The organism is Niallia sp. FSL R7-0648, assembly GCF_038007005.1.
GTDB classification, from domain to species: domain Bacteria; phylum Bacillota; class Bacilli; order Bacillales; family Cytobacillaceae; genus Niallia; species Niallia circulans.
Window position 1 is genome coordinate 765,514 of the sequence record NZ_JBBOWE010000002.1, and the last position, 115,343, is coordinate 880,856.

The window sequence follows — 115,343 nt, forward strand, 5'->3', positions numbered from 1 at the left end:
GTTCTATCTAAAAATTAACCAAACAAGAAACAAAGCGCTTGCTAATAAAAACATCCGTGCAGCGATCAGCCGTGCGTTTGATAAAGAGTCATTAGTTAACACTATCCTAAACAATGGTTCTTTAGTTTCTAACGGTTTAATTCCAGCTGATTTCACTCCAATGCCAGATGGCAGCGGTGATTTCCGTAAAGTTAGTGGAGATTTAGTAACATATGATACTGCTGCTGCGAAAGAATTCTGGGAAAAAGGCCTAAAAGAATTAGGTACTAAATCTGTAGAAATTGAATTCTTAGGTGGGGATACAGACGTATCGAAAACAATGAATGAATACTTAGCTAATCAGTTACAAACAAACCTACCAGGTTTAAAAGTAACATTGAAACAAGTACCATTTGAACAACGTTTAGACTTAGATACTAACCAAGATTATGATCTTCAATTAGCTGGTTGGGGTCCTGACTACCTTGATCCATATACTTTCTTAAGCTTATGGGTTACGGATGGCGGAAATAACAAAATGGGTTACTCAAATCCTGAGTACGACAAGTTGTTAGAAGAAACGACAACAACTCTTGCTACAGACAATGAAGCTCGTTACCAAAACTTCTTAAAAGCTGAAAAAATTCTATTTGATGATGCAGCAATCGCTCCTGTATATCAACGTGCTGGCGCATTCCTATCATCACCAAAAATTCAAGGCTTAATTGATAATCCATTTGGACCAACTTATGAATACAAATGGGTATCAATGGGATCTGCAGAATAATTTTGCTTTTATGAAAAATTCGATGCTATGAAATAAGAGGGAGTGTATGCTTTTATAGCATATACTCTCTTGTATTTTTGAGTAGGAAAATTCTGATTATAGCAAAAATAAATTATTATGCTATAATAAACAAAGAAAATTAGGAGGTGCACAGATGGCTCGATATCTTCTTCGACGTTTATGGTATATGTTCATCACGTTATTCATTATCGCGACAGTCTCCTTCTTCCTGATGAAATTCCTTCCGGGAAGTCCGCTGCAGGCAGAAGATAAGTTAAGTGAAGAACAAAAAACAATCATTTTGGAAAAGTATGGACTGAACGATCCTATTCCAGTTCAGTATGTTCGTTATTTAGGAAACCTTGTGCAAGGGGATTTAGGGGTTTCGTTTAAATTTGATAATACCCCTGTTACAAAAATTTTATCATCAAAAATCGGTCCTTCCGCGCTTCTAGGTGGACAGGCATTAGTGTTAGGAACAGTGCTTGGGATTCTTCTAGGCTTGATAGCTTCGATTTATAGGAATGGTCCAATCGATTACACCTCAACAGTTATTGCCGTACTGGGAACATCGGTTCCTTCGTTCGTATTTGCCGGACTATTACAATATTTCTTTGCAGTAAGATGGGATATACTGCCTGTTGCGCTTTGGGGCGGCTTTGAATATACGATTCTACCAACCATTGCACTTGCAATCTCTCCATTAGCGGTTGCGGCGAGGTTTACAAGAACAGAAATGATTGAGGTATTGCATTCAAATTATATAACGACAGCTCGTGCAAAAGGTGTTACAGAAGCAGGAATTATCTTCAAACATGGATTGCGCAATGCACTGATTCCGCTAGTTACCGTTATAGGTCCAATGGCCGTTGGTTTAATGACAGGATCATTGGTTATAGAGAAAATTTTTGCTATTCCTGGAATTGGGGAACAATTTGTTACATCTGTTACTGTAAATGATTATCCAACAATTATGGGAACAACCTTAATGTTTGCTTTTGGCTTTGTTATTATAATTTTAATCATTGACCTCCTATATGGATTAATTGATCCGAGAATTAGAATTGCAGGAGGAAAAAAATAAAATGGATAAAAAGAATCTTAATCAAATAGATAAAAATTTATTTAGACCTCTTAAGCAAGAAGAGAATACAAGTGAGAAAATTTCTGCGCCAAGCAGAACATTTGCTCAGGATGCAAGAAGAACGTTATTAAAAAACAAGCCGGCAATTGTCAGTATATTTATAATACTATTAATAATCGTAATGAGTATTATTGGACCACATATGAATGACTACGGAAACGATGGACAGAACCTTTCCCGTGCGAAGCTTCCTCCTAGAATACCAGTTTTAGAGAATGTTTCTTGGTTAGGCTTAGATGGTACATTATCTGGTAGATATGAAGGTACGAATGTAGAGGATGCAACTGCAAAAGCAATGGCTCGATATAAAAGTACAGATGAGTTTGTTGATATCAAAGTTTTAGAGGAAGGCGACGGTACAAGAAATTCTGCTGCCGTAAGAGCAACCTACCATATTTATGAAGCGAAAGATATGGATGATACGTATTTCTGGTTTGGTACGGATACACTGGGCCGTGACCAATGGACAAGGCTTTGGGAAGGTACTCGTGTATCGTTAATCATTGCGTTTGTCGCTGCTATACTTGATTTATTAATCGGTGTAACGTATGGCGGGGTATCTGGATTCTATGGCGGGAGAGTCGATAACGTCTTGCAGCGTATCGCCGAAATATTAGTAGGGATACCAAACTTAGTAATTATTCTATTAATGATGCTGATTCTCCAGCCAGGAATTGTCTCTATTGTTATTGCCTTAGCGATTACAGGATGGATTGGAATGTCTAGGATTGTTCGTGGTGAGGTACTTAAACTTACCAACCAAGAATTTGTACTGGCAGCAAGAACATTAGGAACGACCAATGGTACAATTATTAGAAAACATTTAGTTCCGAATATTACGGGGATAATTATTGTTAATACTATGTTCTCGATTCCTGGAGCTATCTTCTTCGAAGCATTCCTAAGCTTTATCGGACTTGGTATTGTTCCGCCTAATGCTTCATTAGGGGCATTAATTGAACTAGGATTTGCTAATTTACGATTGTACCCATATCTATTAGTTTTCCCAGCGACTGTATTGTCAGTATTAATGATTGCATTCAATATATTAGGTGATGGATTACGTGATGCATTCGATCCTAAAATGCATAAATAAGAGAGTAGGTGTTTATAAATGAGTAAATTATTAGAAGTCAAAGATTTAAGAGTATCATTTAACACCTACAACGGTGAAGTACAAGCTGTTCGCGGTGTGAGCTTTGAGTTAAATAAAGGGGAAACATTAGCAATTGTAGGAGAGTCCGGTTCTGGTAAATCCGTTACGTCCAATGCTTTAATGAGACTTCTTCCCGAACCGCAAAGTGTCATCAAAAGTGGAGAAATATTATTTGAAGGCGAAGATCTTGTTAAAAAGTCAAAAAAAGAAATGCAAAAAATTCGCGGAAAAGATATTTCCATGGTGTTTCAAGACCCGATGTCTTCTTTAAACCCAACAATGAAAATTGGTAACCAAATCATGGAAGGCTTAATAAAGCATCAAAATATGAATAAGTCTGATGCAAAAAAGCGTGCTTTAGAATTACTTGAATTAGTTGGTATTCCACAGCCGGAAATTCGCATTAATCAGTTTCCGCATCAATTCTCAGGTGGAATGCGTCAACGTGTGGTTGTAGCGATTGCTCTTGCGTGTAACCCAAAGATTTTAATTGCCGATGAACCAACAACAGCACTTGATGTTACGATTCAGGCACAAATCCTAGAATTGATGAAAGATATTCAAAAGAAAACAGATAGTGCGATTATTTTTATTACACATGACCTTGGTGTTGTGGCGAATGTGGCAGACCGTGTTGCTGTTATGTATGCTGGAAAAATTGTTGAAATTGGCACAGTAGATGATATTTTCTATAATCCAAAGCATCCATATACTTGGGGATTGATTGGATCGATGCCAACCCTAGATAGTACGGATGAAGAGCTTTTCGCTATCCCTGGAAGCCCGCCAAATATGTTAAAGCCTCCAGCAGGAGATGCATTTGCGCCTAGAAATCAATTTGCGCTAGAAATCGATACAGTAATGGAGCCGCCAATGTTTAAAGTTTCTGATACGCATTATGCTGCAACCTGGTTATTGCATGAAGATGCACCAAAGGTTGAGCCGCCAGAAGCTGTTAAACAAAGAATGCTTGGTTTCTCCAAAACAGGTCGCAAGGACGGTGAAAAACGTTGACTAGAGAAAAATTACTAGAAGTAAAAAACTTGCAAAAACACTTTTCCGCAGGTAGAGATAGAGTCATTAAAGCCGTTGACGGTGTATCCTTTGATATTTTTAAAGGAGAAACTTTTGGTCTTGTTGGAGAATCTGGTTGTGGAAAATCAACAACAGGTAGAACAATCATCCGTCTTTACGATGCAACAGGTGGAGAAGTGAAATTTGAAGGCGAAGATGTGCACGGAAAAAAATCAAAGGCAGAGCTTCGCAAATTTAATCAAAAAATGCAAATGATTTTCCAAGATCCACATTCTTCTCTAAATCCACGCATGACTGTACTTGATATTATTGCAGAAGGAATTGATAATCATAATCTTGCAAAAACACCAGAAGAGCGTCGTCAAAGAGTCGAAGAACTCCTTGAAGTAGTTGGGTTGAATAAAGAGCATGCCACACGCTTCCCGCACGAATTCAGCGGCGGTCAAAGGCAGAGAATTGGGATTGCTCGCGCCCTAGCTGTTGAGCCAGATTTCATTATCTGTGATGAGCCTATTTCTGCACTAGACGTTTCTATTCAAGCACAGGTAGTAAATCTTTTGAAAAAGCTTCAAAAAGAGCGTGGATTGACTTATTTATTTATTGCCCATGATCTTTCCATGGTAAAATATATTAGTGATCGTATTGGTGTTATGTATATGGGGAATATGGTAGAGCTTGCAGAAGCAGATGAATTGTATGAAAACCCAATTCACCCATACACAAAATCATTATTATCCGCAATTCCACTTCCAGATCCACGATATGAACGTGAGCGCAAGAGAATTGCATATGATCCATCTGTCCATGATACTAGTGAACCGGCTGAGTTAAGAGAAGTAACTCCAGGTCACTTTGTACGCTGCACAGAGAAAGAACTAGAGAAGTATAAAAAAGAATTAAGCCTTAAGAAAAACTAATTTAACAAAATTTACTCTATTAAAGAAGAACCTTCCAAATAATCCTTGCCAACGTGCAAGGATTTTTTTATTTCCCGAGAAATCATCCTTTACTTATTTTCCCCTATTTTTAAGGAAATAATCTTTCAAAACACAAAAATCGTATGCAAATAAACGATAAAAAGCGACATTGAATAAAATAAATCAAGATAACGACTTTTTAGTTTAGTATCCATGTTATGATCGTTAATAAAGTCCACATGAAAAATGGGAGAAAGTCTAAAAAATTTTAAAAAAACTACATGTCTAAGATAAAATAAAGGAAAATAAGAATGGTATAACATTTCCTATAGGAGTTCATCATGATAAATCCAATATTAAAACCGCAATACGATAAAGCGATTCAACAAACAAAAAACCATATATTGAATGATGTTAATAAGTATTTAGAGAAACAAGATCGTCTGCCTGCTTTTGAACAATATATGGATGACCGAAAAGTATTTATAGAGCAAATTTGGCTAAATACTTGGCTTAATACCGCAACTAGTCATGTCAAGTATGCTGAGAAGAAGCAATATCTCACGAATAAGGGATTAGACATTAATGATCTTAATAAAAAGGTTATTAACCGATTATTTAGAAGTGAAATTCGCGAGGTTGAAGTATTCCCTTATGAAGAATGGTTAAGAACAAACCTAGGGGATAATAAAGAAGAATGGGAAAAAAGGTATAAAGAAAGACGAAAAAGCTATTTGCAAAACGTAGAAGAACAGAAAGATCTAGAAGAGAAACGTAAATATAAAATGAAATTCTCTTATTATATTGAGCAATTAATGGAAAAGCATTATGAGGAATTGTTTCTCTATATTCGCTATTTAACAGGAAGCAATATCGCGCTAGAGATAGAACGGAATGGCATTGTTTTATCTTCGATGGAATTAACCTTTGAAGAATATTTATCAAATGAAATGAATATGCCCTATAACCAATTTTACTTTTTGGAAGACCGGACAGAAGCATATGAAAATTTAATTTTTCAGCATTTATTTGATTTTTTGCCGACATGGCTTAAAGATAAATTGCCTACTCGAATAAAAGAAGAATATGAAGACATATTTGACCATTCCTTAAGCAATTCCTTTTTACTAGAAATAAGCACGCCTTTACTGGAAGAAATAACAGAAGAGTTTCTTGAGGATTTGTTTTCTGAGTATGTAATCGATTTGGAAAAATTATTAGATATTCCTTTTGATGTAGAAATTCATAAAGAGATTATGGAAAAAGACCGTCAAAGGAAGGAACAGAAGGAAGCAGAAGATCGAGAGGAGCAAAGACGACGTAAAGAAGAAGAAGCAAGAATGATTGAGGATATATTTGGAAGAGAATATTATCCTCCAACCAATATAGATGTTAAATATATCCTTCATACTGGAGAAACGAATACTGGTAAAACGTTTCAAGCAATTAACCGAATGATGGAAGCTACAAGCGGTTTATATTTAGCTCCATTGAGATTATTAGCATTAGAAATATATGAGAAGCTAAATCAGCAAGGAGTTCCATGTTCGCTAAAAACAGGGGAAGAAGAGAAGCTTGTTCTAGAGGCTCAACATCAATCGAGTACAGTAGAAATGTTTCACGAAAAGGATTTTTACGAAGTTGTTGTCATTGATGAGGCACAAATGATTGCGGACAGAGAACGGGGATTCTCATGGTATCGCGCTATCACCAAGGCAAATGCAAAAGAGGTCCATATTATTGCTAGTCTGCATGCCAAAAACATGATTTTGCAGTTATTAGGTGATATAGATGTAGAGGTTCATGAATATCGACGGGAGACACCGTTACAGGTAGAAAATGAGTTGTTTCAATTAAGTCATACAAGAAAAGGAGACGCATTAGTGTGTTTCTCAAGAAGAAGTGTCTTAGAAACAGCCTCTGAATTACAAAGAAAAGGGTGGCAAGTCAGTATAATTTATGGAAGTATGCCACCAGAAGCAAGAAAAAAACAAATGGAGCGTTTTATTAATGGAGAAACGAAAGTTATTGTTTCAACAGATGCAATTGGGATGGGGCTTAATTTACCAATAAGGAGAATTGTCTTCTTAGAGAATGACAAATTTGATGGGATAAGAAGAAGGATGTTAACCTCACAGGAAGTGAAGCAGATTGCAGGTAGAGCAGGAAGAAAGGGAATATATGATATTGGGCGGGTTGCTTTCACCAGTGACCGTAAAAGAATGATGTATTTATTAGAAAAAAGAGATGAAGACTTGTATGGATTCACAATAGCACCAACAAGTGCTGTTTTAGAAAGATTTCAAAAGTATTCCAATAACCTAGGGCTCTTCTTTTATTTATGGGGACATTTTAGAAGTCCAGAAGGAACAAAAAAGGCCTCACTGACCGAGGAAATGCAGCTATATGAAATGATTATGGATACAATGGTCGAAGCGAGAATGTCCCTGCATGATTTATTTAGTTTTCTGAAACTACCATTCGCCACAAGTGAAGCCTCATTACGAGCGCAATGGAAAGTAAATATGGAGGCAATTGTGGAAAACAGGGATTTACCAGAACCGAAAATTAAACAAGATAGTCTGGAGGAACTGGAACTCGCTTACAAAGCGATTGGTCTTCACTTATTATTCCTATATAGATTAGAAAGAAGGACAGAAGCTTATTATTGGGAAAAGGTAAGACTGGAATTGAGTGACCAAATAAACGATCAGTTAAAGACAGGGATTAAAGGGAAGAAACGGACGAAGCAATGCAAGAAATGTGGGAAAGAACTAGCAGCTAAATTTAAGTTTGCTGTTTGTAATGATTGTTTTTATCAGACGTAAATTAATACACATAAAGGCTTTGAATGTTAGAGAAGGGTGAGAAGCGGTAAATATACTCATTCTCACCCTTTGTTTTCCACGTTGTAAGCAATGGAAAAGTAAAGTAAAGTGTTACTCAAGCACCATTTTGCTTACAAAATCATTAGTAGGTAATATAAAGCATAGGCTTGTAAAGTTGAAGCGATAAAAAAAGTAATATAAACTAGATGAATAAGAAGAAAATAGAGCAAATTCCCTTTTCATTTTTATTGTAAATACTATACTATTAAAATAGAAAATAAGTTAAGGAAGGTAATCAAATGGATTCGAAATTTAAGTTTGGCATTCGCTCCAAAATTATCCTTGGTTACATTGTTATCATTCTTTGCTTACTTGTGTCAGTAATTTTACTAAATAATCAAATACGCTCCCTTCAACAGGAACGTAATTCGATTATCAATTACGATTCTCGCATACATGAACTTACATCTTCCATTGAGAAAAGTGTATTAGATATGGAGACAGGTCAGCGTGGCTACATAATCACAGGTAACCAAAGTTACTTAATTCCGTATAATGATGGGAAGGAAAATTGGAAAGAGCAATTTGAGGAATTGTATCAATTATTGAGTAATAAACCTGTACAGCAGCAGAATTTACTCGAAATAAAGGAAAACATTTTGAATTGGATTAATACGGCTGGTGAGCCAACCATTCAATACAAAGCACAAAATAATACAGCAGCTCTTGATGAATTTTTCAAAGAGGATAATGGACGGGATTACATAAACGAGATTACAGAAAAGTTTACGAATCTTAGAGATACAGAGAAGACTGCGTCGGCTAAGCGGGCAACAAAGCTGGACCAACAAAATAATGCTTTAACAGTAGGACTATTCGGCGTATTAGTCTTGATTTCTCTTGTTGCTATTAGTCTGGCTGGCCAAACCTCTAAATCGATTGTTAGAACAATTAAGGAAGTAACAGAATCTATTAAAACAATCGCTGCCTCTAAAGGAAATGTCAGTACTCGTATTCATGTCCGGACAAACGATGAAATAAGAGAGCTGGCAGAAGTGACAAATAGCCTTCTTGATACCGTTGAGCAAAGAGAATGGTTACAATCAAACGTTGCTGATATTGTGATGAAAATACAAGGAATTCCTTCTATTGAATCATTGGCTAGTGTGTTTATATCAGAAATAGCACAAAAAACAAATGCAAGCTTTGGAGCCTTTTATGTGAAAGATACTCAACAAAAAAAGGAAACCTATCTAAAAACGGCAACATTTGCTGAATCTGGAGATACGATTGCTCGAGATACTTTTCAATTAGGAGAAGGTCTGATTGGTCAAAGTGCCAAAGAACAGCGCGTCTTGCATTATCAAGAAATTCCAAGTGATTATCGCTTAATTGCAACAGGGCTAGGGGATGTTTCTCCACGCAGTATTATCATTGTACCCGTTCTGTTTGAAGGAGAGGCGATTGCTGTACTTGAGCTTGCTACAATGACAGAATTTACAGCCCTTCAACAAAATCTCATTACCGGGGTAGTGGAGACATTTGGACTAACGATTAATAGTATTATGGGTAGAATGGAAATCGTCCGCTTGTTAAATGAATCTAGAGCAATGACGGAAGAGTTACAAGTTCAATCAGAAGAGCTGCAAACACAATCAGAGGAATTACAGTCACAATCAGAAGAACTGCAAATGCAAAAAGAAGAACTGATGGCTACTAATGAACAGCTCGAAGATCGAACAAGAGAAGCAGAAGCGAAGACAAGGGATTTAGAAAAAGCAAAAGAGGAATTAGAAGAGAAAACAGAGTTAGTTATTCAAAATTCTAATTATAAATCAGAGTTTTTAGCTAATATGTCTCATGAATTAAGAACTCCGCTAAATAGCATTCTAATTCTTTCAGAAATGTTAGCGGAGAATGAGTCGAATCACCTATCGGAAGAAGAAATGGAGTTTGCAAATGTTATTCATTCTTCTGGTAAAGATCTTCTTTCGCTTATAAATGATATTCTTGATCTTTCCAAAGTAGAGGCAGGCAAGCTTGATGTTCATTTTGCAGAAGTAAGCATCCATGATATTACTTCACAATTGGAGCGAAGCTTCGCACCTATCGCTAACCAGAAGGAAGTAGAATTTTTAGTAAATAAACAGGAAGGTCTCCAAGATATCGTATTTACAGATGAAAAGAGATTCCAACAAATTATTAAAAATCTATTATCCAATGCCTTTAAATTTACGGAAAGCGGAACAGTTTCCTTAAATATTAAGAAGAGAAACCAGATTAGCCGCAGTATGAGAGAATTAAGCAATGATTGGCTAGATATTTCTGTAACAGACACCGGTATTGGCATACCGAAAGATAAGCATAAATTAATCTTTGAAACATTCCAGCAGGCAGATGGAGCAACTGTACGTAAATATGGAGGTACTGGCTTAGGCCTTTCCATTTGTAGAGAGTTTGCTAGATTGCTAGGTGGCTGGATTTCCTTGAAGAGTGAGGAAGGCAAGGGAAGTACTTTTACCCTCATTATTCCAAGTCTTCCAAATGGAATAGCAGACACTCAGCTCAATATTAGTGAGATGAATGTAGCTGCTACAATGGAAGTGAAAAAGCAAGAAGCTCGACAAGAAATAGATAAAGAAGAACAAAAGCAGGAAGAAGAAAGAAAAACAGAAATCGTGATTTCTAAGGATGAGAATGAGGATGTGTTTAAAGGGAAAAAGGTATTGATTGTAGACGATGATAATCGTAATATCTTTGCTCTTAAAACGACTCTTGAAAAAAGAGGGATGGATGTCCTTGTTGCCTATAACGGAAAGGAATGTTTGGACATTCTGGATAGAACTACAGATTTAGATGTGATACTAATGGATATTATGATGCCGAATATGAATGGTTATGAAACCATGACAATTATCCGCCAAACGCTGAATCTGACAGAGATACCTATTATCGCATTAACGGCAAAGGCGATGAAGAATGACCGTGAAAAATGTTTAGAGGCGGGAGCATCTGATTATATCAGTAAGCCGCTAGATTTGGATCAATTATACTCCGTCTTAAGAGTATGGTTAGCAAAGTAAGGAGGAACGGAGATGGATTATCCATTCCTGAATAATGATCAAGAGGTAGAGAACCAAGATCATGCAGACATCGAAGTAGATCTGCTGCTCGAAGGGATTTTTCGATTATCAGGTTTTGATTTTCGTCAATATAACCGATCTTCTATTACACGCAGAATTTACTATAGAATGAAGATGGATAATATTCCTACGATTACGAGGCTGCTGGAAAGAGTGATTCATGAAGAGGCATTCCTTGAACAACTTCTTAATGATTTTTCAATCAATGTAACAGAAATGTTTAGGAATCCAAGCTTTTTTCGTTCTTTTAGAGCACAAATCATCCCGCATTTACGAAATCTTGAAGAAATTCGGATATGGCATGCTGGTTGTGCTACTGGCGAAGAAGTCTTTTCTATGGCTATTTTATTAGAAGAAGAGGGATTGAAGGATAAGACGGTTATTTATGCAACAGACATGAATGAAACTGTGCTGGAAAAGGCAAGCAAAGGTGCATTTCCTCTCCACAAAATGCAAGCATATACGAAAAATTATATGCTTGCTGGTGGGAAGAATGCTTTCTCGGAATATTATAAAACCGATCATCAATATGCTTACTTTCATTCTGATTTGTTGAAAAATATTATTTTTGCGCAGCATAATCTAGTAACAGATCAATCTTTTAATGAATTTCATGTTATTATTTGTAGAAATGTACTCATTTACTTTAACCCAATGCTTCAAAATCAAGTGCATCATCTATTTTATGAGAGTTTAAGTAAAGATGGGTTTCTAGGTTTAGGGGATAAAGAGACATTAAGTTTTGTTGAAGTAATGCCAAAATATAGAGAACTTGATGATGGCGAAAAACTTTATCAAAAGATTTATTAAGGCTCTTCGAACAGTGCTGCCTCTTTGTTATAAAGAAAAAGGATTTCTCCTATGAAGAGAAATCCTTTTTCTTTTATTATGTAAATAATCAACAATAATATGTCAGTTATTTGCTTTTGCTTGGATCATTAAGACACACATATCATCTGGTTGATTAGACTGCTGTTCTTTTGTAAGTAAATAATCCATTACAGAACTAGTGTGTTCCCATCTTTTGGAGGAAATAGATCGGATTTGTTTTTCTGCCTCGAATTCACAAGGGCCCATCGCTTCTAATACCCCATCCGTATAAAGAATAATTTGGACATCTTTTTCAAAGGAGATCTCCTTTGTATTAATTTCCATTTCGTCAAAAAATCCTACAGCACAAGTACTTTGTTCTAATGCCACAACATCATTTTCATCAACTAGCATATAACCATAAGGATGCCCAGCATTAACATACTTTACTGTTTTCTCCTTTGTGTCGATTACTAGATAAATAGCTGTAAAGTAAAAAGGCAGCCCTTCTTTATCATTTTTTAGTAAAGTCATATAACGATTTAATTCTTTTATAACAAGGTCAGGCTGTACTAATTGTTTAACGGATTCTCTTAGGACAGAGGAGATAAACATGCATACTAAAGAGGCAGAAATACCGTGCCCCATCATATCTAAAAGGATAATGGCATATTTATCTTCATCTATTTTATGCCAATAATACATATCACCTGCAAGATTAAAAGAAGGCAGGTAAGAAACTTCGATATGCATATGTTCGTCTTGTAAAGGTGAACTTAATAAGCTTCTTTGTACATGTGTGGCTAAGTCTAATTCATACTGAATCTTTTTTTCATGTTGGGTATGCCAATCCAGTTCTGCTTTTAATCGCAATGCAACGCGTATTCTTGCGAGGAGTTCTATTTTATTTAGAGGTTTTGTAATATAATCAACGCCGCCAATATCCAACGCTTCTGCTAGTTTATTTTTATCTTCTAATGCTGTGACAAAGATAATCTGAATATCTTTGAGGTTTTCCACTTTTTTAATGCGTTTACAAGCTTCAATGCCATCAATCTCTGGCATCATAATATCAAGTAATATTAAGTCCACACTATTCCCTGTGGAATTAGGAGCATCAAGTTGTAGATAATGAAATAATTCATTAGCTGAGGTTAGCGAGACACAATCATCGTATCCAGCATTTTTAAGTATTTTTTCCATTACAAATAGATTGACAGTATTGTCATCTACTAAAAGAATAGTCATAATTCTTATAACTCCTTGTCTATTATGATGATAAGAAAACTTATGTATATCTTATTTAATTAACAACCCTCAATTATGTATAATTATAATTATACCGTTATTTATTAGATAATAATAATTATACGTCCTATATAAAGAGAAGAATTAATGGATAAACAAAAAAACATCGAAGCATATGTATTTTTTTGCCTCGATGTTTTTATTGTTTATCTTAATTTTCTCTTAAAGTTAAATATCCTTTTGCTCGCTTTGGATACACTCCTGCTGTAAGAAGCAGAGACCACGATGAATGGCCTTCTAAGCGGCCGATGGAACCATGAAGAATCAGCCCAAGAAATTGCTCCTCAATCGGAAAATTATTTACCTGAAATTGTTTCTTTGTATGAAGATTGGAAAAATAAACGGTGTTTCTATCAATAGTGCTTATTTGAAAGAAATTATCCTCCACCTCTGTGCATTCCTCTAAGAGCTGCCTAACTCTTGATAAATCTTTTTGATAATCCCAATCTGATGCAAAAAATTGTGGATACATTTGTAGATATAATCTATTTAACAAATCTTCACATAACTGTAGTTCATGGAATGTCTGTCCATAAGAAGCTGACATTTTTGTCCATGTCGTTTTTTCTCTGTGATCCAGCCATATAGAAAACTTTTTAAATTCAGATATAAAGTGCTGCATACTATTACGTTCCTGGGAAATTTTTAAAGCATTAGGCAGGTGAATAAGGAGGAGTAACTCGATAAAAGATTTCTTGCATTTATGCCAAGATGCCGGCATGTTATCTTCTAGATAGTCAGTGAGATAACTGGAGAATGTTCGCAGAAATTCATTGCGGAAATAATCAGAAGGATTTTCCTTTTTATATGCTATTAAATCATCTCCATAATATTCATATAGTCCTCGATAACGCATATTAAATTGAGAGCTGATTTCTATTTTCTTTAGTATTTCACTTCTGCTTTGGGTGCCGGTAAGAGGAATCAGTTTAATTCTTGTTTCTGGGGATTTTTCTCGTTCACGGTGGTTTGTGTGGAAGGAAAAGTTCTTCATAAAATTACAATCAACCTTTCTTTTGCTATTTTATTTTTGGGGATCCAAGAGGATTAATCTAGAAGTTAGTTATATTATAACTGGGATTTTAACCTATGTCACTCTCCTAATTGGCTGTTTTTGTAAAATCAAAGAGATTGGCACAAAATAAAGTATAGAATGGAGAAAGACGAACATTCTTTAAGCTAGTAAGGAAAAAGTAGAGTGGTCATTCGCTCCCTTCCATTTCGTGTTTAATCAAAAAACCCCACCCTTATACGAAAATTTATGCTAGCATCTCCGTATAAGGGTTGGGGTTACTAATGTGCTATTTTATTTAATACACTTTATCTCCATTAAAAATAGAGTTTTTCACGATAACATAATCTACATTGCGAATGGCATCTAATTTGTTTCCACCAGCATAAGAGATAGAGGATTGAAGATCTTGTTCCATTTCTGTTAACGTATCTTGTAAGTGACCTTTATGCTCTACATACATTTTTTTGCCTTCCACGTTTTTCTTTTCGCCCTTTTGAAACTCAGAAGCAGAACCGAAATACTCTTTATAAAGCTTTCCATCTTTTTCAATGGTTTCTCCTGGAGATTCTTCATGTCCAGCAAAAAGAGAGCCGATCATAACCATTGTTGCCCCAAAGCGAACGGATTTTGCAATATCCCCATGTGTGCGGATACCGCCGTCTGCAATAATAGGTTTGCTTGCGGCTTTTGCACACCAACGCAATGCAGCTAACTGCCAGCCGCCTGTTCCAAAACCTGTTTTAATTTTGGTGATACAAACTTTACCAGGTCCGATACCTACTTTCGTTGCATCTGCACCAGCATGTTCAAGCTCTCTTACTGCCTCAGGAGTTCCCACGTTACCAGCAATAACAAAGCTATTAGGCAAGTGCTTTTTGATGTGTTTAATCATGGCAATGACTGCGTTAGAATGACCATGAGCAATATCGATTGTAATAAATTCAGGAACCAAGTTTTCATCTGCTAATTGTAATATAAAGTCATACTCTTCCGTTTTTACCCCAACGCTGATAGAAGCAATTAACTCACGGGATTGCATATCACGGATAAAAGCTTTGCGCGTTTCTGGCTGGAAACGGTGCATAATATAGAAATAGCCATTTTCAGCTAAGTATACAGCGATTTTTTCGTCAATGATAGTTTGCATATTGGCAGGAACCACGGGAAGTTTAAAAGTGTGACCGCCTAGTGTAACGGTTGTATCACATTCTGAACGACTATCCACAATACATTTAGCGGGAATTAATTGTATATCTTCGTAATCAAACACGTTATCCATTAAATACACTCCTAAATACGAATATTAGGGTCGAATTATTTAATAAATGTTCGACCATTAGGTACTTTACATTATTTTGATCAGGATGTCAAAGATTTTTCATGGAATGGGGAAAATTTTATTAAAACGTTATCATTTTGAAGAGGATTATTACATAAAGGAGTGGGACGCAAAAATGCCTTTTATTAGAAAATAGAAGGCATTTTAAAGTGATGGGATCTGATCTTTCAACGGGAATTCAGCATAGCTAATTTGGGAGGAATAAAAGGGCTTAGTAAGAAAATTTGACTTCCACCTTCGCATCAATTGTCAGCTGTCCGGGTTCAAGATTAGTAGACACTCCTCCAACCTCCGCAAACGACATCTTTGCTAAAGGCATAGGAATACTAGAATCAGATGGGATTTCTATAACCTTTACTGGGATAGGATCGATGGTTATACGCAGAGTTTCAGCAATGGCCCTTGCCTTTGACAAAGCATCTTTAATGGCCCCTTGAAGCGCTCGTTCGTAATGTTTGGAACGACTGCTGACATCAAAGTGAATACTCATGACTTGATTAGCGCCATTTTGTACAGCTGTATCAATAACCTTACCTGCAAGCTGAATGGTTTCGACAAGAATAGATAGCAGATGGGTTACTTTATAACTTTTGAATACTTGTTTATTTTCCACAAAGTCATATTGCGGAAAAATAGTATAGTCTATTGTTTGGATATTGGAGGAGGGGATGCCTAAGCCCAAAATGGCTGTAATGACTTGTTGATGTAGACGGGCATTTTCTTGTTGGGCAGTTGTTACACTTTTCGATTCTGTATTAATACCAAGCGTTATTTTACAAATATTTGGTTCCAGCGACAATGTGCTATTTCCATATACCGTTAAACTTCTTTTAGGTGGTAGAAAGGAGGAGGGCTGGTACATGATTATTCACCTCTGTATATTTATTAAAAAACATCTTGCCTTGTAAAAATGCCATCGCAGTATTTATTTCCTCTAATTCTTCAGCAGAAAGGTGGCCTATTCGTTTCTTTAATTTATTTCCATTTTAAGAAAAACGTGATTCATTACCCTTTTTCCCTCATCTGAAAGTGACATAAATTATTTTCTGCGATTTTTTCATCTGTAAATTTCTTAATTAGATTTTTCTCCGTTAATTTTTTCAAATCTCGGCTTGTATTCAGTAGTGATATTTGCAGATAGTCACTGATTTCACTTTGGATAACGGCTGATTAATGGAAACATATTAAGAATACTATTCTGAATGGGAGTTAAATCATTTGGTCTTAAATCATTGGTTAACGCATGCTTTAGTTGATAAACAGAAGCAGTAAATGTTATAAACTGTTGAAAAAATGGCTCTTCGTTCAAAATGAATCACCTCAAAGGTAAAATAGCACAGAAGTTATCAAATAACAATTATCAATTGATAACCATATGGGAGGATTTTTATGAACGTATTGATTATCTTTACACATCCAAGCAAGGAAAGCTTAAATGGTGCCCTATTGAAAAATGTGTTAGAAGGATGCAGGGAAAACGGCTTTATAAAAGATATACAGTTTTTAGATTTATATGAAGAAAATTTTAATCCTATCTTATATTTTGATGAAAAGAATAAAAGACGCCATATGCATAAGAATCTCATGAAAAAAACCGTATTTCAATTTGCAGGAATGAAGAAAGAAGGGACGGTTTGCAACATGGAGAGCGCAGGGAACAAAAGAATGCTTATGCCTTCAAGACATAAGCATTCTTTTATTATATTATACTGTTCTATTCCAGAATCGAGCTTCCGCTATACCTGTAATAAAATCATTAATCGTATTTTTAGCAAGATTGAATATCCCTGGTTCATTTATTGTTATGCGGCTTTTTCCTAATGCTGCATAATCATTAATGGAAATACCTAAAGGTTTATAATGATTAAAAGTCATTTCGATAAATTCAATAGCTTTCGTTTCCAGCTTCGTACTGGTGCTAATAAGTAGTGCAGCATCAAATAGGCTTGCATCAGCAGTATCGTATGTGTCCGTTACTTTTAATTCTCCGTTTATCGTACGCAGATGTTTATCCACGATGCTGAAATTCACTTTATTCGCTGCTAAAGCCTGAACCCATTGAAGCAATTGGGCGCTGTCCGGCTCTCCATTTAAAAGAATCGCTACACAACGAGTGTCAGGTTTCTTTATGGTATTTGCCATGCTTAAGGCTGGAGATTTTTTCACTGACTTTACTTCTAGGTTTTCTTGAGGTAATACTGCTCCGATGTTTTTTGCCACTTCTTCCGCAATACTGCGGTCAATTCGATTAAGGAGAGCGACTGCATTGTTTTTCACCGCTTCTGATTTACACTTTCCAAGTTCAAAGCTAAAAGCATCTTTTATATGTTGTTGTTCAAATGGTGCTAAGCTATTATAAAAAAGTTTAGCTTGTGAATAGAAATCAAGGAAACTATCACTGCGACCTCTAACCTTTCTACCATCTACCTTTTCTTGGTAATGCTCATAACCGCCTTGCTCAACAGGTACTGGTTCCGGCTGATTATTATTCAATGCATTCTTATGATAGCTTGTTTGTCCATGGTGAATGGTCATTTGATGCATACCATCCCGTTGGTTATTGTGAAAAGGACAAACTGGTTGGTTAATCGGAATTTGGTGGAAATTGGGTCCGCCAAGTCTAGATAATTGCGTATCTGTATAAGAGAATAGACGTCCCTGTAATAATGGATCATTAGAAAAATCGATTCCAGGAACAACATGCCCAGGATGGAAAGCAACTTGTTCAGTTTCCGCAAAGAAATTATCGACATTACGATTTAAGGTTAACTTTCCTACGATTTTAACAGGAACCTCCTCTTCCGGCCATATTTTTGTAGGATCTAATATATCGAAATCAAAGGCAAATTCGTCTTCTTCAGGAATAAGTTGCAGACCGAGCTCCCATTCAGGATAGTCGCCCTTCTCAATCGCCTCGTATAAGTCCTGACGGTGGAAATCGGGGTTTTTTCCAGCAGCCTTTTGTGCTTCATCCCAAACCTGTGAATGAATTCCAAGCTTTGGTTTCCAATGAAACTTAACAAAATGGGCTTGCCCCTCTTTATTTATAAGGCGGAAGGTATGGACTCCGAAACCTTCCATCATGCGGAGGCTGCGCGGGATAGCACGATCGCTCATTGCCCACATTACCATATGGGCTGATTCATGATTTTGACCAATGAAGTCCCAAAATGTGTCATGTGCACTTGCTCCTTGTGGAATTTCATTATGTGGCTCAGGTTTTACAGCGTGCACAAAATCAGGAAATTTAATGGCATCCTGAATGAAGAAGACGGGAATGTTATTGCCAACTAAATCATAATTACCTTCATCTGTATAAAATTTAACGGCAAATCCTCGTACATCGCGAACAGTATCACTAGAACCTCTAGATCCTTGGACAGTAGAAAAACGAACGAATACAGGTGTTGTTTTATTTGGATCGTTTAAGAAGTCAGCTTTCGTATAGGCTTCAAGGGATTCATATAATTGAAATACGCCATGTGCACCAACTCCTCGGGCATGAACAATGCGCTCAGGAATTCTTTCATGGTCAAAATGAGTCATTTTTTCCCGAAAGTGAAAGTCCTCCATTAAAGTAGGTCCTCTTAATCCTGCTTTTAAGGAGAATTCATCTTCTGCCATTTTTAAGCCTTGATTGGTCGTTAATCCCGCGTTTTGCTCATTATCAATGGTGTATTTTTTTAATTGGTCCATTTTTTTATTTACCATTTCAATACCCCCTAAATGATAGTATGTATCAGTTATAATCCGTTATTTTTAATTAATACCCAGCATCCTGTATTTAAAACACGACAAAATAAACAAGCTAAGACTGCATAAAAGAGTCTTAGCTTGTTATTAAATAACTTTGGAGGGATCCTTTTGATTCACAGGCCATTCTCCAGTGAATTCTTCTGTATCGTATTCAAAAAAGTCTTTTAAATTCATGTCTTTATCATCCAGAAATAGTTCATCCGTAACAGCTGTTACAATACGGGGAATGCCATATCTCATGCCAGATAATGCTGAAGCAGATAAACCACAGCTAATGAGGGCAGCATAATTAAACGAGTATATACCGTGAAGTAATGCTTCTCCTTCTGCGTCACGGCTAATGAAAGAAAAGCCATGACTTAAATAAGGATGTGCATCAAGCATAGGAGATGCTATTTCTTCCGGGGCTTTATAACGATCTTTCCAACGGGCAATATGCTTTTCGATTAAACGTAGTTCTGGACGCAATCGTGGATCTGTTAATAAACCTGTGCTAATGATTAAGTAATCAAATAAAAAGGTTCCCTTTGGTGTAGTTACTTCTGCTTGTTCTCCTTTTTTGGCTACTTTCAGCCAAGGAGAACCGAGATGCAAATGAAAACCGGGCCAGGAAGACGCTCGATTAAAAGTATCATTTGTTGGTGGCTGGTTATGCTGGAAAAAATGGGCAATACTAGCGTATTTATCATCATCTGCTAAGGCGGGAAAATGTTCAATCATACCGGATACTTCCATCTGCCTAATCGGATTAATGCGCTGCATTTTATGACGGCGGACATATACATGGGCTTCGGCTACCCCTTGTGATAAAGCGAAGTTAGCATTATCAAATGCAGATGCACCCCCACCTAAAATGGCAACCCTTTTTCCTCTGAAGGAAGGGAAGTCGATGGATGCAGAAGTATGAGTATATAAAGAAGAAGGGAGATTATCGGATATCATGGCTGGGACATGCCATTCTCCTCCCCCTTGGATGCCGGTTGCTAGAATTACCTTTCGAGCGAGTAAGGAGGATGAAACGGTTCCCTTTCTTTTAATATGGAGTCGGTGTATCCCTTTTTCTATGGGTTCAATTAAAGTCAATTTCACTTCGTTTTGAACAGGTAATTGCAGAATGTCACGATACCATCTAAGGTAATTCATCCATTCTCCACGAGGGATTTTGTCGACTTTTTCCCATCCTTCTCTACCAAATTGTGCCTCCCACCAGGAACGAAAGGTTAGTGAAGGGATACCAAGGTCGATGGAAGTTAAATGTTTAGGAGTGCGTAAGGTGACCATACGAGCATAGGTTTCCCATGGTCCTTCAAGTCCTTCTTTATTTTCATCGATAACAAGAATATTTGATACTCTTTCGCGTAAAAGACCAAATGCAATCCCTAATCCTGATTGACCTCCACCAACGATGACCACATCGAAAACATGTCCTTCCGCATGAATTTTTGGACGAACCCAGTTTTGTCCTCCGTAATTAAGATAAGCTAGATCTGTTTGTACTCGATTATTTAAGTCCTCTAAGCTCATATTGAATGCCATCCCCCTTTCACATTTGATGTAAGAACTCCTTACATCGATATACCATGCCAATATATTAACATGTTCTTTTGCATATTGTATGGATAAAATATCTAAATTTTCTAAATTAATTTAGTCAATTCGTTTAAAAAAGATATTCATCAAAAAAACGAATAGTCACAAAAGCCATAATACTTACTAATTAGATTTTGGCTTTTGTTATTATTCGTTTCTTTTACAATCTTTTTCTCATTCCAACGCTTAGTGCTTTATGTTTCCATAAAATCTCCTTAATTAATGGGGCAACTTCTTTTGTGCTTTGAATAAGCACAATGATTTCAGGCAAGCCTTGAGACAGTTTGTCTTTTTTCTTCCGATGAAAAAGATAGTACAGGCAATAACCACAAAAAAAACCGATAATAGCAGCGAGAAGACCGCTAAAGATAGGTCCTAGAATTAATTTAAAACCAATACTGGCACCTATCACAGCCATACCAGTAGCAAAGGCAACGCCAATTTCAAAAGATGAAACATGAATATCGGCAGAAGCCTTTTTTTTCCTGCTGATAGGAGGAATCTCATTCATATATAGGACCATCATTTCTTCTGGCGGAACACCTAGTGCTTCCATTTCAAAAAGTGCACGTTCAATTTCAATAGATGGCTGGAATGTTCCGACAATAATCATCCCTTTACACCTCTTATGCTAAATTTGGAACCGACATATCTGTCTGTTAAACGTTTTTGCTGTGATTCTTTTGCAAGAATATTATGTTGTATACATGTTATATAGGAATGATAAACGGCTCCACCTAAGATGGAAGGCATAAAAAGTAACCAATGTGGGTGTAATATAGCAGTAGAAGAAGCAAAATCGCCAGTAATGGTCAGGATTATAGCTTTATGTGCATGTGATAATAAAATATATACCCACCACCAAAATATTGCATAAAAACCTAAAAATATCCGGTGATTGTACAGTTGGCCCAATCCAGGAAAGAAAAGTGAGTAGAAGACCCCTAAAAGAGGGCTCTTATTTTGCAAATATTGTATTTCAAATGGGAATATCTCCAAGCTGGCTAAATCAGGTGTGGATAATTCAATATACTTATTTAATTGTACGGCAGAGCGGTAACTATCGCCTATTGTTATTAAATAGATCACAATATATCCAATCATCCAATCTAAATGAATAACGGATCTTGCTAATTCTATTTCTCCACAAAAAGAATAAACCATCGCTTCATTAATATTGGCACCAGTATTAATAATTACTTCTAAAACAGTCAGCAATGTTGCACGGGCATACTGATTAAGAAGATAATGACCAAATCCAGGGAAAACAGCAGACCACCAAGCAACAGTACTTGGTTTTTGATACATTAAATAGGTGATACCTGCTGTGCTATATTTTGCTTTTGGAAAGGTTAGTGTTGCGCTCATTTACATACCTACTTACTAATTTTGGAATTATATATATAGGGTGTGAAAATAAGTTAATCCTATACATTGATTTACAAAAAATAGGAGGTGTAATTTTTAGTAGTTAGCGGAATCTCAGGAAACATAGGTGAAGAGGCTTACACCATATAAGTTGACTAGACAAGTTGTTTATATTAAAATGTATATATACTTAAAAATTGCATACTCCAAAGGGGAGTAGCTTACAGTTACGTCGTCAATACGCGATTAAATCGCCGGCTTAACTGGCAACGAGATGTTGTTTGCGAGACCTTTGCCGTTCTTGGTAAAGGGATAAATAGATAGAAATTAGAAGCCTTTACCAAATTAATGGAAAGGCTTTTTATTTTTCTTGCAAATACTAAGGAAGCAAGGAGAATGATAAAGTCTATAAATTAGTATGTCAATTTCAAAACAAATTTTTAGGAGGAATAGAAAAATATGAAGAAAATTTTGTCAGCAATTCTCACGTTAGGTTTAGTTTTATCACCAGTAAGTATAGTATTTCAAGACTCTGTAACAACGGTAGAAGCAAAGTCTTATAAATCTGGGAAACGAAGCTTCAATAACAACAATAATAGTAATACAAATTCTTTTTTCCAAAAGAAAAATAATACAAACGATACGTCAAAATCTAATCAATCAACGACAGCGAAAAAATCTGGTGGCTTCTTCTCAGGTGGAGGTCTAATGAGAGGGTTAATGGTTGGAGGACTTGCCGGTCTGTTGTTTGGAAGCCTTTTTGCTAATATGGGAGCATTTGGGTCTATATTAGGGCTTTTCATTAATATCCTTGCGATTGTATTAGTATTCAATTTAATTAAAAGAATATTTACTTTCTATCGAAACAAAAAAAGAGAGGAAGCAAATAATTGGAGAAATTAATCATTCCAGAACAGGATATTATCAATGCAATCTGCGTCTATGTAGCACGAAAAAAACAAGTGCGACCAGAGGAAGTAGAAGTAGAGCTAATGTATGATGATGATTATGGCTTTTCAGCAGAAGCATATGTACATGATCGAAAACAAGTCCTTATCACTCAAAATATGATTGAAGCACTCAGATTGTGGTTAGATGAATATTTAAATATGGACCCATATATGGGGTTGAAATTAGTGTTAGATGATGAAGAGGGCATTATCGCAATCGCAAAGTAGAGAAAAATAGTAGAGGATATCAGGCTTTATAGACTGGTATCCTCTATTTTTCTGACTAAAATTTAATCAAAGTTCAACTTATAATCGTCTGATTTAATCATTTTTAATTTTTTTGAAAAAATATACAGTAGGAATACATTTAAAAGAAATGGAATAATTAAAAAGGTAGAAACCATAATCGTAATGTTTTTACTAGTCCAACCACCATCGGCTAAGCGCATAAAATTCATGGGCCCGACTAATCCCGATAATCCAAAACCAGCACTATAAGGAGTTCCCTGTATATTTAAATAGCCAGCCAATCCGCCCAACACAGCAGCTGTAATAATCATTGGAATAACAATCTTCGGTTTCATAAAGAAATTACCCATTTGTATTTTAGGGGATCCCAAAACATGTGCTAATGCAGTACCTAAAGAGTTTGCTTTATAGCTTGCAATAGCCAATCCAATACCTGCTGCCACAATGCCAAGGTTTGCTGCTCCAGAGCCAACTCCTGACAGAGATATAACGGTTGCTACACCTACTGTTGAGATAGGAGAAAGAATAATTAAACAGAACAAGACAGCGATAATGATACCCATGAGAATTGGCTGTAAGTTTGTAACATTTTCGATTGCGATGCCAATTAATCCAGTAGTAGATTTCATATATGGTAATAATAAGTACCCAGCCATTCCGGGGATTAATATACATAATGTTGGTAATAGAAGAATAGAATAGGCCTTCAAGCGGTCACCGATAAAACGGACAAATAATACCGCAAGCGCTGCGGTTATACCTGTGTTCAAAACAACCCCTATACCATTTAACGTAAATAACCCTTCCGCTGTTTTTTGAACAACACCACTACCAACCATTGCAGCAATACCAATACTAGCCGTCTGTATAGAGGATAGCTTAAAGGATATTCCTACCATTACACCAATTAGCACGGGCAATAAACTCATAATAAACGCAGTAATATCTAATACGTGCTGAAGCGGAGGAAAGAAAGGAATAAAGAGCTTTAAGATTTCACCAAGCAATGCATTTGGGATTAACGAGACAACAATTCCGATACTCATACCATTTAATAATTTACTGAAAAACTCTTTCACCTTAAACTCCCCATTCTCCTTGAATTTGGAGTTTATTATATGTAATAACTAGATAATCGTCAATGATTATTTTTAATGCTTCAACGCGAAAAAGTATAAAAGTAATAAAATGATTAATGTTTTTAAATCCACTATATAAAATGCAATGAAATGAACTGATTTTTTATACAAATGTAAAATAAATGGTTTGAAAAAATGCAAAATGTAAAAATAAGAAAGAGCTCCTCCTTTTCTAAGGGGAACTCTTTATGAACTGATTATATATTTCAATTTGTTTTTATTAAGAATGGAATTGTTTTTCTCCAATATTGGTTTTCTGAACACCTCGGGAATCCTTATCAAAGTTTCGGAAATACTGTTCGAGCTGTTCCAATGTTTTTCCTTTTGTTTCTGGTAAGAATTTGCTAACAAATGTTATGGCAAATACTCCAAGTACGGCGAAAAGGAAGAAGGAATTAGATAAGCCAATCTTATCGAGAAGAATTGGGAAAATTAAACCAATAAGAAAGTTTGTTATCCATAAGCAAAATACAGAAATACCCATCCCTAACCCTCGAAGTTTTAAAGGGAATATTTCTGCTAACATAAGCCAGGTTACTGGTGAGATAGCCCCTTGTTGAAATGCTAAGAAAGTAACCGTCATACTAAGTACAGCAAAGGGTAGAATAGTTGTTCCGTTTAAAGTGAAGGAGAAAATCCCAATTAGTAGTAAAGTTGTTGTAGTACCGATTAGTCCGATAATTAACATTGGTTTTCTTCCTACACGTCCCAGCAGCCAAATTCCCAGGAAGGTAGCTAATACAGAAATTACTCCATTGGCGATATTGGCAATGAGAGCGACCTCGGTAGAGAATCCAGTGCTTTCTAGTATTTGTGTTCCATAAAACATGATGGTATTTACCCCTGTGATTTGTTGAACGATGGCAATCCCAATACCAAGAAAGACAATTCTTCTAATCCAAGGTACAGCCAAATCTTTAAAGCTAACTTGTTCCACATGTGCTTCTGTTTCCACTGCTTTTTTAATTTGCTGTAGCTCTGCTTTTGCTCGTTTTTCTTTTCTAATATGCAATAATACACGAAAAGCATCTTTGAACCTGCCCTTTGATGCATACCATCTAGGGCTTTCAGGTACAACAAGCATTCCTATCCATAAGACAATAGCAGGTAAGGTTGCAAGGACAAGCATGTATCTCCAAGCGTTTCCTGCACCATCCATTGTATTTCCAATAATAGCATTTGTAATATAGGCAAGTAATTGACCGCTTACGATCATTAATTCATTTTGGGTTACCATTTGACCACGTCGTTCAGCAGGAGACATTTCTGCCAAGAAGGTAGGGACAGCTACTGATGCTCCTCCAACAGCGATACCGAGTAAGAAGCGGAAAGTAACCATGATGGGGAAATTCGGTGCGAAAGTACATCCTAATGTTGTAATAAGAAAAACTGCAGCTAAATATAAAATGACTTTTCTTCGTCCATAGCTATCTGCGAGTTTCCCACTGAACATTGCTCCGAATGCTGCTCCAAATAAGAGCGAGCTAGTAACAAGACCTTCAGTAACTGCATTGAGGTTTAGCTGATCTGGACGAGCCATATAGGGTAAGGCCCCATTTATTACACCAGTATCAAATCCAAAAAGAAGACCACCAAATGTAGAGATAATGGCAATGATTTTTAAATTATTTTTTTTATTCGTGTTGGTGTTCCTACTGTCAGGGTTTAATTGGTCACTCATAATATTTACTTTCTCCTCCTCTTATAATAATGCTTTTTTCTAGTGTCCATTATTATCGTTATATTTGAAATGTAAATCGAAGTTCATCTCCTTTGCTAACCTGTCGTTCTATCCCTTTTAAATAAGATTCTTAGACTGCGAAAGGCAATTACTTTACTTGAATAATAAGTGGGATATATTTCATTATTATCTTTTTTAATCGTATATTGTTTTTGCTATGTAAGGGATAGACGTACCAATACATTACCCCGATAAAAATTTTTGAAAACATCTATATATACAAGGGAAATTTTTTTCACTAGAATTATTATCTTGCAATTTTATTTAGAGCCTATGCTCAAATAAAAGAATAACAATAATGTGTGAAGACCGCTCTTTTTAGGGAAGGCATTTATTTTAAGCCTTTTTTATAAGAAAAAAGTAAAAATGGAGTGGATTTTCATCAGAAGAATAATAGATAGGAATAGATGAGTTAGAAATTAGTGAAAGGGGAGGTGATATCTTAACAAATTAGAAGGGAAATCAGCCAAAGTGGGGAGGGAATCAGCCAAAGTGGGGAGGGAATCAGCCAAAGCGGGGAGGGAATCAGCCAAAGTGGGGAGGGAATCAGCCAAAGCGGGGAGAGAATCAGCCAAAGTGGGGAGAGAATCAGCCAAAGCGGATAGGAAATCAGCCAAAGCAAGCAGGATCCCCTTTTAGATAGGGATCATCTGCTTTCTACTAGCTTTGTAGTTGTTTTAATCGGAAGAACTTACCTTTTTTATCCATTAACTCGTCATATGTACCAAATTCACTGCAGCTACCATTTTCAATCACAGCAATTTTATCGGCCTTTTTTATGGTGGATAATCGATGGGCTACGATGAAGGTGGTTCTATTTTTGCATAAAATAGATAATGCTTCTTGAATTTTTGTTTCGGAATTGCTATCAAGGGCAGAGGTAGCTTCATCTAGAATAATTACCTTTGGATTCCGGATAAGTGCCCTGGCAATGGAGACCCTTTGTCTTTGCCCACCAGACAGTTTATCTCCGTGTTCCCCTATTTTTGTATCTAAACCATCGGGCAATTTCTGAATGACTTCCCAAAGATTTGCAGCTTTAAGAACTTCCTTTAGGCGTTCTTCTGAGACGCTAGGCATTCCGTAAGTAACATTTTCTCTAATCGTTCCAGAGAAGAGAATAGTTGATTGAGGTACAACTGCCAAATGATTTCGATATGAGCGCAAATCAAGAAAGGCCATATCGTGCCCATCTAATAGGATCTTTCCTTTTGTCGGTTGGATATAGCCAATTAATAAATGAAGAATGGTGGACTTTCCAGAGCCAGATTCTCCCACAAAGGCAATTGTTTCTCCTTGTTTTATTTCTAAGTTTAAACTATGGAGAATGTCCCTCTTTTCATTTGTATAGCGGTATGCGACGTTTTGGATAACAAAATGCCCTTTTACTTCCTTTAGTCTTTTTTTATTTTCATGTTTCTCCACTTCACCTGCTGTAAGAACTTCCCCAATAGATTCAACAGATTCCATTCCTTTTGCAATAGTTGGAATTAAAGTAATCATACTAGAAACAGAGTTAACTACTGTTGTAAAGTATGTTTGATACATGACGACTTCACCAGGAGTAATGGTTCCTTTTAATGCCAGAATACCGGTAAATACTAAACAAATAATTTGAAAGAGTTGAAAGCTAGCCCAACTTACAGCTCCAAATAAGGATTGAATCATATCTAAATGAAATCCTTTTGACAAAATTTGCTGGAAACGATTATTTAAACGAGAGACTTCTTGCTTCTCTAAAGCATGTGCTCGAGCAATGGGAACTAATTCAATCATTTCAATGACTCGTGCTGATGTTTCTTCCAGTTCTCTTCGGAATTCTGAATTCGAGTGCCTAATTTTTTTTCGAAAGGCTACAATGATAATGGCAGAAATAGGAACAGTTAGAATAAAAAATAAAAAAACAGTTGGACTATTATATAAAGTTATTCCTAGTGCAACAATTAAATTCACAAGTATGTTTAAGCTCGAGACGAATACTTGGGAAGAAAGAGTTTGAACAGCTTCTACATCTCGCATGATTTTTGATTGGAGACGTCCAGACTGCATTTCTTTATGAAAGGGAATGGATAATTCCTGCAATTTTTTGATAAGAGAAGCGCGTAGTCCAGATTCCACGCTGCGAATAGCTATACTATTATATTTCGTATGATAATAATTAGTGAGGATATTTTGTAATACCAGAATCACCATAATGATGGCATTTATATAAATGGTACGAATGCCGCCACCATCTTTTATGGTAGCGGCATTTATTACATTGGCTATTGCAATCGGCATTACCCATGCTGGAATATGTTTGATTGTATAAAAAACAGCAGATAGCAATAGTTTTATATAATGTCCTTTGTAGAGATGGATTAGTACTTTGAAAGAGTTCTTTTGGTGGGTGTCATAGCTTTGCTGAACAATTTCCTCTAATGTATCCAAGGTATTCACTCCTTAAAAACGCCTTATAAACGGTGATACATCTCTCTTATATGGGTGATGGCTGGCCCAATTGCGTTTCCTTGTGTTTCTTCTAAAGTAGCATGAAGAAAAGGTCTATCGTATTTTAGATAAGTGAGAATTGGTTCAAAGTTTAGCATTCCCTTACCAACAGGGACGATCTCTATTTTTCCTTTATTCACTGTAAAGTCTTTAAGATGAATCATAGCAATATGATCATGTAACAAGTCTAATGCTTCATTTAGAATAAATTCTCTTTCTGAGACATTATGGACGTTTATTAGATTCGCAATATCTAGAATGATTTTTAAATGAGGAGACTGTACCTCGTCTATGAGACGTTTTGCTAATGGAGCAGAATAGAGAGGGTGGTTAAGCCCAGCTTCGATTCCCACCGTTATTCCAAAGTATTCTGCATATTCTACTAGTTCCAGCACAGAGCTCCTAGCGATTTGATAAGCTTCTTCTGTGAAATTTTCAGGAGTAAAACCTTCGCTTACACTGCCAGTTTCTGTACCAACGAGGCTGGCACGAAAATCTCGAGCAAGCTGTATATGGGTTTTAAAATCATTTAATGCCTTATGGCGCACAGCAAGATTTCGACTCGAAATATTAACATAGCAGCCTAATGTGCTAATTTTTATCCCGTTATTAGCAAAGTAATCGCCAAAAAAACTGGCTATTCCTGGTGATAGACTTTGAAAGGAGGGGACATAATCTGGAAAAGACTTTTTTATCGCAAATTGAATATTGGTAAATTGATAGTCTCTTAACTGCTTACATAATTCCTCGAGGCTTAGTTGGCCTAAATCATGAGCACGAATACCAAGATTAAGTGTTAACATTGGATTCCCTCCTGAATTAATTTAAAAACTTTTTTAAAGGTAGATCACTTCCTTTTATTGCATTACATATCAGCTTGGCAATTGTTTCGGCTCCCTGGTCATTGAAATGAGTATCATCTTTTACTCCATTTGGATAATTGCTGGATTCATGGGCCTCAAGGTGGAGAAAAAGGTTCCTGGATAAGTCTGGGCCAAGGGATTGAAACAAGTCTATTGATTTTTTATGAATATCTAGAAGTGTTACATTGTAAGTCTTGGCGAGTTCCCTCATAGCTTGTGGGTATTCACCAAGAGACATATGATCAATAAGCTGATTTCTAAAATGCCTTCGAGAAACGGAAGTAAGTAATACTGGGTGTGCGTTATGCTTATTGGCGGTATGAATAAATGTATGCAAGTTTGTTTGATAGTCTCCGTATGGATCTGTTCCGCGAGCTTGGTCATCTTTTTGGTCGTTATGTCCAAATTGAATAAAGAGATAATCTCCAGGACGAATTGCCTGTTCAATGGCAGTTAGTCGTCCTTCGTTTATAAAAGATTTGGTACTTCTTCCATTTACAGCTCTATTATCAATAATAATTTGGTCTGTGAAAAAGGAGGAAAGTTTTTCTCCCCAACCCGTTTCTGGACGCTTATCTGGTGTTTTTTCTGCGGCGGTAGAATCACCTGCTAGAAATATAGTTATCTTGTCTGACATAATTCCCCCTCCAATATTCACTTTAATGAAATGATTATCATGACAAAGTAGTTTTTAACCAAGCTTCTGCTAAACTCAACCAGCGATGGACATAGGGAGATTCCTCTGCTAATGCCAGCCCATGTTTCCCAGAAGGAAAAATATGATATTCAAAAGGAATGTTAAATTTGGCTAAACTTTCGGCTAACATGATGGTATTTTGAATAGGGACTGATTGATCATCAGCAGTGTGCCACATAAAGGTGGGCGGCATATGTTCGTCGACCAAATGTTCAATCGAATAAGCCTCAACTAAATGGTTAGGCGGATTTTTCCCCAAAAAATGCTCTCGGCTTCCAGAATGCCCATAAGGTTCCGTGAAGGTAACAACTGGATAGCATAATACTAGCGCATTAGCACGATTGTTTATTTTGGTACAAGCAAGACTTGCTAGATGTCCACCAGCAGAAAAGCCAAGCACACCTATTTTATTTTCTAATAAATTCCAATCCTTGGCATTATTTCGTAGTTGACTAAATACTTCTTCTAGTTCCTTTATAATGCTTGTATGATTGATTGTTCCAACAGGATAATAGAGAATTCCAGCATGATAACCAATCGAATGAAGCCATTTTACAATTGGCTGTGCCTCTTTTTCAGATAAATGGTGGTACCCTCCACCTGGACAAACGAGAATGAAGGGTCTTTTTTTATTATCTAAAAGGGAAAGGTGTAATGTCATATGCTGATTTTCTTCTGAACTGTGGTTATAGTTATCATTGATGATTTTCAACATAAGAATGCTCAAATCCGAAATATTGTTTAGCATTATGGTAGCTAATGTCCTTAACTAAGCTTCCAAGCAAGTCCTCGTCCTCTGGGGCTTCACCTCGTTCGACAATTTCTCCGATAAATTCACAGAGCACTCGGCGGAAATATTCATGTCTTGTGTACGATAGAAAGCTTCGTGAGTCTGTTAACATCCCGACAAAGGTGGAAAGGAGACCAGTGTCACTAAGAACGGTTAATTGATGGCGCATCCCAGCTCTCGTATCGTTATACCACCATCCTGAACCTAGCTGAAGCTTTCCAGGTGTGTGTTTTTGATAAGATCCCATTAAAGTAGCTAAAACAAAGAAGTCATTTGGGTTCAGGGAATAAAGAATTGTTTTCGGTAATTTCCCCTCTTTTTCTGCACGGTCTAACAGACGCTGCAAGGGTATGGTAAGAGGGAGATCGTTCACACCATCATATCCAGTATCAGGACCTAATTGGTTAAACATTGCTGAATTCGTATTGCGATATGCATGGATATGAAGCTGCATTGTCCAATTATGCTCATGATAAAAACCGATTAAGCGAGTTAAGGTTTCTGTACGATATGCACTGATTTCATATGGGGATAATGCTTCATTTTTAAGTCTTTTTTGAAAAATCAATTCCAGTGTTTTCTCATCTGCTTCTTCATAGGTCAATATATCCAGTGCATGATCCGATAATTTTCCGCCCATTTGATGGAAATAATCAACACGTGCTTTAAGTGCCTCTATTAATCCTTGATAGGAATTAATCGTAATATGTGATTGTATACTTAGCCTTTCTACCCATTCGATAAATCCATCTTGGTCAATATTTAATGCTTTATCGGGACGGAAAGAGGGAAGTACTTGAAAGTGTCGTTCTGTGTTCTTTAAGCGTTCATGGTAATGCAAATCATCAGTCGGGTCATCGGTCGTACAAACTACTTTAACATTTGAATTGATGATAATATTGCGACGCTTAAAGTCAGCGGTAGCCAATTTCTCATTGGCTAAATCCCAAATAAGAGGGGCATTCTCCTCATTCAGTAATAAATCAATGCCAAAGAAACGTTTTAGCTCTAAATGGGTCCATGTATATAAGGGATTACCAATTGTTTTAGGTACTGTGCGTGCCCAAGCTAAAAATTTGTCATAATCAGAGGCATCGCCAGTAATGTGAGTCTCTGGGATACCGTTTGCGCGCATTAATCGCCATTTATAGTGATCACCTGCTAACCAGGCTTCTGTAAGGTTTTTAAAGTTTTTATTCTCATAAATTTCTTTCGGATCTAAGTGACAATGATAGTCGATGATAGGCATCTGCTTTGCATGGTCGTGAAATAGTTTTTGAGCGATATCATTTTTTAATAGAAATTGGTCATTTAGAAACATTAGAATCCCTCTTTCGTTATTTTTTTATAATTCGTGTTTAATAGTGCTTTTATTGTCTCAGTGCCCAAAAGCTCAACGATAGATTGAAAAAGGAAACAGAGAGAGCGTCAGCATTACTGCTTTCAATGAATGCACCACAGGTTAACACTATGTTTCTATAAATCTTCTCTATCATAGCCTCATTGACCTATCTTTTATAAAGTAACTCCTGTTTTAAATATAGCGATTTCGCGAACACCATTTGCTTCGTTACGTGTTTTTTCTCCACTTGCGACCGCTATTACTTTTTCAATAAATTCCTCTAATACTTCATTCATTGGTCGTTCTAGTAAAGGACCGGCATTAAAGTCCATCCAATGCCTTTTATGTTCATAAATGGTAGAATTGGTTGCTACTTTTACGGTTGGAACAAAACTGCCAAAAGGCGTTCCTCGGCCTGTTGTAAATAAAACTAAATGACAATCAGCAGCGGCAAGCGCAGAAGAAGCTACTAGATCATTGCCTGGTGCTTGCAATAGGCTTAGCCCTTTTTTGGAGATTTTCTCTCCATACTGCAGTACATCTACAACCGGTGCTGTTCCAGCCTTTTGTGTACAGCCTAATGATTTATCTTCTAGAGTGGTAATCCCTCCAGCCTTATTTCCTGGGGAAGGATTTTCATAAACAGGCTCCCCATAAGAATGAAAGTAGTGTTTAAAATCATTGATTAAATGGACGATATCTTCGAAAACCTTTTCATTTTCTGCCCTAGCCATAAGCATTTGTTCTGCACCAAACATTTCAGGGACTTCTGTTAGGATAGTGCTGCCCCCTTGGGAAATTAAGAAGTCCGAAAAAGCTCCTAATAGCGGATTAGCCGTAATTCCAGAGAAACCGTCGGAACCGCCACATTTTAGGCCGACATTTAGCTCGGCAATTGGAATAGGTTCTCTCTGATCATTTTTAGCAGCTTCATATATCTCTTCTAATAGTTCTAAGCCTGCTTCTATTTCGTTGCCTACCTCTTGTGCAACTAAGAATTTAACTCTTTTTCCATCATAATCTCCTAGTAACTCTCTAAATTCAGCAATAACGTTATTTTCACAGCCTAATCCAAAAACAAGTACTCCGCCAGCATTCGGGTGGCTCACAGCGTCTATTAATATACTGCGAGTATTTTCATGGTCTTCTCCTAATTGGGAGCAGCCGTAGGGATGCTTTAAAATGGTAATATTATCGAATGTACCTAAGTCAGGATGGAGAGCTTCAAATTCTTTCAGCATATATTCTGCCGTTCCGTTTACACAGCCAACGGTCGGTACAATATATAAGTCATTGCGAATTCCTACTTTTCCATTTGCCCGTCTGTATCCTTGGAAGGTAAGATCCTTTTTAGGGTATTTTACTTGGTGGATATCTTGCTCATACGTATATTCAAGTTCTCCATCTAAATTTGTTTTTACATTATGCGTATGAAGCCAATCCCCCCGCGTAATCTCCGTCAGCGTATGTCCGATAGGATAGCCATATTTGATTACATTGCTAGATTTTTGAATATCAGTTAAGGCTATTTTATGGCCTTGGGGAATATCAGCTTTAGCTGTGATCGAGATGCCATCAAGATAGACTGTTTCCGCTGCGTTAATTGGTCTTAGGGCAACCGCGACATTGTCTCGCTCATTTAGTTTTAATAGAGAAGGAGGCCGCTTTTTGTTATTTAGCTTTTGTAAAACAGCTCGGGCACCGTCTTTTCTAAGCATATGGATATATGCAGTTACTTCTTCCGCAAGGTTAGGAATAGTGGTTAAGTCTGTATCCCATAAATTTTTGCCATTCAAAATAGTAAAAGCGATAGTTTCAGGATTTTCCCAAGCGTTTGAAAAGGCCTCAAGGACTTCATCGCTATCCTTTGGTTTATATTGTGTTCCCCTGTAGGTTAGGAATAAAGCAGCAAGAGAAGCAGTCATGTATGGAGGCAATTGCTGCTGTTTTTCTTGGTATTTAATTAGCAGCGGTAATAAGCGTGCTTTATATTTAGAAACACTGTTTAAAGCAATGGATGATAATTCATGGCGGATAAAGGGATTTTTAAAGCGTTCGATTATAGATTTTGCATATGCCTTTAAGTCATCTAAAGGGAGAGGTAATAATGGCATAATTTCTTGCTGCATTAATTGATTAATAAAGACAGCAAAATCTGCATCATTCATCACATCTTCCACAGTTTCAAGACCAGCAAGTAATCCAAGTGGGACCATCGCTGTATGCGGGCCATTTAATAAGTGAACCTTTCGTTCTCGATATGGTGTCATATCATCGGTTACCAGTACATTCAATCCCGCCTTTTCGAGAGGAAATGATTCTTTTAATTCTTGTGGACCTTCAATGACCCATAATAAATAAGGCTCTGCTTTAACCATTAAGTTATCAATATAGCCATGTTCCTCATTAAGCAGATTTGCTGTATCACGTGGATAACCTGGAACAATGCGATCTACTAAGCTGCAGCAGAATATATTTTCAGCATGAATCCAGCTAATAAATTCCTCTTCTAAATTCCATAGACTTGCATATTGTAAGACAATTTCTTTAAGTTGATCACCGTTACGATCGATTAACTCACAAGGAATAATCGTAAATCCTGGTTTTTTTAATTGAAAGCGCTTGAATAGTAGGGCAGTAAGTTTTCCAGGAAAACTAGTTGAAGGTTGATCGATAGAACAATCCCTTTCATCAAATTGTATTCCAGCTTCTGTAGTATTAGAAATAATAAAGGCCAATTCTTCTTGTTCTGCCAATTGTAAATAAGTTTCCCATTCTTCATAAGGATTAATTAATCGATTAGCAGTTGTAATAATTTCACTCGTCTGAACCATTTGACCTTGATAGAACCCCTCAAGCACGACAGTATAAAGGTAATCTTGTTCTTCTAAGGTTGGATTCGAAACATGCTTGGTCGGCTTCACTAACACAGCACTACCGTTGAATAAATGCTGGTTATTCATTTGTTGTAGTTGCCAATTAAGAAATCCTCTCATGAAATTTCCTGATCCAAATTGAATGACCTTTTCTGGAAAAAAAGACAAATTAGGTTTTAATTGCTTTGAAAGCTTTTCCACTATAGTTCCTCCTTTTGCACACGTTAACATTTTATGATAAAGCAAAACAGTTATGACTGTTTTGTTGGAAAACTAAGCGATTCTCTTTTAACTAAGAATGTGTCTACTAAGATTTGTGTCTTTTCTAATGTTCCGTTATTCATTAACGCAATGAGCATTTGCATGCCAATTTCGCTGATTTTATCAATAGGCTTATGAATAGTGGTTAGAGCTGGAGTAGAGTATTGCGCAAAAGCTATATCATCAAATCCAATGATTGAGATATCATTTGGCACTTTCCTCTCTTTCGAAAAACAAGCTTTTAATGCACCGATTGCCATATCATCGTTTGCGCAAAATACAAGACTAGGCGGAGTCGGCAGATCTAGCAATTGCTTCATTTTTTCAAAGCCGCTTTCCATACTATAATCCCCATTGACCATAAATTCAGGCTGTACAGGAAGCCGATGTTTCGATAAGCTATTGACAAATCCTTGTTTCCTTTCAGCTGAGGAACGGAAAGAGCTTTTTCCATTAATGTACGCTAAATTCTTATGACCAAGGCTAATCGCCTCATCGATAGCCTGTTCTACACCTTGTTGATCGTTTGCCGAAACATTTGGAATAGAAGGATCATCTAGTCTGCGATTTAGTACAACCAAAGGTATGCCGGTTTGTTGTATATAGTAAATAAATGCATTGTCTGTATCACTTTGGCTTAGTACGATAATCCCGTCAAATCGTTTGGAAATGATTTTGTCAAAATGGACTAATGTATCAATACCGTTTACTGCAATACTGTAGTTTTCATCTAGCACAGAATTAACACCTTTTATTACATCTACAAGAAAACTTGAACTTGTTCCATGGCTGATACTAGAGAAAAAAACGCCAATTGTGTAAGATTTCTGGTTTACGAGACTTTTAGCATTAAAGTTTGGTACATAATGTAATTCTGCTGCAATTTTTTTAATTTTGTCTTTGGTTGCAGGTTTAATAAGGGGACTATCATTCAGCGCTCTTGACACAGTGGTGTGCGAAACGCCTGCAAGCTTTGCGATATCCTTAATGGTAACCATAGTTCCTCCTGATAATAATGTTAACGTTCACATTTTATAATTCTTCAGGCAGTTTGTCAATCGGTCATTTGCTGCACACGTGAAAAAATCCACTCGCAAAAGATAGACTAGATATGCTATTATATGTATATTCTAATCCAAATTATAGAAAATAATCATTTCATAATAGATAAGAAAATGATTATTTTTCGTATTAAAAATTGTTGAATAAGTTGATAACGCTTACAATAAAAGTGTGTTAAGAGGAAATAAGGAGTGTGAGGATTTGAAGAAATTAAGGTTGTTTTACAAATTATTTTTCCCCTTTTTTCTATTAGGGATTAGTATTGTAGTTGGCTTTAGTGTATTTATCTATAACTCTACCTATCACTCCGTCGAAGAGGAATTTCTGAAGGACAAACAAAATTATACAAAACAAATTCTTAATAATGTAGAGCAAAAGGTGCGAACGATTGAATATGGATATACGGCATATAGTTCTACTGCAAACTTTGAGACGATTTTTAAGAAGCCGTTATCAGGAAAAGACTTTGATACATATCGTGATATAAAAAAAGAAATCAGTTATATAGAAATGATGGGAATAGAAGGAAGTAAGCATAATTTAATCAGCCTGGCAGAAAATTGGGGAATAATTGACGGCTCTTTAAAGAAATTATCGGAAGAGGAAATTGCTGGGTATAAGGAAAAGTATGTGGAAAAGGCGAAGCAAAGCTTATTTTGGAGACCAACAAGTACTGGAATTGAGATGATTATGACTTTACCTGTTTATCAACGTGATAAATTTGCTTTAGGAATATCTAATATTCCAAGAAGCAGCATTGATGAGATTGTTGATAATGAACAAGATAGTTTAGTAGAAATATATAATAGTAAAAATGAATTACTATATTCAAGTAGACAAAAGGAAAGGCTGTTGTCTCACGAGAATTATGAGAAAATGATAAACGAGGGAGAGAATATCAAAATAGTAGACACAGAGGGTAAAAAGTTTGTGTATGCTCAGTCAGACTATAATCGCTGGATTTATGTTGTACAGATTAACCCAAAAGAAATCTCTAATATGATTAATAATACAAGGATTGGTTTACTCATTGTCTCGACCTTATTGATTATTTTGGTCGGTATCATTTCCTATATGTTAGCAAATTCTTTTTCAAGACCTATCCGCAAATTACAGGAGAAATTAGCAATAGATCATCTAAGTGGGCAGAAGAATGAACTCTCCCTTGTTGCTGATTCTGTTGACAAGATTATTGGTCAGAATGAAACATTAATGGCTAGCTTAACCATGCAAAAACCACAGCTTGAGACGCTGTTTGTCTTAAGCTTATTTAGAAATAGAATAACAACAAATGAAGCTAAGCACAGGTTAAAACAATTTGGCTATTTCTTTAATGATACGCATCATTTTTACACAGGATTAATACAAATTGACAATATGGATAGCCAAAAAATTGTTGAGAAAGATTTATACTTATTGGCTTTAAATAATATTGTCGAAGAAATAGTCCCTGCTAAGGAAAGATTGATACCTATTGTATTAAATGATGAGATGCAAGCAACCATATTTATAACCGATGTAAATGATCATGATTCCAGTCGAAGAATTATGAAGTATTATGAGGAAATACAATCTGCGGCAAAGGAATATTTAAATATCACTATCAGTATAGGGATAAGTCCTGTTTATCAAACATTAATTAGTAGTAAAAAGGCAGTTGATTTAGCAAAAGAAGCGCTGCATTATCGTGTAAATGTAGGACCAGAGTCTATCATTTTTTATGATGATATTGCTCCTCTCTTGAATGATGCTTCTATTTCTAAATATCCTGTAGAATTGCAAAATGAACTTTTAAATACGATTCGCTCAGGAAATGAGGAGGAAGTGCAGGAGACAGTAGATACCTTAATTAACGAAATCTTCCGGATGAATAAAAATCCGGTCAGCTTAGAAGTAACACTTATTCGGTTAATAAATGAGATTATTCAACTTGGGCAGCTGTTAGGTGCAGAGGCGAAGATTTTTGATAGTATAAAGCCGCTTTATTATGAAGCGATTAATGCCTATTATCCTGCTCGAATAAAACAAATGCTAATTGAACATCTTATTACGCCAATTATTATCAGCACACAGGATAAAACGGATAAGGAGTTTCGATCTTTATCTGATAAAATTGTTCAAATCATTCAGACAGAGTATGACCAGGAAATTTCTTTAGACGTTATTGCTGACCGTCTTCATTATAATCCGAATTACTTAAGCAGCGTTTTCAAGAAAGAATATGGAGAAAACTTTGTTGACTATCTAATGGGATTCCGACTGCAAAAGGCTAAATCCCTGCTAGAAGAAACAAATATGCCAATTAAGGAGATTGCCGAAAAACTCCAATATCGAAATTCTCAAAACTTCATCCGTTTTTTTAAAAAGAAAGTAGGCATGACCCCAGGGGATTATCGGAAACAATATAATCATTAATTAAAAAGCGTGCAAGAAAGAGCTTATTCTTGCACGCTTTTTATGAACCGCAATTAAGATAGTCTTGAGCACATCCTGAATTTCTGTGAGAATAAGAGATAACATCATAACCGGTAAGGACAAGCCAGATGAGAAAGGGTTCTCTTTTAAATGTATGAGGATATAAGTTACTAGAATATCGTTTTGTTGACTGGTAAACAAATTGCTGTCAATAAAAGCATCTTTTCTGTAACGTCATCCCTTTACAGAGCCTACCAACGCTCCTTTGACAAAATATTTTTGAACAAATGGGTATGCAATAAGCATTGGTACTGTTGCTATAACAATAACGGCCATCTTAATCGTTTGCGCAGGTGGAATAACGTCAACTGACGAACCTTCTGCTTGCATGCCGCTTGAAACAATAACAATCTGTCGCAATAAAACTTGAATTGGCCATTTCGTAGAATCATTAATATAAAGAATAGCTGTCATATAAGTATTCCAATAGGTAACGGCATAAAACAAAGAAATGGTCGCAATAGATGGTAGTGCCAATGGCAGCATAATCTTCCAAAAGACTCCTAAATCTGTGCAGCCATCCATTTTAGCTGATTCTTCTAAACTATCCGGTAGTGCTTGAAAGAAGTTTCTCATAATAATTAAATTAAACGCATTAATTGCTACAGGCAGTATCAAAGACCAATAAGAATCAATTAATCCAAAGGCTTTAACTACTAAGAAGGTAGGGATCATGCCACCGCTAAATAACATAGAGAATACAACAAGAAAGTTAAGAAATCCTCTTCCATTAAGATATTTACGTGATAAGCCATAGGCCATCAAAGATGTTAGGACCATACTTACTAAAGTACCGACGCCAGTAACGCCAACGGATACCGCTAAAGACTTAAAGAGTGTTGGCGTAGAAAGAATATAACGGTATGCATCTAATGAGAAAGTTTCAGGAATCAGAATAAATCGTTTAGCTACAACTTCTTGTGTAGAAGCAAAGGAACTAGCTATAACATTTACAAAAGGCAGAAAACAAATTAAGGCAATAATGATTAAAATGGTTCCATTAATAATGGAAAAAACCCGTCCTCCTTTTGTTATTTTCTTATTTTTATACACTTTTTCCATATAGATCCTCCTTCTTATTTTGTCTAACTACAACTTACAACTAATGATGATGTTTTATTGCTCGGATTAGGACTGTAAACCGAGCCACAAGCAGTTAAGGAAAGGTCCGTTTCATAAAGTTGTTTTCTTTTTCCGCAGCTGGGAATACACTTTGCTATCCGTATGGCGAATATCTGCAGATCCTTTTAGAAGCCTTCATAAAGTCAACACTCTTTGTAGAAAACAGCCTAAGAAATAGATATACTCTCTTACTATAAAGTTACTTTATCAAGAGAAGATAATTACGTATATAATCAATATTTCAGGAAAGAAAACGCTTACCGAGTTCCGTTTTTTTCGATTGAAAAGGCAGATAATCATTTGGACAAAATGGTAATCATTACATTGGGTGGGGAAGAGGAAACTATTGATAAAATAAGGTTTTGTAAGCGTTATCAAATAATGATTATATACGTAATTATGCTTTTTCCATATGCTTAAGGTATGAATTAAACATCACACCATAAAGTAAGGGGGTAAATAATGGAAAGCGTCATTAAGCCTAATGATCAGACATTACCTGAGTTAACTATGAAGCAGCGAAAGAAGATTAGAAGACAAAAAACTTGGGCTAATATGAGAAAGAACAAACTTCTATATTTAATGATTTTCCCTGGCTTTCTCTATTTTATTATTTTCAAATATTTACCGATGGGTGGATTGATCATTGCTTTTCAAGATTATCAACCGTTTTTAGGGATTTTGGGCAGCCCATGGGTAGGGATGAAGCATTTTGTTCGCTTATTTACAGAACCAACCTTTTTTATGCTTTTAAGTAATACACTTATTTTATTTGCTTTAAATATTTTCATTTTCTTTCCCATGCCGATCATCTTAGCGCTTATGCTAAATGAAGTCAAAAACAAATATTTTAAATCTGGTATCCAAACGTTAATTTATATCCCCCATTTTATGTCATGGGTAATTATTGTTTCCATTACATATGTCTTTTTAAATGTTGATGGTGGATTGATTAATGAAATGTTAGCAGCAATGGGCTTTAATAAAGTCAGTTTTTTAACTTCGCCTGATTGGACGCGAACCGTTTATATTGCACAAGTAATTTGGAAAGAATTAGGCTGGTCTACTATCATATATATCGCCGCTATTACAGCTGTAGATACTCAATTATATGAAGCAGCGGAAATGGATGGAGCAGGACGACTGCGCAAAACATGGCATGTAACATTACCGGCCATTCGACCAGTAATTATTACTTTATTAATCTTAAAAATTGGCAGCACGTTAGATTTAGGATTTGAACACATGTATCTCTTATTGAATTCATTAAATAGAAGTGTCGCAGAGATTTTTGACACCTATATTTATACAGCTGGTTTGAAGAATGGACAATTAAGCTTTAGTACGGCTGTTGGTTTATTTAAGGGATTAGTAGGATTAGTTTTAGTTATGCTTTCAAATAAGCTTGCCAAGAAGTTTGGTGAGGATGGGGTTTATTAAAGTTAGGAGAAAGCGAGGAATTGGATGTTAAAATCAGTGGAAAAAATAAATCACATTTTTACAACAATATTAAACTTAGTTTATGTGAATTTCCTCTGGTGGCTCTTTACTTTATTAGGATTGGGGATATTTGGGGCAGGACCAGCAACCTATGCACTAGTTAGTATCATGCGACAGTGGATGAGGGGAAATACCAGTCTCCCTATCTTTTCTTCTTATTGGAAGTATTACAAAGAGTCCTTCAAGGAATCCATGGTTACTAGCTGGATTTATTTACTACTCGGCTATGTGTTAGTAATCGATCTACTCCATGTTACAAACTGGTATCTCAAAGTATGCTTGATGATCATATTCTCGTTATATTTCCTTTCTGCCGTTTATATTTATCCATTAATGGCTCATTATAACTGGAAAGGAATATTCTTTCGCATAAAGATGTCCTTTATCTTTGGTTTTTCTTGCTTGCAATATTCTCTATTATTGTTTGTTGTGATTGGCGCTACCTATTGGACAGCAATCACATTTTTTCCTGGGATTCTCACTTTCTTCGGTATTAGTTTCCTATTTTATATGATTACTTGGACAGCAAATCAAGTGTTTACTAGAATGGAATTACAAAATACAGAAGAAGTAGAAGATACAACCGTCTATCCTACGCTTAACGGACAGTAAGACTTAATTTTAAGCTTATCCAATTCGGGGAAGATAGGTGGGAAAGCATCGATATAGAACCGAATGGTTCCACTAATCAGTGCAAACATTCATTGATGGAACTTTCGCTTTATCAAATTGTAAAGGAGCGTTTAAATGAAAAAACTATCAAAGTTAGCCAGTATTAGTTTAGCAGGTATGTTGTTATTAGCGGGTTGTAGTGGAGGAAAAGAACAATCATCTGGGACGTATGATGAAAATAGTAAGGCTGAAATTACGTGGCTGAATATTCTACATACGGCATCTCCTCCAACAGATACTATTTTAGATAAAATCGAAGAGAAAACGAATGCTGAAATCAAATTTTCGTGGATACCGGACGCTTCAAAGGAAGAAAGAATTAATACTGCATTAGCCTCTGATTCATTAGCCGATATTGTTACATTAACTATTCTGGAAAATTCCTCTGTCCGTAATGCATTGAAGTCTGGAATGTTTTGGAATGTAGAAGATTATTTAGATGAATTCCCTAATCTAAAGGAAATTTCACAAGATGTACGTGATTCTGCTTCCATAGAAGGAAAGCTCTATGGTATTCCCTTTCAGAAGGATTTAGCACGTAATGGTGTCGTTTTACGTAAAGACTGGCTTGATAATTTAGGTCTTGAAGTTCCGAAGACTGTTGATGAATTAATGGAAGTTTCGAAAGCGTTTACAGAAAATGATCCTGATGGTAATGGGCAAAATGATACAACTGGATTTGTAGATCGGAACGATTTAATATATGGAGCCTTTAAAACATTAAGTTCTTATTTCGGTACACCTAATGTATGGGAAATGGATGAAAATGGAGACTTCATTCCGGAATTTGAAACGGATGGTTATGTAAAAACAATGGATTATATGAAGGAGCTGTATAGCAATGGCTGGATAAATAAAGACTTTGCTGTTACAGCAAAAACAGACCAGCAGCAAAGCTTTGCACAGGGAAAAGCAGGAATTTATATTGGTGCCCTTTTCGATGCTAAAAACTTGCAAACGATGGCTGCAGGCATCCAAGATAATATGGAATTAGCATTAGTGAACGATATGGTATCGGAATCTAATCCTGAACGTGCCATTTGGGCTGCAAATAATGGAATTGGCGGATTATTGGCCTTTCCGCGTTCAGAAGTAAAGGATGAAGCAGAATTAAAGAGAATTCTTAAGTTTGTAAATGATTTACTAGATCCAGAAATTTACACATTAATGACATATGGTTTGGAAGATGTCCATTATAAACTAACAGATGATGATTCATATGAAATTATCAATCAGGATTTATGGACACAGGAAGTGCAGCCATTCGCGGCTTCTAGACCAAAAGAGTCAGGCTATAATTTGAAAGATCCAAACCCAATTAAAGCATTAGCAGATGAAATGATTGCAGACAATGCGAATTATGCCGTGTTAAATCCTGCTTATTCTTTAGAATCTGCAACCAATACATCACAAGGATCAGAATTACAAAAGATTATTACTGATGCCACATACCAGTATATTTTAGGCGAAATAGATCTGGATGGCTTCAAACAGGCTGTAAAGACATGGGGAGATTCTGGCGGAAACACGATTAAAGAGGAATATAAAGCAGCATACGAACAAACGAAATAATTTTGAATAAAGGTGAGGGGAAAGCAGATTTCGGCTAGACACTCACCTTAAAAAATTTAAAAACAAGATTTTTATAAGGCAAGCAACAATCTTCATGAAGAGGCTTTATAAAGAATCTAAATAGGATGGGAGAATATAAGAATGGCAGAAATGAGTTGGTCAGAGAGAACAGCACAATCCATTATGGAAAGACTTCCACGATTATATGAAGATAGAGGCTATAACGGAAAATGGTCTTATGATTATGGAGTTGTTTTAAAAGGGTTTGAAAACCTTTGGAAACGAACAGGCAAGGAGAAATATTTGCATTTTATAAAAGAAAATCTCGATTATTTTGTTCAACCGGATGGAACGATTAAAGGATATGAAGTATCAGAATTTAATATTGACCATATTAACAATGGAAAATTACTATTTCAACTTTTTAAACAAACGGGAGAGGAAAAGTATCGGCAAGCAGCCGATTTATTGAAATCCCAATTAGAGCTGCATCCAAGAACATCAGAAGGTGTTTTTTGGCATAAGCAAATTTATCCGTATCAGATTTGGCTGGATGGCTTATATATGGGGGCGCCATTCTATGCGCAATATCAAATGGAATATCGAGATGGAGAAGGTCTTGACGATATACTTCACCAATTCAAAATCAGTTATCAACACTTATTAGATGAAAAGACAGGGCTTCTTTATCATGCATGGGATGAGAAGAAAGTCCAGCCATGGGCTAATAAAGAGACAGGACTATCAGAGAATTTTTGGGGAAGAGCCATGGGATGGTATGTCATGGCATTAGTAGATACATTAGAAATTATTCCAAAGGATACACCTGATCGCCCTTTTTTAGAAAAAATTCTTAAGAATACATTGGCAGCATTACTAAACTATCAGGATAAGGAAAAGGGTGTTTGGTATCAGGTAGTCGATAAGCAAGGGGAAAAGGGAAATTATTTGGAGGCGTCTGCAAGCAGTATGTACGTATGTTCTATTGCAAAAGGGATACGCCTTGGAGTTTTAGAAAAACAAGAATGGCTGCATCCATTAAAGAAAGGCTATCAAGGATTATTAGATGAATTTGTTTTGCTGACAAAAGAGGGATGGGTCAATTTAAATAAAAATTGTCAGGTAGCAGGACTTGGCGGAGCTGACAAACGAGACGGAACTTATACCTATTATATTAGTGAACCAATTATTTGCAATGACCAAAAAGGCTTAGGGGCCTTTTTACAGGCATTAGTGGAAGTGGAGGAAGTTATTAACGAATAAGGAGATTATAAAATGAGCGATTATATTATCACTGATTTCGGTGCAGAGAATGATGGGAGTATATGTACAGAGTCGATTCAGAAGGCGATAGATAAGGCATATGAAAATGGAGGAGGCAGAATTGTTATCCCGCCAGGTGAGTTTCTGACAGGTGGGCTTTTTTTAAAGAATCATATTGAACTTCATTTAGCCGCAGGAGCAGTATTGAAATTCTCTGATCAGCAAGCGGACTATTTCGTTGTTACGTCTAGATGGGAAGGTGTCGCTAGAGAAGTATATGCTTCATGCTTATACGCAGAAAATAGCCGGCATATTGCGATCACTGGCTTTGGAACCATTGACGGAAATGGAGAGAAATGGTGGCATCTTTTTCGAAATGAGCGAGAGAAGCTGCTTTATCCGCGGCCAAAATTGATTAGCCTAGATGGTTGTGAAAACGTATCGATTAAAGATGTGACCTTAATAAATTCTCCAAGTTGGACGGTTAACCCCATATGCAGTAACAACATTACGATCGATAATATAAAAATTCATAATCCGCAAGATTCACCAAATACAGATGGCATTGATCCAGAATCCTGCATGAATGTTAGAATCAGTAATTGTCATATTGATGTAGGGGACGATTGCATTGCGATTAAGGCAGGAACAGAGGATACGGCAGAGCGAGTAGCTTGTGAAAATATAACGATTACAAATTGTACCATGGTTCATGGACATGGAGGAGTAGTGCTTGGCAGTGAGATGAGCGGTAATATTCGAAATGTCACCATTAGTAACTGTGTCTTTCAAGATACAGATCGTGGCATTCGGCTGAAGTCTAGACGAGGGCGTGGAGGAGTCGTTGAAGATATTCGTGTAAGTAATATCGTAATGGAAGGTGTAATTTGTCCGTTCATTTTAAATTTATATTATTTCTGTGGTCCTAAAGGAAAGGACAAATACGTATGGGATAAAAATCCTTACCCAGTAACTAATGAGACTCCGATGTTTAGGCGCATTCATTTTGCCAATATAACGGCTAGGAATGTTCATGCTGCAGCCGGATTCATATACGGTTTAGCCGAGCAATATATATCAGAACTAACTTTTAACCAAGTGGATATTTCTTTGGCGGTAGATGCGATTCCTGGAAAACCAGCAATGATGGCAGGCATAAAAGATATGAATAACCGGGGCTTTTATGTCGGTTTTGCAAAGGATATTTTATTTAACCGGGTAACGGTTGAAAACCATGAAGGTCCAGCTTTTTATCTCGAAAATTGTGAGGATATCGAGTTAATAAACTGTAAGTCTAAAAATACAAAGAAGGAAGAAGCGCTCTTGAAGGAAGTGAAGGCGTAAGTGGAAAAACAGCGAAAAAGGCTAATAGAGTTATTAGGGGATTATCCACATGCAAAGGATAGGAAGGTGCAGCTAATAAGGAGGGAAGAGAAAGATAACTATGTATTAGAAAGCCTCATGCTGCAATTAAATGAGGAGGAATCCGTACCTGCTTATGTTGCCAAGCCTCTAAACAAGGAAGGTCCGCTGCCTATCGTCCTCTTTAATCATTCACATGGGGGGGATTTCGAACAGGGAAAAGAAGAGCTGTTAATAAGTAACAGTTACTTACAATCCCCATCTTTTGTCGAGGCTATAACAAATTTGGGATATGCTGTAGGATCCATTGATATGTGGGGATTTAGTGAGCGGAAAGGTAAATTAGAGAGCGAGTTAGTCAAAGAAATGTTATTAGATGGAAGAACGCTATGGGGGATGCGGATCTTTGATAATATTGCTTTTCTAGATTATCTTGTGGAAAGGACGGACATCGACCAAAACAGAGTAGCGACGATTGGAATGTCAATGGGAGGCCTTATGAGCTGGTGGATGGCAGCACTAGATGATCGCATAAAAGTAACCGTAGATATAGCTGCACAGGTACATATAGAAACATTAAGGCAGAAACGGGGCCTAGATCATCATGGTTTTTATTATTATGTGCCAGGCTTTTTAAAGCAGTTTTCTACTTTAGCTGTGCAATCGTTAATTGCCCCAAGACCGCGCTTGAGTCTTGTTGGAAAAGATGACCGCATGTGTCCGCTGGAAGGCGTAATGCTGCTAGATGAGGAATTAGGAAAAATATATGGAAAATATGATGCAAAAAATCAGTGGAACAGCCAAATTGTAACTGGCGGTCATCAAGAGACAAAGGAAATGAGAAAGCAATGGGAAAACTTTTTGCAGAAGCATTTATGAAAAATGAACTTCAATTTGTCATTGGGAAAGGCAATGATTGTGATTTTATGAGTATTCAGGAAGCCATTATGCATTGTTCCAATATCGAGAGACCTGTTACATTCATCATCCTAGGTGGAGATTACTATGAAAATATCCTTCTTTATCAATCAAATCGCAAGTTGTTTGGAATAGGAACGGTCCGGATTATTGGAAATAAGTATGCACGGCAATTGGATGAGTTTGGTTGTGAAATTGGTACTTTTCAAACAGCGACTCTTTTTATCAATGGAGAGAATATCTGGATAGAAAATATCGAAATCATAAATAATTCGGGGCTGGGAGAAATAGTGGGGCAAGCAGTTGCTTTATATAGTGAAGGAAACATAGTTAGCTTTAAAAATTGTTCCATAAAAGGGTACCAAGATACCGTTTGTCTCGGTCCATTGCCAGATGTACAAAAGGATGGAACTCCTTTTTCAACACCAGAGATAAAAAATAACTTTCAGAACAATATAACGACCTTTATCCATTGTTCTATTGAGGGAACCGTTGATTATATATTTGGTGGAGGAGAAGCAAAGTTTGAAGAATGTGAATTGAAATCTCTTAAACGGCCTAACAACCTGCCAGGATATATTACGGCAGCAAGTACTGCGATCGGGAAAAATGGCTTCCTATTTTCTCGTTGCTATTTAACAGCAGATAAGGATGTATCTAATGTCTTTTTAGGGCGGCCGTGGAGACCATACGCCAATGTAACTTTTTCTCAATGTAGAATAGGGGCTCATATTCACTCGGATAAATGGGACGATTGGGGAGAGAAAGAGAATCGAGAAACAGTAACATTTCGGGAAATAGAAAATTACTATGCTTAGTTGAGCCTCTAATCAGTTAGAGACTAGGAGAAGGGAACGAGGGAAATGAAACGGAAATGGGAAGTAATAATTGGGATGGCAGGAATGGTGTTAAGTGTTCTATTTCTAGGAGGATTTTCGCTAACAATGACCTCCATGGATACAGAAACATATAAAGAAACAGTCTTTCCTATTCTGCAGGAAGGCGTTTCTTCCGGTGAGATGCAGGATAGTTTAGAAGCCATGAATGTCTTAGCTATATGGTTCGGTATTACACTAATACTCGTCCTAGCATTTGTTATAGTTGCGACTGCTTTCATCTGGAGAAATCGACATCCGAGATGGGCTGGAGTCCTCTATCTCGTTGCTGGATTTTCAACATTGATAGGTACCCAATTTATTGCTTTTCCCATCGCCTTTCTCTTTTTTCTAGCAGGAGCGTTATGTTTGTTGCGAAAAGGAGTTAATGTGAGTAAGAAAGGAGAAGGCTATGTATCGAACCACTATTAAAAATCCTATTTTACGTGGTTTTAATCCAGATCCCAATATTTTAAGGGTAGATAATACTTACTATATTGCTGTTTCCTCTTTTGAATGGCTGCCAGGAGTACGAATCTATCAGTCTAATGATTTAGTAAATTGGGAACATGAGACAGATATTATTACGAATCAAGTTGATTTAAGAGGAAATCCACAAAATGGCAGCATATGGGCTCCGCAAATTAGTTATTCAGAGGGGCTGTTCTACCTTATTTATACAGATGTTAAAAGTACAAAAAGACCATTTAAGGATTGTCATAACTATTTGATTACCGCGCCAAGTATAAATGGTCCATGGTCAAGTCCTGTATATCTAAACAGCAGCGGATTTGACCCATCCTTATTTCATGACAAAGATGGACGCAAATGGCTGTTAAACGAAATATGGGATTATCGTATGATAACAGGAAATAAATCAGCAGGTATTGTCATGCAGGAATATGATGCTAAGAATCAAACGCTGATTGGACCTGTTTATAAACTATTTGATGGGACAGAATTAGCTAAAACGGAAGCTCCTCATCTCTATTACTATGGAGACTATTACTACTTAATAACGGCAGAAGGAGGGACTGGGAAAGGGCATTCAGTAACTGTCTGCCGCTCAAAGGTAATAACAGGACCCTATGAATTAGATCCAGAATATCCTATGCTTACAGCAAGTGATAAACCTGAGTCATCGCTCCAATGTTCAGGACATGGAAGTATCGTGCAGACGTCCCTTGGAAATTGGTATATGGTTTATTTATGTACTAGACCATTACAAAATAAAGCCGCGATACTAGGAAGAGAAACAGCGATAGAAGAGGTTTATTGGACAGAGGACGGCTGGCTTCGCCTTTCATCTGGTACAAATGGACCCAGCTTGTTGACTGAAATTGTTACGCGCGAACAAGTAATTTTTCAAAACAATACTGATTTCGAGGATGACTTTACAGGCCCTTTAAAAAAAGAGTGGAATACTTTACGTATTTTAGCAGATGACTCTTGGTGTGATTTAACAAGTAGATCTAATTATTTACGTATGTTTGCAGGGGAATCCATTCAGTCCTTGTTCGAGCATCATATTCTTGCCATTCGTCAAAAAGACTTTCACTTTCAGGCCGAAACAAGCGTAGAATTTCACCCTACTACCTTTAATCAAATGGCTGGTCTCATGCTTTATTTAAATGATAGCAATTATCTATATGCTTACGTGACATTTGATGAAGAAAGAGGCCGAGTTCTTCGCTTTATGCGTTGCGAAAATGGACAATTTCAACTAGATCCGGCCATCATAACTATTACTGCAGGAAAAGTGCAGCTAAAGGTTATTGGAAACGGAGCGAGAGGAAACTTTTACTTTCGTTCAGATGAAGAACATTCTTGGCGAGAAGTAACCAGCAGCCAAGACCTCCTATTTTTGGCAGGGGGATTTACCGGAAATTTCATTGGGATAGCAGTCCACGATATGGATAAAAAAGCAAGTACATACGCTGATTTCGCATACTTCCGTTATGAGGGATTAGATAGTAATTGATTGAATCTACTTCTGTCATTTCCCATAGGAATGTAATAACGAAGCGGATCGGTGCTAGCGCTGTGGATAGCAATTACCATCAATCCTCTTTCCAAAAAAAAGCCCGGGACAATTATATGAAGATCGCATAAGAATCTCCATATAATTGTCCAGGGCTTATATTGGTTGGAATACTTGTGTCCCAACCGCTTCTTCATTTATTTCCCTAACATAGCTTTCACCTTATCTTGATTATTATCGATCCATTCCTGTGCAACTTCTTCCTCATCAGCGCCATCTTCGATTTTAACAATCATTTCTTCAATATCTTCAACAGGCATGCTCCAGTTGCTTAGGAATTCATGAACCTCAGGGGATTTTTCCTTTAGACCATTATTTACAACTACGTGAACTTCTGATGTCTTAAAGAAACCTTTTGGATCTTCCAATACTTTTAAATCATAATCAACAAACATTGGATGTGGACGCCATCCTAAGAAAAGGACAGGATCGCCACTTTTGATAAACTTAGAGGCTTGTGCCAGCATGCCACCTTCACTAGAAGCAACATATTCTAAATCTAATCCATATTCTTCAATCATTTCCTTAGAAGTGACGGTCATTCCGGCACCTTCTTCAATACCGTACACTTTTCCGCCAAAGAGATCTTCTTTTCCTTTTAAATCTTCGATACTGTCAATGTCCTCTATGTTAGAGGGAATGACCCAGCCAAGCTCCCCTTCTTTATAGCTGACTGCTAAGTCTTCTAATTGATTTTTGTATCGATTCATATAATTTGCATGCATATCAGGCAGCCAAGCATCCATAAATACATCTAAGTCACCGCGGGAAAGTCCTGTATAAACGCCGCCTGCATCTGCATTTTTCTCCTTAACCGTATAGCCCATATCTTCTAATAATAGTTTAGCAACTTTTGTTGGCGGGATGGTACTAGTCCAAGGAGTAACACCGAAAGTAACAGTTTTAGAATCTCCTGACTCGCTACCTCCTGTATTTTGGTTTTGGGAGGAACAGCCAATTAAAAGAGTGAATAGTAATAACATCAAAAAGCTAAGTTTTAATTTTTTCATAAATTCGTATACTTCCTTTCTCCTGTTAATTTGGTAGATTGTTTGTTTTTATGCTTTTTTTCCTAATCCCTGTGTTATTCGATCCAGGATGATGGCGAGAACAACAATCCCAAGTCCACCGGTAAGACCTAATCCAACATTTACACTAGAGATACCGGATAAAACAGTGCTTCCTAGTCCAGGAGAACCAATCATAGATGCAATAACAGCCATGGATAATGCCAACATAATAGTTTGGTTAATTCCAGCCATAATGGTTGGAATAGCATTAGGTAACTGAACTTTTACGAGCAGCTGCCAAGAAGTAGAACCAAAAGCTTTAGCAGCTTCTACGATATCAGCGGGAACTTGTTTAATGGCCAAGCTTGTCATACGGACTGCTGGTGGAGTAGCGAAAACGAAGGTAGAGATAACAGCTGGAACTTCTCCTAAACCAAAGAGTAGAATAGCAGGGATTAAATACACAAAACTAGGTAGTGTTTGCATGAAATCAAGTAATGGTCGGATAATATGATCCAATGTTCGATTTTTAGCAGTGAATATTCCTAAGGGAACCCCAACAACAATGGAGAAAAAGGTTGCTACAATAACAATAGATAGAGTTTGCATAGCACCTGTCCATAGACCTACCGAACCTAAGTAAAGAGCACCAATAATGGTAAAAAGAGCTATTCCTTTTCCCGCAAGGCGCCAAGCTAAAAGTGCTAAAAGGATTGCTATTACTTCAGCAGGGATAAAGGTGAATAAATTGGTGACAGCATTTATAAATATGCTTAACACTCCGCTGAAGGAGTTGAAAAAGTCACCTAAAACCGGCAGCAGCCAATTGTCTACAAATTGATTTGTCCATTTTTCTAATGGAAAGAAGAAGTAGTTCATATGATAGCCTCCTTTTGTTCTTTTCCGAGAATTAGTCCAGACAATATAGAGACTCGAACGATGATTCCTAACAATCTATTATTTTCTGTAACGGCAATAGGGAATTTTGATTCTGCCGCAACTCCAATTAAATCATTTAATGGGGTATCGTATGTAGTAGAATGGAAGTCGTGTTCTAATACGTCTTCAACCCACTTATTTTCCTTATAGGCATTAATGGCAGCATCAATAGTAAGAATGCCTTTTAGCTGTTTATCCTTATCTACTACGAAGATACTGGATAGACCGGCTTCTTCCATTTTTCTTACGGCCATCCTTGGACCATCTTTCCAAGTGGTAATAAGATCGGGCTGTTTCATAATTTGACCAGCAACTAACACTTTCGAACGATCAACATCTTCTACAAATGTCGATACATAGTCATTCGCTGGATTTTCCAAAATTTCTTCAGCTGTCCCTAACTGTACAATCGAGCCATTTTTCATGATGGCAATACGATCACCGAGCTTAAGAGCCTCATCTAAGTCGTGAGTGATAAAAATAATTGTTTTTCCTAGCTTGTTTTGTAAACGGATAAGTTCATCTTGCATTTCTTTGCGAATAAGTGGATCTAAGGCACTGAATGCTTCATCCATTAGAAGAATATCGCTATCATTTGCTAATGCTCTAGCAAGACCTACCCGTTGCTGCATCCCGCCGCTAAGTTGATGAGGGAAACTTGCCTCATAGCCTTTTAGGCCAACATCATGAATGGCTTTAATAGCCTTTTTTGAACGATCACTCTTCGGATGTCCTTGGATTTCTAAACCATATTCAACATTTTCTTGCACAGTTCGATTTGGAAATAACGCAAAATTCTGAAAAACCATGCTGAGCTTTTTACGTCGTATATCAATAAGTTCCTTTTTATTCATGGTAGTAATGTTTTTCCCGTCAATTAGCACTTCACCTGAAGTTGGCTCAATCAGTCGGTTAATAAGACGTATAAGAGTAGATTTTCCACTGCCGGATAATCCCATTATGACAAAGAATTCTCCTTGTTTTACTTGGAAAGAGGCATTATCAACACCAATTGTCATTCCAGTTTCTTTCAGTATTTTTGTTTTATCTTCGCCAGCCTGTAGTCTTTTCAGCCCTTCTTTTGGGTTTCCCCCAAATATTTTTGTAAGATTTTTAATTTCAATTTTAGGCATTAATCACTTCTCCTTCTTTTTTATTTAGGAGAATTTCCGAATATGGATAAATAAATAGGAAATAAAAAATAAAACCGATTATTTTTAGAGGAATAGTAGGAATTAAGCGAGTGTTATGGCAATACATTTAGTGGAACTTTGGGTAAAAATTAGTTTGATATAGTATTACTTGCTTGTTGTTACTCCCAGTATGGCAATGGGACTTATCCATATCCTTCTCCTGTAGAGTCCTTCTTATTATATAAAACAAATAATAGGCAGTGCAAACGTGAAAATATAGCATATCCTGTTTATATCGTTCGTAAAGTTTTTTCTGATTAAATTAAATATACTGAATACTTATAAATACTACCTTATTCACTAAATAACTCTAGATTCTGACTTTTAGTTTATAAAAAGCAAGTACGATCTAAAACGGGCAGTTACTTCTATATTCTAAGTAAAGAGATTGTTTTATTTCACAAAATGTTGTTTAAAAGTTACTAGATAGGATTGAAAAAATTCCAAAAACAAGGTAGTATGTAAATGAGAATGATAATCAATTTAACTAATAAACTGAATGAGTTAATCATATATAGATAGTATAAAACTTTCAATATAGGAGTGAGCGGGTTAATGGATCATACAGAACTATTCGATGTGACGATAATTGGCGGCGGGCCAGCAGGTCTATATTCTGCTTTTTATAGTGGGCTTAGAGAAATGAAGACAAAAGTTATTGAATTTTTACCACAGTTAGGCGGAAAGCTGCATTTATATCCAGAGAAAATGATCTGGGATGTTGGCGGCATCACTCCAATGCCAGGGGAAAGGTTGAGAGAACAGCTTGTCCAACAGGGACTGACCTTTAACCCAGAAGTAGTGACAAATACGAAGATTCATTCTATCTCCAAAAATGAGGAAGGAATTTTCTTGCTGGAAACAGACTCAGGAGAAGTTCATTATTCCAAAACAGTCATTGTGGCGGTAGGAAGCGGAATCGTCACTCCGCAAAAATTAAAAATTGAAGGTGCCGAAAGATTCGAAGTGGCAAACCTAAACTATACGGTAAAATCCTTAATGCATTTTAGAGATAAAGTAGTTGTTCTTTCTGGAGGCGGAAACTCTGCCGTGGATTGGGCTCTTGAACTAGAGCCGATAGCTAAGAAGGTGTATTTAACATGTAGAAAAGATACACTTGCTGGTCATGAGGCAAAAGCGAGAGAATTGCTAGAAAGCAATGTAGAGTGTTTGTTCCATACCTCTATTACTAAACTGATTGCGAATGAAAATCATGATCGTATTGATTCTGTTGAATTAACGAATACACAATCAGAAGAGGTAAAGACTTTAAAAGTAGATGAAGTAGTTATCAATCATGGCTATGAAATGGATTCGTCGCTTTTAAAAAATAGTAAATTAAAAATTGACATGCTTGAAGATTTCTACATAGCAGGTAATGCTAATAGTGAGACATCTGTGCCAGGAATATTTGCTGCTGGAGATATTCTAAAGCATGAAGGTAAAGTCCATTTAATTGCCGGTGCTTTTCAAGACGCAGCTAATGCAGTCAATAAAGCTAAATTATATATTCAGCCAGAGGCAAGTAATAGCGCAATGGTCTCTTCACATAATGAACTATTTGAAGAGAAGAATAAAGAATTAATTAAAAATATGATTCAATGCGATGATTGTTCAGTAATGAAAATACGAGCTTGATTTCAATTGATTGCTACTTGGTCCACATTTTTATTGCATAGTCAAAAGATCTATTGGAGAAGACGGATTTCCGCTTATCCAATAGATCTTTTTTGTTAGATGGGAAAAGTAGCAAGCTTTGGCTGGTTTCTCAATTTTGGCTGAAAAGCATCAAGTTTTGACTGGAACCCAGTGATTTTCACTAAAAGTAATACGAATTATTCTGTTGAGACAGTCATCATTAAAGCATTTATTGGTACTTCTCCCGTTTCTATAGTATAAACAATATTTCCTTCTTCCCATCTCGCCATATACTCTACTTTATCAGCATTTTCCGGATAATTTACTTCTATTCTTCCATTTTCCTGTGGGACGGGCAGAGCATTTTCCTCCAAAAAGTCCACCATTTTTCTTGCGATATCAGTAGTGTCTAACTTATCAGCAGAAATTGATTTAATTTGTAACACCCATCGTCCCTCTTTCCAAAGTAAATACGAACTTCCCGCTGCTCCTTCCTTCATTCCAGTAATTTGATGTCCCAAAACTACCTTCATTTCATCTGGTATTGAATCTAATGAAACCTCGGGAAAAAGCTTCTCTTGTTTGTTTTTATCATGGGATGTTTCTGCTTTAAAAGTAGCAAGCAAATTATCATTTGTATCTAAAGATTCATCATTGATGGAGACAGGTTCTTGCGTTCGATAGAATGATATAGAATATTGGTCTGTTTCATTTTTATTAATTTTAGCTCCCATATATTCAGAATCAGTGATCGGAAATTTCATCGGTAATTTATTATCTTGCATCTTGAGCATAGAGCGAATTTCTTTCATCTGTTCATTGTTTGATGGGGATTTCTCCATATTTTGTTCCTTTTCCGTATTAGCTTTAGCTTGTCCAGCTGCGTCTGCTTTCTCCGCTGTCGACAGATTTGATTGACTTTCGGCTGATCCATTGGAGCAGCCGCTTGCAATAAGTGAAAAGATAAAGAGTGAAGAAAATAGAAATTTTTTCATACATCGTACTCCTTTCTATGCCTTATTAATACTGTATATTCCCTAAAATAAGAAAAAAATGAGTTATATTAAAAATTTAAAAAATTTATGAATAAATTTTCAGGGTGGAAAGTCGCGTTTGTGTAAGAAAAAGTAACTTATATTCATGGTGAATATTGATGAATTGTTAAGTATACATGGAAACCAAATTATTATGGTAAAAAAACTAACAAAAAGAAGATGATTTATTTTATTCCTAATAGAATTGTTAGAAAAAATTTGAAATTTATTCCTTTAAATGTTATAAATGATAACATTATGGTGAAGTTTGTCGGGTATTGATTATTTTTGTCTAGTTCGTTATGATTAATTTCGCAATATAAAAATGATTCGAATAGTCTGACTAGTCAAATTATGATTCGGTAAGCACTTATATTTAATATGTAGTGTCATTTTCTTCCTATTGTCAGAATAATCAAACAAAGTAAAAAGAGGAGAATTAGTATGAAGAAAAAATTAAGTCTTTTAATAACAGCTTCTACATTGGCTGCTGGAATATTGGCTGGGTGTAGTGCTGGTGGTAAAAATGCATCAAAAGAGGATGAATTTAAGGTTGGAGTAAATCTGGAGCTTTCTGGAGCTGTTGCATCATATGGACAATCATTAGAAAGCGGTATTGATTTAGCTATTAAAGAGATTAATGCAGATGGTGGAATAGATGGCAAGAAAATAGTTCCTGTTAAGGTAGATAATAAATCTGATTTAACGGAGGCAACTAATGGTGCATTGAAGCTAATCGACCAAGATAAGGTTTCAGCAATTATAGGTGCGGCTACGAGTGGTGATACAGTAGCACAAGTGCAAATAGCCAATGATAAGCAAACAGTCTTATTAACTCCGTCGGGTACAGCACCAAACGTTACGGTTAATGAGGATGGAAAGCTAAATGAGTATGCATTCCGTACATCCTTTATTGATCCTTTCCAAGGAAATGTGGCTGCAAATTTTGCTATTAATGATTTGAAAATCAAAAATGCTGCCATTTATGCTGATAGTGCAAGTGATTATGCAAAAGGATTAGCTGCAGCATTTAAAGAGACATTTACAGCTGCTGGTGGAAAAATAGTATTAGAAGAATCTTATGTTGCAAAAGATACAGATTTTAGCGCGACATTAACGAGAATTAAAGGGAAGAATCCAGAGTTTGTGTTTATTCCTGGCTATTATGAAGAAGTTGGCTTAATTATTAAGCAAGCGCGCGAAATGGGTATAACAGCTCCTTTTATGGGTGCTGATGGCTGGGATTCTCCAAAATTAATTGATTTAGCAGGAGCAAAGAACTTAAATAATACGTTTATTACAAACCACTATTCTTCGGAAGATCCAGATGAGAAAATTCAAAAGTTTGTTTCAGCATTTAAGGACGAATACGGAAAAAGCCCAGATGCATTTAATGCTTTAGGTTATGATTCTGTTTATCTATTAAAAGATGCTGCTGAAAGAGCAGGAAGTACTGATTCGGATAAGATTAAAGAAGAATTGGCAAAAACAAAAGATTTATCGTTGATCACTGGGATAGTGACAATCGATGAAAATCATAACCCGATCAAATCAGCAACAGTTTTAGAATATCAAGATGGAAAACAAGTATTTAAAACAAAGGTTGATCCAAAATAAGACTTGATGGATGGGGAGGGAGAGCCTCCCTATTTTCCATGGAAAGAAAATTAGAGATAAAAGAATGATAGAGATAGAGAGTATGAACAAAAACGTTTTTTATAAGAATTAATTAGCAGTAGGCTATGCGAAAAGTTATTGCATTGACGCATGCTTAGCAAAAGGGAGTGAATAAATAGATGGAATGGATACAACAGCTAGTTAATGGCATTTCCTTGGGAAGTATATATGCTCTTATCGCCTTAGGATATACGATGGTATATGGAATCATTAAACTTATTAACTTTGCTCATGGCGATGTATTTATGGTTGGAGCATTTATTGGCTTTTATGCTATTACTGGTTGGGGACTTAGTTTTTTTCCAGCTTTGATTGTTTCCATGATTGCTTGTGCTATCTTTGGGATTATCATTGAAAGAATTGCATATAAACGGTTGAGAAATGCGACAAGAATCGCTGCCCTAATTACAGCAATCGGGGTTTCTTTATTAATCGAGTATGTTTTTATTTATTTTAGAGGTGCGGGCTTAGAAACCTATCCAAGCGTTTTGCCAACAAAGACATTTGATGTGTTTGGTGCACAAATTACAAGTAAGTCCCTAATTATTTTAGGAACGTCGGTTGGATTAATGTTGATTTTGCAATTTATCGTTCATAAAACGAAGACAGGAAAAGCAATGCGGGCGGTTTCTCATGATATAGACGCTGCAAGATTAATGGGGATTAATGTAGACCGGACTATTTCCGCTACTTTTGCCATTGGTTCTGCTTTAGCGGGAGCAGCAGGCGTTATTTTCGGCGCTTATTACACAAAAATTGAACCACTAATGGGAGTTATTCCAGGATTAAAGGCATTCGTTGCAGCTGTTTTAGGGGGAATAGGAATTATTCCAGGAGCGATGATTGGCGGACTTATCTTAGGGGTAGTTGAGACGGTTGTTAGTGCTTTAGGTTTTTCTTTATGGAGAGATGCTGCGGCTTTTATTATTTTAATTTTGATTCTTATCTTTAAACCATCAGGTATTCTTGGTAAGAATACAAAAGAGAAAGTGTAGGTGACTGGAAGGATGAAAAAATCAAAAGCTTTTTGGATATTCCTTATACTGTCCGCACTTATTTATGGCGTAATTCAGTTCCTGATGACTGGCGGCTGGATTGACACTTTATACAGCAATATGATTATTTTAATGGCTATCAATATTATGCTGGCAGTTAGCTTGCATCTTGTCATAGGAATTACCGGACAATTTTCAATTGGTCATGCTGGCTTTTTGGCGGTAGGGGCATACGTATCAGCAATTGCAACGATGAAGTTTCAAATGCCTTTTCCAATTGCTATTTTAGCTGGTGGAATTGTTGCCGCACTAGCTGGACTGTTAGTTGGAATTCCAACCTTGCGATTAAGAGGCGATTATTTAGCCATTGCCACATTAGGATTTGCAGAAATTATTCGGATTTTCTTCTTAAATATCGATTATGTCGGTGGGGCAGCGGGAATGCAGATTACTCATTTGACTACTTGGACAAGTACGTTTATTTGTTTATTTATTACTATTCTAGTCATTGTTAATTTTACTAATTCAAGACATGGCCGTGCAGCCATTGCAATTAGGGAAAATGAAATTGCGGCAGATGCAATGGGAATTAACACAACTTATTATAAGGTTGCCGCTTTTGCACTAGGGTCTTTATTCGCTGGGGTAGCCGGTGCGCTTCAAGCTCATAACTTTTATATTATTAACCCAACTAACTTTGGATTTTTAAAGTCCTTTGATATTTTGATTTACGTGGTCCTTGGAGGATTAGGGAGTTTATCAGGATCTGTTATTGCAGCAAGCTTCTTGACCATTATTTCTACTTATCTTCAAGATTATCCAGAAACGAGAATGATTATATATAGCCTTGTTTTAGTAATCGTCATGCTCTATCGTCCAAAAGGATTAATGGGAACAAAGGAAATTACAGATTTGTTTAAACGCAAAGGAGGTAATTCCAATGACTAAGCAGGAACCTTTATTGCAAATGAAAAATGTAGGTATTTCTTTTGGAGGCTTAAAAGCAGTGTCCGCGATTGATGTAGAGCTCAATCAAGGAGAGTTAATTGGACTAATAGGTCCGAATGGAGCGGGGAAAACGACTACCTTCAACATGTTAACTGGTGTATATGCGCCAACAGAAGGAGAAATTCTTTTTGACGGAAAAAGTTTAAAGGGGTTGCAGCCTTTTCAGGTAACACGTAGAGGGATTAGTAGAACCTTTCAAAATATACGTTTATTTGAAGAACTATCTGTTTTAGATAATGTAAAGGTAGCTTACCATTCTTTGGCTAAGCACTCTATGCTAAGCAGTATTTTGCGGTTCCCTTCCCACTTTAAAGGGGAGAAGGAGATGGAGGAAAAATCAATAGAGTTTCTTAAGATTTTTCAACTCGACCGTTATATGAAGGAAAAAGCGAAAAATCTCCCGTACGGTCAGCAGCGCCGTTTAGAGATAGCAAGAGCTTTAGCGGCGGGTCCTAAATTGTTGCTATTGGATGAACCTGCTGCAGGGATGAATCCTCAGGAAACACATGAACTGATGGAATTGATTGCCTTTATTCGCAAAAAGTTTCAGCTGACCATTTTACTTATAGAGCATGATATGCCTCTTGTTATGGGGATTTGTGAGCGGATTTATGTTTTGGATCATGGGCAATTAATTGCAGAGGGAACACCTGAAGTGATTAGAAATCATCCAAAAGTAATCGAAGCTTATTTAGGAGAGGAGGTTGCTGAATAATGCTTCATATAAAGGATCTAAATGTATACTATGGAAATATTCAGGCATTAAAAGGAGTAACGCTTGATATTAAGGAAGGAGAAATAGTAACGCTTATTGGTGCGAATGGAGCGGGGAAAAGTACATTATTAAAGACATTATCCGGTCTAATCAAGCCCAGAAAGGGTTCTATAGAATATTTAGGCAAGTCTATTGCAGGAAAGCCTGCACAATCGATTGTAAAGGCAGGTATGTCACATGTTCCAGAGGGAAGACGTGTTTTTTCTAATATGACTGTGGAGGAAAATCTTGAACTAGGTGCCTTTTTACGAAAAGATAAACAGGAAATTCAAAAGAATTTACAAAAGGTTTATGAGATTTTTCCGCGGTTATTTGAAAGAAAAAAACAATTAGCTGGTACTTTATCTGGTGGAGAACAACAAATGCTGGCAATGGGAAGAGCTATAATGGCAAAACCGAAATTGCTTCTTTTAGATGAACCCTCCATGGGATTAGCACCGATTATTGTTCGTACCATTTTTCAGGTTATTCAAGAAATTAATGAAGAAGGAACGACGGTTTTATTAGTGGAGCAAAATGCCCATATGGCATTATCGATTGCACATAGAGGATATGTCATTGAAACAGGAAAAGTGGTTTTATCAGGATCTGCACAAGAATTACAGGAAAGTGATGAATTAAAGCAGGCTTATTTGGGTGGGCATTAAATAGTAGATTTGGAAGAACTGGTTATTCACTGGAATAACAGTTCTTTTTTATTTCTTGAAGAATCTCCCGGTTGAATTAACATTTCATCTATTTCTCTCTTGCTCTATCATAAATGACAGATACGCTTTTTAAGTGGAAAAGAATTTTGTTAGAATAGTAGTAAATATAGGAGGTTAGATGATGAACCCTTTTACAAAAAAAGCAGTGGAGATTATTACAGATATTCCAGAAGGAAAAGTAATGACCTATGGACAAATAGCTGCTGTGGCTGGAAGCCCTCGGGCAGCAAGACAAGTTGTTAGAGTTCTTCATACCTTATCAGAAAAATACCAACTTCCTTGGCATAGAGTGCTTAATAGTAAAGGCTGTATTGGATTAAGCGGTGAACATGGCCAGCTTCAAAGAAGATTGCTAGAAGCAGAGGGAATTGTATTTCAGCAAAACGGATCGCTTAATTTAAGAGAATATGGATATGAACCGCTGAATTTTATCGATGAACAGATTTAATAGTTGTAGACTAATAGAAGATATTGCTAAACTAGCTGAATTTATAAAATGCAGCAAAAAGCCTATTACGACAGCAGCAATAGGCTTTTATCACTTATTAATTTAGAGCTGATCTCATTGTTTGTTGTAAAACTTCGACAGAATGATTAAATTGTTCTGTTTCTTTTTTATTTAATTCTAGCTCCAGTACTTCACGGATTCCTTGGCGGTTAATAATGGCAGGTACACCAATATAGATGTCTTTATGACCATATTCCCCATCTAGGTATGCAGATACTGGTAAAATAGAGTTCTCATTGCCAAGAATAGCTTTTGTAATGCGGACAAGTGACATGCCGATTCCATAATAAGTGGCACCTTTTCGTTCAATAATATGATAAGCTGCATCGCGAACGTTAATGAAAAGCTCATCTAAGTCTTTTTGAGAGTATTTATCATTTTTAGCAAGCTTTGTTTCAATGCTTTCTAATCCAATCGTTGTACTGCTCCATACAGGCAGTTCCGTATCTCCATGCTCACCGATAATAGCAGCATGGATGTTTCTTGTATCAACGTCGAAATACTCACCTAGCATATAGCGGAAACGAGCAGAATCTAATGTGGTTCCAGAACCGATTACGCGTTCCTTCGGAAGACCAGACTCTTTCCAAACCACATAAGTCAGAATATCAACAGGGTTTGTCGCAATTAAATAAATTCCATCAAAACCGCTAGCAGTAATTTCTTTCACAATACTTTTGAAAATAGCTGTATTTTTGGCAACTAAGTCTAAACGAGTTTCTCCTGGTTTTTGAGGTAGACCGGCAGTAATGACAATTAAATCAGCTTCTCCACAGTCTGAATAGTCGCCAGCCCAGACTTTCGTTGGTGCTGGGGCAAATGGGATACCATGATTTAAATCCATTGCTTCCCCTTCAGCTCTTTCTTTGTTGACATCAATCAAAACGAGTTCTTCTGTAATGCCTTGATTAATTAATGAATAAGCATAGCTGCATCCTACAGCACCTGTACCAATTAAAACGACGCGGTTAATATTTTGCTGTTTCATTTTTTTTGCAACTCCCTTTTTCTAAATAGATTAATAGTTTTAAAGCTATTTATTGCTAAATGGAGAACAAATTCGTTAATCATTTACTGTGTTGTTACTTTTCTCCATAATATCTTAGAGTTCTTTCTTTTGTAAAATGTTATTACTGTTTATATAGTGATTATACACTTAAACTTTGTGAAAAACATCACATAAATATGTCTATTTTGTGAAAGTTTCTAAAAAATCATCGATTACATTTCGCTTATATTATAAAATTTTCCCTTTTGAAACGAAGGATAAACAGAATAATCAAAAAGTATCGGTGAATAATGATTGACAAAAATTATATTTATTCGGTAATGTAGTAAGTAACTGAATAGGAAAATCCACTAGGGGAGCCTTTTTGGCTGAGACAAGATTATTTGGACCCTTTGAACCTGATCTAGTTCATACTAGCGTAGGAAAGTGGAGTCGGCCCATTGAATATTAGTGTTTTATTTATTCATTATAAAGCCACTCCATTTTTGGAGTGGCTTTTTTGTATAGCAAAGTTACTCCATATTTTCCTTTTCAGCAAAAATTATCAGGAACAAAAGAAGGAGGAAATGGAAATGAGTTTTTCACAAAAATTACGTGCACAGGCTGAACCAATCTTTCAGGCGATTATGGAACATCCATTTGTGCAAGGAATTGGTAAAGGGGATTTAAAGAAAGAGCAGCTTATACATTATGTGAAACAAGACTTTGAATATTTAAATGCTTTTATGAAAATTTATGGATTGGCGATTTCAAAAAGCACGAACAGAAAAGACATGGAGCTATTTAATAACCAAATTTCCTTTGTGCTTCATAGTGAGATACATCCTCATAATAATTTTTGCGAGGTAGCAGGTGTTAAATACGAAGACCTACAAGGATTCCCAGTAGCTCCCTCTGCTCACCATTATATTCGCCATATGCTAACAGTTGCACATCAAGGTGGAATTGCTGATATTATCGCGGTGCTTTTACCTTGCCCATGGACGTATGTAGAAATCGGGAAAAAACTTTTAGAAGAGGTAAACCCAGATAGTAGCCATCCTTTTTATGACTGGATCCATTTTTATGGGGATGGCCCTATGACAGTTACTACTCCGCTTTGTCAGCGATTAGATGAACTTGCTGAAACACTTAATGAAGAACAGAAGGAAAAGTTAATGGAATACTTTTTATTAAGCTGTCAGCTAGAATATAAGTTTTGGGATATGGCATACCATGTGGAGGAGTGGCCAGTAAAGACGTTTGAGGTGTCTATATGAACTGGAAAGTTAAAGAGGTTGTCTTACTAGTAGTGATTGCCGTGGCATGCGGTGTTCTCTATATGGGCTGGTCCACTTTATGGCTCCCTATCTCAGCGCTTGTCGGCCCTGTTGGTGCTAACTTTATGTTTGGCATATGGGTGATAGCCAGCCCGATAGTTGCTTTTATTCTGCAGAAGCCAGGAGCTGCTTTAATAGCAGAGGTAGTAGCAGCTTCGGTCGAGCTCTTGATTGGCAGTCACTTTGGTTTATCAGCCCTTTTGATCGGCGTATTCCAAGGAGTCGGGGCAGAAATAGCATTTGCGATATTCCGTTATAAAAAATATCATGTTTCTGTCTTAATGTTATCTGGAGGGTTGGCTGCTTGTGGAAGCATGCTTTATAGCCTTCTAGCAAATGGTTTTTCCTATTATACGACGACAACACTTATATTAACCTTTGTTATTCAAGTAATAAGTGGTCTTATTTTGGGTGGACTATTAGCAAAGGCAATTGTAGAGGGGCTGGGAAAAACAGGAGTCTTAAAGGGCTATGCGATTTCTAAAGTGAATCGAAAAAAGGAGAGTAATGATGAGTTCATTGTTAGGATGTAACCATCTGTCTGTGCGCTTCTTGGAGGATAAGGAACCTGTCCTCCAAGAAGTGACACTACATATTAATCAAGGAGAAAAAGTATTAATCCTAGGTCCAAGCGGCAGTGGGAAATCTACTATTCTATCTGTTTTAGCGGGCATTATTCCAGAACATATTGAAGCATATGTATCGGGAGAAGTGATTAGGAGAAAAAGCACAGGGGTTCTTTTCCAAAATCCTGATACCCAGTTTTGCATGCAGCATGTTGATGAAGAAATTGCCTTTAGTCTCGAAAATAGAAAGGTACCCAGGGAAGAAATGGATGCTATTATTTTTGAACTTCTTGAAAAGGTAGGACTAACAATAGAGCCACATACTCCTATTGCAAATCTTTCAGGGGGAATGAAACAGCGTCTAGCACTTGCCTGCCTTTTAGCATTGGAGCCAGAGGTGCTTTTTTTAGATGAACCAACAGCACAGCTAGATCCGGCAGGTAGAAAAGAAGTCTTTGAAGTAATGAAAGATACTGCAGCTGGAACTGGGCAAACACTGATAATGGTAGAGCATGTGTTAGATGGCTGTATCGAATGGATGGATCGTGTCATTCTTTTCAATAAAAAAGGGCAAATAATTGCTGACGGCACCCCAGCTATGGTAGTTAAACAATATAAAGCGGAGATGCAAGAGGCAGGTATATGGCTTCCACAAGTTTTTCCACATAAGTGGGAGGATATAATCCAAAATGAAAATCATTCGAGAAGACTAGAATTAATTAAGGCATATGAAAGAAAAAGGACAGCGGCTCTGGAAATAAAACCCGACCCTATTCTGGAAGTGAACAATTTAACAGCAGCTTACTTTAAAGAGAACATTTTAGAAAACATTGAGTTAACCGTAAATAAAGGAGAATGGATTGCTGTTATTGGCAATAATGGTGCGGGAAAAAGCACCTTTTTAAAGCTGCTTGCTCATCTTAAAAAGAGCCAAAAAGGAGACATCCGCTTTCATGGGAAGGATTTGAAAAAGTGGAAAGACAGAGAGCTGTATCAGCACTTAGGGTTTGTATTCCAGAACCCTGAGCTGCAATTTATTACTCAAACGGTTTTTGATGAAATATCATTCTCCGGTCTTCAATATCAATGGGATAAAGCGGCTATTCATAAAAGAACGACAGAGCTTTTGCAGGAATTTGGATTAAAGCCTTATCAAAATCAACATCCTTTCACCCTTAGCTTTGGGCAGAAAAGAAGATTAAGTGTAGCTACGATGCTGTTATTAGATCAAGATATTCTTCTATTAGATGAACCTACCTTTGGGCAAGATGCAAAATCGTCGCATGATTTATTACAGGTTCTTGAAAAAAGAAAGAAAGAGGGAACTTCCATTATTATGGTTACACATGATATGGATATAGTGGATCAATTTGCAGACAAAGTCGTTGTCTTACAACAAAAGAAGCTGGCTTTTGCTGGTCAGCCGTATCTACTTTTTTCGAATCAAGAGCTTTGTAAAAGGCTAGCTATTATCCCTCCTATTCATTATCAATTAATCGCTGATTTAAAGGAGGGTGAAGACAATCAAAAGCAACGAGTCTTATCTATCACATCTTAATCCAGCGATGAAATTAATGACCCATATTATATTAATGGTTATTTTAATGACGATTCAAAGCGTATTTTCGACTGCAGCAATTTGGCTGTATGTGTTAATACTTGGTTTAACATTGGGAGGATGGAAGGGGAAATTTCTTGTTAAAGTGCTTCTCCCATATTCTATTTTTTTTATGCTTACGTTTTGGATGTTAGCGGCGTTTGGAAAAGGAGAAACAGTCGTCTGGAAGTGGGCTTGGTTTCAAGTAACCGAAGAAAGTATCAATAGTGGTTTGCTTATTGCCATGCGGATGCTAGCATTTGTGACAATCGGATTGCTTTTTACAACCACCACGAATTTATACGAATTAATGATGAGTCTTATCCATCAATGGAAATTATCTCCGAAATGGGCATATGGAATGATGGCTGGTTTTCGCTGCATACCGATGTTCCAATCAGATCTTGCACAATTAAAGGAAGCACATCGAATTCGAGGTTATAAACATAGCGGCACCTTTAAGGCATTCTTCCGTTATGCAGTTCCCTTGTTAACACAGGCAATTCGCCGCTCTGAGCAGATGGCGATGGCAATGGAAGTAAGAGGATTTACAGGAGAAAGGGATAGAACATATTTTCAAAAAACGTCTATCACATTATTTGATTATTTATATTTTAGCATGATGATGAGTGCTACTTGTCTAGCTGTATTTATATAGGTCTTGGCAGTTCAGGTCCCACATTTATTCATATCTTCTGGAATGTACACCAATTGAAATGAATAAATTGTAGGGGTCTGTTTTTTTGTTAGGATACGTGAACAAATAACTCCTTTCTCCCTAATCTCAAATATTTTATTTTAATTGTATTGACACTACCTGTATATACAACTATAATGAAAACGTAATCAATACTTGTATATACATGTATTGATTGTGCAATAGGAATTATAATCGATTTAATAAATACAGGAGAGTATAGTCAAAAGGGGGAAGAACGATGGGGAAGTACACAGAACAGGCAAAAGAACTTCTTGAGCACGTTGGTGGAAGCGGAAACATATCTGTAGTGACGCACTGTGCGACAAGAATGCGCTTTGTTTTAAATGATCCATCTATGGCTGATATTGACAGCATTGAAAAAATCAAGCTAGTAAAAGGAACGTTTACTCAAGCAGGACAATTCCAAGTTATCATTGGCAATGAAGTTTCATCTTTTTACAATGAGTTTATCGCTATTGCGGGAGTAAGTGATACTTCTAAAGATGAAGCGAAACAGGCTGCAAAACAAAACATGAATTTTCTGCAAAGAATGATTGCCCATTTAGCAGATATCTTTACTCCACTCATTCCAGCGATTGTTGTCGGAGGATTAATTCTAGGTTTTCGTAATGTTATTGGCGAAATTAAATTAGTGGAGGACGGAACCAAAACATTAGTAGAAGTATCACAGTTCTGGGCTGGTACAAATAGCTTTTTATGGTTAATTGGAGAAGCGATATTTCACTTCTTGCCTGTCGGAATTACCTGGGCAGTTGCAAGAAAGATGGGTGCTACTCCCATTCTTGGAATTGTATTAGGGATCACACTCGTGTCGCCGCAATTATTAAATGCTTATGCAGTAGCTGGAGCAGAAGAAATTCCGTTTTGGGATTTTGGGTTTGCAAAAGTAGACATGATTGGGTACCAAGCCCAAGTAATTCCCGCTATTTTAGCAGGTCTATTGCTTTCATTCCTAGAGCTGCGTTTGCGAAAAATTATTCCAAATGCGATTTCGATGATTTTTGTGCCATTCTTTGCCTTAGTACCAACTGTATTAATTGCCCATACCGTATTAGGACCAATTGGATGGACGATTGGTTCTGCCATTTCTGATGTCGTCTATTCTGGACTAACTTCTTCGGTAGGATGGTTATTTGCGGCCATATTTGGCTTTGCTTATGCACCACTTGTTATTACAGGATTACACCATATGACAAATGCAATCGATTTACAATTAATGAGTGTATTTGATGGAACAAATCTATGGCCGATGATTGCTTTATCCAACATTGCCCAAGGATCAGCAGTATTAGCAATGATTTATTTAAATCGTAAAGACGAACAAGAAAAACAAGTATCCGTTCCAGCGGCAATCTCCTGTTACTTAGGCGTTACAGAGCCAGCCATGTTTGGTATTAATTTAAAATATGGCTTCCCATTCTTAGCGGCCATGATTGGATCGATGGTGGCAGCAGTTATCTCAGTTGGATCAGGTGTTATGGCTCATTCTATTGGGGTAGGAGGATTGCCAGGATTTTTATCTATCAAAGCAGAACATATGCCTACATTTTTAATTGCAATGGTGCTCGCAATTGTTATCCCGTTTATTCTGACAATTGTTTTCTCTAAGCTTAATATGGGGAAAGTTTCTTTGAAAAGAGTAAGAGGATAAAATTTTAATAAAGTAAGAGTCGAAACAGTATCCGTTAGGAGGGATAACTTCGACTCTTTTTTAGTTTGCGTTCCGTTATTTGTACATGGAGAGGTTCTCTAAGCTAATAAAAAAGGATCGGACAAAGTTAATCAAATTCTATTGGTCCATAGAAATATACATACTTTTACGGGCATTACCCAATAATAGTGTAATCTATTCCTTGTTATGTTTTTATGTTACATTCTGTTATCGGTAACACAGAGAAAGCGATTGCATTAAAACGGTTTCAAATCTACAATAAGAATGTGAGATAAATAAGGAGGGAAAATTTCATGAAGAGTTATAAAAAACTATTAATGTCAGGAGTAGCGTTACTTACTGCATTCTCTTTAACCGCTTGTGGCGGCAATGATACGAAAGAAAGTTCAAAAGGTGGATCTTCTGACGGAAAACAAACATTAACAGTGTCAGTAGATGGAGATGGGTATAAAAAATATATTGATAGTATCAAAGGCGATTTTGAATCTGAAAATAATGCCGAAGTAAAAGTTGTCGTAATGGCAATGACAGATCAAGCTGATGCATTAGCACTAGATGGTCCTGCTGGAACTGGTCCAGATGTATTTATCGCACCATATGACCGTGTTGGTTCAATGGGAAGTCAGGGGCATTTAGCTGAAGTAACAGCACAGCCTGAAGGAATTACAGAAACGGAAGAAAAACTAGTAACTTTTGATGGAAAACAATATGGTACACCATTGGTTATCGAAACTTTAGTAGGATTCTATAATAAAGATTTAATTAAAGAAATGCCAAAAGATTTCTCAGAGTTAGAAGCTTTAACTAAAGACAGCAAGTATGCGTTTGAAGCTGAGTCTGGCAAGAACACAGCATTCTTAGCAAAATGGACGGACTTCTATTTTAGTTATGGATTAGTTGCTGGATATGGTGGATATGCATTTGGAAGTGAAGGAACAGATCCAACTGATATTGGTTTAAACAACCAAGGTACAATTGATGCCATTAAATATGCAAAGACTTGGTATGATCAATGGCCTAAAGGTATGCAGGACGTAACCGGTTCCGGTGACTTTATCACAGAAATGTTTACTACTGGTAAAACAGCTGTAATTATTGATGGTCCATGGATGGCAGCTACTTTTAAAGATGCTGGCGTTAATTATGGAGTTGGTGCAATCCCTACATTGCCAAACGGTGAAAAATTCGCAGCATTTGGTGGAGGAAAAGCTTGGGTAGCATCTTCTTATGCAAAAGATCCGGAATTAGCTGCTAAATGGTTAGAGTATGTTGGTAATGCTGACAATTCAACAAAATTCTTTGAAGCTACAAACGAAATTCCTGCAAATACAATTGCACGCAAAGCGGTACCAGCAGATAATGAATTAGCTCAAGCAGTTATTGCAAACTTTGAAAACGCTTCTCCAATGCCTAATATTCAACAAATGGCTGAAGTATGGGATGGCGGACAATATCTAATGTTTGATGCAGTTTCTGGTGCAAAAACACCTGAACAATCTGCAGAAGATACAGTGAAAAATATTAAAGAATCGATTGATCAAAAATATAAATAAGGAAGCTTAAAAAAAGGGAGAGATTCCACTCCCTTTTAGCTGAAATTTCTAATTGTCATAGCTGATAATTAGAAATTTCGTCTTTCCATAACGCAATCGTTTGCATTGAAAACACTTACAAAACAAGTTGGTTTATCAAAAAAAGTTGGGCGAGTGATGATTTTTTTTGGTAAATCAATAAATTACCATTATGCAACAATATGCAATTTTATAGAAAGGGGATAGCCCACAATGAGTCAAAATGAAAGAAATCATAAAAAGAAAGCATCCCTGTTATCCATTATTCCTGGGTTAGGTCAGTTTTATAATAAACAAGCATTTAAAGGAATAGTATTTTTTGCTCTCTTCTTAGTTTTTGCAATAGAGATGGCATTAACTGGATTTCAGGCTTTAGAAGGCTTAATAACATTAGGAAGTATACCTCGTGATGATCACTCGTTATTCCTAATGATTAAAGGAACATTACAGTTAATTTTAACTGTTATCTTTCTCTTCTTCTATATATTAAATATTTTTGATGCTCGTAAGATAGGAGCATTAAGAGATAGAGGAGAAAAAATCAATACGAAGACGGTAGATATATTGAAAAATCTTTGGGAGCAAGGATTCCCTTATATCTTTACATTCCCGTCTTATATTTTAATGGCTTTTATCATTATTTTTCCGGTATTAGTGACATTATTTATCGCTTTTACAAACTATGATTTTCAACATATACCGCCATTTAAGCTGATTGATTGGATTGGTTTTGAGAACTTTACCAACATCTTTTTCTTAAGTTCTTATCGCGCAACATTTATGAAAATCCTTGTTTGGACATTAATTTGGACATTTGGGGCAACTACGTTACAAATCGTTCTTGGTGTCGTTGCTGCTGTTGTGCTACATCAGAAGCATGTAAAAGGGAAAGCATTTTTCCGAATTCTTTTCTTATTGCCATGGGCTGTACCAGCATTTATTTCTATCATGGGATTCTCTAATATGTTTAATGACAGTATCGGTGCTATTAACGCACAAGTAATCCCATTGATTAATCATCTTCCGTTCATTGACATACCGGCAATTTCTTGGAAGACAGATGCGGCTTGGACAAAAACAGCACTTATTATGATCCAAGGCTGGCTTGGATTCCCATATATTTTTGTAATGGTAACAGGAGTATTGCAATCTATTTCAGATGATTTATATGAAGCAGCCAACCTTGATGGAGCAACTGCTTTGCAGCAATTCCGCAATATCACACTACCGATGATCCTTTTTGCAACAGCGCCAGTTATGATCACACAGTATACATTTAACTTTAACAACTTCTCTATCATCTACTTGTTTAATGAAGGTGGTCCAGGAAGTATTGGATGGAATGCAGGATCGACAGATATCCTCATTTCGTGGATTTATAAATTAACAACAGGGCAAGCACCGCAATATGCAGTTGCAGCAGCGGTAACATTGATTATTTCCGCAATTGTAATTGCAGTATCACTCATAACATTTAAGAAAACAAATGCTTTTGGCAATGAGGAGATGATGTAGGATGAGCATGAAAGCATCGCGACTTATCAATAGAATATTAACGTACGGTTTTCTTGGAATCCTATCAATAGTAATCATTTACCCATTATTAGTAACGGCATCAAGTGCCTTTCAAGCTACTAATATGGCGGCATTTACTTTGAAATTGAATGCAAACTGGGGACTTGATAATTTCCAAAGACTTTTTAGCGAAACGAATTATTTAAGCTGGTATAAAAATACGATTATTATTGCGGTTGCAGTAATGGTTGTGCAAGTAACATTGGTAACTCTTTCTGGATATGTATTCAGCCGCTATCGCTTTGTTGGAAGAAAATATAGCTTAATTTTCTTCCTCGTTATTCAAATGGTTCCGACAATGGCAGCATTAACGGCTTATTACGTACTAGCGACAGTACTTGGAGCAATTGATTCTTATTGGCTGCTATCATTAATCTATATCGGTGGTGGTATTCCGATGAACGTATGGTTAATGAAAGGGTATTTTGATACCATTCCGCGTGAATTTGACGAAAGTGCAAGAATTGATGGAGCAGGTCATTTAAGAATCTTTGTACAAATTAATTTACCACTGGTGCGCCCAATGCTTGCTGTTCAAGCTTTATGGGCATTTATGACACCATTTAATGATTTCTTATTATCTAAGTTTTTATTACGCTCCAACGAATTATTAACATTGGCGGTTGGGTTACAAACATTAATTTCCAACCCGCGTGAACAAAAGGTAGCGCTATTTGCGGCAGGGGCGGTTCTCGCAGCATTACCAATTGTTGTCTTATTCTTCTTCCTGCAAAAGAACTTTGTATCTGGTTTAACTAGCGGTGGATCAAAAGGCTAATCAATGACCAAGAGAAGAAATGATAGAGACGTCTGCTATTAGTGGGGCGGGCGTCTTTAGGATAGAAAGAAAACAACGAAGAATTTTAAGTAAGAGAGTGGGATTACAATGAAGAAGTCGGAACCATTTTTGATGCAATATTTTAAGTCTATTATTACACCGACAAATGTATTTAAGGGTAAGAATCTATTAACATGGCCGAAAATGATTTTCCTTTTTATTTTCTTAATTGCCTGCATGATGATGCCAACCTCTATTCAAATGGCAAAACTAACAAACTTCCCATTTGAGTTTTTGTTTCCAAAAACAGCTGAATTAATCACAGATGACTTTGCCGATTCATTGTCTTCTAAACAAGTTAAGAACGGCAAGTTAGTGGGAATAGACAGTCAATATACAGAAGAGACAGGCGGAAATGTGATTGCGATTGATAAAGATAATAAATATCAGCTGACTGGAGAAGACCAGACAATTGGTATAAAAGGATATGCAAACGCCATTGTTTTTAAAGAGGACTATGCTGTAGTTGCCGAAGAAAATGGGTTTGGGTTTCAATTGTACTACCCAATGAATGAGGAGAAATATCCTTTCAAAATAGAAAACAAGGAAGATGTCCTGCAATATATCGGAACATTATGGTATGTGCAGAACAAAGCCTTCCTTCTGCCAATCCTGTTACTATTACTGGCTGGTGTTTATACAGCGATGAATGTAGTGCAATTTCTATTTATGTCATTCGTATTATGGCTGACAAAGAAATCCAATATTACCGATATAAGAACCTTTAAAGAGGCAGCAACCATCGTCCTTAATGCAGCAGGACTGCCAACCATATTAGCTGTAATCTATGGATTTATTCAATTTGATGTTGCAACCTTCATCATGATACAAGGACTTGGAACGGTATTAATGATTGCATTTGCATTTTTTAGAACAGGTTTTAAAGAAAAAAGATTAAAGGTAGACTCAGATAAAGCATAGGGAGAGAAGATTATGACAAATAAGCGTCTTTTCGAAATAAACAGCTGGAAGCTAATAGCAAATAAGTTGGAAAAAAAAGAAAAGCGACTGCAGGAAAGCCTAACCTCCATTGGAAATGGTTATATGGGGATGCGGGGAAACTTTGAAGAAGGCTACTCTGGGGATTTTCATCAAGGTACGTATATTGCAGGCGTATGGTTTCCTGATAAAACAAGAGTTGGCTGGTGGAAAAATGGCTATCCTCAATATTTTGGTAAAGTGATCAATGCGCTGAACTTCATTGGTGTAGATATTTATGTAGACGGTACCAAAGTAGATTTGTATAAGGAAAACATTACTGATTTTCACCTAGAGCTAGATATGAAGGAAGGCATTTTAAGAAGAAGCTTCATCCTCCACAAAGGAGAAAGTCAAATCCAGTTTAAGTTTGAGCGCTTTTTAAGTATTGTTGCAAAAGAAGTTTGTGCAATAGATATAAAGGTAACAGCGCTAACAGGAGCGCATAAGATTGAATTAGTTCCATATTTAGATGGTGATGTGACTAATGAAGATTCCAACTATGAAGAGAAATTCTGGGAAGAGACTGGCAGAAAAGTAGAAGCTAATGCTGCCAATCTAATAATGAAAACGGTTGATAATCCTTTTGGAACACCAAGATTTGCAGTATCTGCTTCGATGTCAAATACCATAAATCACTTAGAAGTGACTTCTTACAATGAAAAGCCGATGTATGTTGCCAATGCATATAACAATAAGCTTAAACAAGGGGATACACTCCACCTCCAGAAGTATGTAGCGGTTTCGACCTCTCGTGATTGGGAAGAAGAAAGATTAGGGGCTGTTTCTGATCTGTTAGCAAAACAAGCGAGAGAAAAAGGATATGATTCCTTAAAAGAAGAACATATTGCTGCCTGGGCAGCCCGCTGGGAAAAGGCGGATGTTCAAATTGATGGGGATGAAGAAGCGCAGCAAGGAATCCGATTCAATATTTTTCAATTATTCTCTACGTACTATGGGGACGATGCGCGTCTCAATGTAGGGCCAAAAGGTTTTACAGGAGAAAAATATGGGGGAGCAACCTACTGGGATACAGAAGCATATATCGTACCAATGTATTTGGCTGTCGCAGAGCCTAAAGTAACAGAGCAGCTATTACGTTATCGCCGCCAACAGCTGCCAGGTGCGGAGCATAATGCCAAACAGCAGGGACTGAAAGGTGCATTATACCCAATGGTAACTTTCACTGGGGTAGAGTGCCATAATGAATGGGAGATTACCTTTGAAGAAATTCATCGTAACGGTGCCATTGCCCATGCTATTTTTAACTACACAACGTACACAGGTGACGAAACCTATGCATTAAATGAAGGATTAGATGTATTAGTCGGAATCAGCCGCTTTTGGGCAGATCGCGTACATTATTCGAAAAAAAATGATCAATACATGATACATGGAGTAACAGGACCAAATGAATATGAGAATAACGTAAATAACAATTGGTATACGAATAAGATTGCGACGTGGACATTAAGATATACTTTAGAATTACTTGATAAAACAACTTCAAAAAGAAAAACAGATTTAAATATTGGCAAAAGTGAATTAGCAAAATGGCAAGAAATCATTGACAAGATGTATTTCCCAGTAGATGAAGAATTGGGAATCTTTGTTCAGCACGATACATTCCTTGATAAGGATTTACAGACTGTAGATACCCTCTTAAAAGAAGAGAGACCACTTAATCAAAATTGGTCTTGGGATAAAATTTTGCGTTCTTGTTTTATTAAGCAGGCCGATGTTTTACAAGGGATGTATTTCTTAAATCATGAATTTAGCTTAGAAGAGAAAAAGCGCAACTTTGATTTTTATGAGCCAATGACTGTACATGAATCAAGTCTTTCCCCTTGTGTTCATTCTATTTTAGCAGCAGAAATCGGGCTGGAGGAAAAGGCATATGAGATGTATCAGCGCACGGCAAGATTAGATCTTGATAATTATAATAACGATACAGAAGATGGATTGCATATAACTAGTATGTCAGGAAGCTGGCTGGCTATTGTCCACGGTTTTGCTGGAATGCGCACAGCAACAGGAATTCTTTCCTTTGCACCGTTTGTTCCTAAAGGATGGAATAGCTACACCTTTACAATCAATTATCGAAATCGATTAATTCGAGTCACGACGACTTCAGAGGAAGTGAAATTAGAGCTTCTGTCTGGGAATGCGTTAAAGATTCAGTTATATGGAAAAGATATTTTATTAGAAAAAGAGTTTGTTGGAAAGAAGTAGCTAGTTAGCAGAAGGGAGCCGTTGATTGATTGTTATTCTATTGCTAGAGAAAGGCGCTAGAATAAAGGAAGCGCGGCTCCTTTTTCATAGGAGGACGTGAATATGTTAAAAGGAATTATCTTTGATTTAGACGGAGTTATTACAGACACTGCAGAATATCATTATTTAGCGTGGAAGAAAACAGCTGAGGCCATTGCTGTTCCTTTTGATCGTGAGTTTAATGAAGAATTAAAAGGTGTTAGCCGCATGGACTCTTTATATAAAATACTAGATCATGGGGGAATTCGCGGGCAATTTTCCGACGCGCAAGTGGAAGAGCTGGCACATGATAAAAATACCTATTATCAAGAGCTAATTAAAGAAATTACCCCGAATGATTTATTGCCTGGGATAAAAGACTTCTTGGTAGAATGCAAAGAAGCTGGTTTACAACTTGGCCTTGCTTCTGCAAGCAAAAATGGTCCAGTGATATTAGATCGTTTAGAAGTAACAAACTTTTTTGATACCATCGTTGATCCCGGAAAATTAAAAAAAGGGAAGCCTGATCCAGAAATCTTTGTAAAAGCAGCAGAGCAGCTGCAGTTACAAGTGCGTGAATGTGTGGGAGTGGAAGACGCGGAAGCTGGCATTCAAGCAATAAAGGGAGCAAATATGTTTGCAGTTGGTGTTGGCACCCCTGACCGCATGAAATTAGCAGATTGGCAAGTCGGAAGTACAGCAGAAATAACCCTTGAACGCTTAAAGGAAAAGTTAGGGGAATAATAGAGTGGCAAGAGAATGGAGTGTGTGGTGCGCTCTGTTCTTTTTTATTTGGCTGGGGAAAGTGCTGTTTTGGGGAGAGGGAGTAAAAGTAGCATTCTAAGAGAGATGAAAGCCAGAAAAAGAGGGGTAGCCGAAAAAAATGGCGTTCATGTGAGCGATAAAAGCCAGAAAAAATGATATTCAACGCATATAAGCCCCAGCCAAGTTAATAACAATAACAAAAAGCGTATTCCCTTGCATAGCACAGGAGGAATGCGCTTTTTAAAAGAAGGCTGGTGTTAGCTTTTTACCTTGAATTGTAAAATTGAAAATGCACCTGGAGACAATGTTAATTCTTTTTCTAGATTCCAAATAATCTCTTTATCATGATAGAGATCTTGAACATTTTTATTATCGATATTTTCAACAGGAATCGTGAAAGTTTGTTCTTGATCTGTGTTATTAATAAAGAAAATAATATGTTCCTCTTTGTATGTTTTTTGGTACATTGTAATATTATTATTATTTGAATCTACGAAAATAAATGATCCTTTGTTACCAAATGCCGGATGGTTTTTACGAAGTGAAATCAATTTTTGAATATGGGCAAATAAGTCAAGATCTTGCTTTTCTTTTTCCCACACCATACACTTTCTGCAGCCTGGATCCTGTGTACCATCCATTCCTATTTCATCGCCATAGTAGATACAAGGTGTTCCTGTGAAAGATAAAAGGAATAAATAAAGTAGTTTCACTCTATCCTTTCGATTATTTGCGAGTGTCAAAATACGAGGCGTATCATGACTATCTAATAGATTAAAAGATACTTCATTAACACTATTTGGATACATATGAAGGACATTGGTAATCGTATGTTTGAACTCTGTCGAAGTAATCGAATCCTTCGCAAAGAAATTTACAGCACCTGTTGTGAACGGATAATTCATGACAGCATCAAACTGGTCTCCCTGCAGCCAAGGCATAGAGTCATGCCATATTTCTCCAAGAATATATACATCGGGCTTCAATGCTTTCACTTCTGTGCGGAAATCTCTCCAAAATGGATGATCTACTTCATTGGCAACGTCCAGTCTCCAGCCATCGATGCCAAATTCTCTTACCCAATATCGGCCAACTTCTAGTAAATATTCTTTTACTTCTGGATGGCTTGTGTTTAGCTTTGGCATAAACGGGGTAAAGGCAAAAGTATCATAGTTTGGAATTGGTGCTGTTTGAATCGGGAATTCACGAATATGGAACCAATCTTTATAGATAGATTCCTCCCCCTTCTCCATGACATCTTGCCATTGAGGGAAGAAATAACCACTGTGATTAAAAACAGCATCTAACATAATTCGAATCCCATGATCATGAAGAACATCTACCATTTTTTGAAACGTCTGTTTATCGCCAAACTGGGGATCGATTTCCATATAGTCAATTGTATCGTATTTATGATTAGAGTAAGCTTTAAATATTGGAGTGAAATAAACACCATTAACGCCTAAATCGACTAAATAGTCTACATGATCGATAACGCCTTGAAAATCGCCGCCAAAAAAGTTGGTAGGGGTTGGCTCTGTACTTCCCCATTCGAGCGTATCAGCAGGATTAAGCATAGGATCCCCGTTAGCAAAGCGTTCTGGGAAAATTTGATACCAAACCGTATCTCTAACCCAGTCGGGAGCATAAAAAGAATCCTCTTTATGCACAAAAGGAATACAAAAATAATAGGCAGTATCATCTGTTGGAATTGCTTGGTAAAATCCTTTTTCTGTATAGATGAGTGTCTCGTCTTTAGAAGATAACTCAAATCCATAGCGTAAACGTCGATACTCAGGCTTTATTTCAATAAACCAATAATCATAAAGTTCTGTGCTGCCACTTTTTTTCATGGGAGCTTTTTCGTATTGCCAAGCTTGATTTACAAAAATGTAAGGGTCTCCAAAAATAAGCTGAACAGACTCCATTTCTGCTTTTTTCGTCTGCAGACGGATGTGGACCATATCTTCTTTATAAATATAAGAAAAATTATTGCCAGGCCGATGGTAAATCGCTTCTTTTAACATAAAATCTCCCTTTCTACGCAATCGTTTGCATTATTAAATAGTTGAGTATCTAGCAAAAAACAATTATAATATAAAAAGATAAAAGGAAAACGTTTGCACCCCTCTATTATCAACCCATTTTCGTTATTTATCAAGCATATTTATAAAAAAGTTTAGTTTAAATATAATAGTGAATAATTATTTGTTGTAGAATAAATGAAGTAGTATAATAAATCGCTTTCAATAATTAATAATCTAATGGATAGAGAAATTTAAATTTATACTGGGGGAGTTCCATTGGCAACACTTTCAGATGTGGCAAAAAAAGCAAATGTCTCAAAGATGACTGTTTCAAGAGTGTTAAATCATCCCGAGCAGGTAACAGATGAATTAAAACAGCTTGTATATAAAGCAATGGAAGAATTAAATTATGTTCCTAATTATGCGGCAAGAGCATTGGTTAATAATCGAACACAAGTGATTAAATTACTGATTTTAGAAGAAATGGATACGGTTGAACCTTATTATATGAATTTATTAACGGGAATGAGCAGGGAGCTGGATAAGAACCATTATTCCTTACAGCTAGTAACAAGGACATCGCTTAATATAGGAAAGTGTGATGGCATCATTGTTACGGGTATGCGTGAATCTGACTATGCTTTTATTGAAAAATTAACAATTCCAGTTGTATTATTTGGAGAGAATTTGCATGGATTTGATTTTGTCGATGTGGATAACAAAAAAGGGACATACGTTACGACTAAACATATTTTAGACCTAGGATATAAGCAGCTAATTTTTATCGGAATTGATGAGAAAGAGCCTTTTGGGCAGCTTCGTGAGGCAGGGTACGTAGATGCAATTTCTGAGAATGCTATAGAAGGAAAAATTATAAGAGTAGCAAATAGTTCAAGAGCAGCAGAGGCAAAGGTTTCTGAATTCCTATCAAAGAATGATGGTAAATTTGGATTTGTTTGCGCTTCTGACCGCATTGCAACAGGGGTAATTCGAGCAATCCAGAAGGCAGGGAAAAGTGTGCCAGAAGACTACGCAGTAACTGGGTTTGATGGCGTCTTTCTAGATAGAATCTCATCACCGAAAATTACCACAATTAAGCAGCCCTTAATGGAAATGGGAGAGGCTTGTGCACGCATGCTCCTAAAAAAAATTAATGAACGAAACAAAAATCAAGGGAAACATATTTTTGAGCCGAAGCTCATTGTTCGTGAATCGACCATTCTAGAAGAGTAGAGTGATTTAACCATTTTTAGCAATTGTCAATTCTTGTTTTGGCGAGGGCAAAAATAGCAGTGATAATAAGAGGATTGTTCTCTTATGATAAAAAACAGCCGATATGCTCTTCAAAAGAGGAACAATAAAAAATACCCGCTAAGGAGCATGTACACACAGTCACTCGCTTCTACGGGTATTTATCAAGCCATTATTCCATATTGCTGTGTCTCTTAAAGGCTTCCTCAAATCCAATCTCGTTTAGCTCAGCAAAATTTAGACAAATGGTATCAAAGATAATATGCGCACACTGATCAAATAATGAGCCTAAGGGCTGGATAGACTTCATCTCATTTGCCTGCCGATATTTCGTGCTTGCCGGAATGCAGATTGTATGGGTTGCTTCTTCCACAAGTGGAGAGCTAGGATCAGTAGTTAAGACTAACACAGTGCACCCTAGTTTATGAGCCGTTTCAGCCGTCCAAATAACAGACTTTGTTTTCCCAGAACCAGAAATAGCGACTAATATATCTTCAGAAGAAAGAGCAGGAGTAATGGTCTCTCCCACTACATAAACGGTTGCTCCTAAATGCATTAATCTCATGGCAAAGGATTTGGCCATGAGCCCAGATCGTCCTTCTCCCACGACAAAAATTCTTCTTTTTTCTCTAATTAATGCGGCTGTATCAATTAATAAGTTCTCATTGACTTGTGACAAAACGACTTGAATTTCCTGTTGAATAGCTGTAAGCTTACTCATTGGATAATACCTCCTGATTAAATTGTCTTGCTACCTTTGCTGGATCGGCAGCCTTCGTAATAGCGGAGCCAATAATGGCTATATCGATGCCGCTTTTTTGAAGCTGTGGGATAGAATCGATAGTAATTCCGCCTGCCGCTGCAATTGGGGTTAGGCAGAAAGTGCCGGTTTCCCATTCGCTTTTCCCATTTAATTCTTGCTCATCCTTACTTATATGGTAGCAAAAAATAGCATCCTTAATCGTGGCAAGTGATATCATTTGTTCTCTGGACGTGTTTAATAAATCAATCATTACTTTTTTTTGCTTCTTTTTTGCTACTTCCATACATGTCTCAATGGTTACTTTTGGGGCTGTTCCCATAACTGTGATGATATCTGCCCCGGCAGCAAAGCTAATCTCTGCTTCATATTTCGCATTATCCATTGTTTTCGTGTCAGCAAGGATTTTTTTATGAGGAAATGCTTTTCTCATTTGGCGGACGCTGTCTATTCCAAATTCCTTGATTAGAGAGGTCCCAACTTCAATCCAGTCAATATCAGCTTCTACTAACTGGGCTATACGAATTGCTTCAGAAATAGTTAATCGGTCCAAAGCTAATTGAATAATCATTGTTAACCGTCCTTTCTTTCAATACTAAACCGGTTTATTTAAACGGTAAAAATTTTTAATAGATTAATGGAACAGTATAGAAGCGTTATTCTGCTCATCTCAATAAGTTTAGAAGGAACGCTTCTCAGATAGATCTTTTATATTTTCTTTATTGAGGATTGTCTAACAATTAATTCACAAGGATAAATAATTTTTTCTACTTTAAAATGTTCCTTGTTAACTTGTTTTAATAATATTTCCGTAGCCTTTTTTCCCATTTCAAATGCAGGCTGTGCAATCATAGTCATTGGAGGATTAGAAAGATGTGCAAAAGGAAAATTATCAAAAACAATTAGGGATACATCTTCAGGAATACGTAGTTTCTTTTCCTGTAAAAATGCTAAAGTCTCTAAGAACACTAAATCATTACCTGCTAGAATAGCAGTAGGTGGGTTCTTTTTTTGAAATAGGTGATGTAATTCATTCTTCACATTTTCTATTTCTGAGCTAATAATATTGTCTTCGCAAATGTCTATAGAGTTTTCTAGCAAAGCTTTCTTATAGCCTTCAATTCGTTCTTTTCTTGTCGAAATAGTTAATGGCTGTGTCAAAATAGCTATATTTCTGTGCCCATTTTCCAAAAATAATTTAATTGCGTGATAGCTTGATTCTACATTTGTGGATAGAATAAAAGGAGCATCTATTTCCGGAATATCTCGATCCATAAAGACAACGGGATAATCTTCCTCTATCATTTTGGCATAAATATCGGTGTTTTGCCCTGTTGGAAAAATAATCAGACCATCTACCTGTTTGGCACGCAATGTTTCTATATATGTTCGTTCCTTTTTGGGATTGTTATCAGCGTTGCAGATGATTGCCTGATAATCATGTTCGAAACAGTAATCTTCAATAGAACGGCAGATTTCTGTCGAAAATCGATGGACAATATCAGCAACAATAATTCCAATCATAGAAGTTTTCTTTTGTTTTAGGCTCCGTGCAATATAATTGGGATGATACCCTAGTTGTTCAATGGCACTTTTGATTTTTTTCCTTGTGTCTTCTCCCATATATTCATAACGCTTGTTGATATATTGTGAAACGGTGCTTTTAGAGACACCTGCATATTTCGCTACATCCGCCATGGTTACTTTCGCCATTTGTTTTCCTCTCTCGCTACTTTAATAGATTCTTTTTTAGTATAAAACAATCTACCGTTACAAGAAAGCGAAAGAGGAAAACGCTTAAAAATTAGTCATGCAATGGTTGTTGTGCTAATTTTTCTATTACCTTCTTTTCCTTTTTTGTAGCAATAATTGTTAAAATAGCTGACAATAATAAGGATATTGCCATGAAATTATAAGAAGCTCCAAAACCACCAGTTAAATCATTTAAATAGCCAACGATATAGGCTCCAGCGAAAGAACCTAATGCTCCCATACTATTGATTAATGCCATTGCCCCGCCAGAGACGTTTCTAGGAAGGATTTCTGGAATAATCGCAAAGAAAGGGCCATAAGGTGCATACATTGCTCCTCCAGCAATAGAAAGGAGAATAAAGGATAACCAGAAATTACTTGTGCCAATTAAATAGGAGCCATAGAAGCAAATTGCTCCAATTAAGAGAAATGGATAGACAAAAAGTTTGCGATTTTGATATTTATCTGAGAAATAAGAAACCGCTAACATTAACACACATGCTAGTACATAAGGAATTGATGCAAGCCAGCCCGTTGTTACAATACTTGCATTTGGGGCTGAATTAATAATAGTAGGAAGCCACATCACAAAACCATATACGCCAATACTCCAAAGTGCATATTGAAGACTAAGCAGGATAACAGTCTTTGACTTAAATGCTTCACGATAGTCCTTAACTGGTTTAAGTTCTTTTTGTTCTTCTAACAAAGCTTGATGAATGGCAGCCTTTTCGTCGCTATTAAGCCATTTTGCTTCTTTCGGATGATCATTGACTAGTTTCCACCATAAAAATGCCCAGATAACGGCAGGTAAACCTTCTAATATAAACATCCATCTCCAACCGAGAGATTCAAGAATATAACCAGATACAATACTCATCCATAAAACGGTTGCCGGATTTCCTAGAATGAGGAAGGTATTTGCGCGAGAACGCTCTGCCTTTGTAAACCAATGACTTAGAAATACTAGCATCGCAGGCATAACAGCACTTTCTACTACCCCTAAGCTAAAGCGTATAACGAATAATATGTTCACATTGGAAATGAGGCCAGTGGCTGTTGCTAAGAAGCCCCAAAGGATTAATGACCAAAATATTAGTTTTTTTGCGCTCTTATTCTCTGCGTAATGAGCTCCTGGAATTTGAAAGAAGAAATATCCTAAAAAGAATAACGCGCCAAGCAGAGAAGAGGTAGCCGCAGTAATATTTAAATCCTCTGCCAAGCCGCCAGCAGCTCCAAAACTATAATTTGCTCTGTCTAAATAAGCTAAGCTATAAGTAATAAAAACAATCGGGATAAGACGAATCCATCTTTTTTTAGAAAGGGTATTCATATACGTACACTCCTTTGAGATTGATTGTTTATAAAATGCCTAAGTTCTTGTTTATCCGGATAGCCAGTATTGTCACCAAGCGATTGTACAGCTAACGCGCCAATTGCATTTCCTCGCTGCACGGATTCCTCTACAGTAAGACCCTCTAAGAACCCACTTATTACTCCAACAGCAAAGCCGTCCCCTGCACCAACTGTATCAATCACCTTTGCTACAGGATAGCCATAGATGGTTCCTTCTTCTGTAGGGGATTTATAATAGGCACCTTGCGCGCCAAGTTTGATGATAACTAATTCCACGCCAGCGTCTAAATAATAGGAACCAATATCAGCAGGTGTTTGATAGCCCGTTAGTTTGATGCCTTCCTCTAATCCTGGTAATACATAGTTCGCTTGTTTTGCGAAGAAATTGATGGTATCTACCATTTCCTTTTCTGAATTCCAAAGATTTGGCCTTAAATTTGGATCAAAAGAAACCTTTTTACGCTCCCTTTTAAAAAACGATAAAGCATGCTGAGCAAAATCTCTAGTTTCTAAGGAAAGTGCTAATGGAATCCCAGTCATATGCAGATGCTTTGCTTTCTGAAAATAATCTTCATCAAAGTCCGCGATAGCTAGATGGCTTGCAGCAGAGCCTTTTCGGAAATATTGGACTTCTGGATCACCTTTGGTTACCCGTGACTTTAATTGAAATCCAGTTGGGAAATATGCATCTGTCATGATTTGTTCTATATGAACTCGATTCCTTTGGAGGTTTTCCCTTATAAATTTTCCAAAGGCATCAGCACCAACTTTACTTACAAAGCTAGCTTTATATCCTAATTTAGCTAAGCCGATTGCTACATTTGTTTCCGCACCTGCCAGTTCCATTGTAAAATGCTGTACCTCATGTAGTGGGCCGCAAGAGTCGGCTATAAACATTGCCATGGCTTCGCCAAATGTAATGACATCAATTGAGTGCATGTGATTTTTCCCTCCCTTGATTTGCATGGACAATCTCTATAAATTTATTAATCTCCAAGCTTGATCTCTCCAAGGAAAACTCCAATGCTCTCGGAATGGCAGCCGGAATCAAATAATCCATTTTTCGCCAAAATGCATTTGGATCAAGTGGTAAGGGATCGGTAAAAAAATGCTTGCCTTGTTTAAATACATGTTTTAAATGAAAATAAAAAATATATGGTTGGAAAATTTGAAATGCTGTCAATGCATCTTCCTCCTGAATTATCCAGTTGCCTATATCAAATGTCATTTTGATTGGCATCTCCAAATTAGAAGCGTTTTCAAAAAAGGATGCTAACGGCTGGATTTTTCCCCCTTCCATTGTTTGATCATTTTCCACTAATAAGGAAAGAGAAGGGTAGTTCTGGATGATTTTCCATAAGGAGTGCAGCTCTGATTTGTTCTCCAAATAATGTCCCAGGGGGAGCTTAACCCATTTTGCTGAGAGAATCCTGCTCTCCTCCAAGATAGTATGAAGTGCTTGCTCGTTTACAGCACCCGCATGGTTCCAAACTGGAATGGGAGCAGAGTAAACGGTAAATAAGTTAGAATGCTGGAGAATAGGCTGTATAAGCTGTAAGGTTGTTAGCAATTCCTCTTCATGTAATAATTCTCTCCTAATTTCAATTCCGGAGGCTTTTGATTTTGCAATGATTGAAATGGCTTGAAGTAAATCTTTCGTTGCTATTTTTTCGTCAAAAAAGGAGTTCAAAGGGATATATATAGCAGACATTTATATCTCACCTTTCATAAAACGATTTAGTAAACCGGTTTAGTGATATTATAAATGGAATGAAAGCGCTTTTCAATAATTAATTCAATAATTAGGGAAAAAGTAGGAGAAGGGGATAATATGAACATTATTGGGGAGGGTATTCGCGAAAAGAGGGAAAGTATTCGCGAAAACACTTGAGAAATTCGCGAAAAAGAAGAGAAAATTCGCGAAAAATACAATTTATCAGCCAAACCCAAAAAAAGGTCTATGTAAAAACACTCTTTTACATAGACCTTTCCGAAATCGAACGATTAACTTTCACTCGTTCCCAAGGTTTTGACTTCCAGCGTCTGAAGGCAAATATTCCTCTAAACCATTCATCTATCCCTTGAGCCAACCAGATACCAAGAAGTCCCAATCCTAATGTAATTCCTAGAGCATAGCTCAGCGTAACGGCAATTCCCCACATGGAGATAATACCAATAATGACAGGGAAGCGAACATCACCGGAGGATTTTAAGGAACTCATTAAGACAATATTCATCGCTCTTCCTGGTTCTGTAAAGACCACTGCCCAGAGAATAGGTAGCCCGATAGCAATAATTTCATAGTTATCTGTAAATAGCTCTAATATTGGCTGACCGATTAATGCCATTACAAGGGCTGCCGCTAATGAAACGATCATGGCAAGTCTAAGTGTTTTAATGCCTCGTTTCAATGCACGGTCAAATTGCTTCCCGCCAATATAACGTGCAACCAGAAGCTGAGTACCTTCAGCAATTGCTAAAGTGAATAAATAGCAGATCATGGAAATATTACTTATATATACTCTGGCTGCTAAGGAGGCATCTCCTAGAGAAGCAACCATTGCAGTAATCATAAGCTGTGAAAATTGATACGATAAATTTTCTCCCGCAGAAGGAATGCCGATATAGAGCATATCTCGAATATCTTGTTTATTGACTTTGATGAAATCCTTAACGGAAAAGGTTAAAGCAATTCTTTTATAAACAAGATAAAGCAAAACAAGCACAGCAAATGTACGAGCTATAACGATAGTCCATGAAACACCAATGACACCTGTGATAGGTAAACCAAAAACACCAAGAATACTAATGGCATAACCGGATACGCTAATTACATTCATCAAAACACTAACAATCATGGATTCTTTTGTAAAGCCATGACTTCTTAATATGGCACTAAGTGCAAGTGAGAGAGATTCTAAGAAGAGGGACGCACCACATATACGAACAAATATTAATCCATATTCTAATACTTCACCGCGAATATCGAAAAGTTGTAATAAATGTTCACCGAAGATAACAACGAGGGCTGCAATAATTATGCCGAACCAGAAGTTTAAACCAACCGCAGAGCGTGCAAACCTTCTAGCAAGATTAAGCTCATTAGCCCCAAGTTTTTGCCCGATTAGTATCATGGCAGCAATAGACGTTACATTAAAGACTAGAATAAAAATCCCAAGAAGCTGATTGGCAACTCCTACACCTGCAGCTGCGCTGTCAGAATAATGGCTTAGCATTAAGGTAGCAGTTACTCCCATACCCATGTGTAAAGCAAGTTCAATAAACAGTGGCCAAGATATATTAAAAAGAGACTGATTTTGTATTTTATTTGTTGAAACACTCAACAGGTAAAACTCCCCTTTACATTTTAAAAATAGAAAACATAACAATCATTTTATGCTTATTTGGAAGAAAGTAAAGGGAAAGAGAGCATTTTTTTTTAGAAATTTTTCAAAAATCTTGAATATAGTAGTAATTAGCGCTTTTTTTGGAATTATTTAAAGGAATAACCCATTATTTACCGTAACATATGCTAAGTATTTTGCCTTTTAACTAAAAAATTATTTGAAATGTAATGAATAGTGTCATGACAAGTGTTATTATAATAGTTAGTTTTTATAATTATACCTATCAGTGGGAACCTAAGGGAAAAATGGGAGGATTACAATGAAAAAGGAAATATCTCAAAGAAAGATTCTTGGTATCGCAGGATTAGGATGGATGTTTGATGCGATGGATGTTGGAATGCTTTCATTTATTATTACTGCTCTCCAAGCAGATTGGGGTTTATCGGGAAAAGAAATGGGCTGGATTGGCAGTATGAATTCGATTGGAATGGCTGTCGGAGCACTTGTTTTTGGATTAATGGCAGATAGAATCGGAAGAAAACATGTATTTATGATTACATTATTACTCTTTTCTATTGGCAGCGGGCTCTCTGCCTTTACTACATCCTTAACTATCTTTCTAATCCTACGTTTTTTCATTGGAATGGGACTTGGTGGGGAACTGCCGGTAGCATCCACACTTGTTTCAGAAAGTGTTCCAAAGGAAAAACGAGGCAGAGTCGTTGTGTTACTTGAAAGCTTTTGGGCATTTGGCTGGTTACTCGCTGCAGTAATCTCCTATTTTGTTATTCCAAAATATGGGTGGCAGGCCGCACTTATAATAAGCGTTCTCCCAGCATTTTACGCTATATATTTACGTTTGCATCTACCTGATTCACCAAAATTTTTAAAAGTAGAAAAAGAGAAAAAGCTAACGATTAGGGAAAGCTTGCAAGCTGTATGGTCGAAGGAAAATCGGAAGCAAACAGCAACCTTATGGATTTTATGGTTCTGTGTAGTCTTTTCTTATTATGGAATGTTTTTATGGCTTCCGAGTGTCATGGTATCTCAAGGCTTTAGTATGATAAAAAGCTTTGAATATGTATTAATTATGACACTAGCACAATTACCGGGATATGCTTTGGCAGCCTATTTAATTGAAAAAGCAGGAAGAAAGTTTGTACTCGTTCTATTTTTAATTGGGACAGCAGGTAGTGCCTTTATGTTTGGGTTAGCGGGAAGCACAGCGATGCTGCTTACTGCAGGGATTCTTTTATCCTTCTTTAACTTAGGTGCATGGGGAGCTCTTTATGCTTATACACCAGAACAATATTCGACCAAGGTCCGAGGAACTGGAGCAGGAATGGCTGCTGCGATTGGAAGAGTTGGCGGAATCTTAGGACCGTTATTAGTTCCCTACCTAACAGCACAAAAGGTTTCGATTCCCGCTATTTTTACTATTTTTTGTATTGCTGTATTAATCGGAGCAGCAGTAGTTCTGTTTTTTGGAAAAGAGACTAAGAATACCGAAATTATTTAGAGTGACTCGCCACTCTTTTTTTGTTAAATATTCTAACAAAAGTTCAATTGTGAAAAAAATTTTACATATAACCTTCATATTGATTTTATTTTTCTTGAATAATAATCACTTTTTATATAAAGGGAAGAGGAAGATTACATTCTGATTTTTATGATAACGTTTTAATAAAAACTGAAATAAAAAAATTATTTACATATTCAGAATATTGGTGATATTATAGCTACACACTAATTAAACGGTTTAGGAGGAGCATGACATGAAGATCAAAACAAATACAGCACTGAATATTATACTCATATTATGCTCTTAGGATTAAATAATCCCTCTTTATTAAAACGGGAATTGTTTAGTCCAGTTTTTGTTATTTAAAAACAAGGCGCTAAACAGTTTGTAAAACTTGAAGGTGCCTATCCATTATTGGACAGGCTTTTTTGTTTTTATCTAGCTAATAATTATTTTCAAATAGAGGAGTAGAGAATGATGAAGAACAAAGAATATTTTATGGAACGAATGTATAAAGCCTCAGCAGGAATGTCAAATGCAGTCCTTGTAACATTAGGAATGGGATTGTTGTTAGAATCGATCGGAAAAGCATTTGGCTGGGATGTTTTAATTCAAATTGGCGGAGTAGCAAAGGTATTGTTAGCACCGGCATTTGGAGCGGGAATTGCCTATCAGTTAGGTGGAAACACATTAGTTATTTTTAGTGCGATGGTCTGTAGTACAATTGGGGGAAATGCGCTGCATGCAACAGATGCTGGAATGGTGCTTGTTTCCGGACAGCCAATCAGTGCAGTATTAGCAGCAGTAGTGGCAACATATGTTGGGAAGTGGATTAACGGAAAAACAATTTTAGATATGGTGGCCATTCCAGCTGCAGCAATTTTAGTTGGAGGAATTGCTGGAGTAGGTTTAGCGGCAGTGACAACTCCAATGCTAGAATGGATTAGTGCCCAAATCACTTCATCGGTTCAAGGCTCACCTTTAGTAGCACCAATGGTTATCTCGTTAGTATGGAGCATCCTGCTGATGACTCCAGCATCATCAGCAGCTTTAGCAATTGCATTGCAAATGGATCCAGTGTCAAGTGCGGCAGCGTTAATCGGGTGTACGGTACAATTTGTTGGATTTACAGCGATGTCTCTACGTCAAAATGATTTAGGAGGATTTCTTGCACAATCTATCATTACACCAAAAGTACAGTTCCCTAATTTGGTGAAAAACCCGTTGTTAATCATTCCACCTTTTGTAGCAGCTGTCATTTGTGCCCCGATTGCAACATTAGGATTCGGATTCACGGCAACGTATGAATTGGCTGGATTAGGATTGAATTCTTTAATTGCGCCAATCAGCATTATGGCCACACAAGGCTTGCATGGATTCTTAATTTATGTGGCAGTAGGTATGGTCCTTCCAATTGTGATTACACTTCCGCTTTATTTCGTGATTCTTCGCGCAGGCTGGGCAAAAGCTGGAGATTTAGCTATGAAAGTACAGTAAAAATTATGAATCGAGGCTTCCGAAAATTAGGAAGCCTCTTTTGATGAAAAGGATAAAAGTAGTGGAGGTGGTAAGAATGAATCAATCGGGTATTACAGTTAATGATTTATTACGACTCCCAGTTTTAAAGGATGCAAAAGTGATAAGTGGGAGGGAAGGGTTAAATAGAAATGTTCAAAATATCGATATTATGGAAGTTCCTGATATCGACGGCTGGTTAAGGGGGGGAGAGTTGCTGCTAACAACAGCTTATTCCATAAGGCATGATCTTTCCTTACTGACAAAGCTTGTGGAGAAATTAGCGCAGGCAAATGCTGCTGCATTAGCAATAAAACCGGAAAGGTATTTACATGAAATGCCAAAAGAGATGATGGAGGTAAGTAATAAATATAACCTTCCCATTATTCAGCTTCCAGTCGGTGTGCCATACATTGATATTACAAATGCTGTCATGGAACAAATTGTAAATAAACATGCTGCTTTACTTAGAAGGTCTGAAGAAATTTATAAGAAGTTAACGACATTGGTTCTTGAAAACAGTGGGATACAAACGGTTGCTGATAATGTATCACAAATGATAGAAGCACCTATTATTCTTTTAGATAAAGCTGGCAAAAAAATTGTTTGCTCCCCAATGGAAGGAAGGATGAACGAATATACGCATATAAAGCAGTGGGATATTACAGTAGATAAGGAGCGAGTTGGCAAATTTTTAATTGAAAAAGAGCATTTGGATGAAATGGATAAAATTTGCGTAGAACAGGCACGACTAGTTTTTTCTTTAGAATTAATGAGAAGAAAAACAGCAATGGATACAGAGAATCATTTAAGAGGAAACTTTATTGAAGAACTGCTTGCAGGCATATTTCTCCCTCAAGAAGAAGTGGTGAATAAAGGAAGACAACTTGGATTGGATCCTGAAATAATGTGGGAAATAATCGTGATGGAAAGTGCAAATCTTATGGAGGAAGGTTCACCATTGTTACATGAATTAAGCAGCGTTATAGAATCTGTTAATCTATCCCATGCTAATAAGGTTTACACACAGAAACAAGGAAATCGGCTTGTTATCCTCTCAGCCGCTCCCTATCAACCTATTATGACAACGGAAACAAATCAACTATGGATGGAGAAATTAGTCCCCCTTATTAAGAAATATACCGATTTTCAAGTAGGATTTGGCGGAAGAGCTTTATTATGGGAGATACATTTAAGTTATTTAGAAGCTAGAAATTCACTTTTAATTGGATCAAGTCTTAATAAAGGGAAAAAAATGTACTTTTATGAAGATATTGAGCTATTTAAGTTGTTACTAGACAGTTCCGACTATGTCAATATGGATCCAGTTATTGAAAGGAAAATAGGTAAGTTAATACAATATGATAAAGAAAATGACAGTGATCTTGTCAAAACGCTCTTTTATTACTTGACTTCTAATGGAAGTCTAAAGGAAACAGCAAATCAATTATATATTCATCGTAACTCAGTAAAATATCGCATTGATAGAATAAAAGAAATAGCAGATATTAAATTAGATACTTTCCAAGAGAAGGTTTTATACTATTGTTGTATATTCTTTCATAACTTTAAGGGTTCCTAAAACAGAGGGGTCTATTGTACTCGGAGCACAATAGCCCCCTCTGTTTTTTGTTTTTTTAGGACATTGTGACAAAAAGACAGAAAAGTTAAAATATAAATATTCAGAAAATTTAAATTTGAGGAGTGGGGATATGATTGGTGTCATTCGTGTTTTTACAACGGAGAATAAAGCAGTCTTGGACCATCATGGCAAAATAATTACAGAATTATATGGATTGCCAACCGTAAATCACTGTATACCAGATCAAGCGTTAGGTATTTATGATAATGCTTCAGAAAAAGAAGCAATCCCAAAAATCGTAGAGTTAGGAAAAAAGATGGAAAGGGAAGGAGCAAGGATACTTGTTATTAGCTGTGCAGCAGACCCTGGGATTGAAGAACTAAGAAAAGCAGTATCTATACCAGTAATAGGAGCGGGAAGTGCTGCTGCATTAACAGCTTTTTCTTTAGGAAAACCTGTAGGGATATTAGGGATAACCCAGGATGTTCCAGAAGTTATGAAGAAGATTTTAGGGGAGCTGTTGGTAGGCTTCAAAGTTCCAGAAGGTGTAGAAAATACGACCGATTTACTGAAAGAGGAAGGGAAGGAAAAGGGGCTGAAGGCTGCTAAAGATCTGTTAGATCAAGGAGCCAAGGTAATTGTGTTTGCTTGCACAGGTTTTTCAACAATTGGACTGGCAGACCAATTGCGTAATGAATTGAAAGTTCCTGTTATTGATGCAGTCGAAGCAGAAGGACAGTTTGCAGCACAGTTATACTGACGTTGTCATATGGACAACCAACTAGTTGATAAAAATTTTTCTTTTCATCGTATGACAATCGTTTTGATTTTCTTTGTTACTAAATAAGAGTAACGAAATAATTGGACTTATTTTTAATATTCTTTATTCACTGGCTTGCAATATTAACAACATCGAATGTACCACTTATTTTAGTATGACTCCACTCTTTAATATCAAAATGCTATTTAAAAATAATTTGGAGGCTAGTCTATGAAACAAGTAGAACCAGTAAAAAAACACCCTCGTTTATTTGAACCTGTTTCCCTTATATTTACCATTATTACTGCAGTATTTGGTGCTATTATCGGGATGCAAATTATCGTCTCTTTAGGAGTAACACCCAATACATCTATTATAGGAGCGCTTCTAGCAATGTTGATTGCTAGAATTCCTATTACTATCTTCAAGAAATATAAGTCTATACATAGACAGAATTTAGTACAGACTTCTATATCAGCTGCAACTTTTGGGGCTGCAAATAGTTTGTTAATCCCAATCGGTATTCCCTTTCTAATTGGGGAACCAGATTTAATTATTCCGATGCTCATCGGAGCAGCATTGGCCATGTTTGCAGATGCTGCCATTTTATATAAACTATTTGATTCGAAGCTGTTTCCTGCATCAGGTACATGGGCACCAGGAGTAGCAACAGCACAAGCTATCGTTGCTGGTGATAAGGGAGGAAAACGGGCAGGGCTTCTTGGAATTGGAACACTTATTGGTGTTATCGGCTCGATTTTGCATATTCCGATGTCTGCCTTTGGGGTTGCTTTTATCGGTAACATATGGGCTTTAACTATGTTTGGAATTGGCTTACTATTCCGACAATATTCTATTCCTGTTTTTGGTGTAGATGTAAACGCCCTTTACATCCCACATGGCATTATGATTGGTGCAGGAATTGTGGCGTTAGTCCAAGTTACGCTATTAATCTTTGGAAAAGATAAAAGAAAGCAAAAGGGAAAAAATCAAGAGGTAGCTGCAGCTATGGAAAATGATGTAGACGACTCGAATTATACAACACCTATTTCAGTAGCAAGAAAGACTTTAGGAATTGGCTTTATTGTTTATATTGCGATTGCTTTAATTATTGCTTTAACCGGTGGACTTATTACAGATATGTCATTTGGTATGTTGATTGGATTTCTTATTTTTGCTGCATTTGCCGCATTTGTTCATGAGTTAATCGTTGGTATTGCTGCCATGCATTCAGGGTGGTTTCCAGCCTTTGCGGTTGCCTTTATTACCCTCCTTATCGGTATGATGATTGGTTTTCCGCCTTTAGCACTTGCTTTACTTGCAGGATTCAGTGCCGCGACAGGACCGGCTTTTGCAGATATGGGCTATGACTTTAAAACAGGTCATATTCTACGGGGAAAAGGCGCTGACAAAGAATATGAAATAGATGGAAGAAAACAACAATATATGACGTCATTAGTTGCCTTTGGAGTCGCATTGCTAACAGTGCTAGTCACTTATAAAGGATATTTTGCCAATAATCTTGTTCCACCAATAGATGCTGTCTATGTTTCTACGATTCAGGCAGGCACTTCTATGGAAGTCGCTCGGCAATTATTAATATGGGCTATTCCAGGGGCTATCCTACAAATACTTGGTGGTTCAAGTAGACAGCTAGGAGTAATGTTTGCAACAGGTTTGTTAATTTTAACTCCATATGCAGGCGTTGCAGTATTGGTAGGAATTGCGATTCGTTTAATGTGGGTGAAGAAAAAAGGAAAAGAAGCAGAGACGCCAATGAGTATTTTAGCTGCAGGGTTTATTGCTGGGGATGCACTGTATAGTTTCTTTAACTCTGTATTTAAATTAGGGAAATGAGGAGATGAAACGTGACAATAAAGTTAGATGAACAGATTGTAGAATTTGCTGTATATGGTGGTGCCATACTAGGAGGCGGCGGAGGAGGAAAAATAGAAGATGGACTTCAGATAGGACGCCTTGCTTTAGAGGTTGGTCAGCCTGTCTTAAAAACAGCAGAGGAAATGGCGGATGAAGACTTACTTGTAACGGTTTCGCTAGTTGGTGCTCCAGCAGCTAAAGGGCAGTATGTAAAGCCGGTTCATTATGTCAAAGCAATGGAGCTATTGGCAAGTAAGCTAGATAGACCAATTCAAGGAATTATTACCAATGAAAATGGAGCTGGTACTACAGTAAATGGCTGGTTTCAATCTGCTATGACAGGGTTACCAGTAGTAGATCTGCCTTGTAATGGAAGAGCTCATCCAACTGGCACAATGGGATCATTAAATTTAACAGAGATGCCTACTTATATTTCTCATCAAGCAGCCGTTGGCGGGAAAGGAGATAAGTATGTAGAAATGCTTATCACTGGTTCTCTTGATATAACAGCAAAAGCAGTTCGCCAATTGTCTATTGATGCTGGCGGGTTAGTAGCAGTGGCAAGAAATCCTATCACAGTGGGATACGCAAAGAAAAACGGAGCGAAGGGAGCCATTTCGCAAGCAATTACAGTAGGCAAAGCCTTGCTGTCTAATAAAGGGGAATCTGCTATCGAAGCAGTTGTGTCTGAATTAGGCGGATCTATAGTCACAGAAGGAACAGTAACGGCATGTACTTTAGACACAATAGGAGGTTTCGATGTAGGAAAAATAACTATTGAAGACTGCTATGATATGACCTTTTGGAACGAGTATATGACAATTGAAAAAAATGGAGTGCGTTTTGGAACCTTTCCAGACCTTATTATGACATTGGATACAAAAACAGCTAGACCTATTGTAACCGCGGAAATGGCAAAAGGTCAGCAAGTAGCTGTTATAACCGTTCCCAAGGAAAAATTACGCTTAAGTAGTACGATGAGTAACCAAAAGTTAATCCAACCAATTGAAAAAATAATAAACAAAAAAATTCTAACTTATCTTTAAAAAGGAGAGATTGATAGAATGGTTTTAAAACAAACTTTAGTAGCATTAGAAACGTTAGATAATGCATTTGTAACAGGAGAAATTGTTGCTGATTTATTTAAAGAATATCCAAATGTACAAACAGATGTTGTAAAAGTAACAGGGGAAAAAGGAAGCACAGATTTTATTAAGATTACCATACCGGGAGCAAAAGGGAAATCTTCTGGTGGAACTGTTCCGACATTAGGTATTATTGGAAGATTAGGGGGCATTGGTGCACGACCAAGCAGAATTGGGTTAGTATCTGATGCTGATGGTGCCGTAGCGGCAATTGCTTCTGCTTTGAAACTAGCAGATATGCAGGTAAAGGGAGATGTACTTGCTGGAGATGTGATTGTTTCCACACATATTTGCCCAGATGCACCAACAAGACCACATGAACCTGTTGACTTTATGGATTCTCCAGTCGATATTTTAACAATGAATAAACATGAAGTAATTCCAGAAATGGACAGTATTATTTCAATTGATACTACAAAAGGAAATAGAGTGATCAATCATAAAGGAATTGCTCTTTCTCCAACAGTAAAAGAAGGCTACATTCTTCGAGTTAGTGAGGACTTACTAAGAATTATGGAAATGACGACAGGGAAATTTCCAGTCACCTTCCCTGTCACTTCACAAGATATAACACCATATGGAAATGATTTATACCATATCAATTCCATTTTGCAGCCATCTGTTGCGACAGACGCACCAGTTATTGGCTTGGCAATAACAGCTCAATCAATCGTCCCAGGGTGTGGCACGGGGGCTAGTCACGAAACAGATATTGCGGATGCCGTTCGTTTTTCTATAGAGGTTGCAAAGGAAATAGCTAATGGAACTTGCGAATTTTATGATAAAGATGAATTTAATAGAATGACAACCTTATATGGTTCCATGAAAGTCCTGCAAACAATGGGGAAAGCTGTTTCTCCTCAGTCTTAACCAAGTAAGAAAAGAGAGGGGGGCATTGCTTCCTCTCTTTCCTTATAGTAGAGGAGAGAATGACTTATAAAAAGGAGTTGTTTATATGAAAAAGCTTGGAATGATTACAATTGGTCAAGCTCCAAGAACGGATGTTGCCCCAATTGTAGAGAAGTGTGTAAACAAAGCGGAACTTATCCAAGTTGGAGTATTAGATGGGATGTCGAAAGATTATATTGAGACAAATCTATATCCTGAAGAAGGCGATTATGTTTTAACCTCCAGACTAGTAACAAATGAGTCGGTAGTTATGTCTCGCGAAAAAATAAAGCCAATTTTACAGGAGAAAATCTATTATTTAGAGAATATGGGAATAAACCAAATATTGCTGTTGTGCACTGGTGTTTTTCCAGGGCTGCAAACAAGGAAAGCTTATTTAATTGAACCTGATCATATCATTCCCCCCACCATTCACGCATTAGTAGGAAATAGAAGACTGGGTGTAATTGTTCCACTTAAGGAACAAATAAAGACGTCTCTTCCTAAATATGCCCCCTTAGGGTTAAAACCTATTTTTAGTGTGGCATCACCATATAATATGAGTATAGAAACTTTTAAGAATGCAGCTAAAGAATTAAAGAAGGAAGCAGATATAATTTTGTTGGATTGTATGGGATATACAGAGAATGCCAGAGAGATGGTAGCAGAAATAGCTAATAAACCAGTCATTCTCTCCAATGCAATCATGGCAAAATTAGTATCAGAAATGATATAGGGAGAGGATAAAAATGAACGAAAAAATGATAGAAACAAGCAAAAATGTTCTTGCTAACTGTTTAGGCATAAAAGAAGGAGAGTTATTTCTCGTTGTCACAGATGAAGCAAAGAAGGAAATAGCTGAATCCATATATGAAGCTGGTAAAGCGTTACACGCTGAAACGATGCTTATTGTTATGCAGGACAGAGAAAAGTCGGGACAAGAGCCACCAGCAACTGTTGCAGCAGCCATGAAAGCAGCAGATGTGGCTGTTTGTGTAACGGCACATTCCTTAACCCATACACAAGCTAGAAAAGAAGCAGTAGAGACAGGAACAAGGCTTGCGACCATGCCAGGAATAACAAAGGATATGTTCTTAGAAGGAGCCATTTCTGCGGATTATGAACAAGTGAGAATTCTTACGGAAGAAATAACGGAGCAGCTTACAAAGGGAAAGCAGGTCAAAATTGAAAAAGACGGTTATTGTTTAGCATTTGATATGACAGAAAGGCAGGGCATCCCAAGTACGGGAATGTACTTACACCCCGGGGAATCGGGTAATCTGCCGTCTGGAGAAGCATATATTGCACCAGTAGAAGGAACTGCAGCTGGTACCATTGTAGTGGATGGCTCTGTGGCTGGAATAGGAAAGCTAAGTACTCCGCTTAAGCTTAAGATAGAAGAAGGTCGCTTAGTGGAGGCAGAAGGAGAAGAAGGAGAGCAATTATTAAAGATATTAGGCAATGGGGAAGGCAGAATGCTCGCAGAATTTGGGATAGGAACAAATGATAAGGCAAGGATCACAGGTGTGGTATTAGAGGATGAAAAAGTATACGGGACCATTCATATAGCTTTTGGTAGCAATGACACGTTTGGTGGAACAGTTTCAGCAGGCGTTCATATAGATGGAGTTGTCACCCAACCTACCGTTTATATAGATGATGCATTATTGATGGAGAAAGGCGTACTGATAAAATAGCAAGGTGGTGACTTGAGTGAGGGAATATTCGAAAAGGGAAACGAGAATTGAGTTAGAAGGCTTATCAAAAGAGGAGCATTTACTTAATGAAACGATTGAGGTACTTACTGCTCATGAGTCAGTAAGGGCTTTTCAATCAAAAGATATTCCGGCAAACATTCTTCAAACGATTATAACTGCAGCTAGAAGTGCACCAACCTCTTCAAACTTGCAGGCGTATAGCATTATTGTAATAAAGGATGAAAAAAGGAAATCACGGTTAGCTACCATTTCTGGCGAACAGTCATTTATCCATGAGGCACCTGTGTTTCTAGTCTTCTGTGCAGATATTTACCGTTTGAAATACGTGACAGAATCACAAGGATATTCTTTTCTAGCCAATACGTTAGAAATGTTTCTTCTTTCCTCAATGGACGCCACCCTTGCTCTGCAAAATGCAGTAGTGGCTGCGGAAGCGTTAGGATTAGGTTGTGTACCTGTTGGTTCTATTCGAAACCATCCCGATGCGGTTGCAGAGGAGCTCGGCCTACCCGCAGGCGTATTTGCTGTTTCGGGATTATCGATAGGCATTGAAAAAGAAGGAACAAGACGAGGCGTAAAGCCGAGATTACCAGAAAAAGTAATGGTTCATCAGGAAAAATATTCAATAGAAAATCTTGACGAGTCATTAGAACAATACGATCATACGATGATTTCTCGTAAAACCTACGATGGCCGTAGAGTCTCCTTAGCTGGAGAACCAGAAAAGCAGGGGAAGGACTACGGATGGAAAGAACATACTGCTAGAAGATGCACAAGGCCAGAAACAATCGCTGCCTCAGCAAGCTTAAGAGAAAATTTGAAGAACGTATTAGAAAGTAGAGGCTTTTCTTTTTAAGGGAGGAATGGATATTGGATGTATTGGAGGCAATAAAAACAAGAAGAAGTTCACGCTCATTTGCAGAACGAAGCGGATTACCTATAGAAGTAGTCGATTCAATTGAACAAAGTATTTTACATAGTCCGTCAGGGAGCAATGCTCAATAATCTCACTTCCTCATAGTCCAGAACAAAGAGCAGATAAAAAGAATAAAAAGATTTTCCCCAGGTCTATCAGGAGATCCGGCGGCTGTTATTGTGTTGTGCTCCAACCCTGCAGAAGCTCTCCATAAAGGCGGAAAAGATTCGGAAGAAGTATTGCGTTTTGTTAATTTAGGAATAGTCGCTGCCTATATTCTTTTATCTACCCATTCATTAGGTATCGGAAATTGCCCAGTTAGATCCTTTCATAAAAAAGCCATCAAGGAATTGTTGGCGCTTCCACATGAGATGGAGCCAGAGCTTCTCATCAGTTTAGGCTATTCAAAAGAATCTCCAAGAAAGAAAAAAAACAGGGCAAAAGAGGAGGTAATTTCTTTTGACAGATATGGAAACATACAAAAATGAGAAGCTAGTAGAACTTGTTAGAGATTATAGCGGCTATATTCTTACAAGTGCAAAAGGGCTGTATCGAGAGCCTGCTCATTATGGACCACTAAGAATGGTTGGCGCATTGGAACGTACCTTAGTCTTGTTAACAGAACTTGGAATAGAGGATAAGGAAATGGAAGAAGTATTATCCTTCATACGAAAAGAGGGGTGGCGTGCTTTATCAGATCCTTTGGGATATGAGAAAGCATTAGACAAATCGATTGATCAGCTAGTTGAGCTTACCGTGCAAAGTAAGGAGTAGAAGTACTTAAAAAGTGTTTTTGGAGTTTGCAGATAATAGAGACTAGGAAAACGTTATTCAACCGAAGACAAACCCAGCCAATGATACCAAAAATATTATTGGCTGGGTTTTAATTCATTTAAAAAGAAAGATTGTTGTAATTACAGAGAGCCTGAATACAATGTTTTACTTTCGATGAAGCGGTCGCTTCCTTTTCCCCCATTATAGTTTGTTTATTTCCAGCTACTTTTTTAACTCTAATATTGGAATATATTTCTATGTTTTATTTTGTGAATTCAATCACAAAATACTTGCATTAAGAAATATTCGATGTATAATAAAGATGTGAACAGAATGTGAATTCTATCACAATATATGTGATTTTTTTCACTAATCAAGTGAAGGATTTCACATTCAATCTATTACAAAAGGAGTTTTTATACATGAAAGTAGTTGTAATTGGATGTACACATGCTGGGACAGCGGCAGTAAAAACATTAGCAAATGTAAATAAAAATATAGATATAACTGTTTATGAAAAAAATAATAATGTTTCCTTTTTATCTTGTGGAATTGCTTTATATGTTGGCGGTGTTGCCAAAGATGCGAGTCAGTTATTTTATTCTTCACCAGAAGAGTTAAAAGCGCTTGGCGCAACGATGCATATGGAGCATGAAGTCCTAGAAATTGATACAGAAAACAAGCAAGTACGTGTGAAAGACTTACAAACAGGAGAAGAAAAGATTGATCCATATGATAAGTTAGTAATGACTACTGGCTCATGGCCAATAATTCCACCAATTGATGGAATTAATCTGGATAATATTTTGCTTTCTAAAAACTATAATCAAGCAAATGAAATAATTGAGCGCTCTAAGAATGTAAGAAATGTTACCGTAATTGGGGCGGGATATATTGGTGTTGAGTTAGTGGAAGCATTTGCGTTAAATGGAAAAAACGTGACGTTAATTGATAGTGAGGACAGAATTCTAAATAAATATTTAGATAAAGAGTTTACAGATGTGGTTGAGGCAGAATTTGCGGAGCGTAACATTCACTTAGCTTTACAACAAACAGTAACAAAATTTGCAGGTGATGAACGAGGAAAAGTAACAAAGGTTTATACCACAAAAGGAGAATATGAAACAGATTTAGTTATCTTATGTGTGGGCTTTAGACCAAACACAAATCTGTTAAAAGGTAAAGTAGACCTGCTTCCTAATGGTGCTATTAAAATTAATGAATATATGCAGTCAAGTAATCCAGATATTTATGCAGCAGGTGACAGCTGTGCTGTTAATTATAATCCAACTGGAGAAAAAATGTATATCCCCCTTGCAACAAATGCTGTTCGAATGGGAACACTTGTCGGCTATAATATTGCTGGACGACCATTGAAATATATGGGAACACAAGGAACTTCTGGATTGCATATTTTTGGCTTAAATATGGCATCTACCGGATTAACAGAAGTTACGGCTAAATTAAATAATATCCCTTATGAAGTAACAGAAGTAATCGATAATGATCGTCCAGAATTTATGCCGACATTTCATGAAATTCGTTTAAAAGTACTTTTCCATCAAGAGACAAGAGAAATTTTGGGGGCACAATTAATTTCAAAAGCAGATGTGACACAAATGATGAATACATTATCTGTATGTATTCAAACTAAAATGACGATTGATGAATTAGGATTTATCGATTTCTTCTTTCAACCGCATTTTAACAAACCGTGGAATACATTAAATCAAGCTGGATTAGCAGCTATAGCGAAACAAAAAGAACTTGTTAAGCAATAATCACTAGGTGAAAAGAATCATCTCTTTTTATAAAGGGATGATTCTTTCTTTTTTGGGGGAAAGAAACGTATACTAGAAGAAATATAATAGGAGAGAGAGACGATGATTGATTATATAAACCAGTCAACAGAAGAAATAGCACAAGTACTTTTAGGAAAAAAACTTATTCATAAAACGCCGGCATATACGTATAGTGGTTATATTGTAGAGACGGAAGCCTATGTTGGGATAGAAGATATGGCTTGTCATAGCTATGCAGGAAGACGCACGCCTCGATTGAAATCGATGTATAAGTCAGGTGGAACAATCTATATTTATACGATGCATACCCACCATATGTTAAATATTGTTACAAAAGAAGAGGGAAATCCCCAGGCTGTTCTTATCCGAGCGATTGAACCTTTTGAAGGAATAGAAGGGATGGAAAAGAATCGACAAGCAAATGGAGTAAATGTATGTAATGGACCTGGGAAGCTTACAAAAGCAATGGAAATCACCAAAGCTTTAAATGGTATCTTAATAAATGAAGAATCTTTACGGATTGTAGATGGGAAAGTACCATCCCAAATAATTGAGTCTCCGAGAATTGGGATTCCAAATAAAGAGGAATGGACGCTAAAACCTTTACGATATTATGTAAAAGGGCACCCCTGCGTATCAGGAATGAAAAAAGGCGAGATGCTTTCTGCTGCAGATTATTGGCATTATGGATAATGGATAATTTGTTTAGAAACCGCTTTCTAATAAAAGGCTGATAAGATATGATGGATATAACTATCATAGAAGGGAATTGGTTAAAAGGAGTGAGTGAAATTGTTACCAATAAGACAACAAAAGATACTGCATCAGCTTATGCAGTCAAAGTCTCCGCTTTCCAGTGATTACTTAGCAAATGCCCTGGATGTAACCACGCGAACAATTAGAAGTGATATGAAGGCATTGATTGATACATTAAAAGATAATGGAGCAGAAATAGTACTGACAAGAGGGAAGGGATATGAATTAGTTATTGGAAATTATCATTATTTTAAACCATTTTTAACAAAAATAATGAATGAAAATAACGTAAGTACACCCCTTCCAACGGAACCTGAGGAAAGAGTCGACTATATTCTAAAACGTCTATTATTGGCGGAAGAATACTTAAAAATCGAACAATTTGCTGAGGAGCTTTTTGTAAGTGAATCCTCTATTAAAAATGATCTGAAAGAAGTAAGAAGATTATTAAAAGACTTTAATTTAAATCTAGATAAGAAGCCAAACTATGGTTTGAAAATCAAGGGGCAAGAAGCTAAACTGCGTTATTGTCTTGCGGCATATGTGTTTGACCAGGATCAAACAGATTGGATACTTCCGAATAAAAAACTAGAAGAAATAAGAAACATTATTATCGAACAAGCAGAAAAGGCATCTATTTTTCTATCAGATATTGGCGTAAATAATTTAGCAACGCATATTGCGATTGCCTGTATTCGCATACAAAATGATAATTATGTTTCCATGCCTTTAAAAGAAATGGAGCCTCTTAAAGAAAAAAGAGAATTTACGATTGCCAAAAAGATTGTCTTTTTTCTAGAAAAAACGTTACATGTTACTTTTCCTGAATCAGAAATAGCCTACATAACTATTCATTTATTAGGTGCGAAAATGGTAGTTTACCAGTCTGATAGCAGAGAGAATATGTTAGAAATGATAGAGGAAGACATTTTAGCATTAACAAAAGCGATGCTCCACGAAGTGGAGCAAGAATTGGATCTAGAAATAGCCTATGATGAAGAATTAATTTACGGGTTATGTCTGCACTTAAAGCCTGCTATCAATAGATATAAATACGATTTAACCATAAAGAATCCCCTTCTTGCTGAAATCAAGAAAAATTATCAAATGTCCTTTGATGCTGCTGTTATTATGGGGAAATACTTAAGTAGACATAAGGGATTGGACATTAATGAAGATGAAATAGGTTATTTAGCATTACATATTGGCGCAGCGCTTGAGCGAAAGAAAGCAAAAAACAATGTGAAAAGATGCTTGATTGTCTGTGCTACTGGGGTGGCAAGTGCTCAATTACTGTATCACAAGCTTCAGTCCACCTTTGGCAATAAACTTGAAATTGTAGGAACTGCTAATATGTTTACCATCGATAACTATGATCTAAGTACATTAGACTTCATTGTTAGTACCATTCCTATTAAAAGGGAATTAACCATACCTGTTATTGATGTACATACTATTTTAAGAGAGGAAGACATTAGTAAATTAGAGCATATGGTTGTAGATAGAGTTGAAACTACCTTGCAATATTTTTATCCTGACCTTGGATTTTTTCAACAAGAGTATCAAACGAAAGAGGAAGTATTAGCATTTTTAGCAAGAGAAATTATACAGAAGGGGATTGCGCCAGATCATTTCTTTGAGTTAATCATGGAACGAGAAGAGATTGCTCCAACAAGTTATGGAAACGCCATAGCCATTCCTCATCCTCTAAAACCAATCACCGACAGTACTTTTTTATCTATTTGCACATTAAAAAAACCAATTCAATGGGGCGAAAATAAAGTGCAGCTTATTTTCTTATTAAGTGTACAAAAAAAGTACAAGAAAGATATTCAAAAGCTATATCAGCTGCTAGTCAAAATATCAGGAAATGCCTATATGGTGAATCAGCTATTAAAGGTAAAGTCCTTTGACGAATTCAAAGAATGTATTTTAGCTATTGGACAATAGGAATTTATAGAAGGGAAGGAACTCCGGACTAGAGTTCCTTTTTTTTGAGTCAGCCATTTCCAGTTTAAGGTGGAAAATAAGTGTATGTAAATGTAAGCGCTTATCCAATAGAATGGAAAACAAGAAATGAAACATATCATTTCCATTTAAATTAGGAATGGAGGTTAATCAATGAGTTTTAAAGACAAAGCTACCGAGACCCTTGGAAATGTTGCTTACAAAATAACAAATCAGAAATATATTATGGCCATAAAAAAAGCTTTTGTGACGTTAATGCCTGTCATTATAACAGGGGCGTTTGCCGTTTTAATCGCGAATATGGTGATGGGAACAGAGAGTGGTTTAGCCCATTTTAAAGCATTTGCCTTTTTGGCTGATTACCAGCCAATTATGAAGGCGATCCAATATGCTACCTTGAACTTCCTTACAATTGGGGCCGTTTTTCTTATTGGGATAGAGCTCGGACGGATCAATGGCCATCAGTCGTTATTCCCTGGAATATTAGCATTAATGTCCTATGTTTCTGTTGTTCCAACAACGCTAGAACTGCTTGTTAATGAGAAGAGCCAATTAGTGGTTGATGTTTTAGCAAGGCAGTTTTCTGATCCAAAAAGTTTATTCCTCGGAATGATTATCGCCATTGTATCGGTTGAAATTTATTGCAAGTTATCGAAAGTAGATAAGCTGCAAATTAAGATGCCTGATAGTGTTCCGTCAAATGTTGCGACTTCGTTTTCAGCACTAATTCCTTCTATTTTAACTGTAACGATTGTTGCTACTTTTGGATTTCTTTTTTTCAAAGTTACAGGGATTTATTTATATGAAGCAGTATATAACATTGTACAAAGACCGTTAGAAAGTGTCATGCAAGGACTGCCAGGAATTCTGATTCTTATGTTTGTGGCCCAATTTTTCTGGGTGATTGGTATTCATGGAAATCAAATGGTAAAACCGATAAGAGAACCACTGCTGCTGGCATCTATTACTGTTAATATGACGGCATTCCAAGAGGGAAAGGAAATTCCTAATATTATCACGATGCCGTTTTGGGATGTGTATATGAATATTGGTGGTTCAGGGGTAACCATTGGTTTATTAATAGCAATTTTTATAGTATCTAAACGAGAAGAAATGAGAAGTATTGCAAAACTATCCGCAGGACCTGGTGTGTTCAATATAAATGAGCCAGTTATATTTGGATTACCAGTCATGTTAAATCCAGTTATGGCTATTCCCTTTATTATTACCCCGCTGATTACAGGGACAATCGGTTATATTGCTACAGTAACTGGATTTGCTGCTAAGGCTGTCGTCATGGTTCCTTGGACGACCCCGCCCATTATTAATGCATACCTATCCACGGCCGGAAGTATTGGAGCGGTTATTACCCAGATTATTTGTATTATCGTATCTGTTCTAATTTATTTGCCATTTGTATTGATTGCTAATAAGGCTCCTGCTGTTCCAGAAGACGAGTAATTTAATACGGGAAGGGAGGAAGAGATAAATTTGACAATCGGATTGTATAGGATAGACGCTGTGATTCCTCATTTCTCCTATCCGGCCAATACTTGTGAGATGGTCTATGATGGATTATTAGGAATCATGAATTTAATAGTTATTTGTGAAGAGTAAGGAGGAGAAATAATGGAACAAATGAAAGTTAGTATTCCAGATCATTTTATTTTAGGAGCAGCATCATCTGCGTGGCAAACAGAAGGATGGGCTGGAAAGAAGGACTCTCAAGACTCCTATATGGATATCTGGTATAAAAATAATAAAAATGTTTGGCACAATGGCTACGGACCAGGAATCGCTACAGATTTTTACCATCGATATAAAGAAGATATCAGCATAATGCAGGAAATAGGGTTAACGCATTACCGGACATCGATCAATTGGTCTCGTTTCTTGGTGGATTATGAAAACGCAGTGGTAGATGAGGATTATGCTGGATATGTCGATAATGTTATTAATGAGCTGATAGATAAAGGTGTAGAACCAATGATTTGCTTAGAGCATTATGAATTACCGGCTGCTCTTTTTGAGAAATATGGCGGATGGAACGACAGACATGTTGTGGACTTATTCGTCAAATATGCAGAAAAAGTATTCGAGCGTTACGGGCGTAAAGTGAAGCACTGGTTTACTTTTAATGAACCAATTGTTGTGCAGACCCGTGTATATTTAGATGCAATACGTTATCCATTTGAGCAGAATACCCAAAAGTGGATGCAGTGGAATTATCATAAAGCACTTGCCACTGCTAAGGTTGTTGCCTTGTTTAAAGAAAAGCAGCTGCATGGACAAGGGGCTAAAATTGGGGTTATTTTAAATCCAGAGGTAACATATGCGAGATCTTCGGCTCCGCATGACCAAGATGCCGCCCGTATTTATGATTTATTCTTTAACCGAGTATTTCTAGATCCATCGATTAAAGGAGAATATCCAGCAGAATTAATGGATCTTTTACACAAACACAATATTTTATTTGAACATACAGAAGAAGACTTAACGGTAATAAGAAATAATACCGTTGATTATGTGGGGATTAACTTATATTATCCTCATCGCGTAAAGGCTAGAACAACGGCATGGAACGAAAATACCCCTTTTCATCCAGCTTATTATTATGAAATGTTCGATATGCCAGGCAAAAAAATGAATCCATTCCGAGGCTGGGAAATCTATCCGCAGATTATGTTTGATATGGCAACTCGCTTGAAAGAGGATTATGGCAATATTGAGTGGTTTGTGGCCGAGAATGGAATGGGTGTGGAAAATGAGTTTAAGTATAAAGACGAAAGTGAAGTAATCCAAGATGATTATCGCATTGAGTTTATTAGTGAACATCTTAAATGGTTATTAAAAGCAGTCGAACAGGGAGCAAACTGTAAAGGATATATGCTCTGGGCATTTACGGACAATGTTTCGCCCATGAATGCTTTTAAAAATAGATATGGACTAGTTGAAATTAATTTAGAAGAAAATCGAAACCGAAAATTGAAAAAGTCAGCTTTTTGGTATAAGGAAATCATTAAAGCTCGAGAAATCACCGTAAAAAATGATGATTTTATTAAATAACAGGAGGAATGAAGGATGAAAAGAATAATATTAGCTTGTGCAGCAGGTATGTCTACTTCCATTGTAGTATCAAAAATGAAGGCAGCTATTAAGGCAAGAGGCGAAGAAATTGATGTTTATGCCATTCCAGAAGGAGCAATTGCTGATGAATTAGCAACCTCAAGCGAAGGGGTAATGGCCATTCTTCTAGGACCGCAAGTACGATTTATGAAACAGGCGGCAGAAAGTGCTGCGAAACCATATGGAATTCCAGTGGATGTCATTGATACAAGATTGTACGGTACAGCTAATGGAGAGAAAATACTAGACCATGCATTATCATTAGCTAAAAATTAACCAAGAGAATAGAGGTGGTGAAATTGAATACTTTAGAGGAAATGCAGACAGCAGCTTTTCAGATTATTTCATTTGCTGGGGAAGCAAGAAGTTGTTATGTAGAAGCTATTCAGATTGCAAGAAATGGAAAAATGGACGAAGCGAAGCAAAAAATAGAAGAAGGTGTTCAATTTTACAATCAAATTCATCAAGTCCATGCTTCTCTTATACAAAGAGAGGCTGCTGGAGAACAACTGCCATTCTCCCTTATTCTCATGCATGCAGAAGATCAAATGCTCACAACCGAAACATTAAAGATTATGGCAAGTGAGATGATAGAAATGTGTGCCATGATTATAGAGAAAAAATCATAAAAATCAACACGAGCAGACACATAGATTTTTATAGGATTAGCGAGCAGAAGAAGTCAAGACCTCAAAGGCTAAGTTGAGGAGACCGAAAGTCAGCCGCTTGGAAAGCAAAATGTATTTTAGTCTGCGGGTAATACCCACAAACTAATAAAAAACCAAACGATTGATAAGGAAAATATTAGTAGTATTTTCTTATCAGTCGTTTGGGATTATCCTCTGTTAGAATACTTAGAACCACCTCTTGATTTTCAAATGAATTAAGAAATTTTCCCTACTACAGGCTTTTCATAGACTAATTTAATAAAGTATCCATATAAAGCTGCTAGAATTTGTTGGAATAGCATACCAATCACAACGGGAACTGCTACTGCTGGAGGGAAAAAGCTCACAGCGAGAACTGCTCCTGCACTAATATTTCTCATCCCGCCAGAATAGATCATTGCTATTGTTTCTTCTTTGCTTCGTTTTGTAACTACCCCTAATATCCAGGCAAAAAAGTATCCAGATAATGCTATTACAAAAACAGTAAGTGCTACTTGGAGAAACTTTTTATCAATATTTCGTAAGTAAGGGGCTACTACAGAACTATTAATACTAACAACTAGTGCTAACCCAATTTTAGAAAAAGGGGATAGTGTATGATTCCACTTTTTCGCCTTTTCCACTGAAAACTGATTAACCATCATGCCGAAAATAGATGGCAGAACAATCATCCCAAGCAGCCCCTTCATCATCCCCCAAACCTCAAGCTGTACCGTTTCTCCTACAAAAAGGCTCATGCTTAATGGAACAAGGAACGGAGACAGCAAGGTATCGAGCAAGATAATCGCAAGAGTAAGTGCAATGTTTCCTTTATAGAGGCTAACCCAGATAACACTTGTGATTCCAGTTGGAATAACCACAGCTAACGTAAGCCCTGTAATCGTGTAAGGGTCATTTTGGAAAAATAAGTGACCAATCCCAAATGCCCACAAAGGAGTAAGAATATGTAGAATAGCCAGTGTCAAAAGCAAAGAAAGTGGATGGGTGATTGTATATTTCACTGATTTTAAGTTAGATGTCAAGCTCCCTATAAAAGTCATCACTGCAAAAATCCACGGAACTAAGAAAGAGACATGATGAAGGATATCTGATAGCAATACCCCAATTAGGACACTAATCGGGGTTAAAAGAGGCATCCACTTCCCAAGAAAAGCATTCATTTTTTCTAACATATACAGGACTCCAGTTCTTGTAAAAATATAAGTTCATTTTAACATAGAAATGCTGGTGGATAAGCTGTAGTCGTGAAAATTTTCAGAATATTGATTTCGGAATAGTCTCCTGTAAAGCCATCATTTATTCGATTGAACTTTTTTCTATAATAATTACCCATTCGCCTAATTTTACATATAGTATAGCAAGAGCAAATTTAGAAGCATGGCATATTCATTGGCAATAGGGAGTTTTAAAGGCTGTTGATCACTTTTTTCTCCATTACAAGAGACCATGTGAAGGGAACGATAAATCAGCTGATTATAACAGGAACGAGAAATTGGTCTATAAAAAATCTATTAAAAATATGAATATTTTAGAACGGAGGGCTGTAATTGTATAAATTAGAGGTTAAGGACAGTAGTAAGGTTTTTCGAAAAAATGGCAAGGAGTTTTTCGCATTAAAGGATACAAATTTGCAGATTCCAGAAGGGAAATTTGTCAGTATTATCGGCCCAAGTGGATGTGGAAAATCAACACTATTTAATATAATTGCAGGATTAATAACACCATCAACAGGTCATGTCTTGTTAGACGGAAGGGACATTGTTGGAAAGAGTGGGCATGTTGGCTATATGCTTCAAAAAGACTTGCTTCTTCCGTGGAGAAATATTCTTCATAATGTGATTTTAGGATTGGAGGTAAAGGGTGTTCCTAAAAAAGAGGCGATCCAAAGAGCATTACCTTTATTAGAGAGATATGGATTGGAAGGGTTTGAAAAGCATTTTCCGGAAGAACTTTCTGGAGGAATGAGGCAGCGTGCGGCTTTGTTGCGAACATTGCTTTATGACCAAGATGTTATTTTACTGGATGAACCTTTTGGCGCCTTAGATGCACAAACACGCTTATTTATGCAGGAATGGCTTTTGCAAATATGGGGAGATTTTAAGAAAACTATTTTGTTTATCACCCATGATATAGATGAAGCCATTTTTTTATCAGATGATATATATATTTTGACGCCAAGACCAGGCACCATTAAGGAGAAGGTATCAATCCAATTACCAAGACCAAGAAATGAACAAACACTACTAGACTCTAAATTTATTCAATTAAAAGAATATGTACTACAAGCACTAAAATCAACAGAAGAAACAAAATAGGGAGGGAGGAATGGAGAGATGGAATCAAAGGATAAAACGAAGGTTCTTTATATAGAGGATGATGAGGTCATTGCCCGAAGAAAAAGGAAATTTACTCGCATTGGGCAATGGAGCTTTGGAATTATATTTCTCCTTGCGTGGGAGCTGCTTTCCAAGTGGAAACTAATTGATTCGTATTATTGGAGCAGTCCATCAACAATATGGAAGACGGGTTATATAGCTTGGACAGAAGGATCTTTATGGAGTGATTTATTATATACCTCTGGTGCGACTATCTTTGGTTTTGGACTAGGAACCTTCTTTGGCGCCCTATTAGGACTTTCCTTTTGGTGGTCTTACTATTATGCACGTATTTCAGAACCTTATTTAATTGCCTTTAATGCAGTACCGAAGCTAGCTCTTGCACCAGTTCTTGTTATTTTATTTGGAATAGGGTTTAGCTCCAAGGTAGTTCTTGCCTTTATGATGACTATTATTACAACAGCTCTTGCTGCTTACAGTGGAGTGAAGGCAGTAGATAAAGATTTAGAAAAATTAATGTATTCCCTTGGTGCAAAGAAATGGCATGTTTTCACTAAAGTTGTCATACCAACGACAATGCCGTGGATTGTAAGCAGTTTGAAAATTAACATAGCATTAGCATTGGCTGGTACAATTGTCGGGGAATTTATCAGCTCTAGACAAGGGATTGGCCGAATGATCCTATATGCTGGGCAGATTATGAATATCAATCTTGTCTGGGTGGGCGTAGCTGTGCTGTCTATTCTTTCGATTGTGATGTACTTTGCTACAGTATGGATAGAAAAGCTTCTTTTGCGAGGAAGAAATGCGGAATAAAATATTTTCCCCTTTGAAAAGAACATAAAGAGAAAAATGTTCCATATATATGAAATAGAATATGTATTTCCATTATCCGCAATATACTTCTGGTTCATCTTCATTTTCTTATCTACTACTAAATTTCCCATTCTATTCATATATGAAAAAGGGGGCTTTGCCTTGAAAAAGTGGAGGCTTTTTCTGCTTATGTGTCTTAGTTTCGTCTTAATCCTTGCAGGATGTTCTTCAAAAGAAGAAAAGGGAACGAAGGATGGATTGAGGAAGATTGTTATTTCAGAGCCAGTACATTTGATCGGCTATCTTCCACTGTATGTTGCCATAGAAGAAGGTTATTTTAAAGAAGAGGGATTGGAAGTAGAAGTCATTACAGCAACAGGAGGTGCCCATGTTACATCCGTTGTTAGTGGTGATGCCTGGGGTGTTATGGGCGGACCAGATTCTGTGCAAATGGCCAATTTAGGAAGCTCTGATCCGATTCAGTCAGTAGTAAACGTCGTTAACCGCGCTAATGTTTATTTGATGGGAAACTCAGAGGAAACGATTGATGGTACAAACGATGAAGAGCTGGCAGCTTACTTAAAAGGAAAAGTTATTGCAGCTGGGCGCTATGGTGGTAGTCCCAATCTTTTAACTAGATGGCTGTTAATGGAGCTAGGTTTAGATCCGGAAAAAGATGTGAAGTTAGAAGAACCAGCTGATGCCAGTGCAGTAGTTTCCCTTGTAGAATCCGGAAATGCCGATATTGCTAATGGTGGAGAACCGCAAATCACAGAAGGAATGAAAAAGGGAGCATGGAAAGAGCCATTCTACAGTTTTGCCAGTTTGGGAGACTATCCTTATTCTGTTGTCAGTGTAAAAAAATCCACAATTGAGAAAGAGCCGGAAGTTGTGGAAAGCTTTGTAAAAGCTGTTTTAAAAGGACTTAAGAAGGTGGATGAAGACCCAGACCTATCCATGAAAGTGTTAAAAGCAGAATTTCCATCTACATCAGATGAGATTTTACAAGCATCTTTGGATCGTGCTTATGCTGATGAATTATGGAGCAAGGACGGTTACATCTCAGAGGAAGCTGTTGCAAAACCAATGGATGTTGTCGAGAAAACGGGTGTCTATACGGAAGGCTATAAATACGAAGAATTAATCGATATGCAGTTTGTGGATAAATTGTCCAAGAAACAATAAGAATAATTCTTTGCGTCCTAAATGAAATAAGTTAAAATGAAGGTATAAGCATATATGGACTACTAGGGGTGCCAGTTGGTGGCTGAGAGAAAAACAAATTCGTTTTTTAACCCTAACGACCTGATCTGGATCATACCAGCGTAGGGAAGTAGCGGATTCACTCTATTTCTTTTGACTTTAGCAGTCAGGTCTATTTAGATCTGGCTTTTTTAGTTTGTGAAAAGCCGTTGTTTAATAGCCCTGTAAGCCTTTTGGGTCTAGTCAATAGTGAACTGCACCCCAATTGTTAGACACAAACTAACAGTTGGAGGTGCAGTTTTTATATGTCTAAATTTAATATAGAGGAAAAAATAGAAGCAGTTATTCGTTATCTACAGGGAACGGAGGGGGTAAAATTTATTGCGAAATCCATAGGGGTACATCATACAGTCTTATTAAATTGGATAAAACAATATGAATATCATGGTGCCGATGCTTTAATAAAACCCTATACATCTTATACAACACAGTTTAAACTAGACGTACTGAATTATATGAGAGAGACAGGGACGTCTATAAGGGAAACTGCTGCAATATTTAACATTGCAACACATAGTACCATTCTAAAATGGCAAAAAGGTTTTGAATTACATGGAATTGACGCCCTGAAACCAACACAAAAGGGGCGCCCACCAATGAAAAAGGAAACGAATAAACCTCAACCAGTAGAAGGGTCTGAAGAAGCATTACGAGCTGAAAATGAACGTTTACGGATGGAGAATGCTTACTTAAAAAAGTTACATGCCTTAATTCAAGAAAAGGAAAAACTACAGAACAGGACAAAGCGCAAATAATTTATGAATTAAGGCAAGAATTTAAAGTGATTGATCTAGTAAAGGTCGCTGGTATTGCGCGTAGTACGTATTACTATTGGGTAAAACAAATGGATCGCCCAGATAAATATAAGGAAGTTAAAGAGTTAATTCAGGAGATTTTTGATGAACATCAGGGACGATATGGATATCGTCGGATCACATTAGAATTACATAACCGAGGCATCAAAATAAATCATAAAACAGTCCGCCGTCTTATGAATGAGATGGGATTAAAGTGTCTTGTGCGTATGAAAAAATATCGTTCCTACCGTGGGCAAGTAGGGAAAATAGCCCCAAATATTTTGGAACGTGATTTTAAAGCATCGAAACCAAACGAAAAGTGGGTAACGGATGTAACAGAATTCCATCTACACGGGGAGAAGCTATATTTGTCCCCCGTTCTAGATTTATTCAACGGAGAAATCATCGCTTATAACATAGAAAAGCGTCCTGTTTATCTACTTGTTTCGAAAATGCTGGACAAAGCTTTTGAGCATTTGAAAGAGGGTGACACCCCTATCCTCCATTCGGATCAAGGTTGGCATTATCAAATGAAGAAGTACCAACATGCTTTAAAGAAACATGAGATTACTCAAAGTATGTCACGTAAGGGGAATTGTTTAGATAACGCAGTCATGGAGAATTTCTTTGGCTTATTAAAGTCTGAATTACTCTATTTAAAAGAATTTGAGAGTATGGAGCATTTTAAAGAAGAATTAGAGAATTACATTCACTACTATAACCACAAACGGATTAAGACAAAATTAAAAGGCATGAGTCCGGTGCAATATCGAACTCATGCCCTAGTAGCTGCCTAAATCCCGTGTCTAACTTTTTGGGTTCAGATCATTCTCACGGGTGGTCCTTATTTGCCTTCTTCAATAATTCCGCTCAATAACAAAGTGTGCTCTGTCTCCTCGGAAAATAGTTTTGGAATATTCAATGGCAGTTTCATCTTCTGCATAAGCAAAGGTTTCAAGTAGAAAGCAAGGGGATCCTGCAGGAATTTCCAATTTCTTAGAAATAGTGTCATCTGCTAAAACTAATTCTAAGTGCTCTATTGTTTTGCGGATTTTTATATTATACTTCGTTTCCAGCATTTTGTATAAAGACTTTTCGCAAGCAGCGCTATCTAATCCTGGTGCCTTGTGCCAAGGCAGATAAGAGATTTCATATTGTAGTGGAGCATCATTTACATAGCGCATGCGTTCTAAGCAGTTAACGGGATCCCCTATATTTTGATTGAATTGCTTGGCTAGAAAATCGGTCGCTTCAATAACCTTCAGCTGAAGCACCTTGATAGACGGGGCTTTCCCTTGCAAAGTAATTTGTTCAGAGAATTGCTCTACTGTACTAGTTAAAGATTGTTTGATTTTATTTTCGGCTACAAAGGTACCTTTCCCTTGTACTCGATAAACATAGCCCTCAACTGTTAGTTGTTGAAGGGCTGTGCGAATCGTTGTTCTGCTGACACCGAATGTGTTACAAAATTCAGCTTCGGTTGGTAATTTAGTATTTGGTTGATATTCGCCGCTTTTAATCATGTCGATAATGGACTCTTTTACAATCGAGTGTAGCGCAGCATCTTTGTTCATTTCTTCCACAATCGTTTCCCTCCATATTGTCCCTAAATATAGAATATCTTTTCTATTCCTAATAAGCAAATAAATAACAAATTTGTAATAACAAATAAATTTGTATTGAAATACGTCGTATTTGTTATTACAATATAAATATAAGATGTTACTACTTTCCTAAGAAGGGTGGCTGATAAAAAGACGTACGAAAGGAAACATTTTTTAGAATAAAATATCGGAATAATCTATCAATTAAAAGGGGATGGAATAGTGAATATTTTACT

Annotated in this window: 100 protein-coding genes, 2 pseudogenes and 2 riboswitches (2 of these 104 only partly in view); of the genes and pseudogenes, 67 read left to right on the forward strand and 35 right to left on the reverse strand. The window is 36.9% G+C overall.

Going from position 1 to position 115,343, the window contains the following annotated elements; genetic code table 11:
• From NSQ89_RS23820 to NSQ89_RS23855, 8 genes are all read left to right on the forward strand, one after another.
• A protein-coding gene (locus NSQ89_RS23820; protein ID WP_341133375.1) for a peptide ABC transporter substrate-binding protein crosses the window boundary here: on the forward strand, positions 1-766 show its 3' end. It extends 905 nt beyond the left edge of the window; 766 of the gene's 1,671 nt are visible here — the last part of the coding sequence; its start codon lies off the left edge, out of view; its stop codon occupies positions 764-766.
• A 154-nt stretch (positions 767-920) separates the two neighbouring features.
• Positions 921-1,850 carry an oligopeptide ABC transporter permease gene (gene opp3b / locus NSQ89_RS23825; protein ID WP_047940914.1) on the forward strand — a complete coding sequence of 310 codons (930 nt, stop codon included), beginning with the start codon at positions 921-923 and terminating at the stop codon, positions 1,848-1,850.
• A 1-nt stretch (position 1,851) separates the two neighbouring features.
• Complete coding sequence (gene opp3C, locus NSQ89_RS23830) at positions 1,852-3,006, forward strand: oligopeptide ABC transporter permease (protein WP_047940913.1); 1,155 nt, start codon at positions 1,852-1,854, stop codon at positions 3,004-3,006.
• Positions 3,007-3,024: 18 nt separating this feature from the next.
• On the forward strand, positions 3,025-4,080 hold the full coding sequence (locus tag NSQ89_RS23835; RefSeq protein ID WP_095320404.1) for an ABC transporter ATP-binding protein: 1,056 nt from the start codon (positions 3,025-3,027) through the stop codon (positions 4,078-4,080).
• A complete protein-coding gene (locus NSQ89_RS23840; RefSeq protein ID WP_061797050.1) occupies positions 4,077-5,018 on the forward strand; it encodes an ABC transporter ATP-binding protein in 942 nt (313 codons plus the stop codon). The genes NSQ89_RS23835 and NSQ89_RS23840 overlap by 4 nt, the downstream gene beginning before the upstream one ends.
• Positions 5,019-5,359: 341 nt before the next feature.
• Complete coding sequence (locus tag NSQ89_RS23845; RefSeq protein WP_341133376.1) at positions 5,360-7,846, forward strand: DEAD/DEAH box helicase; 2,487 nt, start codon at positions 5,360-5,362, stop codon at positions 7,844-7,846.
• 299 nt (positions 7,847-8,145) lie between these two features.
• A complete protein-coding gene (locus NSQ89_RS23850; protein ID WP_341133377.1) occupies positions 8,146-10,929 on the forward strand; it encodes an ATP-binding protein in 2,784 nt (927 codons plus the stop codon).
• 12 nt (positions 10,930-10,941) lie between these two features.
• Positions 10,942-11,799 carry a CheR family methyltransferase gene (locus NSQ89_RS23855; protein WP_144580519.1) on the forward strand — a complete coding sequence of 286 codons (858 nt, stop codon included), beginning with the start codon at positions 10,942-10,944 and terminating at the stop codon, positions 11,797-11,799.
• Positions 11,800-11,901: 102 nt separating this feature from the next.
• Here NSQ89_RS23855 and NSQ89_RS23860 read toward each other — a convergent pair whose 3' ends face one another.
• The 5 genes from NSQ89_RS23860 to NSQ89_RS23880 all read right to left on the reverse strand — a co-directional run bounded on the left by NSQ89_RS23860 (position 11,902) and on the right by NSQ89_RS23880 (position 16,770).
• Positions 11,902-13,047, reverse strand: a complete 1,146-nt coding sequence (locus tag NSQ89_RS23860) for a fused response regulator/phosphatase (protein WP_144580517.1) — start codon at positions 13,045-13,047, stop codon at positions 11,902-11,904.
• 211 nt (positions 13,048-13,258) lie between these two features.
• Positions 13,259-14,101, reverse strand: a complete 843-nt coding sequence (locus NSQ89_RS23865) for a hypothetical protein (protein WP_144580515.1) — start codon at positions 14,099-14,101, stop codon at positions 13,259-13,261.
• A gap of 316 nt (positions 14,102-14,417) precedes the next feature.
• Positions 14,418-15,401, reverse strand: coding sequence for a GMP reductase (guaC, locus tag NSQ89_RS23870; protein WP_095258290.1), 984 nt, complete (start codon positions 15,399-15,401; stop codon positions 14,418-14,420).
• 271 nt (positions 15,402-15,672) lie between these two features.
• Positions 15,673-16,323 carry an SIMPL domain-containing protein gene (locus NSQ89_RS23875; protein WP_095258289.1) on the reverse strand — a complete coding sequence of 217 codons (651 nt, stop codon included), beginning with the start codon at positions 16,321-16,323 and terminating at the stop codon, positions 15,673-15,675.
• Positions 16,324-16,611: 288 nt separating this feature from the next.
• Positions 16,612-16,770 (reverse strand): hypothetical protein, encoded by a 159-nt coding sequence (locus NSQ89_RS23880; protein ID WP_156485388.1) that lies wholly within the window; start codon positions 16,768-16,770, stop codon positions 16,612-16,614.
• A gap of 80 nt (positions 16,771-16,850) precedes the next feature.
• Here NSQ89_RS23880 and NSQ89_RS23885 point away from each other — a divergent pair, with 80 nt between their 5' ends.
• Complete coding sequence (locus NSQ89_RS23885) at positions 16,851-17,282, forward strand: NAD(P)H-dependent oxidoreductase (RefSeq protein ID WP_341133378.1); 432 nt, start codon at positions 16,851-16,853, stop codon at positions 17,280-17,282.
• Here NSQ89_RS23885 and NSQ89_RS23890 read toward each other — a convergent pair.
• The 4 genes from NSQ89_RS23890 to NSQ89_RS23905 all read right to left on the reverse strand — a co-directional run bounded on the left by NSQ89_RS23890 (position 17,166) and on the right by NSQ89_RS23905 (position 22,175).
• Entirely contained in the window at positions 17,166-19,172 is a 2,007-nt protein-coding gene (locus NSQ89_RS23890; RefSeq protein WP_341133379.1) for a catalase, read from the reverse strand. The two genes, NSQ89_RS23885 and NSQ89_RS23890, sit on opposite strands and share 117 nt — an antisense overlap.
• Before the next feature lie 129 nt (positions 19,173-19,301).
• Positions 19,302-20,741 carry an NAD(P)/FAD-dependent oxidoreductase gene (locus NSQ89_RS23895; RefSeq protein WP_341133380.1) on the reverse strand — a complete coding sequence of 480 codons (1,440 nt, stop codon included), beginning with the start codon at positions 20,739-20,741 and terminating at the stop codon, positions 19,302-19,304.
• A 226-nt stretch (positions 20,742-20,967) separates the two neighbouring features.
• Positions 20,968-21,420: a hypothetical protein gene (locus NSQ89_RS23900; RefSeq protein ID WP_047940902.1), complete on the reverse strand. Its 453-nt coding sequence runs from the start codon at positions 21,418-21,420 to the stop codon at positions 20,968-20,970.
• A complete protein-coding gene (locus NSQ89_RS23905) occupies positions 21,417-22,175 on the reverse strand; it encodes a hypothetical protein (RefSeq protein WP_047940901.1) in 759 nt (252 codons plus the stop codon). Before NSQ89_RS23905 ends, NSQ89_RS23900 begins: the two co-directional genes overlap by 4 nt.
• Positions 22,176-22,634: 459 nt before the next feature.
• Between NSQ89_RS23905 and NSQ89_RS23910 the strand changes: the two genes are divergently transcribed.
• Together NSQ89_RS23910 and NSQ89_RS23915 are read left to right on the forward strand one after the other, a co-directional pair.
• Positions 22,635-23,078: a hypothetical protein gene (locus NSQ89_RS23910; protein WP_095258286.1), complete on the forward strand. Its 444-nt coding sequence runs from the start codon at positions 22,635-22,637 to the stop codon at positions 23,076-23,078.
• The gene (locus tag NSQ89_RS23915) at positions 23,066-23,353 is read left to right on the forward strand and encodes a YxcD family protein (protein ID WP_047940899.1); all 288 of its coding nucleotides are present in this window, start codon (positions 23,066-23,068) and stop codon (positions 23,351-23,353) included. The genes NSQ89_RS23910 and NSQ89_RS23915 overlap by 13 nt, the downstream gene beginning before the upstream one ends.
• 62 nt (positions 23,354-23,415) lie before the next feature.
• On the opposite strand, the gene NSQ89_RS23920 is transcribed toward NSQ89_RS23915, so the two are convergent.
• Both NSQ89_RS23920 and NSQ89_RS23925 read right to left on the reverse strand, forming a co-directional pair.
• Positions 23,416-24,453, reverse strand: coding sequence for a PTS transporter subunit IIC (locus tag NSQ89_RS23920; RefSeq protein ID WP_047940898.1), 1,038 nt, complete (start codon positions 24,451-24,453; stop codon positions 23,416-23,418).
• 280 nt (positions 24,454-24,733) lie between these two features.
• Positions 24,734-26,194 (reverse strand): sugar porter family MFS transporter, encoded by a 1,461-nt coding sequence (locus NSQ89_RS23925; protein ID WP_341133381.1) that lies wholly within the window; start codon positions 26,192-26,194, stop codon positions 24,734-24,736.
• A gap of 552 nt (positions 26,195-26,746) precedes the next feature.
• Here NSQ89_RS23925 and NSQ89_RS23930 point away from each other — a divergent pair.
• Positions 26,747-26,893 (forward strand): hypothetical protein, encoded by a 147-nt coding sequence (locus NSQ89_RS23930; RefSeq protein WP_341133382.1) that lies wholly within the window; start codon positions 26,747-26,749, stop codon positions 26,891-26,893.
• A gap of 21 nt (positions 26,894-26,914) precedes the next feature.
• Here NSQ89_RS23930 and NSQ89_RS23935 read toward each other — a convergent pair whose 3' ends face one another.
• From NSQ89_RS23935 to NSQ89_RS23970, 8 genes and pseudogenes are all read right to left on the reverse strand, one after another.
• Positions 26,915-28,684 (reverse strand): ABC transporter ATP-binding protein, encoded by a 1,770-nt coding sequence (locus NSQ89_RS23935; protein ID WP_341133383.1) that lies wholly within the window; start codon positions 28,682-28,684, stop codon positions 26,915-26,917.
• Positions 28,685-28,707: 23 nt separating this feature from the next.
• Positions 28,708-29,547: a sugar phosphate isomerase/epimerase family protein gene (locus tag NSQ89_RS23940; RefSeq protein ID WP_061797031.1), complete on the reverse strand. Its 840-nt coding sequence runs from the start codon at positions 29,545-29,547 to the stop codon at positions 28,708-28,710.
• A 16-nt stretch (positions 29,548-29,563) separates the two neighbouring features.
• Positions 29,564-30,244, reverse strand: coding sequence for a rhamnogalacturonan acetylesterase (locus NSQ89_RS23945; RefSeq protein WP_341133384.1), 681 nt, complete (start codon positions 30,242-30,244; stop codon positions 29,564-29,566).
• 37 nt (positions 30,245-30,281) lie between these two features.
• Positions 30,282-31,019, reverse strand: coding sequence for an alpha/beta hydrolase (locus NSQ89_RS23950; protein WP_172866661.1), 738 nt, complete (start codon positions 31,017-31,019; stop codon positions 30,282-30,284).
• On the reverse strand, positions 31,000-32,415 hold the full coding sequence (gene uxaC / locus NSQ89_RS23955) for a glucuronate isomerase (RefSeq protein WP_047940892.1): 1,416 nt from the start codon (positions 32,413-32,415) through the stop codon (positions 31,000-31,002). Before uxaC ends, NSQ89_RS23950 begins: the two co-directional genes overlap by 20 nt.
• A 194-nt stretch (positions 32,416-32,609) precedes the next feature.
• Positions 32,610-34,088: pseudogene (locus tag NSQ89_RS23960) on the reverse strand (UxaA family hydrolase); the annotation flags it as partial.
• Between the two features lie 36 nt (positions 34,089-34,124).
• A pseudogene (locus NSQ89_RS23965) lies at positions 34,125-35,543 on the reverse strand (tagaturonate reductase); the annotation flags it as partial.
• Positions 35,544-35,563: 20 nt separating this feature from the next.
• The gene (locus tag NSQ89_RS23970) at positions 35,564-36,571 is read right to left on the reverse strand and encodes a LacI family DNA-binding transcriptional regulator (RefSeq protein ID WP_047940891.1); all 1,008 of its coding nucleotides are present in this window, start codon (positions 36,569-36,571) and stop codon (positions 35,564-35,566) included.
• 265 nt (positions 36,572-36,836) lie between these two features.
• Between NSQ89_RS23970 and NSQ89_RS23975 the strand changes: the two genes are divergently transcribed.
• Positions 36,837-39,050 (forward strand): helix-turn-helix transcriptional regulator, encoded by a 2,214-nt coding sequence (locus NSQ89_RS23975; RefSeq protein WP_047940890.1) that lies wholly within the window; start codon positions 36,837-36,839, stop codon positions 39,048-39,050.
• Between the two features lie 234 nt (positions 39,051-39,284).
• On the opposite strand, the gene NSQ89_RS23980 is transcribed toward NSQ89_RS23975, so the two are convergent.
• Entirely contained in the window at positions 39,285-40,172 is an 888-nt protein-coding gene (locus tag NSQ89_RS23980) for a carbohydrate ABC transporter permease (RefSeq protein ID WP_047940889.1), read from the reverse strand.
• A gap of 570 nt (positions 40,173-40,742) precedes the next feature.
• Here NSQ89_RS23980 and NSQ89_RS23985 point away from each other — a divergent pair.
• From NSQ89_RS23985 to NSQ89_RS24025, 9 genes are all read left to right on the forward strand, one after another.
• Positions 40,743-41,672, forward strand: coding sequence for an ABC transporter permease (locus NSQ89_RS23985; protein ID WP_251687877.1), 930 nt, complete (start codon positions 40,743-40,745; stop codon positions 41,670-41,672).
• 24 nt (positions 41,673-41,696) lie between these two features.
• A complete protein-coding gene (locus tag NSQ89_RS23990) occupies positions 41,697-42,344 on the forward strand; it encodes a YesL family protein (protein WP_047940887.1) in 648 nt (215 codons plus the stop codon).
• Positions 42,345-42,479: 135 nt separating this feature from the next.
• Positions 42,480-43,976, forward strand: coding sequence for an extracellular solute-binding protein (locus tag NSQ89_RS23995; RefSeq protein WP_047940886.1), 1,497 nt, complete (start codon positions 42,480-42,482; stop codon positions 43,974-43,976).
• A 141-nt stretch (positions 43,977-44,117) separates the two neighbouring features.
• Complete coding sequence (locus NSQ89_RS24000) at positions 44,118-45,239, forward strand: glycoside hydrolase family 88/105 protein (RefSeq protein ID WP_172885254.1); 1,122 nt, start codon at positions 44,118-44,120, stop codon at positions 45,237-45,239.
• 12 nt (positions 45,240-45,251) lie between these two features.
• A complete protein-coding gene (locus NSQ89_RS24005; protein ID WP_341133385.1) occupies positions 45,252-46,583 on the forward strand; it encodes a glycoside hydrolase family 28 protein in 1,332 nt (443 codons plus the stop codon).
• The gene (locus tag NSQ89_RS24010) at positions 46,584-47,480 is read left to right on the forward strand and encodes a dienelactone hydrolase family protein (protein ID WP_445668978.1); all 897 of its coding nucleotides are present in this window, start codon (positions 46,584-46,586) and stop codon (positions 47,478-47,480) included.
• A complete protein-coding gene (locus NSQ89_RS24015; protein WP_341133386.1) occupies positions 47,450-48,337 on the forward strand; it encodes a pectinesterase family protein in 888 nt (295 codons plus the stop codon). Before NSQ89_RS24010 ends, NSQ89_RS24015 begins: the two co-directional genes overlap by 31 nt.
• A 45-nt stretch (positions 48,338-48,382) precedes the next feature.
• Positions 48,383-48,826, forward strand: coding sequence for a DUF4064 domain-containing protein (locus NSQ89_RS24020; protein ID WP_047940882.1), 444 nt, complete (start codon positions 48,383-48,385; stop codon positions 48,824-48,826).
• A complete protein-coding gene (locus NSQ89_RS24025) occupies positions 48,807-50,375 on the forward strand; it encodes a glycoside hydrolase family 43 protein (RefSeq protein ID WP_095258277.1) in 1,569 nt (522 codons plus the stop codon). The genes NSQ89_RS24020 and NSQ89_RS24025 overlap by 20 nt, the downstream gene beginning before the upstream one ends.
• Before the next feature lie 197 nt (positions 50,376-50,572).
• Here NSQ89_RS24025 and NSQ89_RS24030 read toward each other — a convergent pair whose 3' ends face one another.
• Genes NSQ89_RS24030 through NSQ89_RS24040 form a run of 3 tightly spaced genes read right to left on the reverse strand, consistent with a single transcriptional unit; the run spans position 50,573 to position 53,517 of the window.
• Positions 50,573-51,445, reverse strand: coding sequence for a glycine betaine ABC transporter substrate-binding protein (locus NSQ89_RS24030; RefSeq protein ID WP_341133387.1), 873 nt, complete (start codon positions 51,443-51,445; stop codon positions 50,573-50,575).
• A gap of 48 nt (positions 51,446-51,493) precedes the next feature.
• Positions 51,494-52,324, reverse strand: coding sequence for an ABC transporter permease (locus tag NSQ89_RS24035; RefSeq protein WP_061796980.1), 831 nt, complete (start codon positions 52,322-52,324; stop codon positions 51,494-51,496).
• The gene (locus NSQ89_RS24040) at positions 52,321-53,517 is read right to left on the reverse strand and encodes a quaternary amine ABC transporter ATP-binding protein (protein WP_061796978.1); all 1,197 of its coding nucleotides are present in this window, start codon (positions 53,515-53,517) and stop codon (positions 52,321-52,323) included. Before NSQ89_RS24040 ends, NSQ89_RS24035 begins: the two co-directional genes overlap by 4 nt.
• A gap of 615 nt (positions 53,518-54,132) precedes the next feature.
• Between NSQ89_RS24040 and NSQ89_RS24045 the strand changes: the two genes are divergently transcribed.
• Positions 54,133-55,215 carry an NAD(P)/FAD-dependent oxidoreductase gene (locus NSQ89_RS24045; protein WP_061796976.1) on the forward strand — a complete coding sequence of 361 codons (1,083 nt, stop codon included), beginning with the start codon at positions 54,133-54,135 and terminating at the stop codon, positions 55,213-55,215.
• Between the two features lie 197 nt (positions 55,216-55,412).
• On the opposite strand, the gene NSQ89_RS24050 is transcribed toward NSQ89_RS24045, so the two are convergent.
• A complete protein-coding gene (locus NSQ89_RS24050; RefSeq protein ID WP_341133388.1) occupies positions 55,413-56,210 on the reverse strand; it encodes a hypothetical protein in 798 nt (265 codons plus the stop codon).
• 483 nt (positions 56,211-56,693) lie between these two features.
• On the opposite strand from NSQ89_RS24050, the gene NSQ89_RS24055 reads away from it, so the two are divergent.
• The 6 genes from NSQ89_RS24055 (at position 56,694) to NSQ89_RS24080 (ending at position 61,859) form a co-directional block, all read left to right on the forward strand.
• Complete coding sequence (locus tag NSQ89_RS24055) at positions 56,694-57,866, forward strand: ABC transporter substrate-binding protein (protein WP_341133389.1); 1,173 nt, start codon at positions 56,694-56,696, stop codon at positions 57,864-57,866.
• Between the two features lie 179 nt (positions 57,867-58,045).
• Positions 58,046-58,921 carry a branched-chain amino acid ABC transporter permease gene (locus tag NSQ89_RS24060; protein WP_047940874.1) on the forward strand — a complete coding sequence of 292 codons (876 nt, stop codon included), beginning with the start codon at positions 58,046-58,048 and terminating at the stop codon, positions 58,919-58,921.
• Between the two features lie 12 nt (positions 58,922-58,933).
• Positions 58,934-59,869, forward strand: coding sequence for a branched-chain amino acid ABC transporter permease (locus NSQ89_RS24065; RefSeq protein WP_047940873.1), 936 nt, complete (start codon positions 58,934-58,936; stop codon positions 59,867-59,869).
• Positions 59,862-60,644: an ABC transporter ATP-binding protein gene (locus NSQ89_RS24070; protein ID WP_047940872.1), complete on the forward strand. Its 783-nt coding sequence runs from the start codon at positions 59,862-59,864 to the stop codon at positions 60,642-60,644. Before NSQ89_RS24065 ends, NSQ89_RS24070 begins: the two co-directional genes overlap by 8 nt.
• A complete protein-coding gene (locus NSQ89_RS24075) occupies positions 60,644-61,351 on the forward strand; it encodes an ABC transporter ATP-binding protein (RefSeq protein WP_047940871.1) in 708 nt (235 codons plus the stop codon). Before NSQ89_RS24070 ends, NSQ89_RS24075 begins: the two co-directional genes overlap by 1 nt.
• Before the next feature lie 181 nt (positions 61,352-61,532).
• Positions 61,533-61,859, forward strand: a complete 327-nt coding sequence (locus NSQ89_RS24080; RefSeq protein ID WP_047940870.1) for an MGMT family protein — start codon at positions 61,533-61,535, stop codon at positions 61,857-61,859.
• A gap of 97 nt (positions 61,860-61,956) precedes the next feature.
• Here the strand turns inward: NSQ89_RS24080 and NSQ89_RS24085 are convergent, their stop codons facing one another.
• Positions 61,957-62,907 carry an L-lactate dehydrogenase gene (locus NSQ89_RS24085; RefSeq protein WP_047940869.1) on the reverse strand — a complete coding sequence of 317 codons (951 nt, stop codon included), beginning with the start codon at positions 62,905-62,907 and terminating at the stop codon, positions 61,957-61,959.
• A 363-nt stretch (positions 62,908-63,270) separates the two neighbouring features.
• A riboswitch (TPP riboswitch) is annotated at positions 63,271-63,370 on the forward strand.
• A 130-nt stretch (positions 63,371-63,500) separates the two neighbouring features.
• Here NSQ89_RS24085 and tenA point away from each other — a divergent pair.
• From tenA to pgmB, 11 genes are all read left to right on the forward strand, one after another.
• Complete coding sequence (gene tenA / locus NSQ89_RS24090) at positions 63,501-64,187, forward strand: thiaminase II (protein WP_047941041.1); 687 nt, start codon at positions 63,501-63,503, stop codon at positions 64,185-64,187.
• On the forward strand, positions 64,184-64,780 hold the full coding sequence (locus NSQ89_RS24095; RefSeq protein ID WP_047940868.1) for an ECF transporter S component: 597 nt from the start codon (positions 64,184-64,186) through the stop codon (positions 64,778-64,780). The genes tenA and NSQ89_RS24095 overlap by 4 nt, the downstream gene beginning before the upstream one ends.
• Positions 64,758-66,371: an ABC transporter ATP-binding protein gene (locus tag NSQ89_RS24100; protein WP_341133390.1), complete on the forward strand. Its 1,614-nt coding sequence runs from the start codon at positions 64,758-64,760 to the stop codon at positions 66,369-66,371. The genes NSQ89_RS24095 and NSQ89_RS24100 overlap by 23 nt, the downstream gene beginning before the upstream one ends.
• The gene (locus NSQ89_RS24105) at positions 66,337-67,068 is read left to right on the forward strand and encodes an energy-coupling factor transporter transmembrane component T family protein (protein WP_341133442.1); all 732 of its coding nucleotides are present in this window, start codon (positions 66,337-66,339) and stop codon (positions 67,066-67,068) included. The genes NSQ89_RS24100 and NSQ89_RS24105 overlap by 35 nt, the downstream gene beginning before the upstream one ends.
• Before the next feature lie 280 nt (positions 67,069-67,348).
• The gene (treP, locus tag NSQ89_RS24110; RefSeq protein ID WP_341133391.1) at positions 67,349-68,782 is read left to right on the forward strand and encodes a PTS system trehalose-specific EIIBC component; all 1,434 of its coding nucleotides are present in this window, start codon (positions 67,349-67,351) and stop codon (positions 68,780-68,782) included.
• Between the two features lie 314 nt (positions 68,783-69,096).
• The gene (locus NSQ89_RS24115; protein ID WP_341133392.1) at positions 69,097-70,356 is read left to right on the forward strand and encodes an extracellular solute-binding protein; all 1,260 of its coding nucleotides are present in this window, start codon (positions 69,097-69,099) and stop codon (positions 70,354-70,356) included.
• A gap of 231 nt (positions 70,357-70,587) precedes the next feature.
• On the forward strand, positions 70,588-71,889 hold the full coding sequence (locus NSQ89_RS24120; RefSeq protein ID WP_061796962.1) for a sugar ABC transporter permease: 1,302 nt from the start codon (positions 70,588-70,590) through the stop codon (positions 71,887-71,889).
• Position 71,890: 1 nt separating this feature from the next.
• Positions 71,891-72,727 carry a sugar ABC transporter permease gene (locus tag NSQ89_RS24125; protein ID WP_061796960.1) on the forward strand — a complete coding sequence of 279 codons (837 nt, stop codon included), beginning with the start codon at positions 71,891-71,893 and terminating at the stop codon, positions 72,725-72,727.
• A gap of 108 nt (positions 72,728-72,835) precedes the next feature.
• Positions 72,836-73,708: a DUF1189 family protein gene (locus tag NSQ89_RS24130; RefSeq protein WP_061796958.1), complete on the forward strand. Its 873-nt coding sequence runs from the start codon at positions 72,836-72,838 to the stop codon at positions 73,706-73,708.
• 12 nt (positions 73,709-73,720) lie between these two features.
• Positions 73,721-75,997, forward strand: a complete 2,277-nt coding sequence (locus tag NSQ89_RS24135; RefSeq protein WP_336044700.1) for a glycoside hydrolase family 65 protein — start codon at positions 73,721-73,723, stop codon at positions 75,995-75,997.
• A 102-nt stretch (positions 75,998-76,099) separates the two neighbouring features.
• A complete protein-coding gene (pgmB, locus tag NSQ89_RS24140; RefSeq protein ID WP_047940860.1) occupies positions 76,100-76,759 on the forward strand; it encodes a beta-phosphoglucomutase in 660 nt (219 codons plus the stop codon).
• A 278-nt stretch (positions 76,760-77,037) separates the two neighbouring features.
• Here pgmB and NSQ89_RS24145 read toward each other — a convergent pair whose 3' ends face one another.
• Positions 77,038-78,807 (reverse strand): glycoside hydrolase family 13 protein, encoded by a 1,770-nt coding sequence (locus NSQ89_RS24145; RefSeq protein ID WP_341133393.1) that lies wholly within the window; start codon positions 78,805-78,807, stop codon positions 77,038-77,040.
• Between the two features lie 276 nt (positions 78,808-79,083).
• On the opposite strand from NSQ89_RS24145, the gene NSQ89_RS24150 reads away from it, so the two are divergent.
• Positions 79,084-80,040 carry a LacI family DNA-binding transcriptional regulator gene (locus NSQ89_RS24150; protein WP_047940858.1) on the forward strand — a complete coding sequence of 319 codons (957 nt, stop codon included), beginning with the start codon at positions 79,084-79,086 and terminating at the stop codon, positions 80,038-80,040.
• Positions 80,041-80,230: 190 nt separating this feature from the next.
• Here the strand turns inward: NSQ89_RS24150 and hxlB are convergent, their stop codons facing one another.
• The 7 genes from hxlB to NSQ89_RS24185 all read right to left on the reverse strand — a co-directional run bounded on the left by hxlB (position 80,231) and on the right by NSQ89_RS24185 (position 87,270).
• Positions 80,231-80,779, reverse strand: a complete 549-nt coding sequence (gene hxlB / locus NSQ89_RS24155) for a 6-phospho-3-hexuloisomerase (RefSeq protein ID WP_144544736.1) — start codon at positions 80,777-80,779, stop codon at positions 80,231-80,233.
• The gene (gene hxlA / locus NSQ89_RS24160) at positions 80,772-81,389 is read right to left on the reverse strand and encodes a 3-hexulose-6-phosphate synthase (protein ID WP_047940856.1); all 618 of its coding nucleotides are present in this window, start codon (positions 81,387-81,389) and stop codon (positions 80,772-80,774) included. Before hxlA ends, hxlB begins: the two co-directional genes overlap by 8 nt.
• Before the next feature lie 137 nt (positions 81,390-81,526).
• Positions 81,527-82,531 (reverse strand): LacI family DNA-binding transcriptional regulator, encoded by a 1,005-nt coding sequence (locus NSQ89_RS24165; RefSeq protein WP_095321987.1) that lies wholly within the window; start codon positions 82,529-82,531, stop codon positions 81,527-81,529.
• Positions 82,532-82,622: 91 nt separating this feature from the next.
• Positions 82,623-83,903, reverse strand: coding sequence for an MFS transporter (locus NSQ89_RS24170; protein ID WP_144544738.1), 1,281 nt, complete (start codon positions 83,901-83,903; stop codon positions 82,623-82,625).
• Positions 83,900-84,865, reverse strand: a complete 966-nt coding sequence (locus tag NSQ89_RS24175; RefSeq protein WP_341133394.1) for a sugar kinase — start codon at positions 84,863-84,865, stop codon at positions 83,900-83,902. The genes NSQ89_RS24170 and NSQ89_RS24175 overlap by 4 nt, the downstream gene beginning before the upstream one ends.
• The gene (locus NSQ89_RS24180) at positions 84,852-85,637 is read right to left on the reverse strand and encodes a hypothetical protein (protein WP_341133395.1); all 786 of its coding nucleotides are present in this window, start codon (positions 85,635-85,637) and stop codon (positions 84,852-84,854) included. The genes NSQ89_RS24175 and NSQ89_RS24180 overlap by 14 nt, the downstream gene beginning before the upstream one ends.
• A 265-nt stretch (positions 85,638-85,902) precedes the next feature.
• Positions 85,903-87,270 carry an MATE family efflux transporter gene (locus tag NSQ89_RS24185; RefSeq protein ID WP_047940852.1) on the reverse strand — a complete coding sequence of 456 codons (1,368 nt, stop codon included), beginning with the start codon at positions 87,268-87,270 and terminating at the stop codon, positions 85,903-85,905.
• 322 nt (positions 87,271-87,592) lie between these two features.
• On the opposite strand from NSQ89_RS24185, the gene NSQ89_RS24190 reads away from it, so the two are divergent.
• The 21 genes from NSQ89_RS24190 to NSQ89_RS24290 all read left to right on the forward strand — a co-directional run bounded on the left by NSQ89_RS24190 (position 87,593) and on the right by NSQ89_RS24290 (position 108,252).
• Positions 87,593-88,792 (forward strand): MFS transporter, encoded by a 1,200-nt coding sequence (locus tag NSQ89_RS24190; protein WP_047940851.1) that lies wholly within the window; start codon positions 87,593-87,595, stop codon positions 88,790-88,792.
• Positions 88,793-89,272: 480 nt separating this feature from the next.
• Positions 89,273-90,292 carry a PTS transporter subunit IIC gene (locus NSQ89_RS24195; RefSeq protein ID WP_047940850.1) on the forward strand — a complete coding sequence of 340 codons (1,020 nt, stop codon included), beginning with the start codon at positions 89,273-89,275 and terminating at the stop codon, positions 90,290-90,292.
• Positions 90,293-90,368: 76 nt separating this feature from the next.
• A complete protein-coding gene (locus tag NSQ89_RS24200) occupies positions 90,369-91,892 on the forward strand; it encodes a PucR family transcriptional regulator (RefSeq protein WP_061796949.1) in 1,524 nt (507 codons plus the stop codon).
• 130 nt (positions 91,893-92,022) lie between these two features.
• Positions 92,023-92,652 carry an aspartate/glutamate racemase family protein gene (locus NSQ89_RS24205; RefSeq protein ID WP_061796948.1) on the forward strand — a complete coding sequence of 210 codons (630 nt, stop codon included), beginning with the start codon at positions 92,023-92,025 and terminating at the stop codon, positions 92,650-92,652.
• A gap of 231 nt (positions 92,653-92,883) precedes the next feature.
• Positions 92,884-94,509 carry an OPT/YSL family transporter gene (locus NSQ89_RS24210; RefSeq protein ID WP_047940847.1) on the forward strand — a complete coding sequence of 542 codons (1,626 nt, stop codon included), beginning with the start codon at positions 92,884-92,886 and terminating at the stop codon, positions 94,507-94,509.
• A gap of 11 nt (positions 94,510-94,520) precedes the next feature.
• The gene (locus NSQ89_RS24215) at positions 94,521-95,576 is read left to right on the forward strand and encodes a DUF917 domain-containing protein (protein ID WP_341133396.1); all 1,056 of its coding nucleotides are present in this window, start codon (positions 94,521-94,523) and stop codon (positions 95,574-95,576) included.
• Between the two features lie 18 nt (positions 95,577-95,594).
• Positions 95,595-96,545: a DUF1177 domain-containing protein gene (locus NSQ89_RS24220; RefSeq protein WP_047940845.1), complete on the forward strand. Its 951-nt coding sequence runs from the start codon at positions 95,595-95,597 to the stop codon at positions 96,543-96,545.
• An 85-nt stretch (positions 96,546-96,630) separates the two neighbouring features.
• On the forward strand, positions 96,631-97,299 hold the full coding sequence (locus NSQ89_RS24225) for an AroM family protein (RefSeq protein ID WP_047940844.1): 669 nt from the start codon (positions 96,631-96,633) through the stop codon (positions 97,297-97,299).
• A gap of 13 nt (positions 97,300-97,312) precedes the next feature.
• Positions 97,313-98,260: an aminopeptidase gene (locus tag NSQ89_RS24230; RefSeq protein ID WP_047940843.1), complete on the forward strand. Its 948-nt coding sequence runs from the start codon at positions 97,313-97,315 to the stop codon at positions 98,258-98,260.
• A gap of 16 nt (positions 98,261-98,276) precedes the next feature.
• A complete protein-coding gene (locus NSQ89_RS24235; RefSeq protein WP_341133397.1) occupies positions 98,277-99,137 on the forward strand; it encodes an NADPH-dependent oxidoreductase in 861 nt (286 codons plus the stop codon).
• Positions 99,138-99,151: 14 nt separating this feature from the next.
• Positions 99,152-99,286: a hypothetical protein gene (locus tag NSQ89_RS24240; protein WP_341133398.1), complete on the forward strand. Its 135-nt coding sequence runs from the start codon at positions 99,152-99,154 to the stop codon at positions 99,284-99,286.
• A 90-nt stretch (positions 99,287-99,376) separates the two neighbouring features.
• On the forward strand, positions 99,377-99,685 hold the full coding sequence (locus NSQ89_RS24245; protein ID WP_341133399.1) for a nitroreductase family protein: 309 nt from the start codon (positions 99,377-99,379) through the stop codon (positions 99,683-99,685).
• Entirely contained in the window at positions 99,666-99,971 is a 306-nt protein-coding gene (locus NSQ89_RS24250; protein ID WP_144544840.1) for a DUF6092 family protein, read from the forward strand. Before NSQ89_RS24245 ends, NSQ89_RS24250 begins: the two co-directional genes overlap by 20 nt.
• A 422-nt stretch (positions 99,972-100,393) precedes the next feature.
• Entirely contained in the window at positions 100,394-101,752 is a 1,359-nt protein-coding gene (locus NSQ89_RS24255; protein WP_047940840.1) for an FAD-dependent oxidoreductase, read from the forward strand.
• A gap of 105 nt (positions 101,753-101,857) precedes the next feature.
• Positions 101,858-102,466, forward strand: coding sequence for a DNA-3-methyladenine glycosylase (locus NSQ89_RS24260; RefSeq protein WP_341133443.1), 609 nt, complete (start codon positions 101,858-101,860; stop codon positions 102,464-102,466).
• A gap of 99 nt (positions 102,467-102,565) precedes the next feature.
• Positions 102,566-104,479 carry a BglG family transcription antiterminator gene (locus tag NSQ89_RS24265; protein ID WP_053215587.1) on the forward strand — a complete coding sequence of 638 codons (1,914 nt, stop codon included), beginning with the start codon at positions 102,566-102,568 and terminating at the stop codon, positions 104,477-104,479.
• A 171-nt stretch (positions 104,480-104,650) separates the two neighbouring features.
• Positions 104,651-105,958: a PTS sugar transporter subunit IIC gene (locus tag NSQ89_RS24270; protein ID WP_061796941.1), complete on the forward strand. Its 1,308-nt coding sequence runs from the start codon at positions 104,651-104,653 to the stop codon at positions 105,956-105,958.
• Positions 105,959-105,988: 30 nt separating this feature from the next.
• Positions 105,989-106,114 (forward strand): hypothetical protein, encoded by a 126-nt coding sequence (locus tag NSQ89_RS24275; RefSeq protein ID WP_268874795.1) that lies wholly within the window; start codon positions 105,989-105,991, stop codon positions 106,112-106,114.
• A 12-nt stretch (positions 106,115-106,126) separates the two neighbouring features.
• The gene (locus NSQ89_RS24280; RefSeq protein ID WP_047940838.1) at positions 106,127-107,563 is read left to right on the forward strand and encodes a glycoside hydrolase family 1 protein; all 1,437 of its coding nucleotides are present in this window, start codon (positions 106,127-106,129) and stop codon (positions 107,561-107,563) included.
• Between the two features lie 15 nt (positions 107,564-107,578).
• Positions 107,579-107,899 (forward strand): PTS sugar transporter subunit IIB, encoded by a 321-nt coding sequence (locus tag NSQ89_RS24285; RefSeq protein ID WP_047940837.1) that lies wholly within the window; start codon positions 107,579-107,581, stop codon positions 107,897-107,899.
• A gap of 17 nt (positions 107,900-107,916) precedes the next feature.
• Positions 107,917-108,252 (forward strand): PTS lactose/cellobiose transporter subunit IIA, encoded by a 336-nt coding sequence (locus tag NSQ89_RS24290; protein WP_235844446.1) that lies wholly within the window; start codon positions 107,917-107,919, stop codon positions 108,250-108,252.
• 254 nt (positions 108,253-108,506) lie between these two features.
• Here NSQ89_RS24290 and NSQ89_RS24295 read toward each other — a convergent pair whose 3' ends face one another.
• Entirely contained in the window at positions 108,507-109,463 is a 957-nt protein-coding gene (locus NSQ89_RS24295) for a bile acid:sodium symporter family protein (protein ID WP_341133400.1), read from the reverse strand.
• A gap of 375 nt (positions 109,464-109,838) precedes the next feature.
• Between NSQ89_RS24295 and NSQ89_RS24300 the strand changes: the two genes are divergently transcribed.
• From NSQ89_RS24300 to NSQ89_RS24315, 4 genes are all read left to right on the forward strand, one after another.
• Positions 109,839-110,606: an ABC transporter ATP-binding protein gene (locus NSQ89_RS24300; protein ID WP_047940835.1), complete on the forward strand. Its 768-nt coding sequence runs from the start codon at positions 109,839-109,841 to the stop codon at positions 110,604-110,606.
• Positions 110,607-110,624: 18 nt separating this feature from the next.
• Positions 110,625-111,443, forward strand: coding sequence for an ABC transporter permease (locus NSQ89_RS24305; RefSeq protein WP_061796938.1), 819 nt, complete (start codon positions 110,625-110,627; stop codon positions 111,441-111,443).
• 189 nt (positions 111,444-111,632) lie between these two features.
• Positions 111,633-112,628, forward strand: coding sequence for an ABC transporter substrate-binding protein (locus tag NSQ89_RS24310; RefSeq protein ID WP_047941034.1), 996 nt, complete (start codon positions 111,633-111,635; stop codon positions 112,626-112,628).
• A 54-nt stretch (positions 112,629-112,682) separates the two neighbouring features.
• A riboswitch (TPP riboswitch) is annotated at positions 112,683-112,792 on the forward strand.
• Between the two features lie 159 nt (positions 112,793-112,951).
• Positions 112,952-114,300, forward strand: a protein-coding gene (locus NSQ89_RS24315) for an IS3 family transposase (RefSeq protein ID WP_095259293.1) whose coding sequence is annotated in 2 segments (ribosomal slippage) — positions 112,952-113,408 and positions 113,408-114,300 — 1,350 coding nt in all. Because the reading frame shifts where the segments join, the coding sequence is not laid out codon by codon here.
• Between the two features lie 60 nt (positions 114,301-114,360).
• Here the strand turns inward: NSQ89_RS24315 and NSQ89_RS24320 are convergent.
• Positions 114,361-115,077: a GntR family transcriptional regulator gene (locus tag NSQ89_RS24320; protein ID WP_047941033.1), complete on the reverse strand. Its 717-nt coding sequence runs from the start codon at positions 115,075-115,077 to the stop codon at positions 114,361-114,363.
• Positions 115,078-115,329: 252 nt separating this feature from the next.
• Here NSQ89_RS24320 and NSQ89_RS24325 point away from each other — a divergent pair, with 252 nt between their 5' ends.
• A protein-coding gene (locus NSQ89_RS24325) for a PTS sugar transporter subunit IIB (protein WP_047940831.1) crosses the window boundary here: on the forward strand, positions 115,330-115,343 show its 5' end (the start). It continues 295 nt past the right edge of the window; only the first 14 of its 309 coding nucleotides appear in the window; it begins with the start codon at positions 115,330-115,332; its stop codon lies beyond the right edge, outside the window.

Coding starts and splice junctions, on each gene's coding strand:
- NSQ89_RS24100 (WP_341133390.1), top strand. CDS start 64,758: ATGAGTTCATTGTTAGGATGTAACCATCTGTCTGTGCGCTTCTTGGAG.
- NSQ89_RS23925 (WP_341133381.1), bottom strand. CDS start 26,194: ATGAGTGACCAATTAAACCCTGACAGTAGGAACACCAACACGAATAAA.
- NSQ89_RS24035 (WP_061796980.1), bottom strand. CDS start 52,324: ATGAACTACTTCTTCTTTCCATTAGAAAAATGGACAAATCAATTTGTA.
- NSQ89_RS24115 (WP_341133392.1), top strand. CDS start 69,097: ATGAAGAGTTATAAAAAACTATTAATGTCAGGAGTAGCGTTACTTACT.
- NSQ89_RS24175 (WP_341133394.1), bottom strand. CDS start 84,865: ATGCACTCAATTGATGTCATTACATTTGGCGAAGCCATGGCAATGTTT.
- NSQ89_RS24095 (WP_047940868.1), top strand. CDS start 64,184: ATGAACTGGAAAGTTAAAGAGGTTGTCTTACTAGTAGTGATTGCCGTG.
- NSQ89_RS24015 (WP_341133386.1), top strand. CDS start 47,450: ATGGGAAAACTTTTTGCAGAAGCATTTATGAAAAATGAACTTCAATTT.
- NSQ89_RS23980 (WP_047940889.1), bottom strand. CDS start 40,172: ATGGAAAAAGTGTATAAAAATAAGAAAATAACAAAAGGAGGACGGGTT.
- tenA (WP_047941041.1), top strand. CDS start 63,501: ATGAGTTTTTCACAAAAATTACGTGCACAGGCTGAACCAATCTTTCAG.
- NSQ89_RS24125 (WP_061796960.1), top strand. CDS start 71,891: ATGAGCATGAAAGCATCGCGACTTATCAATAGAATATTAACGTACGGT.
- NSQ89_RS23850 (WP_341133377.1), top strand. CDS start 8,146: ATGGATTCGAAATTTAAGTTTGGCATTCGCTCCAAAATTATCCTTGGT.
- NSQ89_RS24030 (WP_341133387.1), bottom strand. CDS start 51,445: ATGAAAAAATTAAAACTTAGCTTTTTGATGTTATTACTATTCACTCTT.
- treP (WP_341133391.1), top strand. CDS start 67,349: ATGGGGAAGTACACAGAACAGGCAAAAGAACTTCTTGAGCACGTTGGT.
- NSQ89_RS24190 (WP_047940851.1), top strand. CDS start 87,593: ATGAAAAAGGAAATATCTCAAAGAAAGATTCTTGGTATCGCAGGATTA.
- NSQ89_RS24220 (WP_047940845.1), top strand. CDS start 95,595: ATGGTTTTAAAACAAACTTTAGTAGCATTAGAAACGTTAGATAATGCA.
- NSQ89_RS24145 (WP_341133393.1), bottom strand. CDS start 78,807: ATGTTAAAAGAAGCGATTTACCATCGGCCTGGCAATAATTTTTCTTAT.
- guaC (WP_095258290.1), bottom strand. CDS start 15,401: ATGGATAACGTGTTTGATTACGAAGATATACAATTAATTCCCGCTAAA.
- NSQ89_RS24165 (WP_095321987.1), bottom strand. CDS start 82,531: ATGGCGAAAGTAACCATGGCGGATGTAGCGAAATATGCAGGTGTCTCT.
- pgmB (WP_047940860.1), top strand. CDS start 76,100: ATGTTAAAAGGAATTATCTTTGATTTAGACGGAGTTATTACAGACACT.
- NSQ89_RS24270 (WP_061796941.1), top strand. CDS start 104,651: ATGAGTTTTAAAGACAAAGCTACCGAGACCCTTGGAAATGTTGCTTAC.
- NSQ89_RS23890 (WP_341133379.1), bottom strand. CDS start 19,172: ATGGTAAATAAAAAAATGGACCAATTAAAAAAATACACCATTGATAAT.
- NSQ89_RS24170 (WP_144544738.1), bottom strand. CDS start 83,903: ATGAATACCCTTTCTAAAAAAAGATGGATTCGTCTTATCCCGATTGTT.
- NSQ89_RS23885 (WP_341133378.1), top strand. CDS start 16,851: ATGAACGTATTGATTATCTTTACACATCCAAGCAAGGAAAGCTTAAAT.
- NSQ89_RS24195 (WP_047940850.1), top strand. CDS start 89,273: ATGAAGAACAAAGAATATTTTATGGAACGAATGTATAAAGCCTCAGCA.
- NSQ89_RS23940 (WP_061797031.1), bottom strand. CDS start 29,547: ATGTTAACACTTAATCTTGGTATTCGTGCTCATGATTTAGGCCAACTA.
- NSQ89_RS23875 (WP_095258289.1), bottom strand. CDS start 16,323: ATGTACCAGCCCTCCTCCTTTCTACCACCTAAAAGAAGTTTAACGGTA.
- NSQ89_RS24225 (WP_047940844.1), top strand. CDS start 96,631: ATGAAAAAGCTTGGAATGATTACAATTGGTCAAGCTCCAAGAACGGAT.
- NSQ89_RS24320 (WP_047941033.1), bottom strand. CDS start 115,077: ATGAACAAAGATGCTGCGCTACACTCGATTGTAAAAGAGTCCATTATC.
- NSQ89_RS23995 (WP_047940886.1), top strand. CDS start 42,480: ATGAAAAAACTATCAAAGTTAGCCAGTATTAGTTTAGCAGGTATGTTG.
- NSQ89_RS23990 (WP_047940887.1), top strand. CDS start 41,697: ATGTTAAAATCAGTGGAAAAAATAAATCACATTTTTACAACAATATTA.
- NSQ89_RS23900 (WP_047940902.1), bottom strand. CDS start 21,420: ATGATTATTGTCGGAACATTCCAGCCATCTATTGAAATTGAACGTGCA.
- hxlB (WP_144544736.1), bottom strand. CDS start 80,779: ATGAGTAAGCTTACAGCTATTCAACAGGAAATTCAAGTCGTTTTGTCA.
- NSQ89_RS24080 (WP_047940870.1), top strand. CDS start 61,533: ATGAACCCTTTTACAAAAAAAGCAGTGGAGATTATTACAGATATTCCA.
- NSQ89_RS24250 (WP_144544840.1), top strand. CDS start 99,666: ATGGAAACATACAAAAATGAGAAGCTAGTAGAACTTGTTAGAGATTAT.
- NSQ89_RS24060 (WP_047940874.1), top strand. CDS start 58,046: ATGGAATGGATACAACAGCTAGTTAATGGCATTTCCTTGGGAAGTATA.
- NSQ89_RS24280 (WP_047940838.1), top strand. CDS start 106,127: ATGGAACAAATGAAAGTTAGTATTCCAGATCATTTTATTTTAGGAGCA.
- NSQ89_RS24230 (WP_047940843.1), top strand. CDS start 97,313: ATGAACGAAAAAATGATAGAAACAAGCAAAAATGTTCTTGCTAACTGT.
- hxlA (WP_047940856.1), bottom strand. CDS start 81,389: ATGATTATTCAATTAGCTTTGGACCGATTAACTATTTCTGAAGCAATT.
- NSQ89_RS24120 (WP_061796962.1), top strand. CDS start 70,588: ATGAGTCAAAATGAAAGAAATCATAAAAAGAAAGCATCCCTGTTATCC.
- NSQ89_RS24205 (WP_061796948.1), top strand. CDS start 92,023: ATGATTGGTGTCATTCGTGTTTTTACAACGGAGAATAAAGCAGTCTTG.
- NSQ89_RS24065 (WP_047940873.1), top strand. CDS start 58,934: ATGAAAAAATCAAAAGCTTTTTGGATATTCCTTATACTGTCCGCACTT.
- NSQ89_RS24050 (WP_341133388.1), bottom strand. CDS start 56,210: ATGAAAAAATTTCTATTTTCTTCACTCTTTATCTTTTCACTTATTGCA.
- NSQ89_RS24130 (WP_061796958.1), top strand. CDS start 72,836: ATGAAGAAGTCGGAACCATTTTTGATGCAATATTTTAAGTCTATTATT.
- NSQ89_RS24055 (WP_341133389.1), top strand. CDS start 56,694: ATGAAGAAAAAATTAAGTCTTTTAATAACAGCTTCTACATTGGCTGCT.
- NSQ89_RS24005 (WP_341133385.1), top strand. CDS start 45,252: ATGAGCGATTATATTATCACTGATTTCGGTGCAGAGAATGATGGGAGT.
- NSQ89_RS24255 (WP_047940840.1), top strand. CDS start 100,394: ATGAAAGTAGTTGTAATTGGATGTACACATGCTGGGACAGCGGCAGTA.
- NSQ89_RS24070 (WP_047940872.1), top strand. CDS start 59,862: ATGACTAAGCAGGAACCTTTATTGCAAATGAAAAATGTAGGTATTTCT.
- uxaC (WP_047940892.1), bottom strand. CDS start 32,415: ATGTTTCTAAATGACCAATTTCTATTAAAAAATGATATCGCTCAAAAA.
- NSQ89_RS24210 (WP_047940847.1), top strand. CDS start 92,884: ATGAAACAAGTAGAACCAGTAAAAAAACACCCTCGTTTATTTGAACCT.
- NSQ89_RS23895 (WP_341133380.1), bottom strand. CDS start 20,741: ATGAGCTTAGAGGACTTAAATAATCGAGTACAAACAGATCTAGCTTAT.
- NSQ89_RS23970 (WP_047940891.1), bottom strand. CDS start 36,571: ATGGTTACCATTAAGGATATCGCAAAGCTTGCAGGCGTTTCGCACACC.
- NSQ89_RS24040 (WP_061796978.1), bottom strand. CDS start 53,517: ATGCCTAAAATTGAAATTAAAAATCTTACAAAAATATTTGGGGGAAAC.
- NSQ89_RS24135 (WP_336044700.1), top strand. CDS start 73,721: ATGACAAATAAGCGTCTTTTCGAAATAAACAGCTGGAAGCTAATAGCA.
- NSQ89_RS24295 (WP_341133400.1), bottom strand. CDS start 109,463: ATGTTAGAAAAAATGAATGCTTTTCTTGGGAAGTGGATGCCTCTTTTA.
- NSQ89_RS23945 (WP_341133384.1), bottom strand. CDS start 30,244: ATGTCAGACAAGATAACTATATTTCTAGCAGGTGATTCTACCGCCGCA.
- NSQ89_RS24200 (WP_061796949.1), top strand. CDS start 90,369: ATGAATCAATCGGGTATTACAGTTAATGATTTATTACGACTCCCAGTT.
- NSQ89_RS23835 (WP_095320404.1), top strand. CDS start 3,025: ATGAGTAAATTATTAGAAGTCAAAGATTTAAGAGTATCATTTAACACC.
- NSQ89_RS24020 (WP_047940882.1), top strand. CDS start 48,383: ATGAAACGGAAATGGGAAGTAATAATTGGGATGGCAGGAATGGTGTTA.
- NSQ89_RS23910 (WP_095258286.1), top strand. CDS start 22,635: ATGAAGAAAATTTTGTCAGCAATTCTCACGTTAGGTTTAGTTTTATCA.
- NSQ89_RS24285 (WP_047940837.1), top strand. CDS start 107,579: ATGAAAAGAATAATATTAGCTTGTGCAGCAGGTATGTCTACTTCCATT.
- opp3b (WP_047940914.1), top strand. CDS start 921: ATGGCTCGATATCTTCTTCGACGTTTATGGTATATGTTCATCACGTTA.
- NSQ89_RS23855 (WP_144580519.1), top strand. CDS start 10,942: ATGGATTATCCATTCCTGAATAATGATCAAGAGGTAGAGAACCAAGAT.
- NSQ89_RS24000 (WP_172885254.1), top strand. CDS start 44,118: ATGGCAGAAATGAGTTGGTCAGAGAGAACAGCACAATCCATTATGGAA.
- NSQ89_RS24045 (WP_061796976.1), top strand. CDS start 54,133: ATGGATCATACAGAACTATTCGATGTGACGATAATTGGCGGCGGGCCA.
- NSQ89_RS24310 (WP_047941034.1), top strand. CDS start 111,633: ATGTGTCTTAGTTTCGTCTTAATCCTTGCAGGATGTTCTTCAAAAGAA.
- NSQ89_RS24085 (WP_047940869.1), bottom strand. CDS start 62,907: ATGAAACAGCAAAATATTAACCGCGTCGTTTTAATTGGTACAGGTGCT.
- opp3C (WP_047940913.1), top strand. CDS start 1,852: ATGGATAAAAAGAATCTTAATCAAATAGATAAAAATTTATTTAGACCT.
- NSQ89_RS23950 (WP_172866661.1), bottom strand. CDS start 31,019: ATGTTGAAAATCATCAATGATAACTATAACCACAGTTCAGAAGAAAAT.
- NSQ89_RS23905 (WP_047940901.1), bottom strand. CDS start 22,175: ATGAGCGCAACACTAACCTTTCCAAAAGCAAAATATAGCACAGCAGGT.
- NSQ89_RS24180 (WP_341133395.1), bottom strand. CDS start 85,637: ATGTCTGCTATATATATCCCTTTGAACTCCTTTTTTGACGAAAAAATA.
- NSQ89_RS24075 (WP_047940871.1), top strand. CDS start 60,644: ATGCTTCATATAAAGGATCTAAATGTATACTATGGAAATATTCAGGCA.
- NSQ89_RS23860 (WP_144580517.1), bottom strand. CDS start 13,047: ATGACTATTCTTTTAGTAGATGACAATACTGTCAATCTATTTGTAATG.
- NSQ89_RS24025 (WP_095258277.1), top strand. CDS start 48,807: ATGTATCGAACCACTATTAAAAATCCTATTTTACGTGGTTTTAATCCA.
- NSQ89_RS23865 (WP_144580515.1), bottom strand. CDS start 14,101: ATGAAGAACTTTTCCTTCCACACAAACCACCGTGAACGAGAAAAATCC.
- NSQ89_RS23845 (WP_341133376.1), top strand. CDS start 5,360: ATGATAAATCCAATATTAAAACCGCAATACGATAAAGCGATTCAACAA.
- NSQ89_RS24305 (WP_061796938.1), top strand. CDS start 110,625: ATGGAATCAAAGGATAAAACGAAGGTTCTTTATATAGAGGATGATGAG.
- NSQ89_RS23985 (WP_251687877.1), top strand. CDS start 40,743: ATGAAGCAGCGAAAGAAGATTAGAAGACAAAAAACTTGGGCTAATATG.